We start from the raw sequence: 103,822 nt of genomic DNA, 5'->3' as shown, positions 1-103,822 counted from the left end.
TCGGCCATGCACTCGACGCCTTCACCTCCGAGGAATGCGCCAACTACCTCAAAAATTCAGGCTATCGGACCTAATGCCATCACGCTTTAGTCGGGTCCCGCACTCCGTCAAGCCCGGCCATGACGAGAAGAGAGTCCTACGAATAGCTCGGCGCGTCGGGCTTGCGGAAGATGTGGATGGGATCGCCCGGCACGAACGGCTGGCCGCGAAACATCGCATAGGCGTAGAGCACGAGATAGGCGATCGCGAGCGCGCCGACGGCATAGAAGGCCCAGGTCCCGACGCGCTTCATCGTTCCGCTCCATTGCCGCCGCGGCGCGACGGCTCAAGGCCTTCTAGAGCGATGATGAGGAAAAGGCCAGCCTGCCGAAGCGCGAGGCGATCAAACGCCGCGACGGCTGCGAGCGGGAACGCCGACGTCGGCGAGCCTTGCGGCGTCCTCGTCCTGGTCCACCGCCACATACTGGCCGTGCCAATAGGCGAGCGCCGCCGACCGCACCGAGTTCTCGATGGTCCTGACGCGGCCGATGACGATGCCATGCGAGTGCCGCTCGACGATCTCCTCGACCTCGCAATCGACTGCGGACAAGGCGCCGACCAGCAGCGGCACGCCGGAGATGGCCGTCACCCATTGGCTGCCCGCGAAACGATCGGCCCCCTTCAGGCCCCCCTTGCCGGCAAAACGCTCGGCGACATCGAGCTGATCGGCAGCGAGGATATTCACGCCGAACGCACCGTAGCGGCGGATCAGCGGGAAGGACGAGGCATCGCGGTTGATGCTGACCAGCAGCGTCGGCGGATCGACCGCCAGCGAGGTGACGGACGTAACCGTCATGCCGGTGATGTCCTTGCCCCGTCCGGCGGTGATGACGCTGACGCCGCCGGTGAGATGGCGCATGGCGCCGCGGAAATCGGCGGAGGAGACGGCAGTTTCGGTCATGAGCTCGCGAGGGACTAGGTTCATGGCATGCTCCCCGAAGCGGGGGTCCGCTGTATTTAGGTACGATCGGCCGCCGCCGAAAGTGGCCCGAGATCGAGGGCTCGAGCTGTCACGCGATAAAATCGCGAAAACAACCCCATGCACAGTAGCCAAAGTCTTCTACGAAGAGCCATTTTCGATTTCTTCGAATTTTTGTTGCCGTGTCGGGCAAAACAGGGGCAGAATGGCACCGTGGCGATCGGCGCTGTCGGTCACAAACTCGCTCCACGACCTCCGCTGTCATTCCCCGCCAAGCGTTCCAGAGGACTGCCGCGGCGTACTGGATCGCCCGGTCAAGCCTGGCGATGACACCGCCTTTGTGGCGAGAGGCCACTGTAAACTAATGCACCCACCTCACCGGCAGGTTCTGCAGCCCGCGGAACGCCCAGCCGCCGATTCGCACCGGCTCGTCGCCGGCGATCTCGATGCGGCCGGCGCGTGCGAACACGGTCGGCAGCGCGACGTCGGCGATCATCGCGCGCGAGGCGAAGGCGCCGGCGCAGAAATGCGGTCCGGCGCCGAACGCCACGCTCTTGGAGGTGTCGCGCCGTACATCGAATTCATCGGCGCGTTCGAAATGCGTCTCGTCGCGGTTGGCCGAGCCGAACATCAGGAACACGCGCTCATCGAGCTCGAAGGAGACGTCGCGAATGGTCCACGGCTTGGCGATCCGCCGCGGCGACATGCCGATCGGAGAGATCCAGCGGGCATATTCCTCGAACGCCTGCAGCCAGGTCACCTCGCGCCTGCGCACGAGATCGAGCTGGTCGGGATGGGTCAGCAACGCCCACACGGTGCCGGCGATCGCCTTGCGCGGCTCGTTCTGGCCGCCTGAGATCGAGAGCTTGACGTTGGCGCGCACGCTCTCCATCGGCATACCGGAGGCAAGGAGCACGCCGAGAATGCTCTGGTCCGCGCGCTTGCGCATCACCGGCAGGATGTCGTCGATCGCGGCGTCGATGCCCGACGTCGCGGCATGGCAGCGCGCTTCGACCGCGGGATCGCCGCCATAATTAGCGATGCCTTCGATCATACCCTGCGACCACGCATCCATATCCGCAAAGCCGATATTGGTCAGACCGGTGATCGACTTCAGGCACTCGCCGGAGAACGGCAGCGCGAAGTCGCGCATGAAGTCGATCCGCCCCGGTGCGATCGCATCGAGAATGCGGTCGGCATGGGCTTGGAACAGCGCGGTCCAGTGCGCCTTCACCGTCTTCGGCGACACCGTCGGAAACATCGCGCGCCGCTCGATCTGATGCGCCTCGCCGTCCTTGCGCATCATGTTGTGGCCCATCAGCCGGTTCATCAGGCCGGCGGGCTGGTGCGAGGAGAACACGTCGATCTGCTTCTCGGAGATCGAGATGTCGTCGCGGCTGGTCAGCAGCGTCGAGCCGAGCTGCGGCACGAAGGCGATCGGCGCCTCCTTGCGCATCTTTGCGAGCATCGGATAGGGATCGGCCCAGAACGCGGCAGGGTCGATGTCGATGCGCGGCGCGGTGCTCAAGGCGGGCTCCCTGGATTCTCGCTTTTCTCTAGAGCAGATTAGCGAAATCTAGAGCCGGTGTCTGTCCCTAGCGATTGGGACGAATGGCTTAGGGTGCGTGTGAGCACAAGCCGAGTGCACAGCAGTCTGATCGCGAGGTCGGCGGGCTTTCAGACTTGAGAGCCCTAGTGCCGCCCGGACGTCGCGCTTCATGCCGCCACGAGAGAGGCCGCATGTATGGGTCGTGTCGTCACCGACGTGACGGATCAAGATAGCTGGCTGAGCGAACCACTTTCATTGTAGGCCTCTAGTATCGAGGTCTGCCCGGTAATGGTAGTCGTCAGTTTTAAGCTCTCGATCATGCGGAGCGCGCTTTCATAGCCGAGCAAGCGATAGGCATCGAATTGATCGGGACTGAAGAACTGGTCCGCTGTTGTCTGATGCGGGAAGGCCGGATTGGCTGCAAGGTACCCCGCGGTCGCAAAATCGATATTTTTGATGATCGTTGCCTTGACATAGATGAATGTGCCAGGCGGCCCTTCTTTGTACTTGATTTCTCCAACGAGGAATGGCGCTTCGGCATAGCGTAGCCCCGCTGGGTAACCCTTGGTGGCCGGATACATAATCAGCCGTTCTGGACCCTTGCCAGCCACAAACGAAAGTCTTGTGACAATGCCGGTGGCCAGAAGAACGCTCCGCGTCCTTGCCGTGCCGCCCTCGAAGCGGGCCTCGAAGAGCTCGCCGGCTCGCGAGAGATCATCCACGTGGACGTTGATGAGCGAGATGCCGTAGAAGGACGCCTGCGTCCTCAGCAAGGCAAGCAGCTCATGGCCGGAAATGCCGGACGGGCAGCCCGGGTAGTTGTGGCTGCTCGGGATCCATTCCGCCCGGCTGCGTCCGGCATCGAAGACGGCGACCGACCGTTTATAGCGCGCCAGATAGAGCGCGGCGGTGAGGCCCGCCGGCCCGCCTCCGATGACGAGGCAGTCGAGAAGACCGGGTTCATGAGAAGAGGGTGTCATCGACGCTTTCATTCCCGGCTCGCGCCGACAGTCGAGGGCGCGCACCCGCTATCAAACGCTCAGCGCTCCACTCGTTCCTCGCGTGCGCGGCCCGAAGCAGGGTCATCGCAAATCGGAGCGATTCCCCTGTGGCCATCCTTCGAGACGCTCGCCTTTGGCGGGCCCTCAGGATGAGGGCGAGCGTGGGGCCATAGTTTTGACGAGCACCGGAATTGCCTAGCCTCGGGGCGGCCAATGGCGAGCACCGCGAGCGCGACATCGCCAGCCGCCGGATTAGCGGGCACTGTACGAGACCGTATCGCCTTCTCCGCAAAGATTTGTTTTGCGGCAGCATAGCAGCGAGCTGATTTTCGCGGAAGGCCGAGAGGCCGTGCTATCGGTCGCGACCATGTGAGGGAGAACGATGATGTCTCGGATTGGTCCGTATCACTGGGGCCTGCGGACCTGAATAATATGGGTTAAGGCTGCACATCTGACCATTCGCATCTGCCCTGCATTGATCCATCGTGTAGTAGGCACATCTGTAGTAAGCGCCACCTCCCCAAGGGACGACATAAAGGCAAACGGGATAAGCCGGATCATAAGTCTGCGCGCGCGCGTGCCCTGCCAGGGCAACACCCATCGCCAGAACCATCAAAGCCAGTACGCGCATCGGAAATCCTCCCACGCGACACAATACCGGCCACTTAGACCGTGGCGACATTGATGCAAGTCAACGTTCTCGAATGCGTTTCCACCGGAGTGCCGGAGCGCACGATCTTTCCCTTCGCCAAAAACCAGCAAAGGGCAGAGCACAAAACCTGGGAGCGGCGTTCCATTGCGCTCCGGCGCTTCTCGAGGCGCTCGCGAGCACTAAACGCGGCTCGAACTTACCTTCTTGCGCAGTTGGCCACAGAACTGCTCCATCAGCTTGTAGGTCGCCCGGAAGTTGGTATCAAGGAGGTTCGGCTACGAGCTATCGCCAGCAGTCGTCAACATAGCTATCGCTCAACCGCGTGGCTCGTTCAGCCGACGGGCCCCAACGTCCAGTCGTCCCCTGCAAGCGGGCTAACCTTTACATCCTTGATGACTCCGCGCTCCAGGCTTGGATCGAAATGGCGCATCGTCCGCTCGTTGAAATCGATGACGCGACCGGGCCTGAGTGGTCCAACGTCATTGATCTTGACGATGACCTTCTTGCCGACCGCCTCGACGAGCGCGAATTTCGGCCTCACACCGAATTGCACCCCACCGAATTTCCGGCGCAAGCTCGTCTTGATGGCCGCCGTCCAGGCCGAAGGATCATAACGCTCACCGGAGGCCGTGCGCGGACCGCCCTCCTCCTTGCCGGGCCTGAACGGATTGTACATGGATGCCGCGCCAACCACCGTATTCCCCGAGGTGGCATCGACGACGGCGTTTGAATGGCCCCCACGCGTTTCACATTTGGCAACGGTAACAGACACGGCAAGCGCGACCAGGGCGCCGCAAATTGCGGCGCTCGAGCGGAATAGCATCATAACTCCTGTGATTTTTTCGTCGTCCGGTTCCCGACACCGCAAACAGCGCAAGCGAACGCGACTGCGTTCATGAAGCTTGCACCGGACTTTTGCGGGTTCGCGCCAACCCCTTGGCTATGGAACCGTGGTGCGAACCTTAAGCGGTTCCCACGCAGTGTTTTGTGTTGGCGCCGTCTAAGACAGAGATTGCGTCAGCAGCATGACTTCACGAACAACCTATCCTGCGGCGGCCTTCGTCGGGGCGACGTTGATCGCGAGCTTGCCGTAGCGATCCGTAAAAGCCTCGGTATCGATCTCTTCCAGCTGGATCTCGCCGCTCATCACGGCCTGCTTCCACGCGGCTTGCGCCGGATCGTTCTGGAACTCCGGCATCACCTCGCGGCCGAACAGCTCCAGCGATTCGCAGATATGTTCGTGGCTGTTCTTGCCGGCCTGGTTGAGCAGGATGACCTGGTCGATATGCGAGGACTGGAAGCGCTTCAGCTTCCTGCGGATCGTCTCGGGCGAGCCGATCAGGCCGCCGCGCAAGGCCGCCTCCTGCGCCTCCGGGTTGTCGCGCTTCCACTTGATGTACTCGTCCCACATGTTGACGGTGTAGGGCGCGGGCCGCTGGCGATTCTGCGAGGCGCCGTAGAAGCGCAGCGCGAACTGGAAGAAGGTGGCGCCGTCGGCGCGGGCGCGCGCCTCCTCGTCGGTCTTCGCGCACATGAAGAACGACACCAGCGCCATGTTCGGATTGATCTCGTAGTCGGCGAGCTTGGTAAGCCGCTTGGTCATCGCATTGTAGTAAGCATGCACCCAGGCATGCGCGGCATCGGCGCTGACGAACTGGAAGCCGAGCGCGCCGAAACCGTGACGGCCGGCGCGCTCGATGGTCGGCAATTGCGAGCAGGCCATCCACAGCGGCGGATGCGGCTTCTGCACCGGCTTCGGCACGACGTTGCGCAAGGGAATGTCGAAATACTTGCCGTGGTGCTCGCTGCCCGCGTCCCTGAACATCGGGAAGATCGCGGCGACCGCCTCCTCGAACACCTCCTTCTTGGTCTCCATGTCGCGGCCGAACGGCGTCAGCTCCGTGATCGAGGCGCTCTCGCCCATGCCGAATTCGCAGCGACCGTTGCTGAGCAGATCGAGCACGGCGACACGCTCGGCGACGCGCGCCGGATGGTTGGTGGTGAGCTGGAGGATGCCGTGGCCGAGGCGGATCTTCTTGGTGCGCTGGCTGGCGGCTGCGAGAAAGGATTCCGGCGAGGGCGAGTGCGAATATTCCTCGAGGAAGTGATGCTCCACGACCCAGGCATGGTCGTAGCCGAGATGATCGGCAAGCTCCATCTGCGACAGCGCGTTCTGGTAGAGCGCGAGCTCGTCGCCGGCCACCCAGGGCCGCGGCAGTTGCAGCTCGTAGAAGATGCCGAACTTCATGGCGTCGCTCTCCCGCACTGTCTTGTTGTTTGCGGGTATTCTATTGAGCGAGGCGATCCTGTCCACCCACCGGCAATTCCGCGGCGTGGAAGACGAACATCCGGATCCGCAACGCGGCGTCAGATCACGTGCAGATGCTCGCCGTCGGCCGGCGGCTGACCGAGCAGAGCGGCAAGCGCGGCAATCGCTTCCTGAGGCGGCTGCGGCATCGCCTCCATTGTCCTGAAGAATTCGCCACAGAATTCGGTCCAGGCTTGCAGATTGCCGCGGGGAACGCCGATGACGAGGCTCTTGCCGGACTCGATGCAATGAGCGATCAGATCGCGCAGCCCGCCGCCTTCCGCCTCGGCCTTGCCGAACTTGTTGAGGAAGACGATTTCGGCGTCGGCGAGCCGGGCTTCGACCGCTTGTGCCGCCTCGAGCAGCCGTGGCGTCGAGAGGCGGCAGGAGATGGCGCCCGCGCCGAGATCTTCGGAGATCGACATCGACCGTCCGGTGGCGAGCTCGTGCAAGACCATGTCGCAGCGCGACCGGCTCGCCTGCGGCACGTCCTCCTGGATCAGCCCGGCGAGACTCTTGCCCGAGCGGCGAAGCTCGGCGACGAGGCCGGCGAACCAGCGGTTCAGGTCGGCACTTGAATCATAGACCAGGGCAACACACAGCGCCGCGGAGTGTCCCGCCGCGCCCTCCGCCGCATCAAGGCCCTGCGCAAATCTATCCATCACCGCGCCGCCTTCGCCTTGGCAACGTCGGCGTTCTGGAGGAAGTCGATCATGCGCTGCACAGGGCCGACCTCGTCGATATGATCGAGCATGTCGCGATACTCTTCCTGCGCCTTGGGCGGCAGCTTGTGCGCGATGCCCTGGTGGCAATCGATGCAGGTCTTGCCTTGCGCGAACGCCGTCTGGTGCAGCTTGGAGGCGCGCGGCTCCTGCGCCGAATACTCCATGTGGTCGAACTTGTGACAGTTGCGGCACTCGCGCGAGTCGGTCGTCTTCATGCCGCGCCAGACACTGCGGGCAAGCTCGATGCGGTGCGCGTTGAACTTCTCCGGGGTGCCGATGGTGCCGAGGATCTTGTGAAGCACCTCGTTGGAGGCCTGGATCTTGCGGACGACCTTGTGTCCCCACTCATGAGGCACATGACAGTCCGGACAGCTGGCGCGGACGCCGGTGCGGTTCGAATAGTGGACCGTGTTGCGATATTCGAGAAACACGTTGTCCTTCATCTCGTGGCAGGAGGTGCAGAACTGCTCGTTGTTCGTCATCTCCATCGCCCAGTTGAAGCCGCCCCAGAACACGACGCCGGCGGCGAACGCGACGATGACGATCAGTCCCCAGGCATAGCGCGCCGTCGGCGAGAAGAACCAGCGCCATAGCCGCTTCAAACGCCCCGGCTGCGCTGCTGCGATTGCGGCAGAAGTGCTGCTGTCCTGCATATCGGCCTCACTTCGCCTGCGTCGCGTTCTGGAAGATGTTGCCGACCAGCGGCTTCGCGTCGGCCTGCGGCACGTGGCATTGCTGGCAGAAATAGCGGGTGCCTGCGACCTTATCGAGCCGCACGCCCTGGCGGTCGACGTAATGCGTTTCCGAGATCTTCGGCGCGTTGACGCGGGTATTGCCCGGCCAATCATGACAGCCCATGCAGGCATTGTTCTGGGTGGTGATCTGGTAGCCATCGATCTTGTGCGGGATCAGCGGCGGCTGCTGACGATAGGCGCGGTCGAAGCCGCCGGCCGGCACGGACTGCTTGGTCACATCGGGCGGCGCCGACATTTCGGTCAGAGGGGCTTCACGCAGCGCCTTCACCGGCTTGGCTTCCTGCGCGAGCGGCTCCGACACAGCGAACGGAATGGCGAGAACGACGGCCGTGGCCGCGAGCAACGGAATCAGTCGAACAAACGTCATGGGAGGTCCCTTTCAAGGGCGGCCGGCTGGGAAGTGACGACGCGCGCCGCTGGCACCGGCGCGGTCATGGAAGATTCCGGCCGCACGGCATTGCGACCGCGCAGACCAAGGTGGAAGACTTGCTTGGAGCAGACGTCGATGCAGGCGCCGCAAACCGTGCAATCGCCCGCGGTGATGACCGGCGGCGCGCCGGTGCGCTCGCCCCTGAGCGCGGGGCTGATGACATGCGACTCCGGACAGACCGCGAAGCAATCCATGCAGTCGTTGCAGGCGGCGCGGTTGTCGGCGGTGACGCGCAGCAGCGCGACCTTGCCGATCTGGCCGTAGAACGCGCCGACGGGGCAGAGATGACCGCACCAGCCGTGCTTGGCGACCAGGAGATCGAACACGAAGATCGCCAGCGTGCCGCCGGCGCCGAACCAGAGGCCGAAGACCAGCGCGCGATGCAGCGCCGTCACCGGATTGATCAGCTCCCAGGCGATCGAGCCCGACAGCACGGAGGCCGCAAGCACTGCGCCGACGAAATAGAGCCTGAGGTTCGGACGGACCTTGGCCGTGACAGTGATGCCGAGGCGCCGCCTCAGCCACGCCGCAAGATCAGTCACCGGATTGACGGGGCAGACCCAGGAGCAATAGGTGCGGCCGCCGACCAGCAGATAGCAGGCGAGCACGATCGCCGCGCCTGTTGCCGAAAGGCCCTCGGGCCAATGCCGCGCCGCCAGCGACTGCAGGAAGACGAACGGATCGGTCAACGGCAGCGTGCCGAGCGTCATCGATGAGGCCAGCGTGCCCTTTGCGATCCAAATGCCCAGCAGCGGCCCGGACAGGAACAGCGCCAGGAAGAACAGCTGGCTGGTCCGCCGCAGCACGAGGAACCGCGAGGCGGCCCAAAGCCCCTTCGCCGCGCGCGCCTCGACATAGGGTCTGACGTTTGCGGTCATGGCGCGCCTCCCTCGGGCCTGCGCACCGGCAGCTTGAGCGGCGCATCGACGAGAGCTCCGCCGGCCTTGGCCTTTTCTTCCCAGCCACGCTTGTAGTGCTCATCCTGCTTCAAGGCGGCGACCTCGACCGGCAGCACCTTGATCGCGGCGTCGGTCAGCACGCACGATTTCTCGCATTTGCCGCAGCCGGTGCAGTATTCGGCGTGAATGACCGGCTCGAAGATCGCATGCTTGGTGGTGCGGGCATTGTGCGAAAGCTCGAGCGTGATCGCCTTGTCGATCGCCGGGCACACCCGGTAGCAGACGTCGCAGCGCAGGCCCTGCAGGTTCAGACAGGTCTCGCGGCTGGTGATGACGGCAACGCCCATCTTGGCCTTGGCGATGTCCGTCAGCGCATGATCGAGCGCACCGGTCGGGCACGCCTTGACGCAGGGAATCGTGTCGCACATCTCGCACGGGACGTTGCGCGCCTGGAAGAACGGCGTGCCGACGGCCGGACCGTCGGCCCAGTCCGCGAGCTTCAGGGTGTCGTAGGGACAGTCGCGGACGCAAAGGCCGCAGCGGACGCAGGCCGCCAGGAAATCCTTCTCGGACAGCGCGCCCGGAGGCCGCAGCGTCTGCGCGGGCCTCGCCCGCGACGACACGCCGAATGCCGTCAGCATCGTCGCGGCGACGGCTGCGCCGCCGCCGAAGCGTGTCATGTCCTGCAGCGCCTTGCGGCGCCGCGGATCACGCGGGATGCTTGAGTTCGGATCCGACATGGCTCGTCCATCGAGGGTTTAGGCCGACGTCACGCGGCAGGCGCACTTCTTGTAGTCGGTCTCCTTCGAGATCGGACAGGTCGCATCCAGCGTGAGCTGATTGGCGAGCTGGTTTTCATCGAAGAACGGGAAGTAGACGAGCCCCCGCGGCGGCTTGTTGCGGCCCTTGGTCTCGACCCGCGTGACCACCTCGCCGCGCCGCGTCTGGATCTTCACCGGCTGGCCGCGCAGGAGCTTGCGCTCGGCCGCGTCGTCCGGATGCATGAACAGCGTCGCTGCCGGCACGGCCCGGTGCAGCTCCGGCACGCGGCGCGTCATCGAGCCGGAATGCCAGTGCTCCAGCACGCGACCGGTGCACAGCCACAGATCGAAATCCTTGTCGGGCGTTTCGGCCGCCGGCTCGAACGGGCAGAAGATGATGCGCGCCTTGTTGTCCGGCTTGCCGTAGAACGAGACGCCCTCGCCCGGCTTGACGTAGGGATCGTAGCCCTCGCGGAAGCGCCAGAGCGTCTCCTTGTTGTTGACGACAGGCCAACGCAACCCGCGCGCCTGATGATACTGCTCGAAGTCCGCGAGGTCGTGGCCATGACCGCGGCCGAACTTCGCGTATTCCTCGAACAGGCCCTTCTGCACGTAGAAGCCGAACGCCGCGCTCTCGGAGTTGTCGAAACCCTTCTGGCATTCGGTGATCGGGAACTGGTTGACCTCGCCATTGGCGTAGAGCACGTCGTACAGGGTCTTGCCGCGCAGTTCGGGCTTCTTGGCGATCAGCTCCTCCGGCCAGACCTCCTCGACCCTGAAGTATTTGGAGAACTCGATCAGCTGCCAGAGGTCCGAACGCGCCTCGCCCGGCGCCTTGACTTGCTGCCGCCAGAATTGGGTGCGGCGCTCGGCGTTGCCATAGGCGCCTTCCTTTTCCATCCACATCGCGGTCGGCAGAATGAGGTCCGCGGCCAGCGTGGTCACGGTCGGATAGGGATCGGAGACCACGACGAAGGCGGCTGGATTGCGGTAGCCGGGATAGCCCTCCTCGTTCATGTTGGCGCCGGTCTGCATGTTGTTGTTGCACTGGACCCAATAGGCATTCAGCTTGCCGTCCTTCAGCATCCGGTTCTGCAGCACGGCGTGGTAGCCGATGTTCGCAGGGATGGTGCCTTCGGGCAGCTGCCACACCTTCTCGGCGGTCTCGCGATGCTTCGGGTTGGTAACGACCAGATCGGCCGGCAGGCGATGCGCGAAAGTGCCGACCTCGCGCGCGGTACCGCAGGCCGAGGGCTGGCCAGTCAGCGAGAACGGGCCGTTGCCGGGCTCGGAGATCTTACCGACCAGCAAGTGCACGTTGTAGATCATGTTGTTGACCCACGTGCCGCGCGCATGCTGGTTGAAGCCCATCGTCCAGTAGGAGACGATCTTCTTCTTCGGGTCCGCGTAGAGCTTGGCGAGCCGCTCCAGATTCTCCTTCGGCACGCCCGACATCTTGTGAGCGTAATCGAGCGTGTAGGGCTCGAGCAGCTTCTTGTATTCCTCGAGGCCGATCTTGTCCTTGAAGCCGGCCGGATCGAGCGCGCCGTCCTTGCCGGCCTTGTGCGCGGCGTTGACCGCCTTGATCTCGAGCGCGTGCGTCGGACGCAGTCCGTAGCCGATGTCGGTCACGGTGGAGGCGAACTCGACGTGCTTGTCGACGAACTCCTTGTTCATCGCGCCGGAATTGACGATGTAGTTCTGGATGTAATTGAGGATCGCCAGATCGCTCTGCGGCGTGAACACCAGCGGATTGTCGGCGAGCTCGAACGAACGGTGCTCGAAGGTGGAGAGCACGTGAACTTCGCAGCCCTCGTGGGTGAGGCGGCGGTCGGTCAGCCGCGACCACAGGATCGGATGCATCTCCGCCATGTTCGAGCCCCAGAGCACGAACGCATCGGCGTGCTCGAGGTCGTCGTAGCAGCCCATCGGCTCGTCGATGCCGAAGGTGCGCATGAAGCCGGTGACGGCCGACGCCATGCAGTGGCGCGCATTCGGATCCAGGTTGTTGGTGCGGAAGCCGGCCTTGTGGAGCTTGGCCGCCGCATAGCCTTCCCAGATGGTCCACTGGCCCGAGCCGAACATGCCGATGGTCGAAGGACCACCGGCCTTCAACGCCGCCTTCCACTTCTCGGCCATGAGCTTGAAAGCGTCGTCCCAGGAGATCGGCGCGAACTCGCCGTTCTTGTCGAACTTGCCGTTCTTCATGCGCAGCATCGGCTGGGTCAACCGGTCCTCGCCGTACATGATCTTCGACAGGAAGTAGCCCTTGATGCAGTTGAGGCCGCGATTGACCGGCGCATCGGGATCGCCTTGCGTGGCCACGACCCTGCCGTTCTTGGTGCCGACGATCACGCCGCAACCGGTGCCGCAGAAGCGGCAGACGCCCTTGTCCCAGCGAATGCCGTCGGTCTTGCCGGGCTGTGCGGCGGCCGTATCCGTCAGCGTGACGCCGATCGTCGACGCGGCAGCAACCGCAGCGGCTGCCTTCAGCGCGTCGCGGCGGGTTGCCGTCGCTTCATTCCCGTTCGTCAGTTTCGTAACCATCGTCGGTCTCTCCGGCTCAACGAATCTCAGATTGCGGAAGCGCGCGCGTGCGCGCCGGAATTCTGGCAGTGGCCGCCGCAGCAGGCGGCTGCCTCGGTCCCGCTCGCGCTCTCGTCGTCGGGCGCGTCGAAGGCATGAAAGATCAGGGAGGCGGCGACGACGCCGGGCAGGCGATGCATCGCCGCGATCTGGTCGATCGCCAGCGAGGCCGGCGTGTCGACAACAGTCAGCGCAAGCCTGTTCTCGCCGGATGCGGCCTCCAGCTCGACGCCGGGCAGCGCCAGGATCCGGTCGGTCAGATTCCTCCCGGCGTCCGGCGCGAGATAGACGGCCACGCCACAGATGTTGGTGACTTCAGCCATTGTGCACGACCATGTTTGCAAGTTCGGAGACCAGCTCGATCCGATCCCGCGGCGCGAGCGCGATGGCTTCGACCGGACAGACCGGGATGCAATCGCCGCAGCCCGTGCACGCCGCATCATCGATGACGGCGCCGAGGCCCTCGCGTGCGAGAATGCGGATGGCAGATCTTTCGCAGGCTTCGACGCAGCGCCGACAGACCACGCCGTGTCTTTCGACGCAGGCATTCGCACTGGAGACGGTCGCCACCTGTTCGGCGCGCGACTTCTCCAGCTGCGGCGCAAGCGTGTCGCGGCCGGATGAAAAAGGCAGAACGGCAGAGAACAGTGAGCGTCGTGACATTGGTCTCGGCATATCCGAATCCCCGCGGGCAGACCCACTTCAGGAATTGTCCAGCAGAATGCGCCCCATCAGGCGCATCTCGGTCGACGCCATTGTCACCGCTGTAGAACATAGTTTGTGCCGTCCAGATCTCATTGCGCTAGATCAACTGCCCATCGCGCTCGTGCCCGGGACGCAATTCAGCTGCGCATCGGCGTCGCGCAAAAATTGCATTAATCAAAGCAGGCGTTTACCCGACCTTCGTCTCTGCACTGACGGGACGGGCGGGACTGCGGAAGAACGACGAACGGAGACCTCGCCCGCATCGAGCTGCGAGCTCGCATCTGCCTTGAAAGGGCGGGTCGAATGGTTAACTTGAGAGACGACGAATCGCCTCGATTCCGTCCTTCCTCAAGACAGACATGGCCACTTTCACACCGCATCAGGATGCTGCTCTCAAGGCCGTCGGCGACTGGCTCAAGGCCAAGCCCGGCCGGAACGGCACTCCGCCGATCTTTCGCCTGTTCGGCTTTGCCGGCACCGGCAAGACCACGCTGGCGCGGCACATCGCCGAAGGCGTCGACGGCGAGGTGAAGTTTGCCGCGTTCACCGGCAAGGCGGCTCTCGTCATGCGCAACAAGGGCTGCGACGAAGCCTCCACCATCCACTCGCTGATCTACCGCGCCCGCGAATCCGGCGAGGAGCAGCCGAGCTTTGAATTGTGGGACGACGCGCCGGCCTCGAAGGCGAAGCTGATCGTGATCGACGAATGCTCGATGGTCGACGCCGAGCTCGGCCGCGACCTGATGTCGTTCGATTGTCCGCTGCTGGTGCTCGGCGATCCCGCGCAGCTGCCGCCGATCCAGGGCGGTGGCTTCTTCACCAACACCGAACCGGATGCGATGCTCACCGAAGTGCACCGCCAGGCCCAGGACGATCCGATCGTGCGGATGTCGATGGACGTCCGCGAGGGCCGCGAGCTCGACATCGGCCGCTATGGCGAGAGCGAGGTGGTATCGCGCAAGGAGCTTGATCCCGATCGCGTCATGGGCGCCGACCAGGTGCTGGTCGGCCGCAACAACACGCGCCGCGCCTACAACATGCGGGTGCGCCAGCGCCAGAACATCGAGGATACCTTTCCGGTCGCCGGCGACAAGCTGGTGTGCCTGCGCAACAACCGCAAGAAGGGCCTGTTCAACGGCGGCCTGTGGCGCGTGAAGTCGCGCAACACCTCGCGCTCGAAATCGCGCATCCTCTCGATGCGACTCTCGCCGGACGAGGATTTCGGTCACAAGGTCACGAAGGTCTCAGTGCGCGCCGATTGCTTCGAGGGCGGCGTCGAGCAGATCGCCTGGGAGCAGCGCAAGCCCTATGACGAGTTCGACTACGGCTACGTGCTGACCGTGCACAAGTCGCAAGGCTCGCAGTGGGACGACGTCGTGCTGTTCGACGAGAGCTTTGCGTTTCAGGACTCGCGGCAGCGGTGGCTGTACACCGGGATCACGCGTGCGGCGAAGCGGCTGAGTATCGTCGTTTAGAATTGCGCTCCCGTGGGGTGGGCAAGAGCGCGCCTTCGCCGGGACGACAGCGGAGATTCAAGCTCCACCGTCGCACCCCTCGCCGATTCATCCGGCCCGGAGTTCCCCACTCCGCCAAGCCGGCCGGTGGCTGCAGGGTTCTTCACGGAGTCGTGTCTCTCCGTCCGTAACAATCGCCCGGTCGGTCCGTATCTCCGGTATCTGAAAATACCGGGCGGGCTGTTCGCCCGCCCTCAACCGCCCTAGACTATCAGGCCTTTCGAAAGAGGACCCGCCATGCGCCGCTCCGTCCTGTCCCTGCTCGCCGCCACCGCCGCCTTGTCGCTGGGCTTTGCCGCACCAGCTCTTGCCGCGGAAGACGCCGTCGTGATCCCCGCTCCTGCCGTGGATGCGGCACCCGCGAGCGGCATCCAGACCGCAGTGGTCGCCGGCGGATGCTTCTGGGGCGTGCAGGGCGTGTTCCAGCACACGGCCGGCGTCGTCAACGCCGTCTCCGGCTATGCCGGCGGCACCAAGGCGACCGCCGATTACCAGACCGTCTCGACCGGCCGAACCGGCCACGCCGAGTCGGTCGAGATCAAGTTCGATCCGAAGAAGATCTCCTACGGCAAGATCCTCCAGATCTACTTCTCGGTGGCGCACGACCCGACCCAGCTCAACCGCCAGGGACCGGACACCGGCACGCAATATCGCTCGGCGATCTTCACCACATCGGACGAGCAGAAGAAGATCGCGGAGGCCTATATCGCCCAGCTCGACGCCGCCAAGGTGTTCAGCAGGCCGATCGTAACCAAGGTGGGGACGCTGGACGCGTTCTATCCGGCCGAGGCGTACCATCAGGACTATCTGACGCTGCACCCGAACCAGCCCTACATCGCCTACAACGACATCCCGAAGGTCGAGAACCTGAAAAAGCTGTTCGCGGATAACTACATCGAGAAGCCGACGCTGGTGAGTGCCAGCAAGGCCACCAACTGAAACCAAGACCATCAGAAACTACGGGAGACCCATGCCCGACACCAAGGCAAGAACCACCGACAAGGTCATCAAGAGCGAAGAGCAGTGGCGCCGCGAATTGACGCCGATGCAGTACGCCGTGCTGCGCGAGAAGGCGACCGAACGTCCTTTCTCGGGCGAATATGAGCACGACCATCGTGCCGGCACCTATGTCTGCGCCGGCTGCGGCAATGTGCTGTTCGAGTCCGATACCAAGTTCGATTCCGGCTGCGGCTGGCCGAGCTTCACCGCGCCCGCCGTCGAGAGCCATATCGACGAGGAGCGGGACATGAGTCACGGCATGATCCGCACCGAGGTGCTCTGCTCCAAATGCAGCGGCCATCTCGGCCACGTCTTCCCCGACGGACCGGGGCCGACCGGCCTGCGCTACTGCATCAATTCGGCGGCGCTGAAGCTGGAGCCGAAATAAGGTTGCGTGCCGCCGGGTTCCGCCATGGAACCCGGCGGCCCGATATGCTTTTCTTGTCTGGCGGTGCAGCCGTTGAGCGCAATCCGGCGGCCGCCAGGGAGGATGCCATGACACTCGGGACCATCCTGATCATCCTGGTGATCATCTATCTGCTGGGCGGGCTGTCCGGCCGGTTCGGCGGCTATGGCTATGGCATGGGCCATTCCGGCATGGGGATCGGCGGCGTCGTTCTGGTGGTGCTGATCGTCCTGCTGCTTGTCGGCAAGCTTTAATCATGTAATTAATTGAAATTACTTGATTTATTTCCCCTGCGGGGCTGCCATGCACGGATTCATCATCTTCCATCGCAGGGGTCGCATTTCTGTCAAATCGGCCTATATTAGGGGGCGAAAATGACATGCGGCGGGCCCGCTTGATTGCGGCCCCTGCCCTCCCAAACCCCACGCGCTTAAAGCCCCAGAGAAGATCACGAGGTCTTTGACCATGCGTCCACTGCGTCCGTTCAACTTCAACACTTCCGCCGAGCTCTTCCCCGCCGCCATCCGCAAGAAGAAGCGTGCGGGCTTCACCTATCGCCGGTTCGGCACCGCGGCCGAGGCTGTGCAATTCGCGATGGAGCAGTTGCCGACGGATTCGCTGAACGGCGCCTATTTGCAGGTCGAGGAAGCCCGCTTCGACCAGAACGGCATCCGCTCCCTCTATGAGAGCGAAGCCTTCCCGCTGCCCCGCCGGCCCAAGCCGGCACCGGCCGCCGAGGCCGACGCCGACGCGGCGTAAGCTCTTTCGCAAGCCTCCGATGTGCGCAGGAAGCGCGATGGCCGAAGGGCTGTCGCGCTTCTTGCGTTTCGGGGGCTTTCTCTTTCCCGGTCACTGCGAGCGCAGCGAAGCAATCGAGAATCATTCCGCAGAGGGACTCCGGCGGGCGCCCTCGCCGCAGCTACATCCGCGGCTGCTTGTCGAGCCAGCGACGGAGCAGGCGCACGTTGCGCATGTTGGCGCGGAACATGACGTCGAAGGCATCGCCCGCGAACGGCACCATGCCGACCACGCCGTCGACCGCGACATTGCCGAGCATCCGCGCGGTAATGTACCAGGGCGCGCCAAGCGCGCGGGCCTCGCGCACCAGCCACAGCGAGATCGCGGTGGTGATGATGTCGCCGATCACAGGGATCAGGCCGATCAGCCCGTCGATGCCGTAGCGGATATTGGTGCCCGGCAGGACGAAGGCGACGTCGAGCAGTTTGGCGATCGCCTCGAACCTGAGGATGCGCTGTTCGCGCGTCAGATTGCCGAACGGACCGGCGTTGCCAAATCCTTGACCGAACTCGAAGCGAAACTCGCGAAATCCCTGCTCCAGCGTCTCGGGGCGGATCTCACGACCCTCCTGGTCGATGATAGGTCCGCGCGCTTCACGGGCCGAAAAATCGGCGCGCGAATGCGGCCCGGAACGGGACTTGCGGGGTGCGAGAATGTCGTCGTCGGGCATGGTCATGGCCATTGGGGAACGCACGAGCGCAGCGGAAGGTTGCTGCACCGCGTCCGAGAGCCGCGCTCAGCTCGCAGCCGCTGCGGGCTGCGGCTCCTCGACATAGTGATGCACCAACCAGGATGAAATCACCGTCGGCACGAAGCCGACCATGCCGTACAGGATGAACTGTACCGCGCCCGAATCCGACCCGCGCGAGCCATAGGTGAAGGCGGCGAGGATGAAGGCGAACAGACCCACCAGCAGCATCCGCAAGCCCGGCCGGATCCGCCGGACATGGGTCAGGATATCGTCGACCGCACCGATCATCAGCGACGGCAGGAAGCCGAACAGATAGCTGTATTGCAGGGTCTTGAAGAACACGACGAACAGCTTGCCGACCTCGCCGAGGCTGGTCTGGGTCCAGTAGCCGGACTGGTAGGTGGTGGTCAGCAGCAGCAGGAAGCCGCCCACGAAGGGACCAACGAGCGCAAACACCAGATAGCGTTTCATCAAGAACTCCTCATACCCATGGGCTTTTATAGCAGCGCGGCCGGAACCTTGGATAGCGGTTACGGCCGTCAAGGGAACAAGTGGCAAAGCGACGAGTTCTGACAGGACCCTAAATTGACCTGTCAGATGTGGAGCGGCCGATGTCTCGTAAACTGTTGCTGCTGGCGACGATCACCCTCCTGTCCCTTGGCAGACTGTCCACCGCACCCGCCTTCGCGCAAGGTCATATGGGCACACCGCAGGAGCAGAATGCCTGCTCGCGCGATGCCTCGCGGCTGTGCCGCAAGGATCTCGGCAATGATAGTGCGGTGCAGAGCTGCCTGCAGGCCCACCGCACCAAGCTGTCGCGATCCTGCAGCAAGGTCTTTCAGAGCCACGGCATGTGAGGAGCCGGCGATCCCGGCGAATGGAGGACGAAGCGATGTTGCGGGATGAACAGCTCTCGATCCTCAAGGACATCAGCCAGTCCGTCGCCTTCGCCGACGATCGCCACGGCAAGATCGGCGAATTGATCGCCGACGGCTATGTGATGAAGGACGGCGATCTGTTCGAGCTCACGGCGAAGGGCATCACCGCTCTCGAGGAGCACGCCGCCGCCCTCACGGCCGACGACATGGAACAAGCCGGCGTATCGTCCGATCGGCTGATCTGACGCGTGCTCGGAGCATTTTGCGTGACGGCCGCGCAACAGCTGCGAATTCCTTCGCGCCTCCCATTGAAGCTTCGCGACTTTGGCGCATACTCGAATCGGGCGGCGCAGCACTTTTCGATTCGAACATCAAGAAATCGAGCGACCACACACGGGATTGAGCTCCCGGCGTGAAGGCTGTGACATGCGGCAGATCAAGCCACGTGCAGCGCCCCAAAAACCAAGTGGTTCAATCCACGGAACTCGGGGACGCAATGTTCATGACACGCTACCAGACGATCGCTTCGCTGCTTAAGACCACCGCTTCGCTGTTGGCCTTTACCGCCACCGCCTTCACACTCCAGACGTCACCCGGTCTCGCCTTCTCGCAGGAAGCGCAGCAGATGTGCTCGGGCGATGCGATGCGGCTGTGCTCCAACGAAATCCCCGACATTCCGCGCATCACCGCCTGCATGGTCCGGAAGAAATCGCAGGTCAGCCCCGGCTGCCGCGCCGTGATGGACCGCGAGCACGCCGCCGCGGCGGCCCGCAAGCGGGAAGCGGCCGCGCAGTAGAGCCTATCGAGATGTCATTCCGGCTTCGCGCTACGCGCGCCCGGAATGACGGAGATGGCTTGGACCTGGTTTAGTCGCCCCACTGCGCGAACGCGTCATTGAAGGCGCGCTCCCCGGGGGCGCCCTTCTCGATGGCGATGATGGCGCGGCGCTGGTTGGCGTAGACCAGCGGCACGTCGAACCAGGAGCGCTCCTTCAGGAGCTGGACGTTGCGGCTGCGGTCGGCGTCGACATTGGAGAGACCGACCAGGAAGAAGCCGTCGGTGACCTTGACCGCGAGGCCGGCGAGCGGCGTGCCGCGCGCCTGCTCGTTCGACTTCATCAGGATGCCAGGCACGTTGGAGACGCCGCCGCCCGGAAAGTCCGGCGGCAGGACGAAGGTCAGCTCGGCCGTGTGGCTCGCCGGCAGCGACGAGTCGGTATTGCGGCGGAACGACATCGTCATCTTGAACTTGCGATCGGGAATCTCGATGTCCGCGCGCACCGCGACGTCGGCCTTCTGATTGCCCGATGCCTTGATCGGCTCGAGCCGCCACACCACCGAGCCGACATATTGCTTGCCCTTCGGATCGGACGGATCCTCGTCATAGAGCACGACCTTCTGCGCCACCGGCGCGACCGGCTGGTCGCTGGCCGAGGGCTGGCCGACACGATCCGGAATCTTGGGCTTGCTCTGCGGCTGCGACGTGTCCTTCGGCGCCTCCACCACCTGGGTGGGCGAAGGCTTGAGCAGATTGGTCGCGGTCTGAACCAGCTGTTTGCCCCAGAGCAGGCCGGCGCCGACCAGGATCAGCACGATGCCGATCGCGATCGCAGTCTTGAACGGAAACATGGAGCCGGTGCGCGCGCGCTTCTTGGCGTCCCGATTGGGCGCGATGCGCGGCCGCGACGACGGCGGCTGCGGCGTGTAGCGCTCGGCCTCCTCGATCGACTCGTCATAGGAATAGGGCGCCTCGCCTTCGCCGGCGCGGTTTTCCAGGCTCGGCTCGAGCCGGTCGAATTCCGGCGAGGGCGAGGGCACGTTGGCGTAGGTGCGCCGCGCGGCGCGATTGGCCTGCGCGGCGGCACCGCCGAGATCATTGACGTCGGCGGTGATGTCACGGAAGCCACGCACGCCCGGCGCCGACGGCATCGGTGGCGGCGGTCCGCCTTCCGTCGGGCGGCGTGGAGCGGGGCGGTCGCGCCCGGCCGGCGGCTCCGGCGGACGCGGCGCATCGAAACGCGGGGCGCGCGGCGGACGCGAGGCATCGCCCTGGTCGTCCCCGCCGACCGGCGGGCGATCGTTGCGCGGCGGCGGCGCGGCGGGACGAACCCGCGGCGCGGCCGGCTGAGCGGACGGATTGTTGTCGGCCGCCCGGGTGCTCGCCTTTCGGAACGCATCGCCGCTACCGCCAGGGCGGGCGCCGCCACCGGGGCGCGAGGCCTCGCGGGCGCGCTGGGCGGCTTCCGATTCGACCTTGCGGACAGCCTCTTCGAGTGACAGCCGTTCGCGGGTGATCTCGGATTCGGAGAGCGGCGGCTGCACGCTGCGCAGCTGCGCGATCAGGGCCGTGCGCGCCCGTTCATAGAGCGCGCGCCGGCTTTCGCCGGGAGCGTTGGGGTCCAAGGCGGCAATAGCGCGGGCGATCAGCGGATAGTAATCAGCCATTTCTACTCAACTATACCCGCGTCCTGGTAAGAGATCGTTAAGCCTCAAACGGATTTTGCACCAGGATAGTATCCTCGCGTTCGGGGCTGGTGGAAAGCAGGGCGACCGGGCACCCCACCAATTCCTCGATACGGCGGACATATTTGATGGCCTGGGCCGGCAGGTCGGCCCAGGACCGGGCGTTGGCGGTCGGCTCTTTCCAGCCCTCGATGGTCTCGTAAATGGCCTCGACCCTGGCCTGGGCGCCCTCGCCGGCCGGGAAATGGTCGATCTCCTTGCCATCGAGCTTGTAGCCCGTGCAGACCTCGATCGTGTCGAAACCGTCGAGGATGTCGAGCTTGGTCAGCGCCAGCCCGTTGATGCCGCAGGTCCGGACCGCCTGGCGGACCAGCACCGCATCGAACCAGCCGCAGCGGCGCGGACGGCCGGTGTTGGTGCCGAACTCGCGGCCGCGTTCGCCGATCTTGCGGCCGGTCTCGTTGTCTTGCTCGGTCGGGAACGGGCCCTGCCCGACCCGGGTCGTATAGGCCTTGCAGAGACCCAGCACATAGCCGACCGCGCCCGGCCCGAGGCCGGCCCCGGTCGCGGCCTGCGCGGCCACCGTGTTGGACGAGGTGACGTAGGGATAGGTGCCGTGGTCGACGTCGAGCAGCGCGCCCTGCGCGCCCTCGAACAGCATGCGCTTGCCGGCGCGCCGCTCGATGTCGAGCAGACGCCACACCGTCTCGGCATAGGGCAGCAGCTGCGGCGCCAGCGCGCTCAGCTCCTTCAAAATCTCCTTGCCATCGAACTCCGGCAGATCGAGACCGCGACGCAGCGCGTTGTGGTGGGCGAGCAGCCGGTCGATCTTGTGCGGCAGCGTGTCGAGATCGGCCAGGTCCATCAGCCGGATGGCGCGGCGGCCGACCTTGTCCTCATAGGCAGGTCCAATGCCGCGGCGGGTGGTCCCGATCGCGGTCGCCGCGTTCGAGGACTCGCGCAGGGCGTCGAGCTCACGATGCAGCGGCAGGATCAGGGTGACGTTCTCGGCGACGCGCAAATTTTCCGGCGAGACCGCGACGCCCTGGGAGCGAAGCTTGGTCACCTCGTCGAGGAAGGCGGCGGGATCGAACACCACGCCGTTGCCGATCACCGACAGCTTGCCCTCGCGCAGCACGCCCGAGGGCAGCAGCGCCAGCTTGTAGGTCTTGCCGTTGATGACCAGCGTATGGCCGGCGTTATGGCCGCCCTGGAAGCGGACGACGATGTCCGCCTGCTCCGACAACCAGTCGACGATCTTGCCCTTTCCTTCGTCGCCCCACTGGGCGCCGACGACGACAACATTGGCCATTCGCGGGGATTCCCTTCGAAGATTTTAGATGCGCCCAGCCAATCCACGGCCGGGGCCGCTCGCGCGCGAGGCAGCCAACCGGATAAAGGATGCAGCCCATCTAGGCAAGCAAGAACGGGGCTTTTTTCGGGCCCAATACGCGATCCAAGCCTTTGATATCCCCTAAAAATCCGTCTTGCCGGGCGCCTTCTACGACGTTAGGCGCGGATGCGGCCGTCGATCACTTCGATGATGCGGTCGCAGCGCTGCGCCAGGTCCATATTGTGGGTGACGAGCAGGAAGCTCGTTCCGCTGTCGCGATTGACCTGCCGCATCAGCTCGAACACGGCATCCGCCGATCTGGTGTCGAGATTTCCGGTCGGCTCGTCCGCCAGCACGAGGTCCGGCCCCATGGCGAGCGCGCGCGCCACCGCCACCCGCTGCTGCTGGCCGCCCGACATGTTGTTGGCGAGATTGCCGGCGAATTTCTCCAATCCCACCTGCGCCAGCAAGCGGTCGGCCCGCACCTCGATCTCCGCGCTCGGGAAGCCGCGATCGACCAGCATCGGCATCATGACGTTCTCACGCGCCGTGAAAGCCGAGATCAGGAGGTGATACTGGAACACGAAGCCGATGGTATGGCCGCGCAGGCGGGTGATTTCGGCGTCGCCGAGCGAGGCGGTATCGTGGCCCTTGATCGAGAGCCGGCCCGAGGTCGGACGATCGAGCAGCCCCACGATGTTGAGCAGCGTGCTCTTGCCGGATCCCGAGGGGCCGATCAGGGCGAGAAACTCGCCGTGGTCGAGCTCGAGATCGATGTCGTGCAGCACTTCGGTCTCGGTCGGCAGGCCGACATTATACGCCTTGCATACCCGTTCGAGCTTCAGGATCGCATCAGCCACGGATCGCCACCACCGGATCGAGTTTGGCCGCACGGATCGCCGGCGCCATCGCGGCCAGGATGCCGGTGCCGGTGGCGAGCAATGCCGTATAAATGAACAGGGATCGCTCCAGGATCAGCGGAAACAATTCGGTGCCGTCGGCTTGGCGGGCCACCGAATGCCAATAGACCAGTGCAAATGCGCCCATCGCCGCGCCGAACAGCGAACCGACGAAGCCAAGCAGGCCGCCCTGGAGTAGGAAGACGCGCAGGACCTGGCCACGCGAGGTTCCCATCGCACGCAGGATGCCGATATCCTTCGAGCGCTGGATCACCGAGACGATGAGCACCGCCGCGATGCCGAAGGCCACCGATAGGCCGACGAACAGGCGGATCAGCGTGTTGGTATTCTGCTGGGCCTGCACCGCGGTAAAGAACTGGGCGTTGGTCCTGATCCAGCTGTCGGCCTCGACCACGTTGGCGGCCTGGATGCGCTGGGCGATGTCCTCGGCCGCATAGATGTCGCCGACGGTGATATCGATCGTGGTGACGCCGCCGATCATGCCGAGCAGCGACTGCGCGGTCCGGAGCGCGGCGTAGCAGACGCGCTGGTTGACGCCCTTGTTGCCGAGATCGACGATGCCCGAGATCGTGAGCACGCGCATGGCGCCGGACGCGGCGCGAATGTTGAGCTTGTCGCCGACGGTCGCGCCGAGATCCTTCGCGAGCTCGGTGCCGATGATGATGTCCTCGCTGGTCAGGCGAGGCTCGCCGGCCACGATATAGTCGGGAACCTTGACGATCTTGAAGTAGGAATCCGGCTCGACACCCGACAGGTTCACCGAGCGGCTGGCATCGCCGCGCACCGCGAGCACCGAGCCCAGGATCGTCGGCGATACCGTGACGATCTCGGGCATCGCCTGCATCTGCGCCCTGATCTTCGGCCATTGATCGATCGAGATCACCCGCTGGCTCGGGCGCTGGACGACTGCGTCCTCGATCTCGCCCGCGGTGTTGCGCAGCGGGCGCGCGATCTGATCCGGCGAGAGCAGCTGGATCTGCGGCTGCGAGGTCAAGACGCGCTTGATGAAATTCGCCTGAAGCCCGGCGAGCATCGCCGACATGAAGACGATGACGCCGACGCCGATCGAGATGCCGCCGATGATGAAGATGGTCTGCAGCCGGCCTTCGCGCAGGAAGCGCACGGCCATGGTCCATTCGATCGGCAGCCAGCGGTTCATTGCAGCACGGGTCGCACGCGCTGTCCGGTCAGGACGCCGGAACTCTGCGGGATCGCAACGTCGCCGGCGGCAAGACCGTCGATGATCTCGACCTGGTTGTTGCCGCGCAGCCCGATCCTCACCGGTCGCTGACTGGCGCGTCCGTCCTTGATGCCGAGCACCCATGGGTGTCCCGACAGCACGTCGTGCACCGAGCGCAGCGGCAGGGTCAGCGCATTGTCGCGAGCGGCAACCTCGACATCGACCGACACGGTCATGTCCTGGCGCAGATAATCCGGCGGATCGGCGACGGTCAGCTTGACCTCGACGGAGGCGCGCGAAATATCGACGCCGGGGTTGATATAGGTGATCGTGGCCGGGAAACGCCGGTCCGGATAGGCGTCGGCGGACGCCAGCGCCTTCTGCCCGAGCGAGATCTTGCCGAGATTGCGTTCGTCGATCTGCAGCACGAGCTGCACGTCGCCGGCCGGCGCAAGCACCAGCAGGGCCTTGCCGGGCTGCACGACCGTGCCGCGCTCGACACTGCGCGAGATCAGGACACCATCGCGGGGAGCCATGATGGTCGCATAGCCGAGCCGCGACTCCGCGGTGTCGAGATTGGCCCGCGCCTGGTTGGCCTGGGTCTGCGCCATCACATAGTCGCTGCCGCCGGGACTCGCCGTATAGACCTGGAATTGTGCCGAACGCATCGCCGCGCGCGCGACGTCGAGAGTCTTCTGGGCATCATCGAGCGCGGCCCGTGTCGCATAGCCGTTGCGTTCGAGCTGGGCGGTGCGGTCAAAGGTCTGCTGGGCGTTGAGCAGCGTCGCCTGTGCCTGGGTCAGCGCCTCCCTGGCCGATGGCAGGGTCAGTTCCTCGAGCTGCTTGATGCGCGCCTCCGCCTGCGCCACGGCGCCCTGCGCCTGCACCATGGTCGCTCTCAGTTCACGGGACTCCAGGGAGATCAGAGGCTGGCCCTTGGTGACCTTTTCACCTTGCTGGACCAGCACGTCCTCTACCGTGCCGGTGATCTGGCTGCCGATCTCGACGCGATAAGGCGTTTCGACATGCCCACTGGCCACAACCGTCTCGACGAGGCGGCCGAGCTTGACCTGGTCCACCACAATTGCGGGCCCGAGCAACACCCGCGCACCCTGCCAGACACCGAACCCGAGCAGCGCCGTCGCCGCGAGGATGAACCATTTGTGACTGAGAAATCCCGACCACAGCCTGGTGACGGAAAACCATCGCCCGTGCTGTGTCAGGACGATAGCTTGTTCGACCATGACATCGTCCCGCAACGCGCGCCGCCGGCCGCCGGATCCCGGCCTCGAGGGCTCGGCGCAACCCGATTGATTGGCCGCGACGCTAACGTGACGTCGAAAATCGATATTGTTCTAGGTCAAGAGGTTACGCCGAATTTAGATGCATCTGCCGCCATGAGACGCTGATACCGGGAGCTGCGTTTGCCGGAAAATCAAAGCCGTCCTGACACCCATTTCTGGCGTCTGTCCCCGCCCGATCTCTGCAGCTACCTCCGCTGCGGGCTCACGGGCCTGACCGCGGCCGAGGCGGCCAAACGGCTCGACCGGTTCGGACCGAACAGCGATGCGCCACCGCGCATCGAGGGCGCGGCGCGCGCGATCCTGCGCCGGCTGCTCGAGCCGCTGTCAATGATCCTCCTGGTGGCCGGCACCATCTCGATGCTGACCGGCGACGAGATCGGCGGGCTCATCATCGTGCTGATTCTCGCGCTTTCGATCGGACTCGACACCGTCCAGGAGGGCCATGCGGTCCGCGCCGCCGAGATCCTGCGCCGCTCCGTCGCGCTCAAGGCCGAGGTCAGGCGCGACGGAAACTTTCGCGAGGTCGAGGTGGATCACGTCGTTCCAGGCGACATCCTGCGCGTCCGCGCCGGCGACATCATTCCCGCCGACGCGCTGATCCTGGAAGCCAGGGCCTTCACCGCGGGCGAAGCCGCGCTCACCGGCGAACCCTATCCCGTACAGAAGCACGCCGGCACCGCCAGCGGACCCGACGACACATCGAATGCACTGTTCCGCGGCGCCGTGGCGCAGACCGGCGAAGCAATTGCACTCGTGGTCCGGACCGGTCGCGACACGGTGTTCGGAGCGGCGGCCTCCGCGCTCGCCGAAACGCAGGCGCCCTCGCCGTTCGAGCGCGACTTGCGCGAATTCGGCCTCGTGATTGCGCGCGCCACCCTGGCGCTGGTGCTGGTCGTGCTCACCGTCCGCGTCGTGTTCGGCCGACCCGTGCTCGACTCGCTGCTGTTTGCCGTCGCCCTCGCCGTCGGGCTGACGCCGGAACTGCTGCCGATGATCACCACGGTGACGCTGTCGCGCGGCGCGCTACGCATGGCCGGGCGCAAGGTGATCGTGAAGCGGCTTGCCGCGATCCACGATCTCGGCGCCATGACGGTGCTGTGCACGGACAAGACGGGCACGCTGACCTCGGCCGAGATCACGCTTGCAGGAAGCCTCGATGCCGCGGGCAAGGACGACGCCCGCGCCGCGCGGCTCGGCGCCATCGCGGCCTCGCTCGGCGGCGATCGCGGCGCACTCGATGCCGCGCTCGTCGCCGGCCGGCCCGACGCCGCCCAGGGCTGGACGCTGGCGGGACGACAGGCCTTCGACTTCTCGCGCCGGTTGGGTTCGGTGCTCGCAACCGGTCCCGAAGGCGCGCTCCTGATCGTCAAGGGCGCGCCGGAGGCCGTGCTCGCATTGTGCGCGATGGACGAGCAGGCACGCAAAGCGGCGGCGGCCCGCGTACATGAGCTCGCGACCGAAGGTCTGCGCGCCGTGGCCGTCGCCTCCCGGTCATGGAACGGCGGCTTGCGCGACGTCGAAACGGACGACGAGACCGACCTCGTTTTCGAAGGCTTTTGCGCCTTCGCCGATCCGCCCAAGCCGACGGCCGCAGCTGCGATCGCCCGGCTCGCGGCAAGCGGCATCAGCCTCAAGATCCTGTCGGGCGACGATCCCGTGGTGGTAAAGCGGCTTGCCGGTCTGGTCGGACTCGATGCCGAACGCGTGCTGTCGGGGTCCGAGATTGCCGAGCTGAGCGACGAGGCACTCGTCGTCCAGGTGCGTTCGACCGATGCGTTCGGCCGGCTCGCGCCGGATCAGAAGTCGCGCATCGTCAAGGCGCTGCAGGCGGGGAAGGAGGTGGTCGGTTTCCTCGGCGACGGCATCAACGACGCACCAGCCCTGAAGGTCGCCGATGTCGGCCTGTCGGTCGACGGCGCAACCGGCGTGGCACAGGCCGCCGCAGACATGATCCTGCTCGCGTCTGATCTCGAGGTCGTCGCCGACGGTGTCGAGGAAGGAAGGCGGACCTTCGCCAACATCCTCAAATATGTCCGCATGGGCGCAAGCTCGAACTTCGGCAACATGCTGTCGATGGCGGCGGCCTCGATCGCGCTGCCGTTCCTGCCGATGCTGCCGACGCAGATCCTGCTCAACAATCTGCTCTATGACCTGTCCGAGCTCGGCATTCCCTTCGACCGCGTCTCGGCTCAGGCGACCGCGCAGCCGCAGGTGTGGAGCATGACGCGACTGGTGCGCTTCGCCGCAATCATGGGACCGCTGTCGTCGCTGTTCGACTTCCTGACCTTCGGCGCGCTGCTCTACCTGTTCCAGGCTTCGCCGGACGAATTCCGCACCGCCTGGTTCGTCGAATCCATGGCGACACAGATCCTGGTCATCTTCGTCATCCGCACCAACGGGCGACCGTGGCGCAACTGGCCGGATCCCGCGCTCGCCGCCTCCTCGCTGGTCGCACTGCTCGTCGCGATGGTCCTGCCATTCACGCCGCTGGGGGCCTGGTTCGGCTTCGTCGCGCCGCCACCGATCATGACGGCCGGCATCGCGCTTCTGGTCGTCGTCTATCTAGCCTGCGCCGAGCTGTTGAAGTCGTTCGCGATCCGCGCGGGGCGCAGGAGCCGAGGTTCCTGCGCATCGTCCGCATAGAGGCGATGCGCCCCGCCCCATTGATATCGGGCCAATTTCCGTGTCTTTGGACCGTGCCGGGCCATGGGACGGCCCGAACATCCGCCGGGCCGAGGCTCGGCGCATGACGCGGGGCCACAACAATCACGATGTCCGCCACCGGCCAGACCACGAGCGCCGAAACATCCGGCCAGCACTGGATTGCCAACCAGCCTTATCTCCTGCTCAGCATCACCGCGCTGTGCTGGGCCGGCAATGCAATTGTCGGGCGGCTTGCCGCCGGCCACATCCCGCCGGTGACGCTCTCCTTCCTGCGCTGGTTCTTCGCCTTCCTGCTGGTGCTGCCGTTCGCCCGGAAACATCTCGCCCAGGACTGGCCGGCGATCCGCAAAAAGCTGTGGCTGATGATCGTGGTCTCGATCACCGGCATCGGCGCGTTCAACACCCTGCAATATTGGGCGCTGGAGTACACCCAGGCACTCAACACACTGCTGCTGCAGTCGGCCGCGCCGCTGGTCGTGGCGCTGTGGTCGCTGGTTATCCTTGGCATCCGCCTCACCGCGGCGCAGGCCTTCGGCGTAGCTCTCTCGATGTGCGGCGTGCTGATCATCCTGCTGCATGGCGATATCACCACGCTGTCGAATATCGCCTTCAACAAGGGCGACCTGATCTTCATCGTCGCGCTGATCATCTTCGCACTCTATTCGGTGCTGACCTTGAAGCGACCGCCGATCCACGGCCTGTCATTCCTCGCCTTCACCTTCGGCGCCGGTGCCGCCTGCCTGATTCCGCTGGAGATCTGGGAATTGTCGGCGCGTCCGGTGATGAAGCTCGACGGACCGAACCTGCTCACCTTGTTCTATGTCGCGGTGTTTCCCTCGACGCTCGCCTACCTCTGCTTCAACCGCGGCGTCCGGCTGATCGGCGCCAACCGCGCCGCGCCGTTCTTCCACGTCGTACCGGTGTTCGGCTCGATCATGGCCATGGCCTTCCTGGGCGAGCGCCCGCAGGCCTTCCACTTCATCGGCTTCGCGCTGGTGCTGTCGGGCGTGTTCGTGGCGTCGCGGAAGCAGATGCACTCCTGAATTTGCTGTACGCCTCGCTCGTCGCGATGATGACGTGCTCGGCACAGCCGTTGACGCGATGCGGATCTGCTTCTCGCTCGTAAGCCTCCGACGTCATCATGTCGAGGAACGCCGCGACCGTGGGATAGTAGACCAGCGCGACGAAATCCCAATCGTTGCCGGCGTGAGGGCCGAGCACGACGGCCTTGGCCTCGCCGGTCCACAGCAGGGTGCCGCCCCGCGCCTTGATCATGGGTACGGTGATCGCGCTGTAGCGCAAATAAGCATCCCATCCGGAGCCCTCCCCGTCGCGCGAGCGCGCGTGGAAACGCATTAGGTTCAGCATCACCACCGGAGTATGCTGCTCCAGCGCTTCGAGACCCTGGATGTTCAACATATTGACCGCCAATGGCACCTCCTCTGGTCCTGCCTGCATTGTAGCATTGCAGCGGCGTGACTTGTGTCACGACGGCAATCCGGCGCAAGGTCGCAAGCGACGCCCATGACGATCGCTTCGCCTGCGCCACCGGCCACGAATCCCGCCAGTTGGCTCAACAACCAGCCCTATCTTCTGCTGAGCCTCAGTTCGCTGTTCTGGGCCGGCAACATCGTGCTCGCGCGTCACGTCGGCGCGCATGTGCCGCCATTGACGGTCACCACGATCCGCTGGTTCGGCGTGTTCCTGATCCTGCTGCCGTTCGCCTGGCCCCACCTGAAGCGCGACTGGCCGGCGTTACGCAAGAGCCTGCCCTTGATGCTGTTCCTGTCGCTGGTCGGCTTTGCCTTCAACAACGCGATCTCGTACTGGGCGATGCAATATACCGAGGCGCTGAACGCGCTGCTGATCCAGTCGGCAGGTCCCCTGTTCGTGGCGCTGTGGTCGCTGGTGCTGTTCGGCGTGCGGCTGACGGGCGCGCAGCTTGCCGGGATCGCGATCTCGCTGATCGGCGTGCTGATCATCATCCTGCGCGGCGATCTCGCGGCGTTGGCGAGTATCTCGTTCAACAGAGGCGACATCATGTTCGCCTCCTCGCTGGTGGCGTTCGGGCTCTACTCCGCCTTCATCCCGCGCCGGCCGAAGATCCACCAGCTGTCATTCCTGTCCTTCACCACCTGCTGCGGCGCCACGATGCTGCTGCCGACGGCGATCTGGGAGGCTTGGCAGGGCAATGTCATTCAATTCGACGCCGTGACGCTGATGACGCTCGGCTACATCCTGATCTTCCCTTCGACGCTCGCCTATCTCTTCTTTAATCGCGGCGTCGCGCTGATCGGCCCGAACCGCGCCGCGCCGTTCTTCCATCTGGTGCCGGTGTTCGGCTCGGCGATGGCGATCCTGCTGCTCGGCGAAAGACTGCAGCCGTTCCACCTGGTCGGCTACGCCCTGGTGCTCGCTGGCGTCGTCATTGCCTCGCGGCAGGGTTCGGCGGTGAAGTAACGCCGCACGGCGACCTCAGAAAGAAAAAGGTGGGCATGCGTCTTGCCCACCTACACAGCTCAACAGGAAATTTACGCCGCGCGCACCTTGGCGAGGAAGCCGTCCACTGCGCTGCGCAGCGCGCCGGACTGGTGGTCCAGCTCGCGGGCATTGGTCAGCACGTCGCCGGCCGCGGTGCCGGTCGCTTCCGCCGCCGAGGTGACGCTGCCGATATGCGCGTTGATCTCGCTCGAGCCGGCGGCGACCGACTGGATGTTGCGGGCGATCTCGCGGGTCGCCTCGCCCTGCTGCTCGATCGAGCTTGAAATGCCAGCCGTGATCTCGCTCATCTCGGCGATGGTCTGGGTGATGCCGCCGATCGCTGCGACCGCATCGCTCGTCGAGGTCTGCATCGCCGCGACTTGCGCGGAGATTTCCTCGGTCGCCTTGGCGGTCTGGTTGGCCAGTGCCTTGACCTCGGAGGCGACCACGGCGAAGCCGCGGCCGGATTCACCGGCGCGCGCCGCCTCGATGGTGGCGTTGAGCGCGAGCAGATTGGTCTGCGCCGCGATCGAATGAATGAGCTTGACCACCTCACCGATCTTTTCGGCGCCGGTCGATAGCTCCTGCACAGTGGCGTTGGTACGCTCGGCGTCGCTGACGGCGCGGCTCGCCACTTCCGTCGAGCGCGTCACCTGGCGGGAGATTTCCGCAACCGAGCTCGACAACTCCTCGGCGGCGGCCGCAACCGTGCCGACATTGCCGGAGGCCTTCTGCGAGGCTGCGCCGACCGTCGCCGCACGCGAGGAGGCATCGCTCGCGGTCGCGGTCATCGACTGCGCCGTGGACTGCATGCCGGCCGCGGCCGTGGAGACCGAGCGGACGATGCCGTTGACGCTGCGTTCGAAATCGTTGGCGATGTCTTCCATGGCGCGACGACGTTCCGCCGCGGCGCGCTCCTTCGCGTCCGCCTCGCTCTTCTCGATCTCGCGAATGCGGACGGCGTTGTCCTTGAAGATCTGGACGGTCGAAGCCATCGCGCCGACCTCGTCGCCGCGGCCGACGCCGGGGATATCGCCCTCGAGCTTGCCGTCGGCAAGGTCCTTCATGCGGGTGCCGAGCAGGGCCAGCGGACGGCTGATGCTGCGACCGATCATCCAGGCGACGCTACCGGCGACGATGAGAATGGCGAGGATGGCAAGGCCAAGCGACCAGAACACCGGGCTCATCTTGGCGTCGATGTCGTCGAGATAGGCGCCGGTGCCGAGATACATGTCGAAGCCGGGAACGGCGACGGCATAACCGATCTTGCGGACCGGCGTTGGCTGACCGGGCTTGACATATTCATAGTGCAACAGGATCGAGCCATTGGCCTTGACGCCCTCCATCAGCTCGACCGACAGCTTGCGACCGTTGGTCACGACGTCCATGCGGTTCATCCCGATCTGCTTCGGATCGGGCGCAAGCTGGGTGATGCCATCATAGGTCGTGCCGAACAGATAGCCCGAGCCGTTGTCGTAGGTCATGGCGTTGCCGTAGCGACGAAGCTCGGCCATGGCCGCATCCTTCGTCAGCTCGCCGGCATCAACGCGCTTCTTCAAAGCGGCGGCGTAGTTGCGACCGAGATCGACGATCGCCTTGGTCTGGTCGATGCGCGCCTCAACCATGGCGCTCTTCATCAGATAGGCGGCCAACACTCCGGAGACGCACAGGCCGAACAAGGTGACGCCGACAAGGATGCCCAGCTTTGGGACGATCTTCAAATTGCTCAACTTCACCATGGGCTCCTCGAATGACGCGGAACAACACCGCAGGCATTTTGATTTGAATCAATTTTTAGTGGGCGACCCCTTATCAAGTTCCTTACGCGCCTCCGTAGAAGCCCGGACGACGCCCGCGAAAAGCGGCAAATAATCGCTCCGGCACCAACCGGGAATTGTACGCCGCCCCGCCGATTTCGCGTAAAAGACGCAAAGGCCCACTCGAGGATGCGGGCCGCAACAAGAACCGACAAACCAAATCGGGAGCAGCAAATGCCGAAATACAGGGTGGTGACGCCGAAGGGCGCGAGCTTCACGGTCGCGGGCAGCGATTATTCCTATGAGCGCGAGGCGCTCGACCCGATTGATGCCGAGATCGTCGAGGCGCCCGCCAACGAGGCGGAGTTCATCGCCGCCGCCAGGAATGCCGATGCGATCTACGCCAAGGGCATCCCGATCTCAAAGACTATCATCGACAGCTTGCAGAACTGCAAGGTCATCACGCTCGGCTCGGTCGGCGTCGACAGCGTCGACGTGAAGGCCGCCACCGCCCGTGGAATTCCGGTGACCAACATCCCCGACACTTTCATCGAGGAGGTCGCCGATCATGCCATGATGCTGCTGCTCGCCGGCTTCCGCCGTCTGGTGGAGCAAGACAGGATGGTGCGCACCGGCCGCTGGGCCGAGGGCCGGCCGGCGCTGCTGAAGATTCCGCGGCTGATGGGCCAGACGCTCGGCTTCATCTCGTTCGGCCGCGTCGCGCGTGCTGTGGCGAAGCGGGCGGCTCCCTTCGGCCTTCGCATGATGGCCTACGATCCCTTCATCCAGGAAACGCTGATGTACGATCACGGCGTGATGCCGGCGACGCTGAACGAGGTGCTGTCGCAATCGGATTTCGTGTCGATGCACGCACCCGCCCGGCCCGAGGTGCATCACATGCTGACCGAGAAGCATTTTCGGCAGATGAAGAAGGGCTCGATCTTCATCAACACGGGACGCGGCGCCACGGTGGACGAGGAAAGCCTGATCAAGGCGCTGCAGGAGGGATGGATCGCGCACGCCGCGCTCGACGTGCTGGAGAAGGAACCGCCCTCGCACAACAACCCGATTCTGAGCATGGAAAACGTGACGCTGACCGCCCATGTCGCCTCGGCCTCGGCACGGTTCGACGAAGCGCGCAAGCGCCGGGTGGGCTACGAATTGTCACTGGTGCTTCAGGGCATGTGGCCGGTAAGCTGCGTCAATCCGTCGGTGCTGCAGGACACCGCGCTCCGCCGCTGGCAACCCGTCAGCATGGATCGCGGGCCCAACAGCTAAGGCGGCCGGTGCAAATCGCGCCGAAAGACTGAAACGGCCCTTCACCGGCGATCAACGCCGGGAAGGGAGACATCATAGGGAGGAACCGATGAGGAACGACATCACACGTCGTGATGCCTTGGTGCTGGGTCTGTCCGCTGCAACGGTCGCTGCCACGGGTGTTGCAGCGCACGCTCAATCCGCAATCAAGGCCACCGATGTCCCCGCCCCGAAGCTGCCGATCGAGAAGGGCGCAAGTCTGCGCATGCTGCGGCCGGTGCGCTTCGTCCAGGCCGACGAGGACGTTTTCCGCGCCAACGCGGCCAAATTCACCAAGGAGACTGGCGTCGAAGTCAAGGTCGACTTCGTCGGCTGGGAGGACATCAACCAGCAGACCGCGGTGACCGCCAATTCAGGCGCCGGCCCCGACATCATCATCGGCTTCTCCGACGCACCGCACATCTATATCGACAAACTGATCGAGCTGACCGACGTCGCCGACTATGTCGGCAAGCGCTATGGCGGCTGGCTGCCGTTGGCACAGCGTTACGGCAAGAAGAACAAGAGCGACACCTGGATCGGCCTGCCGTTCGGCGCCTCCGGCGGGCCGCTGGTCTACCGCAAATCGATCCTGAAATCGGTCGGCTTCGATAAGGTGCCCGAGGAGCACGCCGGCATCCTCGATCTCTGCCAGAAGCTGCAGAAGGCCGGCAAGCCCGCGGGCTTCGCGCTCGGCAACGCCAAAGGCGACGGCAACGGATTTGCCAACTGGGCGCTGTGGTCGCACAACGCAGCCCTGCTGGACGAACAGGGCAATGTCACCATCAACAGCAAGGAGACGATCGCCGCGCTGAACTGGGTCAAGCAGCTCTACCCGACCTTCATCGCCGGCACGACGTCGTGGAACGACGTCAGCAACAACCGTGCCTATGCTGCACAGGAGATTTCGCTGACCGCCAACGGCGTCTCGCTCTATTTTTCGCTGAAGAACGATCCGGCGACCAAGGCGATCGCCGACGACACCGAACATCAATTCCTGCCGAAGGGCGTGGCGAAGATCTCGCCGATGGCGGGCCTGACGCTGAACGCCATGGTGTTCAAGCACAGCCAGTATCCCAACGCCGCAAAGGCCTTCCTGCAATACATGCTGGAAAAGGACCAGTACGAGCCGTGGCTCAATGCCAATTCCGGCTATTGGGCGCAGCCGCTGGCCGCCTATGCGGAGGCCGCCGTGTGGAAAGGTGATCCCAAGGTCGCGATCTTCAAGGACACCATGAACAGCAGCTATTACGACGGCTACAAAGGTCCGATCTCGACGGCGACCGGTGCCGTCAGCGCCGACTACGTGCTGATCCAGATGTTCGCGTCCGTTGCGACCGGTGCGGCCACGCCGGAAGCCGCGGCCGCCGAAGCCGAGCAGCGCTGCAAGCGGTATTTCCGGCGGCAGAGGTAAGAAGCGCCGTCATTGCGAGGAGCTCGTGACAAAATTGCCAAGCAATTTTGTACTGATGCGACGAAGCAATCCAGACTTTCACTGTGGAGACAGACTGGATTGCTTCGCTTCGCTTCGCTCGCAATGACGGTGGAGTGACTTTCTAGAACAGGACAACGCCCCGATGTCCGTAACCACCCTCTCCTCTCCCGTACTGGCCCAGCGGCAACCGAACTGGCTTGTCCGCCTGTTCGACTACAAGCCGTTTCTGATCGCGATGTGTCTTGCGCCCGCGATCGGGTTGCTCGCGGTGTTCCTGACCTACCCGCTCGGCCTCGGCATCTGGCTCGCCTTCACCGACACCACGATCGGCCAGAAAGGCATCTTCGTCGGCCTCGATAATTTCCAGTATCTGCTCAGCGATCCCTTGTGGTGGGGCGCGGTGTCCTACAGCGTGATCTACACTGGTATCGCGACCTTCGGGAAATTCGCGCTCGGCTTCTGGCTTGCACTGCTGCTCAACAACCATTTCCCGTTCAAGAGCCTGCTGCGCGCGATCATCCTCTTGCCTTGGATCGTGCCGACAGTGCTGTCGGCGCTGGCGTTCTGGTGGATCTACGATCCCCAATTCTCGATCATCTCCTATCTGCTGGTCGACGTGCTGCACTGGAAGTCGACCAATATCGACTTCCTCGGCTCGCCCTGGCCGGCGCGCTTCTCGCTGATCGCCGCCAACATCTGGCGCGGCATTCCCTTTGTCGCGATCTCGCTGCTGGCGGGCCTGCAGACCATCTCGCCTTCGCTCTACGAGGCCGCCATGCTGGACGGCGCCAGTTCGTGGCAGCGCTTCCGCTACATCACCTTCCCGATGATGATGCCGATCCTCGCCATCGTCATGACCTTCTCGATCATCTTCACCTTCACCGATTTCCAGCTGGTCTACGCCATTACCCGCGGCGGGCCGGGCAACTCGACGCATTTGCTGGCGACGCTCGCGTTCCAGCGCGGCATCGCCGGCGGCGAGCTCGGTGAGGGCGCGGCGATCGCAGTGTCAATGATCCCGTTCCTGGTGTTCGCGACGCTGTTTTCCTATTTCGGCCTGGCACGCCGCAAATGGCAGCAGGGAGAGGCCAATGACTGACGCTCTCGCGCAACCGCGCGTCGCGGACACCAAGGCCGCACCCGATACCATGGCCTGGGATTCCGGGCTGCGCCGGCTGATGATGATCTACCTGCCGCTCGGCTGCTTCGTGCTGATCCTGCTGTTTCCGTTCTACTGGATGGCGATCACCTCGTTCAAACCGAACGCGGAGCTGATGAACTACAAGGAGCACAACCCGTTCTGGATCACCTCGCCGACTCTGGCGCACATCAAGCACCTCCTGTTCGAGACCGCCTATCCGCGCTGGCTGTGGACGACGATGCTGGTGGCGATCGGCGCGACCACGCTGTCGCTGATCGCGAGCACGCTGGCGGCCTATGCAATCGAGCGCCTGCGCTTCCGCGGCAGTCCCTATGTCGGCCTCGGCATCTATCTCGCTTATCTGGTGCCGCCCTCGATCCTGTTCATTCCGCTCGCGACAGTCGTCGTGCAGTTCGGCCTGTTCGACTCGCCGCTGGCGCTGATCCTGGTCTATCCGACCTTCCTGGTGCCGTTCTGCACCTGGCTCCTGATCGGCTATTTCAAGTCGATCCCCTATGAGCTGGAGGAATGCGCGCTGGTCGACGGCGCGACGCGGCTGCAGATCCTGCGCCGGATCACGCTGCCGCTCGCGGTGCCCGGCCTGATCTCGGCCGGTATCTTCTCTTTCACGCTGTCGTGGAACGAGTTCATCTATGCGCTCGCCTTCATCCAGAGCGGCGCCAACAAGACCGTGCCGGTCGCGATCCTGACCGAGCTCGTCACCGGCGACGTCTACCAGTGGGGCGCGCTGATGGCGGGCTCGCTGCTCGGCTCGCTGCCGGTTGCGATCTTCTACTCGCTGTTCGTGGACTATTACGTGTCTTCTCTTACCGGCGCGGTGAAGGAGTAGCCACTCTCTCTTTCCCATCTTCCCGCACGCGCGGCAGATGAGGAAGAGTCAGTCCTAGCCCGACGGCACGATCACCATGCTCTTGTCCTTCGGCCAGCGGACGCGCCAGGCGAAGTTGATGTCCCGGATCTCGCCGGGCTTGGCGTCGAACGACCACTCCAGCACGCCGCGCTTGTCGCGGATGTCTTTCGCCGTGGGCGGCGTGGTCGCGGGCAGCATCTCCACCGCGATGTCCTCAACCTCGCTGACCGGCAGCTGATCCTCGATCGAAATGTGAATCGGGAAATCGTGACCATTGCGGATGGTGGTCTTGAAGGCGCGCTCGTCAGTCTTCGAGGTCGTGACCAGAACGCCGGCCGAGCCCTCGTTGCGCTTCAGGACCGCACGCTCGATTCTGACCTTGTCGTCGGCGCCGAAGCCGAGCCGCACGATGGCGTCCTTGGCCGATGCCGACAGCTTGCCGCGGCCGACGAAGATGCCATCACGATAGATCGCGACCTTGCCCGGCAGTAGCGTCGTATCGTCGGTCTGCCTGAAGCTGGCTTCGAGGAAGGCGGTGGGATCTGCGACCGGCGCGGCGCGTACCGCAAGCTCAGCGGGCACGCTCATGGAAGCGATGCGCAGGCTCTTGGAGCCCTCGGCGGCCGCGAGGCTGACCCGGCCAGGAATCTTGAAGGTGGCCTGGAAGTCACCGATCTCGGCGGCCGCCTGCTGCTCGTCGGCGCGCTCGCGCGGCTCGGCTGCTTCGGCGACCTTGGCCGCGAAGGACGGAGCCTGCATCTGACGCAAGACGGGAGCAGGCCGCGCCAGATCCGAGACCGCACCGGGCGCCAGCGGCTTCGGCACCTGCGGATATTGCGCCACCAGCGAGCCCAGCTCCGGCGCGCTGCCGCCGCGGGCGATATGGACCGTGGAGACGCCGAGCGTGACGTTCGACCAATCTTCGCCGGTCGATTGCGTGACCTCGGCACGGCGAACCAGCTCGAGCTGCGGCTTGCGGTCCTTGGCGCCGGTGTCGAGCCGGGCGTCATAGAGCGGGAGCCAGCGCGCGTTGCGGACGGCGTAGGTCACGCGCAGCGTGGCCTTGGTCGCGGCCGCGGCGGCGACATCGATGCGCACATCGAGCTTGCTCGGCGGCTTGGCGGATCGGTCGGCTTCGAGCTGCGCGATCTGGCGATCGATCTCGCGCTGTTTCCGCCCGGCATCACGGATCGCGGTGTCGGCGGCCGCGACTTCTTCAGCGACGGCGGTAAAAGCCGCCCGCCACTCGGTGATCGGGCGCGCCTCGCCTTTCTCGCCGAGGCCGGCGGGGGACGCTTCGGCAAAATGCTGCGCGAATTTGCGCCGGGCGGCGGCCGCATCGATCGCGCCTTGCAGATCGGCGCGCTCGTCCTTGAGTGCCTCGATGCGCTTGTCGAGCTCAGGCAGATTGACCGGCGGCGCCGCGCGCGGCGGCCGGGCATCGATGGTGCCGATGGTGAGCTTCGCGCCCGCCTCGCCCTCGACGCGGAGCGAGGACGGATCGAGCGAGAGCGGAAAATCCTTCGCAACAAGAGTGCTGTCGCCGGAGGCCAGGTCGATCGCGATCACGCGGGTGACAGTGGCACCATCGGGATAGACGGTGACGGCGTCGATGGCCGATGTGGCGTCCACATCGGCGGCCCATGAGGGCGAGGCGAGCGTCGCGGTCACCAGCACCAGGCTCGTCGTCGCCAGACATCTTGCGATCGTGCGCATCAAAATTTCTCCCTGCCGATATCGCCGCGCCGCCAGCCGGACGCGCGAAAACATGCCACGCCATCGTGGTGAGACGCGGCAGGGAAGGAACCGGTTCGATTGGGGTTTCCGTTGGGCGCCGCTGCGGCAGCACCATGGCCGCGGAACGCGTTCTACGTCGCGATAGGAATCAACGTCGGAAGTCAGACCTGGCTGGGTGAGCCCTGGCCGTAGATGCGGCGGAGCAGGTCAGTCACGTTGCGCGCGCCGGCCTTCTTCAAAATGCTGGCGCGATAACCCTCGACCGTGCGCGCGCTCAGCTGCATGCGCCTGGCGATCTCCTTGTTGGTGAGGCCGGCCGCGAGAAGCGCGAGCACGTCGCCTTCGCGCGCGGTCAGGGGCTCGCAACCGGGCAACCAGCGCTGGCGGCTCGAAACCGGCTGGGCGGATTCGTCGATCGCGGCATTGATCCGATCGACGATATCATGGGTGCGGAACGGCTTCTCGATGAAATCGGCAGCTCCGCTCTTGATGGCGTCGACCGCCATGGCGATGCTGCCGTTCGCCGAGGTCACCAGCACGGGCGCCATGCAGTTTTCCGCGCGCAGACGTCTGAGCACATCGAGGGCCGAGCGATCCGGCGGCATCTCCAGCAGCACGCAGGCCGGCATCCGCGCCCTCGCCTGCGACAGCAGCGATGCGCCGTCGGCAAAGCAGATCACGTCATAGGCGCTCTGCCGGAGTGCCGCCGAAAGTTGTTCGCGCGAGGCAGCGTCGGTGTCGATGACGAATACCTCGCCCTTGGAAAGCATGTTCCCCGGCATAATCCCGATCCAGCAATGTCTTGGTCAAATGATGCGAGACGGCTGCGCCATCTTGAGCACGGCATTGGCGCCGGTGCATCGCATGTCCTTATGTATGGTCCGCCCTGTTCCCGGATTTGACGGATTGGGACAGAAACTTTACATTTCGGGACATCTGCGGGAATAACCGGCAGGGACCTGGTCGCGTGGCCGACCTCATTCGCAGCGCAAGCTTGAGTTACTACCCGGAGGTCGCCCGGTCGGTCGGGCTCGACCCCAGACAGATGATGCGCAAGGCCAGGCTGCCGCTGGCCGTGCTCGACAGGCCCGACACACCCATCGCCGTCGCAAGTCTGCGCCGCTTGCTGGAGACGTCGGCAAAAGCCTCCGGCGCCGAAGATTTCGGCTTACGGCTGGCCGATCGCGGCGGCCTGACCAATTTCGGCGCCGTCGGCCTGATCGTGCGCGAACAGGCGACCGTCGGCGAAGCCATCGAAGCTTTCTCCCGCTTCATCCATGTCCATCACGACGGCATGAAGCTCGACATCATCAGGGACAGGCAGACCGTGATCGTCAGATTGCATCTGCGGGGGCGGCGACCGACCGCCTCGCGCCAGTCGATCGACACCGCGCTGGGCAGCGTCCACCGCATCATCCAGTCGCTGTTCGGCAGCGATTGGCGGCCGCAGGAAGTTCACCTGCACTACCCACCGCCGCACGACCGCAAGCGTTACCACGACTTCTTCGGCTGCCGCGTGATCTTCAACGCGGATGACGATGCGATCCTGCTGTCGGCGCACGACATGGAACGGCGGATTCCGAGCGCGCATCCCTTGATCGCGAACTATCTGCGCAAGCAGATCGAGGCGATCGAGACCCGGCCGGCAAGCTGGGAAGAGAAAGTCGAGGAAGTCGTGCGCGGCCTGCTCGCCGGCGGCGACTGCACGGTCGAGCGGGTTGCCGAGCATCTGGCCTGCACCCGCCGCACCATCCACCGACACCTGGCCGCATCAGGCACCAGCTTCTCGGCCATCCTTGATGCGCAGCGCGCCGATCTCGTGATCCAGCTGATCGAGGACTCGGGCCGGCCGCTGGCCGAGATCGCCGCACAGCTCGGCTTCTCCGCCCAGAGCGCCATGGCGCGCTGGTTCCGTGGTCGCTTCGGCTGCACCATTACCGACTGGCGAAGGGGCGTGCGCCCGCCGGCCCAGCCGGCCGGCGCACCGTCAGCCAGTGCAGCCTGACTTCAGCGTGCCGGAGCCGGCAACCCCATGATGGCAAGGGCGCGCCGGGGATTGCCGGCGAGCAGCGGTCCGAACGCGACGGCAAAGCCGAGGAACGCCACGATCCAGCCGCAGGCGGCAATGTGCAGCAGCACATCGCTATGGGTCGGCAGCAACACCGCAGAGACACGCGCCAGCGCCGCAATGATGATCGCGGCATAGATGCCCTGCGTCGCGGGCGAAGCCGTCAGCGCCTGTCCGGAATGGCCAAGACTCGCGCGCGTCATCACCGCAAGCGTCATGATCCCGGCAGCTCCCGCCATCCAGGCGTGAATGCCCGCGCTCGGCGGCAGCACGCCGAAGCCGGCCAGAGCGTTCAGGATGAAGCCTGATGGCACGAAAGCGTAACCGACGTGAAGGATCACGAGCAGCCGTTCGCGCGTGGTGCGATCACCGGCCCAGCGCGCCAGCCGCACCAGGTGCAATGCGCCGACAACCGCCATGATCACGCCGGTGACCGTGTTCAGCGGTGCAGCGATCCACGCGATCAGCCCGAGCGCGCTCAGCCCAATCACCGCGCCATCAAACCGCGCAAACGGCACCGGCAGGCGGCCGGGATTGAATTTGACCAGCCAGTTGCGGGTGAAGCTCGGGATGATCCGGCCGCCGATCAGCGAGATCAGCAGCACGACCACGCTGATGCCGACGCGGATGCTGACATCGGCCGCGCCCTCGTAATGGGCTTCGAGATGGAAAGCGATATTGCCTGATAGGAGCACCAGCACGAGCACCACGACCGGCAGGTTGCGCCAGTTGCCGCCGGCGATGATCTCGCGGGCTGCGGCCGCGACGACCAGCATCAGGAACGCGGCATCGACGGCGAGCGCGAACGCCCAGCCGGTCTCGGCGGACAGTGCCACCGCTGCACGCCCGGCGAGCCAGACCACCAGCAGCGCCCCGAGCGGCTTGCCCTGGATCGGCAGCCGCCCGGTCCAGTTCGGGATCGCCGTGAACAGGAATCCGGTGATCACTGCGGGCAGGAACCCGTAGAGCATCTCATGGACATGCCAGTCCCGCGGCGCGAAGGCTGACGTCACCGACAGCTCGCCATAAAACATCGGCAGCCAGACCAGGATCGACAGCCCGGCCTGGATCGCGGCGAGCAGGAAGAAAGGTCGGAAACTGTTCGCAAACAGCGGCCAGCCCGCAAAATTACGGGATCGGGCACCAGCCATAAGGCAACTCCTGTGAATTCAGATGGTTGTCTGGAAAAATACTGCCGCCCGCCCGGCCCGTTTTGCGCTATCGCAAACTGTCCGACGATTGCAGGTGCCATCACACTCCCCGAGCGCCAAGGAGGCAGAATGGCCAAGGTTGACACATCGCTGGTTGCGCATTTGCCGCTGTTCGCCGGCGTGAAGCCGGAGGAGCTCGACGACGTCCTGCGCGAGGCCCGCTCGGCACGCTATCCGAAGAACACCGCCATTTTCGAGCAGGGCGCGGACGCGCAGTCCTTCTTCCTGCTGCTGCACGGCCATGTCCGCGCGGCCAAGACCACGCCGACCGGCGAGCAGATCGTGGTACGCTATGTCGCGCCCGGCGAGACCTTCGGGCTCGCGATGGCGATCGGCGCCGCGCATTATCCGGCGACCGCGATAGCCGTCGACGACAGCGTCGTGCTGATCTGGCCGACCTCGGCCTGGCCGCGGCTGATCGAGCGGTTTCCCGCGCTCGCCACCAACACGATGCAGACCGTCGGCAAGCGGTTGCAGGAAAGCCATACCCGCATCCTGGAAATGTCGACCCAGCAGGTCGAGCAGCGCGTCGCACACGCATTGCTGCGGCTCGCCAACCAATCCGGCAAGAAGCTCGACCACGGTATCGAGATCGACTTCCCGATCAGCCGCCAGGACATTGCGCAGATGACCGGCACCACGCTGCACACGGTGAGCCGCATCCTGAGCGGGTGGGAGAGCCAAGGACTTGTCGAGAGCGGCCGGCAACGCATCATCCTGCGCGAGCCGCACCGGATCGTCGTGCTGGCGGAGCGAAATCAGGACAGCGGGGCGGCCTGAAGATACGGGTGAGGGTACTCTCGCCTGCGGCGAAAGCTCTCCTCACCCGGGAATCCGCGCGCCCTCCGCGCGGATTCCGATCCGTCTCACGCCGGCACGCAGTCGCTCAGCGCAGCCAGGAATTTGTCACGGTCGATGCCATGCTCGCGGCAGGCATCATCCACGGTGTGGAAGGTCGCGATCGGACAGCCAACGCAGGCCATCCTGAAGGCGAGGAACACGCGGATCGTGTGCGGCGCCATACGCATGATGTCATCGACCAAATCGTCAGATCGGAAAGGCATGGACAACTCCGTTCCAAAATGACGATAGCGGAGCGGAGTTGAGTTTCTTTGTGGAAGCGCAAGCTGGCCTGCTTCTCCCTCTCCCCGCTCCTTACGGGAAGAGGTGAACTACACAGCCCGACTGTGCAGCTGCTTTCCCGGATCCAGATGCGCATCGAATGCGGCAGCAACGCTGCGGACCAGGAAGCGCGAGTCGCTCGCAATCGCGAGATGATTGCCATCCAGCCGCACCACACCGTCAGAGATCAGTGACTTCAGCCGCGGTGCAGACTGCAACATCGCCTCCGGCTCTGCGCCATGTCGCGCGCAGATGTCGGCAAGATTGGCGCCGAACTCGCACATGATCCGCTCGATGATGTCGGCGCGCAACTTGTCGTCCTCAGTGAGCCTGTAGCCCTTCGCCGTGGCGAGGCGGCCATCCGCGATGCTGTGCTGATAAGCACCGATCTGCACCTCGTTCTGGACGTATCCCTGCGGCAGATGCCCGATCGCGCTGGCACCGAAGCCAAGCAACACCTCACTTTGGTCGGTGGTGTAGCCCTGAAAATTTCGCCGCAGCGTTCCCTGCTCGAACGCCACGGCCATGGCATCATCGGGGCGGGCGAAATGGTCGAGGCCGATCTGCACATAGCCGGCCTCCTTCAGCGCGTTGGCGATGGCGCAGGCCTGGTCGTGACGCGCAGGACCGTCAGGCAGGTGGCTCTCATTGATCATGCGCTGGTGCTTCTTGAAATCAGGCACATGCGCGTAGCCGAACACCGAGAAACGAGCCGGCGCGAGCGCGAGCGAACGCCGCACCGTATCCACGCAGGATGCGATGGTCTGGTGCGGCAGGCCATAGATCAGGTCGAAATTGAGTCCCTTGATCCCGGCCTGCCTGAGCATGTCGACGACGGAGGCGGTCTGCTCGTAGCTCTGCACGCGGTTGATCGCGTGCTGCACGACCGGATCGAAGCTCTGCACCCCGAGGCTGGCGCGGTTGACGCCGGAGAGCCGCATGGCCTCGACCATCTCCGCAGTCAATGTGCGCGGGTCGACCTCGACCGCGATCTCGGCCGAGGGCAGCACGAAGAAGGCGTGACGCATCTCCGCCATCAGCTCCGCGAAGGCCTCCGGCGCCATGATCGTCGGCGTTCCGCCGCCGAAATGGATGTGCTCGACCTTGATACGGCGACCGATGGTGTCGGCGACCTGCGTGATCTCGCTCCGCAGCGTCTGCTGATAGGCTGCGATCAGTCCGTCGCGACGGACGATCTGGGTGTGGCAGCCGCAATACCAGCACATCTCGCGGCAGAACGGCACATGAAGATAGAGTGAAGCGCTGGCATTTGAGGGAAGCTCGGCCAGCCAGCGTGCGTAGGTATCGGCACCGATCGCGGCCGAAAAATGCGGCGCGGTCGGATAGCTCGTGTAGCGCGGCAATCTTTCTTCGCCGTAGCTCGCAGTGAGATCAGTTCTCATAGCTCACCCATTCGAAAATTCGTTTCGCTTGCGGTCACGGCAAGCTCCGGATGGCATTCCATTACCCGCTTTCGCGGGGATCACCTTTGCGCTCGCTCAAAGTCTGGGCGCGGGATTGAGGCCATGATAACAATCATCGCCTTTTGGGAGACAGGCCATGGCGTCGTTCGCGCTCGATCTCGTTCTCTGGCTTGCCGGTATTCGCGGCCATATCCCGCGCTTCGACGATTTTCGTCCCGTCCCCGTCACGCCCGCCGGCGGAGGTCATCGCGTACGCGTGCTGGCCATCGTGATCGTCGCGCTCGCCGTGCTCTCGCTCGCAGTCTGGGGCACGGTCTGGATCGCGATCGAGCTTCTCTGATTGACGCAGCCGACAGCCGCAATCGATAACCACTCAACATGCGAATGAGTTGCCGCTGGCGCGGCTGATGACGCGAATTGTGTCGCATGATCTGTAGCCGCGCGCTTTGCCGCTGCTTCGGCAAACCGTTTAAGGATTTTACCGGAGGCGAATCCGGCGAAAGCTTGTCGCAGCGCAAACACTCTTGCCGCAACAGGCGCACACTGCATCTGTCATCAAAACCCTTTCAGATGAAGGATGCTTTACGATGTTCACCCGCAGAGCCGCATTGATCAGCGCCGCCGCGACCGCCCTGATGCTGGCAGCCCCCGCCTTCGCTGCCAACGATCTCAATCTGCCGCGCCAGAAGATTGATCTGGTCGCTCCACCCTTCGTGCATGCGCATGAGCAGGCGACCAAGCAGGGTCCCAAGATCCTCGAGTTCACGCTCACGATTCAGGAAAAGAAGGTCGTGATCGACGAGAAGGGCACCACGTTCCAGGCCATGACCTTCAACGGCTCGATGCCGGGTCCGCTCATGGTCGCGCATGAGGGTGACTACGTCGAAGTGACGCTGGTCAATCCCGCGACCAACACGATGGCGCACAACATCGACTTCCATGCCGCGACCGGTGCACTCGGCGGCGGCGCGCTCACCCTGATCAATCCCGGCGAGCAGGTCGTGCTGCGCTGGAAGGCAACACGGACCGGTGTGTTCGTCTACCACTGCGCCCCGGGCGGTCCGATGATCCCCTGGCATGTCGTCTCGGGCATGAACGGCGCGGTCATGGTGCTGCCCCGCGACGGCCTCAACGACGGCAAGGGCCATGCGCTGAAATACGACAAGATCTATTATATCGGCGAGCAGGACATGTACGTGCCGCGCGACGAGAAGGGCAACTTCAAGTCATACGACTCGCCGGGTGAAGCCTTCACCGACACCGAAGAGGTGATGAAGAAGCTGATCCCCACCCACGTTTTGTTTAACGGCAAGGTCGGCGCACTCACCGGCAAGAACGCGCTGACCGCCAATGTCGGCGAGAATGTGCTGATCGTGCATTCGCAGGCCAACCGCGACAGCCGTCCGCATTTGATCGGCGGTCATGGCGACTACGTCTGGGAGACCGGCAAGTTCTCCAATCCGCCGGAGACCGGGCTCGAGACCTGGTTCATCCGCGGCGGCTCGGCGGGAGCGGCGATGTACAAGTTCCTGCAGCCCGGCATCTACGCCTATGTCACGCATAATCTGATCGAGGCGGCCGATCTCGGTGCAACCGCGCACTTCAAGGTCGAAGGCAAGTGGAACGACGATCTGATGACCCAGGTGAAGGCGCCTGCGGAAATCCCGCCCGGTACCACTAACTAGACGCGACGAGGGGCCGGCAAACAACCGGCCCCTTCTTCCTTTCGGGGTGACCATGCTGATCGCATTCAAACTTAAACTGGCGCTCGCCTGCGCGGCCGGATTCGCCGGACCGCTCGCCGTTGCGCCGCTGGTTTCCGAGATGACGGTCCACGGCACGCAAAGCGAGCCCGCGATCGTCGAGATCGCCGCCGGCAACTTCGCCTATCGCGAGGCCGGGGATTTCACCCGCGGCGGGCAGCAGGCCGAGGCGCCGCTGCGCGCGCTGCGATTCGACAGGCCGCTTCACATCATGCGGGAGCAGGTCTCTTCCGCCGACTATCAGTCGTGCGTGGAGGATGGCGCCTGCCGCGCGCTGGACAAGGACGTCATGATCGCGCCCGATCGCCCCGTCGTGCAGGTGAACTGGCACGATGCCGAGGCCTATGCGGTCTGGCTGTCGCGCAAGACGGGCAAGCATTATCGCCTGCCGAGCGATGAGGAATGGGCGTTCGCCGCGGGCGCTAGGTTCAAGGACGACGGCGTGCCGGTCGATGAAAGCGATCCCTCGAAGCGCTGGATCAGCCGCTACGAACGCGAATCCGAGCGCGGCCCCTCCGACACCACAGCCTATCCGTTCGGCAAGTTCGGTTTGAACGAGCGCGGCGTCTCCGATTTCGCCGGCAATGTTTGGGAGTGGACCTCAACCTGCTTCGTACGCTCGCACGTCGATGAGGCCGGCATCCCCGGCCGCCCGACGGTGAATTGCGGCGTGCGAATCGCCGAGGGCGCGCACCGTGCCTATGTCACCGACTTCATCCGCGACGCCCGCGCCGGCGGCTGCGCGCAGGGCGTGCCCCCCGCCAATCTCGGCTTCCGTCTGGTGCGGGAGGAGAGGACGTGGATGGCGAGCGTGTCGGCGCGGTTGAGCAGGGTCTGGGCGGCGCGGTCTTAGGCCACACCATCGCCGGATCGCTTCCAATCGAGGCGCGGCGCGTCACAGCGTCCGTGCGAACATGCGAAAGCCCGGCGCGCCGATGATCGCCTCGAAGGCGGGATCGCGTTTCTCTTCAGCAAGCGCGAAGCCCGCCTTGGCATAGGCGCGCTCAGCGGGCTCGTTGCCGATCAGGAACGAGATCGTCGCGCGGGCAAATCCGGCCGCCCGCCCCTTCTCCAGCGCGTGCGCAATCAATGCCTGCACGAGACCACGGCCGCGATAAGCCGGATCGGTGGCGACATGCTCGATCATCCAGTCGCTCTCGCCGCCCTGAACCCAGCAGGCCCGCGTGTAGGCACCGCGCTGACGGATGGCGTCCAGCTCCGCCGCGGCGAGCCCTGTCGCGAAACCGACCTCCTCGATCGCGCGCCAAGCCAAAAGCCCGGTGTTCGCCGCAGGCACGGCGCAGAGCGCCGCTGCCGGCTTCCCGTCAATCTCCGCGACCAGGAACTGCGAGACATGCCACATCGACACCGCGCGTGCCGTCGCGACGCGAGCAATGAAATCGAGGCACCGGGCTTCAGGCCAGCCGAGCGCGACGTCGAACCAGCCGCGCGAGCGGTAGCCGCGCATCGATGACAGGATAATTCCGGCGATGAAATCGGCGTCTTCGGGACGCGCAGACCGGATCGTCACGCGCGCCCCCTAAAGGAAGACCTTAACTGTTCTTCAGCGCGACGCGGAATTCGGCCTCGGTCTTGGCCTTGACCTCGTCGAGCGTGACGCCGTCGGCGAGCTCGATCAGGGCCATGCCGCCGCTGCCGTGCTTGTCGATGGTGAAGACGGCAAGATCGGTGACGACCATGTCGACGACGCGCTCGCCGGTCAGCGGCAGATTGCACTTCTTCAGGAGCTTGGCGCCATCCTTGGCGGAGTGCTCCATCACCACGATGACGCGCTTGACGCCGGCAACGAGATCCATCGCGCCGCCCATGCCCTTGACCATCTTGCCCGGAATCATCCAGTTGGCGAGATCGCCGTTCTGGGCCACCTGCATGGCGCCGAGGATCGACAGGTCCATGTGGCCGCCGCGGATCATGCCGAAGGAATCCGCGCTCGAGAAATAGGAGGTCGAGGGCAGTTCGCTCACGGTCTGCTTGCCGGCGTTGATCAAGTCCGCATCCACCTCGTCCTCATACGGGAACGGGCCCATGCCGAGCATGCCGTTCTCGCTCTGCAGGGAGACATCCATACCGTCGGGAATGTAGTTCGAGACCAGCGTCGGGATGCCGATACCGAGATTGACGTAGTAGCCGTCGCGCAGCTCCTTGGCGGCGCGCGCCGCCATCTGTTCGCGGGTCCAGGCCATCAGACTTCTTCTCCCGTTGCAGCCGCAGAGGGACGCGGCCGGGTGTTGCGGAACTCGATACGCTTCTTGGCCGTGCCGACCTCGACGATGCGCTTCACGAAGATACCGGGGGTGTGGATGTGATCGGGATTGAGTTGGCCCGCCGGAACCAGATGCTCGACCTCGGCCACCGTAATCTTGGCCGCAGTCGCCATCATCGGGTTAAAGTTGCGCGCGGTCTTGCGGTAGATGAGGTTGCCGGCGGTATCGCCCATCCAGGCGTGGACGATGGCGAGGTCGGCGAACAGGCCGCGCTCCATCAGGTATTTCTCGCCGTCGAACTCCTTCACTTCCTTGCCTTCGGCGATCAGCGTGCCGACCCCGGTCTTGGTGTAGAAGGCCGGAATGCCGGCGCCGCCGGCGCGAATGCGCTCGGCCAGCGTGCCCTGCGGATTGAATTCGAGCTCCAGCTCGCCGGCGAGGAACTGCTGGGCGAACAGCTTGTTCTCGCCGACATAGGACGAGATCATCTTCTTGATCTGCCGGGTTTCCAGCAGGCGGCTGAGGCCGATGCCGTCGACGCCGGCATTGTTGGAGACCACCGTCAGGCCCTTGACGCCGGACGCGCGGATCGCGTCCGACAGCTCCTCGGCGATGCCGCAGAGGCCGAAGCCGCCCGACATGATCATCATGTTGTCTTTCAGAATACCGTCGAGGGCCGACTTCGCGTCGGGATAGACCTTATTCATGCAGGAAACCTTCGGCTTGCAGGCGTCGCGCCCTATTGGCGGCGATTATTAGGCGAAATCGTCCGAAGCCGTCAATGATACGGGGTTCTCCGCATCGCGGGCCGGTGCTAGAAGCTGCCCACGCCGTGGGCAGTCCCGTCCGCGGCCTTGAAAGCGACAAGAAAACCCATCAAGTTGCGGGGGTTGGGCGTGGGGGCGCGCAGGTTTCCCGTCCCGCCCTTTTGGCTCCAGCGACCAACTCGATCAGGACATGCCATTGACCATGGCCCAAGGAATGAAGCGCCTCGGGACGCCGATCGCGGCGCTGCTCGTCGTCGCGCTGATCGCCCTGATCGCGACCTCCTGGCTCATCAACCGCGACGCGCTGCGCAAGGCGGTGCAAGCGCAGATCCGCGACGTTACCGGGCTCGAGCTCAGCGTGGCAGGCAGCATCGACATTTCCGTGCTGCCGGCAAGCTATATCTCCTTCCACGACGTCGGCCTCAAGGGCGGCGGCACGGCCGACCCCGCGCTCCACGTCGACGTGCTCACCGCCAATCTCCGCCTGCTGCCGCTGTTGCTGCAACGGTTCGAGATCGCCGACCTGATGCTGCTGCGGCCACACATCCATGTCGGCCTCAAACCGGATGGCGAAAGCAACTGGACGCCCTTCATCCAGACCATTGCGCGGACGATGAAGCCGGGCGCCGACAACCAGGTGTCGTTCTCCGAGATCAGGATCCAGGACGGTGTGCTCGATTACGAGGACGTCGCCACGCACGCCACCGAGAAGTTCGAGGACATCGACCTGTCGCTGGCCTGGCCATCGATCTCGCGCTCCTTTGCCGCGACCGGCCAGTTCGACTGGCGCGGCGAGCGCGTCGACGGCTCGATCAGTTTTGCCGATTTCGTTGCCGCCCTGTCCGGCGAGCGTTCGGGACTGAAGGCGCGGATCGCGAGCGCGCCGCTCAAGCTCGCCTTTGACGGCAGCGTCGCCAACCGCACCAGCCCGATGATGGAAGGCACCCTCACGATCGACAGCCCGTCCTTGCGCAACGCGCTGCGCTGGACCGGGCAGCCGCAGCCCGGCAGCGGCGGCTTCGGCCGCTTCGCGCTGAAGGCGCGCGCCAACGTCGTCGGCGCCTCGATTGCACTCACCAATGTCAATGTCGAGCTCGACGGCAACGCCGCCGAGGGCGTGATGACCTATGCCAATAACGGACGGCAGACGCTGCAGGCGACGCTCGCCGCCGACGCGCTCGATTTCACGCCCTACATCTCGACCTTCCGCCTGCTCGCGAGCGGCGCGCGCGACTGGAACAGGCAGCTGTTCGATCTCAACGCATTGTCGACGACCGATCTCGACATGCGCCTGTCGGCAGCCAAGCTGACGGTCGGACCGACCAAGTTCGGCCGCACCGCGATCGGCGCCAATTTGCGCAACGGCACGCTGGCGCTCTCGGTCGGCGAGGCGCAGGTCTATGGCGGCATCGCCAAGGGCTCGTTCGGCATCTCGCGCGCCGACGCCGTCGCCGACATCAAGGCGCAGTTCCAGTTCACCGACGTCGACCTCCAGGCCTGTGCTACAGAATTGTTCGGTCTCAACAAGCTGTCCGGCCGCGGCAACATCAACGTGTCCCTGCTCGCCTCCGGCTCGAGCCCGTTCGGCCTGATGCAGTCGCTCGACGGCACCGCCACCGTGACCGGGCATGACGGCGCGATCTCGGGCTTCAATGCCGAGCAACTCCTGAAGCGACTCGAGCGCCGGCCGCTGTCCGGCGGCGGCAATTTCCGCAACGGCTCGACGCCCTATGACAACCTCATCATCGCGGTGAGATTCGCCGACGGGATTGCCACCGCCGAGGACATCCGCATCGAGGGACCTTCGGCGAAGATCACGCTGACCGGCACTGCGTCGGTGCCGACGCGCGAATATGATATGAAGGGTGTCGCTAGCCTCAACACCGCCTCCGGCTTTCAATTGCCCTTCATGGTGCAGGGTCCCTGGGACGATCCGCTGATCTTCCCCGACCCCGAGGCCCTGATCCGCAAGTCGCCCGCGGCGTCTCCTTTCCTCGATCTCTTGAAGCAGCGTATCACCGGCGGAAACCGACAGGCGCCTGAGGGATCGCCGACGGCAGAGAACGCCAAAGAGAACGCCAACCCCAACTAGCGCGATCGATGCCGCTCTCTCCGGTTCGGCAGTCTCCTTAATTCAGGCGCTGCCTGGCTGAGCGCTGCCACTGGTTCGAGCCCAACGCGGAGTCAAGCAGCCGATCGCGTGGTCGGGATCCAGCCCTTGTCCTCACATGCAGTCGCCGCGCCGCCCCCTGTTGCGGTCGCGATTTCGAGCGCGTCGCTCTGCCCAAGTTCGCGGGCCAGCACCTCGCGGTCACAGGCATTCTCCCACAGCGAAACGGTGATCGCCGCGACGCAGTTGCTGATCATGCTGGTCAGGGCCCGCGCTTCCGACATGAAGCGGTCGATGCCGACCAGCAGCGCCACGGCGGTCACGGGCAGATCCGGCATGACGGAGAGCGTCGCAACCAGCGCGACGAAGCCGCTGCGGGTGACGCCGGCCGCCCCTTTGGACGTCAGCAGCATCAGACCGAGCATCGCCGCGATCTGGCCCCATGACAGGTGAATGTCGCAGGCCTGCGCGATGAAGATGGACGCCAGGGTGAGATAGATGGCGCTGCCGTCCAGATTGAAGGAGTAGCCCATCGGCAGTACGAGTCCCGACACGCCCTTGCGGCATCCGAGCTGCTCCAGCTTGCGCAGCGCGCCAGGCAGCGCCGGCTCCGACGAGGACGTGCCGAGCACGATCAGCAATTCGTCCCTGAAGTAGCGGATGGTCTTCCACAGGCTGAAGCCGTTCAGCCGCGCCAGCGTCCCGAGCACGACGACCACGAAGATGGAGCAGGCGATATAGAAGGTCAGGATCAGCAGTCCGAGCGAGCCAATCGAACGGACGCCGTAACGGCCGACCGTGAACGCCATCGCACCGAAGGCCCCGAGCGGCGCGAGCTTCATGATGAAGCCGAATGACACAAACAGCACGTGCGAGAACGAGGCGACCGCCTTCGTCACCGCGGCGCCTTGGTCGCCGGCACGGCTGAGGCCAAAGGCAATCAGGATGGCGACCAGCAGGATCGGCAGCACCTCGCCGTCGGCAAAGGCGCCAAAGAACGAATGCGGGATGATGTGCAGCATGAAATCCGCAAACCCGGTCGCAGCTGCCTGCTTGGTGAATTTCGCGGCCACCGACGGATCCAGCGTACCGACAGAAACATGCATGCCCGCGCCCGGCTGGATCAAGGAGACAGCCAGCAGCCCGGCCAGCAACGCGAGCACGGTCAGCAGATAGAACAGCGCCATGGACTTCACGAGCGTGCGACCGACCTCGCGGGAATCGCTGATGCTGTTGATGCCGCTCACGATGGTGCAGAAGACGATCGGCGCGATCATCATCTTGACCAGCTTGACGAAGCCGTCCCCGAAGGGCTTCAGCGCGGCGCCGAATTCGGGCCAGAAATGGCCCGTGAGGACGCCCAGCATGAGGCCGATCAGGACCTGGACGTAGAGAATCCGGTAGAACGGCTTCCGCGCCTCGGTGGTGTCGTGTCCAACCCGCGCTTCCTTGTGCATTCTCGCTTCTCCCATGGCTCTGATTTTCTTGGTGGCTGCGAAAGCGGCGGGTGTCAGGCCGCCAGGACCGCATGAGGCACGTGCGACCGGCGGGCGAAGACCTGGCCCTCGAAGATCCGCCGGGCTGTCCGCTGGACCCGGGCGACCGGCCCGGGCTCCAGCCGAACCACGAGCTGGCCGGAGGGATGGGCGAGCATGATCGGCAGCGGCGGCGCCAGCGGTCCGGCCATCTCGGCGGCGATCGTTCCGGGCGTGAGGCACGCAGTCGCAATCGCGACCGCGCCGGTCACCGCCAGCGCGCTGTGGCAGTCGTGCGGCATGAAGTACCTGACGTTCAACGTCGCCCCGCTTGCGGGCGCAATCAGAACCGGCTTCGGGATCACCATGTTCGCGGCATCCGGAAAGCCCATCAGGCGCCCGGCCTCGATGCGCAGGCCTTCGAGACGCGCGCGAAAGCTGCCGTCGGCGAAGTCCGAAGGCGCCTCACGGCCGGTGCAGCCCAGATCTGCCGCGCGGACCAGCATGACCGGCATCGCCGCGTCGATGCAGCTCACATCGATCCCTTCGATGCGATCGACCGGCCGTCCCGTCGGGAGCAGGCGACCGGTGCGTGCGCCGGCTGCATTGGGAAAAGACAGTTCGATGGGCGCGGCCGTTCCGGGGACGCCGTCGATCCGCGCCTCGCCTTCATAGGTCACCCGCCCGCCGGGGGTGGCGACGGTGGCATCGATCAGCTTGCCGGTGTTGACATTGTGGATGCGCACATGGGTGCGATCGGCGCAAGCGGCGACCAGGCCGGCCTCGATTGCGAACGGCCCCACCGCCGCCAGCATGTTTCCGCAGTTCGGCGACGTGTCGACGATCCCTTCGCGAACGCGAACCTGGGCAAACAGGTAGTCGACATCTGCGCCCGGCACTGATGCCGGTCCGACGATCGCGACCTTGTTGATGACGGCATTGCCGCCGCCGATTCCGTCGATCCCGAGATCGTGCCCGCCTCCCATCACCGACAACAGCAGCGCATCGCGCAAGGCGGGATCGGCCGGAAGATCGCGGGCCAGGAAAAACGGCCCGCGCGAGGTACCCCCGCGCATGACCACACAGGGAATGGCAATCTGATCGTTCATGGCGCTGTTCCGTTCGGCGAACTCTTCGCCCGATCAGAGCATCTTCCCTCTCAACTCTTTTGTGAAATGCAAATATCTGAGGTATTATTTCGATTATCGGTATAATGGAGCCCCTGCCATGAACGCAGAACTGCTCGACCTCAAGGCGTTCATCACCGTCGCTGAGACGGGAAGCTTTGTCCGGACCGCCAAGGCGCTGAACCTGTCTCAGCCGGCACTGAGCCGCCGCATTCAGAAGCTGGAGGAAAGCCTCGGTGCGCCGTTGCTCGAGCGATCGACGCGCCACGTCAATCTCACCATGACCGGCCGCGACTTCCTGCCGAAGGTGCGGCGCCTCATCGACGAGTTCGAGACGTCGGTGCTCGCCATCCAGGATATCGGCGCGCGAAGTTCTGGCCTGGTCTCGGTGGCCGCGGTGCCAACAACAGTGTTCTACTTCCTGCCGCGTGCGATCGGCCGTTTTGCCGAAGCGTATCCGCGCATTCGCGTCCGGATTCTGGATATCGGTGCCAACGAGGGGCTGGAAGCGGTCGCGCGTGGCGAAGTCGATTTCGGCATCAATTTCATCGGGGCCTCGCATGCCGAGATCGAATTCGAGAAACTGGTTGAGGACCCTTTCGTCCTGGCTTGCCGTCATGACCATCCGCTGGCATCACGCAAACAGGTCAGCTGGCCGGAGATCGTGCCGCACCGGGTCATCACCGTCGGTCGCAATAGCGGCAATCGCGCCTTGATCGACAATGCGCTGGCGCGACACGGCCTGCAGTTGAACTGGTCCTACGAGGTCGCTCACCTCTCCGGCTCGCTTGGGCTGGTCGAAGCGGGCCTCGGCGTCGCTGTGCTGCCGAGGCTGGCAACGCCCGCGGCCGGCCATCCGATCATTCACACCATTCGCTTGACCGAGCCGCAAGTGTCGCGGACGATCGGCATCGTGCGCAGGCGCGGGGCGACATTATCCCCGCATGCCAGCCAATTCCTCAAGATGCTGCTCGAGACATGGCGTTCTCCTCTCCGAGCCAGCGGGCAGGGCAAGCCGCGGTCACGCCGTTTGAAATAGGTGCTCGCTGACGGGGTGCAGGTGCGTGGAGCTGCCACTTGCTCCAGGCCGAGCGACGACCTACAAGGCGAATTGATTGCCGCAAATTGATGCCGCGATTGGATCGATGCGCGTTAAGCATCTCTCTGAGGCTCTATCCCCACGACATTGGTCTGACAAGATGGCGCTAGATCGGACTTCCGCCATGCGCTAGTGTTTTATCCGACCGGTTAAAACACCGGCCGTTTGAGGGAGAAAAACGTGAGATCCAAGGTTATTGGCGCAGTATCATTGGCGGTCGCTGCCGTCGGGCTGTTTGCAGCCGCCGCACCCGCCTTTGCGCAGCAGAAGACGATTACGGTCTGGTGGGGCAAGGGCTTCTACCGCTCCGAAGATGACGCACTGCTCGATACGATCAAGAAGTTCGAAGCCAAGACCGGCATCAAGGTCGAATTGTCGCAGTATGCGATCCAGGACATGATTCCGAAGACGGTCGCCGCGCTCGATGCCGGCACCGTGCCAGATGTCGCCTACTCCGATTCCTATGACGTGCAGGCGCAGGGCAAGTGGGCCTATGAGGGCAAGCTCGAGGACCTCACCGACGTCATGGAGCCGATCAAGGACCGGTTCGTGCAGAACACGCTGGATGCCTCGATCCTCTATAACGATGTCGCCAAGAAAAAGGCCTATTACGGCTTCCCGCTGAAGCAGCAGAGCATGCACGTCCAGATCTGGAAGGACATGCTGGAGAAGGCCGGGTTCAAGCAGAGCGACATTCCGAACGACTGGAATGGCTATTGGTCATTCTGGTGCGACAAGGTGCAGCCTGCGATTCGCAAGGCGACCGGCCAGCGCATCTATGCGGTCGGCCAGCCGATGGGCGTGGAATCCACCGACTCCTTCCAGTCGTTCTACACCTTCATGGACGCTTATCACGTCAAGCTGGTCGATGACGACGGCAAGTTGCTCGTCGACGATCCCAAGGTCCGCGACGGCCTGATCAAGGCGATGAAGGACTACACCGACACCTACATCAAGGGCTGCACCCCGCCGTCCTCGACGACGTGGAAGGATCCGGACAATAATGTCGCCTTCCACAACAAGACCATCGTGATGACCCACAACTTCACGATCTCGATCGCGGCGAAATGGTACGAGGACTCGCAGAACCAGGCGCTCACCCAAGAGCAGCGCGATGCCGGCAAGAAGGCCTATGAGCAGGACATCATCACGGCGTCCTTTCCCAAGGCCCCGGATGGTTCGACGATCAGGTACCGTTCCGACGTGAAGACCGGGCTGGTCTTCACCGCGGCCAAGAACAAGGCCGAAGCCAAGCAGTTCATCAGCTTCCTGCTCCAGGAAGAGAACGTCCGCCCCTATATCGAGGGCGCGCTTGGCCGCTGGTTCCCGGTGACGAAGGAAAGCCAGGCGAGCCCGTTCTGGCAGGCTGACAAGCACCGCAAGGCCGTCTACGCCCAGTTCACCGGCGGCACCGCGCCGTTCGATTTCACCAAGAACTGGAAGTTCACGATCCTCAACAACGAGAACGTGTGGGCCAAGGCGATGAACCGGGTGGTCAGCGAGAAGGTTCCGGTCGACAAGGCCGTCGACGAACTGATCGCCCGCATCAAGCAGGTCGCAGGTTAACTCATCCTCCCTCTCCCCGCCTTGCGGGGAGAGGTGTAAGAACAACACCGGCCGCGTTTCGCGGCCGGCTTCTCTTTGAAGAGTCCGAATAGAATGGCGATCACGCTCTCTGGCGATCAGGCGATCGCGCCACCCCTGTCGTCGCGGCTGACCCCGGCGCAGGTCTGGGGCATCGTGCTGCTCGCACCCTATCTGCTCGTCTTCCTTGCCTTCGTCGTCTATCCCGTCTGCTACGGGCTTTGGCTGGCGCGAGCCCCGTCGAACTATGTCGCGCTTTATAACGACCCGATCTTCGCGCGCGCCGCGGTCAACACCCTGATTTTCCTGGTCATCGGCATCAACATCAAGATGCTGATCGCGCTGTTCCTGTCCGGCTTCTTCGCCCAGCAGCGCACCTGGATCAAATGGCTGTCGGTGATCTTCATCCTGCCCTGGGCGGTGCCGTCGATCCCGACCATCCTGTCGGTGCGGTTCATGCTCAACCCCGAATGGGGCATGGTGAACCATTTCATCTTCACCCTCACCGGTGACGACGGTCCAAACTGGCTGAACGACCCGACCATCGCGCTGACCATGGCGATCGCCGTGCACATCTGGAAGTCGCTGCCGTTCTGGACGCTGATCCTGATCACCGGCCGCCTTGCAATCTCGCATGATCTGTTCGAGGCCGCCGAGGTCGACGGCGCCAGCTGGTGGCAGAAATTCCGCTTCATCACCTGGCCGTCGATGCAGACGCTCTACGTGACCTGCACGCTGCTCTCGATGATCTGGACGCTAGGGGACTTCAACAGCGTCTATCTTCTCACCGGCGGCGGCCCGGCCGACCTCACGCATGTGCTGTCGACGCTCGGCATTCGCTATCTCCGGCTCGACCAGCTCTCGCTGGCGATGGCTTCCATCGTCTGCGCGATGCCGTTCGTCCTGCCGCTCGTGTACTTCATGATGAAACGGTTGTCGCGATGAAGCTTCCCGGCGTAAGCGAATTTTCCTGGCGTGACGTCGCGACCGAAGCGCGGCTGCTCCTGATCGGCATTCCCGTCTTCCTGTGGACGATGATCCCGATCTACCACATGTTCCTGTTCGCGATCTCCCCGAAGGAAGACGCGTTCTCGGGCAAGCTGTGGCCGGATCATCCGACGCTGCACAACTTCGAGATCGTGTTCAAGCAGCAGCACTACTTCCTGCGCGACTTCTACGTCCAGTTCTGGAATTCCGTGGTGATCGCCGCCGCGGTGGGTGCGCTGACGCTAGTCGTCGCGACTGCCGCGGCGTTCTCGATCTCGCGCCTGAAGGTGCCGGGCGGACGCATGGTCCTGAATCTCGCGCTGTTCACCTATTTCATCCCCGCTGCGTTCCTCGCCGTGCCGATGTACCGCACCATGGGCAATTACGGTCTGCTCAACAATCACTGGTCGCTGATCCTCGCCATGGTGACGATCGCCAGCCCGTACGCGATCTGGGTGCTGAAGCAGGCCTCGGACAAGCTGCCGGTCGAACTCGACGAAGCCGCAGTGATGGACGGCGCCACGACGCTCCAGATCTTCCGCCTGGTCTATCTGCCGCTGATGATGCCCTCGCTGGTCGCGATCGGCACCTATGCGGTGCTGCTGGCCTGGAACGAATATCTCTACGCGTTCCTGCTGCTCTCGAACGACCAGGAGATCACCCTGCCCGTCGCGCTCGGCAATTTCCTCGCCGCCGACGATTCGCCGTGGGAGTTGTTGATGACCACCGGCTTCATCTACGCGCTGCCGCCGGCCGCGGTCTACTACGCCTTCCGCCGCTACATGGTGGGCGGCCTGACGGCAGGTGCGGTGAAGTCCTAGAGCTGGCTGGCGCGCTTTCTGCGATAGGCGATCAGGAGCGCGATCATCGAGCCCAAGAAGTATCCGGCGGTCGCGCCCGAGATGGCGCGGCCGACGATGATCGCAAGCGCTCGGTCGCCCGCGTCGACGGCCGAGATCACGCCCACTGCATATTGCAGTGCGAACACGACGAGATTGCGGATCAGCCCGAACGCACTGCCCGGACGAATGATCTCTCCAGTCTTGTGGTCAACATCGAACGGACGCGGCGTCAGCACGCCGACCGGCAACAGCACCAGCGCGGCCGCGATCCAGGCAAGCAGCGGCCACGCGCTCTCCTGATGCCCAACTCCGATCCGCGAAACGCCCCAGACGATGAAGACGACCGGCACGATCAGCGCGCGCCAGATCGGCATCTTGCGCGGCTGCATCGCCTTGATTCCCTGCCACACCAGATAGGCGAGCAACATCCAGACCCAGAACGGGGTGTGGATCACGATCTGATAGGCGAATGTCATGACAGTCTCCGCATCACAAAGGCGCCGCGCTCTCGCCTTGCGAGCTCGACAATTTTGAAGCAACCGAGGCGATGATGATGACCACAGCGATCAGGGCGATCACCAGGGTGCAGATCGCATTGATCTCCGGCTTCACGCCGAGCCTCACCTCGGAATAGATCCGGATCGGCAGGGTTGCCGAGCCGGGGCCGGTGGTGAAGCTCGCGATCACGAGGTCGTCGAGGGAGAGCGTGAAGGCCAGCATCCATCCGGCGACGATCGCCGGCGCGATCAACGGCAACGTCACCGACAGGAACGCGCGGACGGGGGCGCAGCCGAGATCCATCGCCGCCTCTTCGAGCGAGCGATCGAGCGAGCCGAGGCGCGACTGCACGACGACGGCAACGAAGCACATTGTCAGCGTGGTGTGGGCGATCGTCACGGTCCAAAAGCCGCGCTCCGCGTTCAGCGCCACGAACAGCAAGAGCAGCGACAATCCCGTGATCACCTCCGGCATCACCAGCGGCGCATAGAGCATGCCGGAGAACAACGTGCGGCCGCGAAAGCGCTCGCCGCGCGACAGCGCCACCGCGGCCAGCGTGCCCAGCAGCGTGGCAATGGTCGCGGAAGCGACTGCGACCCGCAGGCTCATCCAGGACGCTTCGATCATGGCGCGGTCGGCAAAGAATTCGTGATACCAGCGCAGCGACCAGCCGCCCCACACCGTCACCAGCCGTGAGGCGTTGAAGGAATAGATCACGAGAATGAGGATCGGCAGATAGAGGAAGGCGAGGCCCAGCGCGAGCGAAGCGATGTTGAAGCGAGACAGGCGGGAAATCGTGCGCATCTCACTGCTCCTCCAGCTGTCGGCGCTGAAGCCGCTCGTAGAACAGAAGCGGCAACAGCAGCATCACGAGCAGCGCGATCGCCGCGGCCGAGGCGACCGGCCAGTCCTTGTTGGTGAAGAATTCGAGCCACAGCGTCTGGCCGATCATCAGCGAATTGGAGCCGGCGAGCAGATCCGGAATCACGAACTCGCCAACGATGGGGATGAAGCACAAGAGCACGCCGGCGCCGACACCCGGTAGCGACAGCGGGAACGTCACCAGCCAGAACACCGCCCCCGGCGGCGCGCCGAGATCGCTGGCCGCTTCCTCCAGCGCCGGCTCCATCTTCGCGAGGGTGGCGTAGAGCGGCAGGATCATGAACGGCAGATAGGAATAGACGATGCCGATATACATCGCCGTGTCGGTGGAGAGCCACACCACCGGCTGGCTCACCAGATGCAGCGCCAGCAGGATCTGATTGAGCAGGCCGTCATGCTGGAGGATGTTGATCCAGGCATAGATGCGGATCAGGAACGAGGTCCAGAACGGTACGATCACCAGCACCATCGCCACTGCCTGCCAGCGCTTCGGTAGCCGCGCCATGCCATAGGCGATGGGATAGCCGATCAGCAGCAACAAGGCGGTCGCCGTCACGGCTACGGTCAAGCTGCGCAGATAGGCGAACACATAAATGTCGTCGGAGGCGAGCAATCTGAAATTGTCGATCGAAAGTGCGGCAAACGCCGCCCGGATGGCCGTCCATCCTGCCGTCAGGTCGAACACCGGCTCGTAGGGGGGCTGCGCAATCGCGGTCTGCGACAGGCTGATCTTCAGCACGAAGCCGAACGGCACCAGGAAGAACAGCACCATCCAGACATAGGGTGCGATGGCTGCGAAGCGCGCCGGTCGCGCAAAAATCCGGCGGGCGCTCATGACGGCAGCACCACGCAATCATCAGGCGTGAACCAGGCGACGATTTGCTGGTTCAGGCTATAGGCATCGACGTCGAGGCGCGCGCTGTTGGCGACGGACGCCTGCACCGTGCCGCCCGTATCGAGCTTCACCTTGTAGGTGGTGGTGCCGCCGAGATAGCAGATGTCGGCGATCACGCCATCCAGGACGTTGATCGCGGTTCCATGACCGGCCTCGCTCACTGGACCACGACGCGACAGTTTGACCTTCTCGGGACGGATCGCGACCGAAAATCTGCTGTCGCCGAACGGCTGGCGCGGCTCGGCCACCACCAGCGTCCCCGCATCACGCGTGCCAATGACCAGGCGATGACCATCGCGCAGCTTCGACTCGGCGTCGAACAGATTGATGTCGCCGACGAACTCCGCAATCCAGCGCGAACGCGGCGCCTCGTAGAGCTCACGCGGGGGAGCAACCTGGGCCAGCTTGCCTGATTTCATCACGCCGATCCGGCTGGCCATCGTCATCGCCTCCTCCTGGTCGTGGGTGACGATAATGAAGGTCATGCCGAGCCGGCGCTGAAGCTCCATCAGCTCGCGTTGCGTGCTCTCGCGCAGCTTCTTGTCAAGCGCCGCAAGCGGCTCGTCGAGCAGCAACAATTGCGGCCGGCGGGCCAGCGCGCGGGCCAGCGCGACGCGCTGCCGCTGGCCGCCGGAGAGCTGGTCGGGCTTGCGCTTCTCCAGCCCCTCGAGCTTCACCAGCGCGACCATCTCCGCGACGCGTGGTGCGATCTCGGCGCGCGCCATGCCCGAGCGCTTGAGGCCGAAGGCGATGTTGTCGCGCACCGACAGATGCGGAAACAGCGCGTAGTTCTGGAACATCATGTTGATCGGGCGCTCGTGCGGCAGCGCCTGCGCGATATCCCTGCCACCGAGCAGGATGCGCCCTTCATCCGGAGCCTCGAAGCCCGCGAGCATACGCAGCAGCGTGGTCTTGCCGCAGCCGCTGGGCCCGAGCAGCGCAAAGAACTCGCCGGCCTTGACGTCGAGCGACACGCCGTCCACGGCGCGAAATGTTCCAAACGTCTTGGCCACGCCCTCGATGCGCAGCAGCGGCTCACCAGCGGCCGGATGCGCATCTCCAGCCGCATTGGCTGCGGCGCCCGTTCTCGGTGACTCGTCAGTCATGGTCCCTGCCAACCCCAAGTGCCGCCGCACGCTAGCCGCGGATCGGCCTTTCCTCAACCGGTTCGAGCCATGCCCGCCATGAACGCTGCCAGTGCGTCACGGTCCGCGGCAGGCATGGTCAGGCCGAGCTTGGAGCGGCGCCACAGGATGTCATCGGGGAAGCGCGCCCATTCGCGGGCGATGAGATAACGCGTCTCGGCGGCGGTCAGGTCGGGACCAAATGTGGGGCCGAGTGCTTCGCGTGTCTTCGCCTCGCCCAGCACATCGGGCAATCGCGAGCCGTAGGCCGCAACCAGGCGCCGGGCTTGCGGCTCGGTGAGAAAGCGCCAGCGGTGGCAGGCGAGATCGACTTCGGTCTCGAAACGATCCCAGGCGAAATCGCCGCCAGGCAATGCTGCGCCGGCGGTCCAGGGTCTCGACATGGGATAGAACGACGTCAGCCGCGTCACTGCCCGCTCGGCGCGCAGCCGCGAGGTCGTGACGTCGCCGCCGAACACAGTGAGCAGCGGCGCCTTGCGCCGGCGCGCGTGGAACAGCGTCGTCCCGTTGCGTCGCCGCCCGGACGCGGGCGTCAGATTGACGCCGGAGACCGTGCGCACCACGTCGGTCGGGGCGACACGCTCGCGGAAGTAACGGTTCACGGCCTCGCACAGATAGCTGACATCGGCGCTTGGCATGGCGACGATCGCGGGATCGCCGGTGAAATCGTGCGTGACCGTGCCGACCAGCGTGAAATCGCGCTCAAAGGGGCTGGCAAAAATCAGCCGGCCATCAGTGTTCTGGAACACGTAGACGTTATCGGACTCGAACAGCTTTGGCAGGACGACCTGGCTCATCTGCACGGCGGCCATCGCCGGCACCGGCTGTCGCAGCACCGTCTCGGCGACTAACGATGTCCAGCCCCCGGTGGCATTGGCCAGCGCACGTGCCGTGATCACCCGTCGATGGCCGCGATCGACCAGCGCGAGCCGCCAGATGTCGGCCCTGTCGGCGCGCACGCAACGCGCCCCGGTGCGGATCGTGGCGCCGCGCTCGGCGGCATCCAGCGCCGTGAGAACCACGAGGCGCGAATCGTCGACGATGCAATCGGCATATTCGAAGGCGACGCCGAGCGGACGCTTCAGCGCGTTGCCGACCGGATGATGTGTGATGTCGAGGGTTGTCGCTGCAGGCAGGCCGCCGCGGCCCGTCAACGCGTCATAAACATACAATCCGGCCCGCAACAGCCATGGTGGACGCTCATCGGAATGGGCGGGGATCACGAAGCGCATCGGCCGCACCAGATGCGGCGCGATCCGGAGCCAGGTTCGGCGTTCGGCGAGGGCCCTGCGCACCCGCCAGAAGCCGCGACGCTCCAGCACCGACAAATCGCCATGAATCAGCCGCGGCGTCGCTGATGAGGCTGCGCCGCCGAGATCGCCCTGCTCGATCAGGATGACCCGCAGGCCGCGGCCGGCGGCATCGCGCGCGAGGCTGACGCCGTTGAGGCCGCCGCCGATGATCGCGAGGTCGTAATCCGCCATGAAACCGTCGAGAGGGAGCGAGCCAAGTCTCTCCTCACTAGCCGGTCTTGAGCGCAAGCTCCATGGTCTCGACGCGGCCGACGAGGCCGGCATATTGTCCGATCGGCAAGGGCTTGCCGAGCAGGTAGCCCTGCACGCCGTCACAGCCTTCGCGCGCGAGGAAGGCGAGCTGGTCGATCGTCTCGACGCCCTCGGCGATGATCGACATTTCGAAGCCGTGGCCGAGATCGATCACGGCGCGGACGATCGCGGCCGATTGCGGGTTGCGGCCGAGATTGATGATGAAGGCGCGGTCGATCTTGATCTTGTCGAACGGGAACGCCTGCAGATAGCTCAGCGAGGAATAGCCGCTGCCGAAATCGTCCATCGAAATCCGCACCCCGAGAGCCTTCAGACGGCGCAGCAGCGCCAGGCCGCGGTCGAAATCCTCGATCAGCACGCCCTCGGTGATTTCGAGCTCGAGCCGGCCGGGCGCCAGGCCCGTCTCGATCAGGATTGAATGGACAAGCCCGACCACGTCGCCGTGCATGAACTGCGCCGGCGACAGGTTGACTGCGACCTGGAGCGGCTTCGGCCATGACGCCGCCTCGCGGCAGGCCTCGCGCAGGATCCACTCGCCCATCTCGACGATCAGGCCGCTTTCCTCGGCGATGGGGATGAAGTCGGCGGGCGAGACCTGGCCGCGCACCGGATGCTGCCAGCGCGCCAGCGCCTCGAAGCCGATGATCTCGCTCTCGGCGACGCTGTTGCGCGCGATGCCCTGCGGCTGGAAAGCCAGCGACAGCTCGCCGTTCTTGATCGCCATCGAGAGGTCCTGGTGCAGCACGCGGCGGTCGCGGATCTGCTGATCCATCTCGGGCTGGTAGAGGCTGATCGTGCCGCGCGATTTCTGCTTGGCACGGAACAGGGCCGCGCCGGCATTGGCGAGCAGCGCGGCGCCGTCGGGGCCATTGTGCGGGAAGATCGACATGCCGGTCGTGATGCCGGCACGAACCGCGCGACCGTCGATGTGGAACTCCGGCGCCAACACCTCGCCGAGCTGCTGCGCCAGCGCAAGGCCCGCATCGGGCTGCTTTCCGTCGATGATGAGGCCGAATTCGTCGCCGGAGAGGCGCGCCACCAGGCCGCCGCGTGCGGCATCCTGGAGCCGCTGCGCAACCTCGACCAGCAGCTTGTCGCCGAGAGCGTGGCCGAACACGTCGTTGACTTCCTTGAGCCCGTCGAGATCGACGCAAAGGACCGCGAACTCCTCGTCGGTGCCCTCGCAGGCCTCGATCATCTGGTTCAGGGCCTGGAGGAAGGCGGCGCGGTTCGGCAGGTCGGTGAGGCCGTCGTGATAGGCCATGTGCGCCATGCGCGACTCGGTCTGCCGGCGGTTGGTGACGTCCTCATGGGTCTTGATCAGATATTGCGGCTCGCCGGCATCGTTGAGCACCGTGGCCCGGCGGGTCAGGAACAGGCGCAGTCCGTCCTTGGTGGAGATCGGATGTTCTTCGGTGATCATCCCGCGCTTCTTGATCGCGGCCTCGTCGCGCGCGATGATCAGTTTGGCTTCCTTGGCATTGAAGATATCGGAGGCGGTCAGGCCGGTGGCCTCCTCGCGCCTGCGGTTGAGGATCGTCTCGGCGCTGCGGTTGGCGAGCAGATAGCGGCCATCCTTGACCTGCTCCACGATCAGAGCCACCGGAATGTTGTCGACCACGAGTTCGAGGAATTTCTTGGTGCTCTCCAGCTCCTTGGACAGCGATTGCCGATCGGTGATGTCCTCGAACACCACCAGCAGGAATTCAGGCTTGCCGCTCTCGTTGCGAACCACGATCCGGATCGAGGCAACCAAGCGCCGCGCATCGGCACGATCGACCTCGAACTCATTGCGGTACTGGCCATCGGACGATTCGAGCGCTGCCCGGTCGGCCGCCTCGATGCTGGCCGCCGAGCCGGGCACAAACAGCTCCCGCGCATTCCTGCCGACGGCGAAGTCCGGCGACAGCCCCCAGAACCGCTCATAGGCGCTGTTCGCGAAGATATAGCAGCCGTCCTCGATGTTCTTGGCGGCGACGCAGGCCGGCACGTGGTCCAGCACCGATTCCAGGAATTGCTTGGTGGAGGCGAGCTGTCGCGACAGCTTCCGCTGCTCGCTGACGTCCAGATGCGTCGCCACCGAGCCGCCGTTCGGCAGCACGAAATATTTCACGAGGATCGCCCGTCCGTCCGGCAGTTCCGTGATCAGGCCATTGGAGCTCGACGCTTTATCGTAGAATTCGTCGTCGGAGGCGCGCAACACCCCGCGCTTGCGACGCAGTTCGAGGAGTTCGCGGCCATTCATGCCGGCCCGAAGGTCCGAGCGCGTCAGGCCGTAGATCTCGAGATAGCGATCGTTGCAGAAGATGATGCGGCGCTGCGCATCCGTCATCACCACGCCCTGGTTGAGGTTGTTCATGGCGGAGGACACGAAGGCGTTGCGCCGCAGCTGCGAACGCCTGTTCCGGCGCAGCGCGGAATGGACCCACAGCGCGATGGCGACGAGAAACGCGCAAACGACGATGCCCCCGATCAGGGCTTCCCAGATCAGATTGGCGTCGAGATCGCCGAGACGGCTCGGCGCCGCGAGGCCGTCCGCATAGGCACGCGAAGGTGCAACCGCGCTGGTCAGGCACATGACGGCCTGCACAGCAATCGGAAGCATGCTGCCTTCGTGCCAGTTCCTCTCAGCCATCAGCCACCCGCGATTTCAACTGCGGATTGTCTGGCTTCACGGGTTTGGATCGGGTAAACGCCTGTAGCCCAACAGAAAAATGTGACGCGAAATACAGCAATTGCCCTGACATGATAAATGCTTCCTTAACGGAAAACGGCCGCACGGCGCGCTTCCGAGGCCAACCGGCGCCATCGGCCCCTTCAGCGGGACGTCAGCACAACCATGGATAGGGTCGACTGTGTCGTTATCGGAGCCGGCGTGGTCGGGCTCGCGGTGGCAAGGAGGCTCGCACAGGCCGGCCGCGAGGTGATCGTGCTCGAGGAAGCTGAGGCCATCGGCACCGTGACCTCCTCGCGCAATAGCGAGGTGATCCATGCCGGAATCTATTACCGAGCCGGAAGCTGGATGGCCCGCATGTGCGTCAGCGGCAAGCATGCGCTGTACCGCTATTGCGGCGAGCGCGGCATCCCACACAAGAACTGCGGCAAGCTGATCGTCGCGACCAATGCAAAGGAAACCGAGAAGCTGCAATCGATCAAGGCGCATGCCGAGGCCAATGGCGTGCTCGACATGCAACTGCTCCCGGGCGAGGCCGCGCGCGCGCTGGAGCCGGCGCTGGCCTGTGACGCCGCGCTGTTGTCGCCATCGACCGGCATCATCGACAGCCATGCCTACATGCTCTCGCTGCGCGGCGAGGCCGAGGAAGCGGGCGCGGCCTTTGCGTTTCACACGCCGCTGATCCGCGCCAAGGCGGAAGGTGGAACGATCGAGATCGAAGCCGGCGGCGAAGCGCCGATGACGCTGCAATGCGGCCTGCTCGTCAATGCCGCAGGACTTTCGGCAACGACCGTGGCACGTCACATCGATGGCATGCCGATCGACCGGATTCCGCCGGCCTATCTCGCCAAGGGCAACTATTTCAGCTGCAACGCGCGGGCGCCGTTCTCCCACCTGATTTATCCGGTGCCCGAGCCCGGCGGGCTGGGAGTGCATTTGACGCTGGATATGGCGGGACAGGCGCGCTTCGGCCCCGACGTCGAATGGATCGAGACGATCGATTATGAAGTCGATCCGTCACGCGCCGAGCGCTTCTATCCCGCGATCCGCAAATACTGGCCGACGCTGCCCGACGGCGCACTGATGCCGAGCTATTCGGGCATTCGTCCGAAGATCGTGCCGCCGGCGGTGGCGACGCAGGATTTTCTGATGCAGGGTCCGCGCGACCATGGCGTTGCGGGTCTGGTCAATCTGTTCGGCATCGAATCGCCGGGCCTGACGTCGTCGCTCGCGATTGCGGACCACGTCGCGGAGCTGGCCGAGATCTAGCGCGCTTTCGAGCTGATTGGAGACCGGTTCGCGTTAAGAAAACACGTCCAGACAAAGCGCTCACACCGCGCAACGATCATTGCGCGGCGCGCACCTTGCAGCAGGGACGAGCGCAAGGCTCTCATCCCTGCCCGAAGGGATACGATCAAACTTGACGCTGTTACGGGGGTTATTAGTGAAGCGTGTCGCCTGACTGCTTCAGTCGTTCGATCTGGTCCTTGACCAGCAACTTCCGGCGCTTCAACTCAACAATTTGCAGGTCGTCTGTTGAAAGGTGCACGAGAGCTTCGTGCAATTCGTTTTCGAGAGTTTTATGCTTCCGTTCCAATTCAACCAGATGTGCCTGAATTGTCATTCGAAACCTCCTCGGTAGGTGTGACCTTGGATTCGATCCGGACGAGGAAGTGTACATCACCGATTCGTTCTGTCGATGGGTATCCGTCGTCGTACCGTCATTTTTGAAAATTCATATGTAATGAAGCGTGAGTAAGGAACCACGCGGCGAAAAATCCATGATATCAATGCACTTGCGCGACGCTGCACCGAATCGTTGAAATATCTTGCGAGAGGGCGGTGTGTGGAGAGGCAGATCGCTTGCGATCACGCCGCGCAAGGACGATAATTTCCACAGGGCATCCACAGCCTTGATCTCAAGCTATCGGTTTCGGCCGCCGCAGACATGACCCATGAAAACGAGCGTGAGCTCGAAGCCGAGCTCACCCGGTTGCAGCAGGAACACCGAGATCTGGATGCGGCGATCGATGCACTGCATCAATCGCCTGCCCCCGACCTGTTGCGGTTACAGCGCCTGAAGAAACGCAAGCTGTTGTTGCGCGACCGTATCGCCTTCATCGAAGACCAGATCACGCCCGATATTATCGCCTGATCCATAGTGCTCGGGGGGCTGCCGCGCTTGAATCCGCTTGACTCGAAAAGAACAAAATAGGAACATTCATCTCACCCCCGACGCCTCCAGGAAGACGCCCAAGGACAACCCGCAAGGACACCGCAGATGTCAGTCCCCGCCCTTCTCGACAACAGCCATTATGAACAGGCCTGCGATCAGGCGATCGCGATGTGCGACGGCAATCTGCGCAGCACCATCAAGGCGCTGATCATGGCCAACGAATATCTGGAAGCCGAACTGGAAGAATTGCAGGCGGCGATTTCGGCCGGCTGCATCCCCGAGACCTCGCGCAGCAAGATGCGGAGCAACAGCAGCGCCGCCTGAGTTCTAAAGGAGCAACGCCATGTCTGATGTGACCTACTACGTTGCAATGCCCTTCCTGATCGATGCCGACGGATCTCCCGTCGCCGGCGCTGCCGAGGAATGCCAGAACTCGACGGCCGCGCTCCGGCGCGCCGAAGCACTGGCACACAGCGCCGGCCATATCGGCGCCGTCGCATTCAGCCGGAGTGGCGATCCCATGACTGGCGAATTCGGCGATGCCACACTGTTGCGCAAATTCGGCAACGTACCGGAAGATCTGGCCACTTTATAAGGTCAGCTGCTCACGAGCCTGATCCGCGGCTCGTGTCGTCGATGCGCCTTGCGTACATACATGGCGGCATCGGCCTCCTCGAGTGCGCGCGCGGCATCGGACTGCGCACCGAGCAGCGCGACGCCGGCGGAGGCGCCCGCGGTCACATGCTGGCCGCGAAAGGTGAATGACAAATCGTCGATCGCCTGCTCGAACATGGCGGCCTTCGCCTTGGCATCGGTCTCGCTGAGATTCCACAACAGCAAGGCAAACTCGTCGCCCCCCAGACGGCCGACCACATCGGAGGCGCGGATCTGCCGCGTCAGCTTCGTGGCGATCGCCTTCAATACCTCGTCGCCGGCAGCATGACCGAAGGAATCGTTGATCGGCTTCAGCCGGTCGACGTCGAGCACGATCAGCGCGCCGCTGGCACGGTAGCGCTTCATGTAGGCGATGGCGCGCTGGAGCTCGCGCTCAAAGCCGCGCCGGTTGGGAATGTCCAGCAGGAAATCGGTGTCGGCCGCAGCCTCCAGCTCGGCGACGCGACGCAGCGCCTTCGCGAGCTTGGTCCGCAGAGCACTGATGGTTGCCTTGCCGGCGTCGGACGCGCGACGCGGCGCCGCAGCCCGCTTGGGGGCCGTTTTCGTTCGGCTCCCGCTGGTTTTCCGGCCCTTTTTGGCCTTCGCAGCGGTCGCCCTTTTGGGTTTCTTCATGGGCATCCTGCTCAATGAAGGCTTGCGGGGATTCACCAAGACAGGATAGTGCATTCCCTTCTCCTTGCCACCGCCTTGCGAGCCGCCGGCCGGAACCGTTAATCTGGCCTATCTTTCTGTTTTCCGAGCACAATTGACGTCATGACCGCGCCGATCGCCATCATCATGGGAAGCCAGTCGGACTGGGAGACGATGCGGCACGCCGCCGACACGCTTGCAACGCTCGGCGTCGCCTCCGACACCCGCATCGTTTCGGCACACCGTACTCCGGACCGCCTGTTTACCTTTGCCAAGGGCGCCAAGGCCGCCGGTTTCAAGGTGCTCATCGCCGGCGCGGGCGGAGCTGCGCATCTGCCCGGCATGGCCGCGGCACTGACGGAACTGCCGGTATTCGGCGTGCCCATCGAGTCCAGGACGCTCAAGGGCATCGATTCGCTCTATTCGATCGTTCAGATGCCCGCCGGCATTCCGGTCGGCACGCTCGCGATCGGCAAGGCCGGCGCAATCAACGCGGCGCTGCTGGCGGCATCCGTGCTGGCGCTGTCCGATCCGGCCCTGTCGGACCGTCTCGCCGCCTGGCGCAAGGCCCAGACCGAGGCGGTTGCCGAGCGCCCGGAGGACAAGGCGTGACCGACGCAGAGCAGGTGAAGCTGAAGCCCGGCGACACCATCGGAATCCTCGGCGGGGGACAACTCGGTCGGATGCTGGCCATGGCCGCGGCACGCCTCGGCCTGCGCTGCCAGGTATTCTCGCCCGATCCGGACTCGCCGGCGTTCGACGTCGTGCTCAACGCAACCTGCGCCGAATATGCCGACGTCGAAGCGCTCGAGCTGTTCGCCCATGACGTCGACGTCATCACCTACGAATTCGAGAACGTACCAGCCGCAGCCGCCATTGTGCTGGACGCGCGCCGCCCCGTGCTGCCTAACCGCAAGATCCTCGAGACCACCCAGGACCGGCTCGCCGAGAAGGATTTTGTGACGAAGCTCGGCATCGGCACCGCTGCCTACGCCGACGTCACCTCCGTATCCACGCTGCGCGAGGCGATCGCGAAGATCGGCCTGCCCGCGGTGCTGAAGACCCGCCGCTTCGGCTATGATGGCAAGGGCCAGGCGATCATTCGCGAGGGCGACGACATCGCGAGGGTCTGGACCAGCCTCGGCACCAAATCGGCGATCCTCGAGGCCTTCGTGCCGTTCGAGCGCGAGATCTCCGTGATCGCAGCACGCTCTGCATCAGGCCAGGTCGAGTGCTTCGACGTGACCGAGAACGAGCATCGCGACCACATCCTGAAGATATCGCGTGCGCCGGCGCCGATCCCGGATGCGCTGGCCGAAGAGTCCCGCAGCATCGCCGGCAAGATCGCGACCGCGCTCGACTATGTCGGCGTTCTCGCAGTGGAGATGTTCGTGCTCGCCAATGGCGGCGGACCGAAGGTGCTGGTCAACGAGATCGCGCCGCGCGTACACAATTCCGGACACTGGACCCTCGACGGTGCCTCCGTCTCCCAGTTCGAGCAGCACATCCGCGCCATTGCCGGCTGGCCGCTCGGCAAGCCGGTGCGCCACGGTGAGGTCGTCACCATGACCAATCTGATCGGCGACGAGATCAACGATTACGAAAAGTGGCTGAGCGTACCGGGCGCGACCGTCCACATCTACGGCAAGGGCACCCCTCGCCCCGGCCGCAAGATGGGCCACGTTACCGAAGTCCGCCCCTCGAAGGGCAAGTAAGGGGATCGCAGCAAGATCCGCGATCCCATTCCGTATTTTTGTTTGACGCGTTTTCTTGCGCGAACCGGTATATCCACTTCGCTCGATAACGCTCTACGCCGTCTTCACGCCCGCGACGACCCCGGCGGGCTCCTCGCTGAGCCAGCGATAGATCACCCCACCCAGTGTGCCGCCGATCAGCGGTGCGACCCAGAATAGCCAGAGCTGCGACAGCGCCCAGCCGCCGACGAACAGCGCAGGGCCGGTGCTGCGCGCCGGGTTCACCGACGTGTTGGTGACGGGGATGCTGACGAGATGAATCATCACCAGCGCAAGTCCGATCGCGAGCGGTGCGAAACCTGCGGGCGCGCGGCCATGGGTCGCGCCCATGATCACGAACAGGAACATCATGGTCATCACCACCTCGGTGACGAAGCAGACGAGCATGCTGTACTGGCCCGGCGAATGCGCGTCATAGCCGTTGGAGGCAAAGCCCTTGGTGACGTCGAAGCCCGGGGCACCGTTGGCGATCACATAGAGCAGTTCGGCGGCAACGATCGCCCCGCAGACCTGCGCGATCACGTAAGGCAGGATCTGGCTGGCCGGAAACCGTCCCCCGGCGGCGAGGCCGACCGTGACGGCTGGATTGAGATGGCAGCCCGAGATATGGCCGATCGCATAGGCCATGGTGACGACGCTCAGGCCGAAGGCAAGGGACACGCCGACCAGGCCGATCCCGACCTGCGGAAAGCCGGCTGCAATCACTGCGCTGCCGCAGCCTGCGAATGTAAGCCAGAACGTGCCGATGGCCTCGGCAGCATATTTCTTCATGTCCATGTGACGTCTCCCCTGATTTCCAAGATTCCGGAACTATGCCCGCTGCGGCCCGATTCTGGCGCCGAATCTCCCAAGTCGAGGCCGCAAGGGAGCATTTTCGCCGCATTTAATGGCTGAACTTGGCCCGAAAACCCGCTTGGCCGGTGGACATCCCAGCTTTTGTCTGATACATCCGCGCGCTCAAGGTTAAGGGCTTGCGCGTTTCGCCATCCCCTTTGACTTACCAGAATTCAAATCCGATCCACTGAAGAGGATGCCGCGTGCAGGTTCTCGTTCGCGATAACAATGTCGACCAAGCCCTCAAGGCGCTGAAGAAGAAGATGCAGCGCGAGGGCATTTTCCGCGAGATGAAGCTCCGCGGTCATTACGAGAAGCCCTCCGAGAAGAAGGCCCGCGAAAAGGCCGAAGCCGTGCGCCGCGCGCGCAAGCTGGCCCGCAAGAAGCTGCAGCGCGAAGGCCTGCTGCCGATGAAGCCGAAGCCGGTGTTCGGCGCTGGCCCGGGTGGCGAGCGTGGCGGCCGCAGCGGCCCGGGTGCTGGTCCGCGCGGACCGCGCTGATCTTGCCGGCATTGCAGGACTGAGTTTTCGATGACGCGGGCTGCCGGCCCGCGTCATTATTTTATGAGCGGTGCCTTCCCGGGGCGGGCACTTACAGATGCGGCGCTCCGTGTTCATCGCGAGGGAAAACCGCTGCACACTTTTCCGGATTCATGCTCTAGCGCGAGCGAACCGTGATGGCCTCCCCTTTCCCCGAGCCCGGCTTGATGCGGTTGCGCCGGACCTGGCGTCAACCGCTCGCGCTGATCTTGATGGGGATCGCATTGTGCGGCTGCTCCTTCGATCTGGGCTCGCTGATGCCCGAGAAGGACAAGCCGCAGGAGGCGCCCAAGGCGGCGGCTGCGCCGGATAGCGCAGTCAGCGCCGCCAACGTCACCGAGGCCCAGACCCACACGGCAAAGGCGCAGGCACTGGCCAAGTCGGGCGAAACGCAGGCAGCGCTGGACGAGTTCAATCGCGCCGTCGCGCTCGATCCCTACAATGCGCAGGCGCTCTACGGCCGCGCCCTGCTCTACCAGGGCAACAACCAGCACGACTTCGCAATCGCCGATTTCGGTGCCGCCAGCGGGCTCAATCCGCAGAAGGCCGAACCGCTGCTTGGCCGTGCCGTCAGCTATCTCGCCATTGGCAAGGTCAAGGAGGCCGCGGCCGATCTCGACGAGGCTTCGGAGGCCGATCCGCACAACGCCCAGGTCTGGACGACACGGGGACAGGCCTATGAACGGCTGGGCGACAAGGCCAAGGCGGCGGCATCCTACAACAAGGCGGTCGCATTGCGCCCACACGACGACGCCGCCCGGAGCGGATTGGCCCGCGTCGGCGGCTGACAAATTCCTTAGGCCCGGCCCTGACGCGTTGTCTTGACGCGAACCGGCAACCGCCTCGCGCGAAAGCGCCCTGGATAGCGCAGGCGCTCAACTAGTCGGGGGTGGCGCCCTTCGGCAGAACCGCGTGGAACATCGACTTCATGCCCGACAGCATCTCGTCGGCAACATTGGTCTTCGGCCGCGGCATGGTTGAGCCGGCATCAGCGCGGAGGTCGAGCGGCGGGGCGATCATCGGGACCGGAATATCGGCCGGCGGCGTTAGCCGATTCGGATCATCGTTGCCGACCGAAGCCGTGTAAGGCGGATTCGCCTGCGACGGGCCACCATTGCCATAGGCCTCAGGCGCTGGCGTCGACACATTGATCGGCGGCGGCAACGGACGCACCGTCGAGGGCAGCGCAGTCACGACGCGGGGGGCCTCCGGCGTCCGGGACGCTTCCTGCACCGCAGGCTCCGGCGTCCTCTCGGCCGCCTTGGTCTCGGCCGACCTGTTGTCGGAAGATCTTGCCTCCGCCGCCTTCTCGGCGGCCTTGCCCTCCGGCGACTTCCGCAGACGCTCGATGGCGGCCCGGGCGAGATCGTTGGCGTCAGGGGTCGCGGCCGCAGAAGCGGCAGCCGACGCCGAATTGGCCTCGACCACCGGTGGGGTCGCCGCCGGGGAAGACTTGGCAACCGACTTCTCATGGGCCGGGGTGCGCCCGTGCGAAGCGGCCTCGCCGGGAGCCACGTCGGCAGCCTTGGTGTCGGTGGCCTTGGTGTCGGTAGCCTTGGTCTCGGCCGCCTTGGTCTCGGCAGGCTTTTCGGCCGCCGGCTTGTCGGACGCGCTCTTCTCGGAAATCCTCTTCTCGGAGACGCCCCTGGCCTTGATGCCGGGACCCGGGAGGTTGGCCACGTCGGCGGGCTTGCCGTTCTTGCCGGCATCGGCAGGCGTCGCCACCGCGGCTGGCGTATCCGCCGCCGGCTTGGCGTTGATGTAGTGATTAACGATGTAGGCCCCGATGATCGTCGCGAGCACCGAGGGGAAGATATCCATCGAGATTTTAGCGAGGTATTTCAGCATTTCTCGGCCACTCCCCGCGCGATCAGATGCGGGAACTTTGGGGCATTGTAAGGGATCAACTGCGACGGATCGATGGCAAAGTTTACGCGTGCCTTACGGCTTCAGCTCAATCTCAAGGAACACGATCTCGGTTGAGGTTTCGTTAAGTACGTCGTGTTGGACGCCGGCCTTGCGGAAGTAGGATTTCCCGGCCGCAAGCTGCGCTTTGGAGCGCTCGCCGCCCGGCGCCACGATAGTCATTTGACTGTCGACGACAGGCACGATCACATAATCCATCCCGTGGGTGTGATGCCCGGTCGCGCTGCCCGGGGCAAGCCGCCACTCGGTCACCCGGACCTGTTCGTTATCGACCTGGACCTCGGACTTGGCAGCAAGCATCGGAACCTCGCTCGGGAAACCGGTTCAGGGCACGAATACCAGGAACACGTAGACGGCAAATACCACCATATGGACCAGCCCGAACAGGACGTTGGTCCTGCCCGTGCCGAAGGTCAGCATGCTCAGCAAGAATGTCAGGATCATCAGCGCCGTGTTCTGGGAATTGAGGCCCAGCACCAGCGGCTGGTCGATCACATAGGTGGCGAGCCCGACCGCCGGGATCGTGAGGCCGATGGTGGCCAGCGAGGACCCGAGCGCCAGGTTGATGCTCTTCTGGAGGTCGTTCTTGCGAGCCGCCGTGATTGCGGAAACGCCTTCCGGCATCAGGATCAGAAGCGCGACCAGGAGGCCTGCGAACGCCGGCGGGGCGCCGATCCTGTCGGCGACGGCGTCCACCACCAGCGAGAACTTCTTGGCGAGGAGGACGACGGCCAGAAGCGAGATGAGGAGCAGCGCGATGCTCAGCACCAGCATCGTGCTCGACAGATCGGTCGCCCCGCTCTCGCCCTCCCCCCGCTCGTGAACGAAATAATCCTTGTGCAGGACCATCTGGGTGTAGAGGAACACGGCATAGAGCACGATGGTCACGAGGTCGACGAAGCCGAGCTGGAGCGTCGAATAGACCGGCCCCGGCGTCGACAGCGTGTAGTTGGGCATGATCAGCGTCAGCGTCGCGAGCGCAATCAGCACGCTGAGATAGACGTTGGCGCCGGAGACCTGAAAACCCTGCTCGCGATAGCGAAGCCCGCCAATGAAGACGCAGAGGCCGACGAGGCCGTTGCAGACGATCATCACCACCGCGAAGACCGTGTCGCGCGCGAGCGTCGGCGCGGGCTTGTCGCCCAGCATGATCGTGGTGATCAGTGCGACCTCGATGATGGTCACCGCGAACGTGAGCAGCAGCGTGCCGAAAGGCTCGCCGATCCGCTCCGCGATCACCTCGGAATGATGCACGGCCGCGAACACGGTGCCGAACAGGATCACCAGCAGGACGATTGCGAACAGGCCGCCGCCGGCCGACAGGGTGAAGCTGTAGCCGCTCACGGCGACGACCAGGAACAGCAGCACCGCCAGCGCAGGAAAGATCCAGGACGACCGCGGCATCGGTCCGTGCGCACTCATGCTGGCGATTCCTTCATTAGACACACCGATTATGCGCGAGAACGTCGCGCTCGTCAGCCCTCAGGAGCCGTTGACAAAGCGCCGCGCAATCCCAACCATGCCAAAATTGCCGAGATCGTCATGTCCGCCCTCTGGAATGCGAACAAACTGCTTCGGCTCGTGCGCCAGCGCGAACAGCTTCTCGCCGAATGCGATCGGAATGGTCTGATCCTGCGCGCCATGGACGATCAGGAGCGGCACAGCGACCTGTGCGATGCGCCGGTCCGAGTGGAGCGGATCGCGGATCAGGAGGCGGACCGGAACGAAGCGGAAATGCGCGGCCGCGACGTCCGCAATCGACGTGTAGGGCGCCTCGAGGATCAGCTTCCGGATCGGATGCTCGGACGCGATGGCAATGGCAACGCCGCTCCCAAGCGAAAATCCCCACACGACGATGCGCTGGGCATCGTAGCGCGCCGCTGCGAATGAATACGCGGCCGCTCCGTCACGCAGCAGGCCGTCCTCGCTTGGCGCGCCACTGGAGCCCGCATAGCCGCGATAGGACAGCGCCACGAGTCCGGTGCCGTCGGCCGTGATCGCCTTGAAGCGCCCGGCAAGTCCCGCGAGAAAATCCCCGTTGCCGTGAAAGTACAGCACCACGGCATGGCCGGGCTTTGGCGCCACGTGCCAGACGATGACCCTCTCGCCGTCGGACGTGGTCAGGACGTGTTCTTCGGCTCGCGGAAATCCTGCGGCGGCGGGCGCGGTCCGCTCGGCGGTCGGGATCGGAAACAGCAGGGCGCGCTGCTTCGCAAACAGCAGGACGAGCCCGGCGCAATAGCCGGCTGCGAGGATGATGGCGATCCATTTGAGGATAGTCATCGCGGGCCTCGGCGGGAGCGCACGCCACCGCAGCGGTGGCGTGCAAGTCGACGCACGGCTCGCGTTACATCGCCTTGACGATGTTCTCGGTCACCTTCTTGGCGTCGCCGAGCAGCATCATGGTGTTGTCGCGATAGAACAGCGGATTGTCGATGCCCGCGTAACCCGAGGCGAGCGACCGCTTGATGAACATCACTGTGCCGGCCTTCCAGACCTGGAGGACAGGCATGCCGTAGATCGGCGAGGTCTTGTCCTCTTCCGCGGCCGGGTTGGTGACGTCGTTGGCGCCGATGACGAAGGCGATGTCGGCCTGGGCGAACTCGGAGTTGATGTCCTCGAGTTCGAACACTTCGTCGTAGGGCACATTGGCCTCGGCGAGCAGCACATTCATGTGGCCGGGCATGCGGCCCGCGACCGGGTGAATGGCGTACTTCACCTCGACGCCTTCCTTCTTCAGGATGTCGGCCATTTCGCGCAATGCGTGCTGGGCCTGCGCCACCGCCATGCCATAGCCGGGCACGATGATGACCTTGGAGGCATTCTTCATGATGAAGGCGGCATCGTCCGCCGAGCCGAGCTTGGCGGGCTTCTGCTCGCCACCTGCGCCACCGCCAGCCGCTGCGGTCTCACCGCCGAAACCACCGAGGATGACCGAGATGAAGGACCGGTTCATCGCGTGGCACATGATGTAGGACAGAATCGCGCCGGAGGAGCCGACCAGCGCGCCGGTGATGATCAGCGCCGAGTTGCCGAGCGTGAAGCCGATGCCGGCCGCGGCCCACCCCGAATAGGAGTTCAGCATCGAGATCACGACCGGCATGTCGGCGCCGCCGATCGGGATGATCATGAGCACGCCGAGGGCCAGCGCCAGGATGACGTTGAGCCAGAAGAAAACCGGGCTGCCGGTTACGACGAGGCCGACGATACAGGCGACCAGCGCCACCGCGAGCACGACGTTGATCACGTGGCGAGCCGGCAGGATGATCGGAGCACCGCTCATCCGCGCGGACAGCTTCAGGAACGCGATCACCGAACCGGTGAAGGTCAGCGCGCCGATGGCGACGCCGAGCGACATTTCGACCAGGCTCTGGGTATGGATGTTGCCGGGGGTGCCGATGTCGAAGGCCTCGGGCGCATAGAATGCGCCCGCCGCAACCAGCACCGCGGCCATGCCGACCAGCGAGTGGAAGGCCGCAACGAGTTCCGGCATCGACGTCATCGGCACGCGGCGGGCGATGACCGCACCGATCGCAGCGCCAATGGCGATGCCGACAATCACCAGTACCCAGGCGAGACCGTCCGCGGGCGGATGGTTGGCCAGCGTGGTGGCGACTGCGATCGCCATGCCGATCATGCCGAGCAGATTGCCCTGGCGCGACGACGCCGGGCTCGAGAGTCCGCGCAGCGACAGGATGAACAGCACCCCCGCCACGAGATACAAGAATGCAGAGAGATTAGCGCTCATCTCAGGTCCCCATTGATCCCATCAGCCCGAGGTGGCCGCTCACTTCGACTTCTTCTTGTACATCGCCAGCATGCGCTGGGTGACAAGGAAGCCGCCGAAGATGTTGATGCAGGCAAAAATCAGCGCGACGAAGCCGAAGGCGCGCGCCCAGCCCGAACCGCTCGAGACGTTGGCGACGCCGCCGGCCAGCAGCGCGCCGACCACGATCACCGAGGAGATCGCGTTGGTGACGCTCATCAGCGGCGTGTGCAGCGCCGGGGTCACCGACCACACCACGAAATAGCCGACGAAGACGGCAAGGACGAAGATCGACAGCCGGAAGATAAAGGGGTCAACGACCTGTGCAGCATGCTCCATGACGTGCTCTCCTTAAGCCTTCGGCTGGAAGTTTGGATGGATCACCGCGCCGTCCTTGGTGAGCGCAGTGGCCTTGACGAGCTCGTCGTCCCAGTTGACGGCGAGCTTCTTCTCTTTCTTGTCGACCATGGTCTCGATGAAGGAGAACAGATTGCGTGCGTAGAGGCTGGAGGCCGAGGCCGCGACGCGGCCGGCGACATTGGTGTAGCCGACGATCTTGATGCCATCGAGGTCGACGACCTCACCCGGCTTCGCACCTTCGACATTGCCGCCGCGCTCGACCGCGAGATCGACCAGCACCGAGCCGGGCTTCATCGACCTGACCATCTCGCCGGAAACCAGCTTCGGCGCGGGCCGGCCCGGGATCAGTGCGGTGGTGATCACGATGTCCTGCTTCTTGATGTGCTCGGCGGTGAGGGCTGCCTGCTTGGCCTGATACTCTTTCGACATTTCCTTGGCGTAGCCGCCGGCGGTCTGCGCGTTCTTGAACTCCTCGTCCTCGACAGCGAGGAACTTCGCGCCGAGCGATTCAACCTGCTCCTTGGTGGCAGGACGAACGTCGGTCGCGGTCACGACGGCACCCAGGCGCCGCGCGGTCGCGATCGCCTGCAGGCCGGCAACGCCGACGCCCATCACGAACACCTTTGCGGCCGGAACGGTGCCGGCGGCGGTCATCATCATCGGGAAGGCGCGGCCGAAGGCCTCGGCGCCCTCGATCACGGCGCGGTAGCCGGCGAGGTTGGCCTGTGAGGACAGCACGTCCATCACCTGCGCACGCGTGATGCGCGGCATCAATTCCATCGCGAAAGCGGAGACGCCGGCATCGGCCATCGCTTTTAGCGCGGCCTCGTTGCCATAGGGGTCCATGATGGCGATGACGAGCGCGCCGCGCTTGTACTGCGCAAGCTCGGAGGCCTCGGGACGCTTCACCTTGATGATGATGTCGGCGTCCTTGAGCGCGTCAGTGCTGACGGTGGCGCCCACGGCCGTGAATTCGGAATCCGGCAGGCCCGACTTGATGCCCGCGCCGGGCTCGACGGCGATCTCGGCGCCGAGCGCTTTAAACTTCTTCACCGTATCGGGCGAAGCCGCGACCCGCGGCTCCGACGGATCAATTTCCTTGGCAACGGCGATCTTCATAGGTCCTCCGGCGGCGCGGGACAGCGCACGCACAAAAAAGTAGCGTTACTCCCGCAGCGTTGCATACCGGCTTTGGCACCGGCTTGTTTGCAAATTTTGTGGGCAGCTGCCGCCGCAAGCGTGGGCAGCCACCAAGGTCGATTTAGGTGAGGAAGATCGCCATCAGAATCACGATCAGGGCGACCGCGGCGGTGCCGTACTTCACCAGCTTGATGAAGCCCTCGTAGGTCTGCTCGTGCGCAACGTAGTCGTTGCCATCGGCGGTGCTGTACGCAACTTCGCTATGATCTGCCATGGATGTCCCCAGTCGAAAGTCGAATTCTTCGGCTGGGATACCTTAAACCTTCGGGCAGGGCAACGGCACGAAGGTGCAGTTTTCCAGCAAATAGGCTCATTTGGAATCCCGATTATCGCGGATCCGGCAACGCCGGGATCGCTTTTGCTGAACCGCAGTTCAACAGATCCCATGCGCCGTCGCTGCCCCAAATTCAGGCACCTCTGCCCTCAACCCATCGCCTCCAGTTCGTCGATCATCCCGGCGATGACGCTGAGGCCGCCGTCCCAGAACTTCGGGTCCTTGGCATCGAGCCCGAACGGGCGCAGCAGCTCGGAATAGTGCTTGGTGCCGCCGGCCGCGAGCATGTCGAGATAGCGCTCGGCGAAACCTTCGGCCGTGTTCTCGTAGACGGCATAGAGCGAGTTCACGAGGCAATCGCCGAAGGCATAGGCATAAACGTAGAAGGGCGAGTGGATGAAGTGCGGGATGTACATCCAGTAGTTCTCGTAGCCCGCCTTGATCTCGATCGCCGGCCCCAGGCTCTCGCCCTGCACCGACAGCCAGAGCTCGCCGAGCCGCGTCGCGGTGAGCTCGCCGTTCTTGCGCTCGGTGTGGACCGCGCGCTCGAACGAATAGAACGCGATTTGCCGCACCACGGTATTGATCATGTCCTCGACCTTGCCGGCGAGCAGCGCCTGGCGCTGCTTTGCACTTTTGGTCTGCGCCAGAAGCCGCCGGAAGGTCAGCATCTCGCCGAACACGCTCGCCGTCTCCGCCAGCGTCAGCGGCGTCGGCGCCATCAGCGCGCCGTTCTTTGCCGCGAGCACCTGGTGCACGCCGTGGCCGAGCTCGTGCGCCAGCGTCATCACGTCGCGCGGCTTGCCCTGGTAGTTCATGAGGACATAGGGATGCGCCGACGGCGTGGTCGGATGGGAGAAGGCACCTGGCGCCTTGCCCGGACGTACCGGCGCGTCGATCCAGCGGTCGGTGAAGAAGCGCTCGGCGATGTCGGCCATCTTTGGCGAGAAACCGCGATAGGCCGTCAGTACCATGTTGCGCGCATCCGGCCAGCCGATCACGTCGGTCGCGGCAAACGGCAGCGGCGCGTTGCGGTCCCAATAGGCCAGCCGCTTCTTGCCGAACCACTTCGCCTTCAGCGCGTAGTAGCGATGCGACAACTTCGGATAGGCCGCGCGCACCGAGGCGACCAGCGCGTCCACCACCTCGCGCTCGACGCGATTGTTCAGATGGCGGGAATCTGCGACATCCTTGAAACCGCGCCAGCGATCGGAAATGTCCTTGTCCTTGGCGAGCGTGTTGGTGACCAGAGCAAAGGTGCGCTCATTGGCCTTGAAGGTCTTTGCCAGCGCTTCCGCCGCGGCCTTGCGCTTGGCGCCGTCGCGGTCCTGCAGCAGATTCAGCGTCGGTTCGATTGCGAGCTCTTTTGCCCCGACCTTGAAGCGCAGGCCGGAGATGGTCTGGTCGAAAAGCCGGTTGAAGGCGGAATAGCCGGTCTGCGCCTTCTCCAGGAACAGCTGCTCGAGCTTGTCGTCGAGTTGATACGGCTTCTCCTTGCGCAGATCTTCGATCCACGGACGGTAGTGCGCGAGCTCAGGCGCTTGCATCGCGCGGTTCAAAATATCGTCATCAATGCGGTTGAGCTCGAGAGCGAAGAACAACAGATGCGTCGACGCCGCCGTCAATCGCTCCGAGACATCGCCGTAAAACTTTGAAATCTTGGGATCCACGCTGTCGCCGGCATGGACGAGACCGGCATAGGAGCCGAGACGGCCGGCGAGATCATCGATTGCCTCGTAGCGTCGCACGGCATCCGCGAGCCATTTTCCGCCATCTTCCTTTGCTGTGCCTGTCGCGAGCTTGCCCTTGTAGTCGGTCTCGAACGCGACGCAATCGGCATCCATCTTTTCGAGATCGCGCGCCACTTCCGGCGCGTCGATTCCGGAATAGAGATCGGCGAGGTTCCACTCCGGAAGCTTGCCGGTCTTGCTCGCAGGCTTTGCGGAGGGTTTTGCCTTGACGGCGGATTTCTTGGCGACGGATGTCCTGGTGGCTGGTCTTTTGAGAGCGGAGCTGGGGCGCGAATTCATCGTGTGGAAAACCTGTGTTCAACAGTCGCGACGGCGTGCGGGGGCATCAAGGTTTAAGAGTGCGTTAATCGGCTTCGGCCAGAGTGACCCGATTCGAGACAGATAGTAGTAGCGTGCGGGGAACACCATGGCTGCCAGTATTTTGATCGCCGACGACGACGCTGTGGCCCGCCGGCTGGTCGAGAACATGGTGCAGAAATGCGGCTATGAGACGGTCGTCGTCGAGTCCGGCGACGCCGCGATATCAGCCCTCACAGCCCCGGACGCGCCAGTGATCGATGCCGTGATCCTCGATCTGGTGATGCCCGGCCTCGACGGCATGGGCGTACTGGCGAAGATCCGCGAGGCCGGTCTCAGCGTGCCTGTCGTCGTGCAGACCGCCCATGGCGGCATCGACAACGTCATCTCGGCGATGCGCGCCGGCGCCGCCGACTTCGTCGTCAAGCCGGTCGGGATGGAGCGGCTCCAGGTCTCCTTGCGCAACGCGCTCAACGCTTCCGCGCTCAAGGGCGAATTGCAGCGCATCCGTCACAGCCGCGAGGGCCGACTGACCTTCTCCGACATCATCACGCGCGCCGAAGCCATGGCGGGCGTGATGCGCGCGGCGCAGAAGGCTGCCAATTCCTCAATTCCTGTACTGATCGAAGGCGAGTCCGGCGTCGGCAAGGAGATGTTCGCACGCGCCATCCACGGCAGCGGCGAGCGCAAGGCAAAGCCGTTCGTCGCAGTCAATTGCGGCGCGATCCCCGACAACCTCGTCGAATCCATCCTGTTCGGCCACGAGAAGGGCGCCTTCACCGGCGCGACCGAACGGCACACGGGCAAATTCCTCGAGGCTCACGGCGGCACGCTGTTTCTGGACGAGGTCAGCGAGCTGCCGCTGACCGCGCAGGTCAAGCTGTTGCGCGCACTCCAGGAGGGCGCAGTCGAGTCCGTCGGCGGCCGCAAGCCGGTGAAGGTCGACGTCCGCATCATTTCGGCGACCAACCGCAAGCTGCTGGAGCGGGTCAAGCAGGGCCACTTCCGGGAAGATTTGTTCTATCGCCTCCATGTGCTGCCGCTGACGATTCCTTCGCTCAGGACGCGGCGCGAGGACATCCCGCACCTGCTCAGGCATTTCCTGGCGCGCTTTGCTGCCGAGGAGAACCGTCCGATCAGCGGCGTCAGCGGCGAGGCCGTGGCGCATCTCACCCAGCTCGACTGGCCCGGCAACATTCGCCAGCTCGAAAACGCGGTCTACCGCGCGGTGGTGATGAGCGAGGGCGACCAGCTCGGTCTCGACGATTTCCCACTGCTGGCCTCTTACCCGCATTCCGCAACGGAGATTCCGACCGCCCCGTTGATGATCGAGCCGATCTCGGCGCCTTCGGTGGTATCAGGTAATGAAATACCGATCGCGCCGCTCCCGCTGGCAGGGTCCCTCTCGATGCTGACCGCGACCGGCGATGTGCGCCCACTCGAGGACATGGAGAACGAGATCATCCGCTTTGCGATCTCGCACTATCGCGGGCAGATGTCGGAGGTAGCGCGTCGCCTCAAGATCGGCAGGTCCACGCTCTATCGCAAACTCGACGAAGCCGGAGTTCCCGGTCATGGCGGAAAAAGCGGTGAGGAGACGCACTGAGCCTCATGCGAACGAGGGGACGCGCACGGCATTGACGCGCCCGCAAGCCGTTGAATTACGGCAAAATTCGGCGGCGACTCAAACCGTGACTTGGAAGTGACAGACATCGGGAAAAGCACGCGGCGAAGGCGCACAATCCGTTGCAAACAGGCTGTCTTGAAGTCAGTTTGTCGTGAGTTTCCCGGGGTAGCGCTAGCTGCAAAAACGGGGCCTGTATATCGTCGGCGTATGAATCGTTGCGTGCAGGCGTCGAACTTTCAAGAGGCCGGCACGGTCTGGCCGAAGCTCAATTAGGCAATAACGAAAGCTGTCCACGAGGGACAGTTCACCCAAGGGGTGCGACACAATGCGTGACTGTTTGAACCACCGTGTAGGATTTGACCGCGTTTTGGCGACGGTCGCAGCAACATTCCTCACGGTATCCGCCGGCTCGGCGCTGGCACAGGATCAGGCGCGCAGCAGCGCTGCCGAGCTCGCGATCGAAGCCGCGATCCCGCGCCCCGAGCCCGCAAACGTCCCGCCCCCGACCGCCTCCGATATCAAGCTCGACACCACCGCCACACTGCAGGACGCGCCGAAGGAAGCCGCCAGGGAGCCAGCCAAGGCCGAAGCTGCTCCCGCCCCCGTCAAGGTCGAGACCAAGCCGTCCGACGTCGCAACCACGCCCGCAACCGAGGCGCCCAAGAGCGACACTGCGAAGAGCGACACTGCGAAGAGCGACACTGCGAAGAGCGAGCCGGCCAAGAGCGAGACGGCCACCACTGAGCCTGCGAAGACCGAGCCCGCCAAATCTGAAGCAGCCAAATCTGAGCCTGCCAATTCCGAACCTGCAAAGGCGGATACTGCAGCGGCGCCGGCGGCCGCTCCTGCGGCAGCGGCGACCCCGGCCGCCGAGCCGGTAAAAGCCGCGAGCAACGTTCCCGCCGCCGACCAGCCGGTCGCCGACAAGCTCAAGGACATCATCGGCGCCAAGACCTCGCGCCATTTCGAGCGCAAGAACGAGCGTGCAGCCGTCGAGAAATTCTACGGTGGCCGCGACTTCGCGCCGGTGTGGACGCAAGGAGGCGCCCTGACCGCTACCGCGAAGGGCGTGATCGCGCGGCTGAAGGATGCGGCCTCCGACGGTCTCAATCCCGCCGATTATCCCGTGCCGGATTTCGCCGCGGCGACGACGCCCGACGCCCTCGCCGATGCCGAGCTGAAACTCACCGCCAGCATGCTCGATTATGCGCGCCAGGCCCAGAGCGGCCGCGTGCACTGGTCCCAGGTCAGCGCCGACATCCTCTATCCCGAGCATCCGGTCGATCCGAACGAGGTGCTGGCCAAGGTGACGACCGCTGCCGACGCCTCCGCCGCGCTCGACAGCTACAACCCGCCGCAGAAGCTTTACAAGGAGCTGAAGGCCAAGCTCGCGCAGCTGCGCGGCCAGGGCGACGGTCCGGTGATCCAGATCGCCGACGGCCCGACGCTGAAATACACGCCGGCCAGGGGCAAGAAGCAGGCCGAGACCGTCGTGCAGGATCCGCGCGTACCGCAGCTCCGCGCCAAGCTCGGCATCACCGAGAACGCGAGCGACGACCATTATGACGCAACAGTCGCCGAAGCCGTGCGCAAATTCCAGGACGGCGCCGAGATGAAGGTGACCGGCGTGCTCGACGACAAGACCGTCAAGGCGCTGAACAGCCCGAAGCGTGACAAGCAGATCGACACGGTGCTGGTCAACATGGAGCGCTGGCGCTGGCTGCCGCGCGACCTCGGCGCGCCCTCGCTGGGCGATGCCTACGTCATCCTCAACATCCCCGACTACACGCTGAAGGTGATGCAGCGCGGCCAGCAGGTCTGGACCACCCGCGTCGTCACCGGCAAGCCGGGCCAGCATGCAACCCCGCTGCTGACTGAGACGATGAAGTACATCACGGTCAACCCGACCTGGAACGTGCCGCCGTCGATCGTCTATGGTGAATATCTGCCGGCGCTGCAGCAGGACCCGACCGTGCTTCAGCGCATGGGCTTGAAGCTCGAGCAGAACCGCGACGGTTCGGTGCACATCTCCCAGCCGCCCGGCGAAGCCAATGCGCTCGGCCGCATCCGCTTCAACTTCCCCAACAAGTTCCTGGTCTATCAGCACGACACGCCGGACAAGTACCTGTTCGCCAAGGACGAGCGCGCCTTCAGTCACGGCTGCATGCGCGTGCAATATCCGGATCAGTACGCCTCCGTGCTGCTCAACATCACCATGCCGAACGAGCACTACACCCCGGAGCGTGTGCGCAGCATGTATGGCTCGGGTGAGGTCGATCTGAAGTTCCCGACGCCGATCCCGGTCAACATCACCTACCAGACCGCGTTCGTCGACGACGCCGGCAAGCTGCAGTTCCGCAAGGACGTCTATGGCCGCGACGCGACCATGATCAACATCCTCAAGAACGGCCGCGGCAAGGACCTCGAAATGATCGTCGCACATTCCCAGCCGAGCTACTCGCGCCCGGCAACCACGCTGCCGAGCGGCGTGGCGTTCGCCAACAATGGCGGCGGCTCGTCCGGTCTGAACTTCTTCGAGCGCCTGTTCGGCGGCGGGCCCCCGACCCCACCGCCCGCCCCGGTCGGCCGCCGGTCCCAGCGGGTGTTCACGCGCTGAGCTTGGGCGGCGCGCGACCGCCTGAACTTCCGCAACGAAATCAACGACCCCATCCCTTGGATGGGGTCGTTTTGCGTTAACCATTCTGCACCTGAGCCAGAGCATCCCGGCGTTTTTTTGCCACAGTCAACCGTTTAGGATCGTAACCTGACTTGGTTTGGGGGCGGGAAGGTCAACCTCGAATTAACCTTCTCGTTTTAAGAAAGCGTTCATCCTCTTTCGCGTGCCAACGGGGTTGGCGGGAGAGTCCATTTTGAACGCTCGTCGACTGGGTGGGCTCATACGTGCTGGCTGGTTTCGCACGCCAATTCGCTGCGTTGTCGTTGTCCCATGCGGGCGTGAAGGTCGGATCCCGGATCGGCCTCGCCTCGCTGGTGCTGCTTGCGGCTGCCGGTTCGGTTCATAACGCCGCCGCGCTGAACGAAACCAAGACGCTCTCCTTCCACCACACTCATTCGGGCGAAGATCTCACCGTCACCTTCAAGCGCGACGGCCGCTACGACGAAGCCGCGCTGAAGCAGCTCAACCACTTCCTGCGTGATTGGCGCACCCAGGACGAGACGGTGATGGACCGTCACCTGTTCGACATCCTCTGGGAAGTCTATCGCGACGTTGACGGCAAGCAGCCGATCCAGATCATTTCCTCCTATCGCTCTCCCGCCACCAACGCCATGCTTCGCCGCCGCTCCGCCCATACGGGCGTGGCGCGCTTCAGCCAGCACATGCTGGGTCATGCGATGGACTTCTACATTCCGGGCGTGCCGCTGGAGCAGATCCGCTTCGCGGGCCTGCGCCTGCAGCGCGGCGGCGTCGGCTTCTATCCGACCTCCGGCTCGCCCTTCGTGCATCTCGACACCGGCAACGTCCGGCACTGGCCGCGCATGACGCATGACCAGCTCGTCCGCGTCTTCCCGGACGAGCGCACGGTCCATATCCCGACCGATGGCGTACCGCTGAAAGGCTATGAGCTCGCGAAGGCCGACATCGAGCGGCGCGGCGATGGCGACGGCGCCAGCAAGCCGGGCTTCTTCGCCGCCTTGTTCAAGGGCAAATCGGCTCCGGCAGCCGCCAGCAGTGACGAGGATGATGAGGGCGCGCCCGCCCCGGCCGCCAAGCCAGTGGCGCCGACCGTGGTCGCCGCCGCAGTCAAGCCGGCCGATCCGGTGCCGACGCCGCGCGCCAAGCCGCAGGTCGCCGCCGCGCTCCAACTCGCCTCGGCGGACGCGCAGCTCGCTGCGCAACCGAAGCCCGCGCCCGTGGCTGACAAGCCGGCCGCCGGCAAGCCCGAGACTCCCGCCGACATCATCAATGCCCGCGGCTTCTGGGACGATATTCCGTCTGCGCCACAGCAGGCGACGCCGGCCCAAATCGCCGCGTTGAAGGCTCGCCAGGCGCTTGCCGCGGCCACCGATCCGCAACCGACGGCGAGCATTTCCAACGCAGCCTTCCAGGCACTGGCTTACGCGCCGGCCGCCTCTCCGGTGGATCGCACCAAGGTCGTCACCGCTTCTGCGCCGGTCACGCGCACGGCGCGCGCCGCCTCGGCCCGCAACCAGGCGCCGGCCACCGAGATCAACACCGTCGTTGGCAAGAACACCGACGGCGTGATCGCCACGGCGACCCGGCTGTCCGCGGCCAAGGGCGAGAGCATCTGGCTCAAGATCGTGATGCTGTCGCCGAGCGCCAGCCGCGCGATGTCCGTCACGCTGATGGGCGAGCTCGATATGGTTGCGTTGCGCGGCTATTTCGTGAAACCGCAGACTGTGATCGCCATGGGCTTCACCGACGATCCCATGCAGGGTTTGTCCTGCGACAGTTTCTCGGGCAGCGCGACCGCCAAGATCGAGACGACCTCGTTCGTCATGCGCACCGCCGCGCTGCGCTGACGCTTCGGCGTCAGCAAAGCTCCTTCTGCTCTTCTACGCTTTCCCTCGATTACGCCGGTAGGCCGGCAGCAATGAGCCCAACCTCATGGCGCTGCCGGTCGAGTTCGCGCCTGTAGTGCAACGTCGCAAGATAAGCTGCCACCGAGAACCCTGGCTCGCGCTTTAAGACTTCCTCGGCGTGAGCGCCAGCCGCCACCGCATTCTTCATCTGCGCGAATGTCGCGGCCAGGAACGCGTGGTGGGTATGATCAGGGCGCGTGATCCTTGAAAACGCCACCGCGGCTTCGGCGTATTTCTCCGCGCAATAGTAGGCGCGGCCGAGATGGCTCCAGAAGCGCTCGGGATGATAGGGGTTGAGGCGCATCGCTTTCTTGATCCAGTCGATGCCTTCCTCCGGCAGGCCCAGCCAGGTCAGGAGCTCTCCCTGCTGCACCACGACCAGATCGTAATTCGGGTTGAGAGCGAGTGCACGCTCCTGATGATAGGTGGCTCTTTCAAAGTCGTGACGCGTCAGATTGAGCGCCGCGAGGATCCGATGCACGTCCGCATCATTGTCATCGAGCGCCAACGCGATCTCCAGTTCGGAGGCTACCTGCGCGAAGATCGCTTCGCGGTCGGAGTACCAGCCATAGGTCCAGCACTGGCCGAGCACGCATGCCTTCCAGGCGTGAGCGTGGGCATAATTCGGATCCAGCGCCAGCGCCCGATCGAGCAGCCTCTGCGCCTGCGCATTATCGTCGCGGTTCGAACGGTGATGCAGGAGCTTTGCTGCCAGCACGCATTCGTAGGCGGGCATGTTGTCAGTCGTCTTGCGCGTGGTCCGGTCGTGCGTTGCCGCTTCGACGCGGCCGGGGAGCGTCGCGACGATTGCGCACGTCATCTCGTCCTGGATGGCGAAGATATCCTGGAGCTCGCGATCGTAGCGTTCGGCCCAGATGTGGCGATCGGTTTGGGCGTCGATCAGTTGCACGGTTACGCGAACCCGTCCGCCGGCCTTGCGCACGCTGCCCTCGATCACGTAGTCGACACCGAACTCGCGGCCGATGTCCTGGACCTTTACGGCCTTGCCCTTGTAGACGAAGGTCGAGTTGCGGGAGATGACGAGCAAATCGTGGAAGCGTGAAAGCTCGGTGATGATGTCCTCGGTGAGACCATCCGCGAAAAACTCCTGCTCCGGATCGCCACTCATATTGGCGAATGGCAGCACGGCTATGGAGGGCTTCTTCGAGACACCGGCTGGCGTCACAGCAGCCCTCGCCAGATCGGGCAGGCTTGCAGGCCCTTCCGCGAGCCGAATGCGAAAAGTGCGGATCGGGCGGGCAATGTTCTTGACGCTCTGTTCGCCGAGGTCGTCGAACTGAACGCCATCCAACCGGTCGCCGACCTGATCGCGCACCGCGCCTGAAACGCAGATTCCTCCAGGCTCAGCCAGCGCCTCCAGTCGCGCCGCGACGTTGACGCCATCACCGAAGATGTCGTTTTGATCAACGATCACATCGCCCAAATTGATACCGATACGGAATTGTATCCACCGCGGCGGCGGCACATCGGCATTGCGCCGTGCCATGCGGCGCTGAACCTCGGCGGCACAGAGCACGGCATCGACGACGCTATGGAATTCGGCGAGCATGCCGTCGCCGGTCGTCTTGATGATGCGGCCGCGATTCTTGGCAATCGCCGGATCGATGAGTTCGACCCGATGGGTCTTCAGGCGCGCAAGGGTGCCCGCCTCGTCGACCTCCATGAGCCGGCTGAAGCCGACCATATCGGCGGCGAGGACCGCGGCGAGCCTGCGCTCTGGTCCAGGCACATCCATCGCTCGGTCCCTTCACCGAGCATTCTAGCAGACGCAGAAGTTTTACCCAAGCTGGGCGGGCCGGACTTTGCCGGCCGGGCGAACGCCTCAGAGCATTCCCAGCGCCTGCATGTAGGTCTCGAGGATCGTCTCGGCCTCGGCACGCTCGTTGGGATCCTGCTTGCGCAGGCGCACGATGGTGCGCAACGCCTTGACGTCGTAGCCGTTGCCCTTGCTCTCGGCATAGACGTCGCGGATGTCGTCGGAGATCGCCTTCTTCTCTTCCTCCAGCCGCTCGATGCGCTCGATGATGGATTTGAGCTGGTCCTTGGCAAATTTCGTCGCGGGCTCGTCGTCGCGGACGGCGGCGGAGGTGGCCATCTTGGTACTCCCAATGGAACTGGCAAAACGAGGTGACGCCGGCATCCTCACCGCGCGTGCTGGCAGCACTGTTAGGGTTCGTGCCTGCCGCGTTCAAGCAAGCATCGCGCTCGTCCACAGCGCGCCCACAGGAGATGACGTTGTCATTCCGGGCGATGCGAAGCATCGAACCCGGAAGCTCGAGATTCCGGGTTCGGTCCTGCGGACCGCCCGGGAATGACGGAACGAATTACTCAATGCCCGTGTGGATGGACTTTCTTCATCGCCTCGATCTGCTCGGGCGTGGCCGTGCCCTGGTACTTCGATTTCCAGGTCTCGTAGGGCATGCCGTAGACGGCTTCCCGGCTCTCGTCCTTGCTCAAGGGCACGCCTTGCGCGTCGGCGGCGTCCTTCAGCCAGTTGGACAGGCAGTTGCGGCAGAAACCCGCCAGGTTCATCAGGTCGATGTTCTGGACGTCGGTCCGCGTCTTCAGGTGATCGACCAGGCGCCGGAACGCGGCCGCCTCGAGCTCCGTTCTGGTTTTGTCGTCGATTGCCATGGCTTGACCTCTGGGCTGTCTCGCGTTCTGACCTTGATGGTGGTCACCCTTACGGGATCAGGTGGGGTCCTGTCACAGATTTTGCCATATCGCGGGGCAAACGGCCGCTGAGCCGGCACCCGGGCAGTTCCCTCAGGCCCTACGCCAAATCGTCAATCATCTGGTATACGTTTCGCGACAATGATCGCCGAATCTCCCCGCTCCCCGCTTCGCCTGCTCGCCCGGTTGGTCCCGGTGCTGGCAGTTGGCCTGTTCTGCCTCTGGGCCAGCCCGGCTTCGGCCGACTTCCGGCTTTGCAACAACACATCCAGCCGGGTCGGCATCGCGCTCGGCTACAAGGACGCAGACGGCTGGACCACCGAGGGCTGGTGGAACATCTCGTCCCGCGCCTGCGAGACCCTGCTGCGGGGCACGCTGGTCGCCCGCTACTACTATATCTACGGGATCGACTATGACCGCGGCGGCGAATGGTCGGGGCAGGCCTACATGTGCTCGCGCGACAAGGAATTCACCATCCGCGGCACCGAGGACTGCTTGGCGCGCGGCTACGACCGGACCGGCTATTTCGAGGTCGACACCGGCGAGCAGCGGGCCTGGACGGTACAGCTCACCGACGCCAACGAGCAGCCCTCGCAGCCGCGTGTGCCCGGGATGCCCGGCCCTGTGGGCCCTGGTGGCGGCGTTCCGGGTTTGCCCAATAGCCCGCCCGGTGCTACGCCCCCGGGCTCGCCCGGCCTGCCACCGGCCGCCGCCCCGCCCCCGTCCCCGCCTGGAAATAAGCCATGAGGCGTCTTCGCCGTATCAAGATTCTCGCGACCCTGGGACCCGCCTCTTCAGATCTCGCGATGATCCGCCGCCTGTTCGAGGCCGGCGCCGACGTGTTCCGCATCAATATGAGCCACACCCCGCATGACAAGATGCGGGAACTGGTAGCGACCATTCGCAATGTCGAGTCGAGCTACGGCCGCCCGATCGGCATCCTGGTCGATCTGCAGGGCCCAAAGCTCAGACTGGGCGCCTTCGCCGAAGGCGCGGTTCAGCTCCAGAACGGCCAGACCTTCACGCTCGATTCCGACAAGACCCCGGGCGATGCCACGCGCGTCAATCTTCCGCATCCGGAGATCCTGGCGGCGCTGCGGCCCGGCCACGCGCTGCTGCTCGACGACGGCAAGGTGCGGCTGATCGCGGAGGAGACCTCGAAGGATCACGCAGTGACGCGTGTCGTGGTCGGCGGCAAGATGAGCGACCGCAAGGGCGTCAGCCTGCCTGACACCGATCTGCCGGTCTCGGCGATGACGCCGAAGGACCGCGCCGACCTCGAGGCCGCGCTCGTCACCGGCGTCGACTGGATCGCGCTGTCCTTCGTGCAGCGCGCCGACGACGTGCTCGAGGCCAAGAAGATGATCCGCGGCCGCGCCGCCGTGATGGCCAAGATCGAGAAGCCGCAAGCGATCGACCGCCTCGCCGACATCATCGAAGCCTCCGACGCGCTGATGGTGGCGCGCGGCGATCTCGGCGTCGAGCTGCCGCTGGAGCGCGTGCCGAGCCTGCAGAAGCAGATGACGCGCATGGCGCGCCGCGCCGGCAAGCCGGTGGTGATCGCGACCCAGATGCTGGAATCGATGATCCAGTCGCCGGTGCCGACCCGCGCCGAGGTCTCCGACGTCGCCACCGCGGTCTATGAGGGCGCCGACGCCATCATGCTGTCGGCGGAATCGGCGGCCGGCAAATTCCCGGTCGAGGCGGTCTCGACCATGAACCGCATCGGCGAGGAGGTCGAGCGCGACCCGACCTACCGCTCGGTGATCACGGCGCAGCGTCCCACGCCGGAGTCCACCGCGGGCGATGCCATCGCCGACGCAGCACGGCAGATCGCCGAGACGCTCGACCTGCCGGCGCTGATCTGCTGGACCTCATCCGGCTCGACCGCGACGCGCGTCGCGCGCGAGCGGCCGAAGCCGCCGATCGTGGCGATCACGCCCAACATCACCGCCGGTCGCCGGCTCGCCGCCGTATGGGGCGTGCATTGCGTGGTGGCGGAGGATGCGCGCGACCAGGACGACATGGTGAACCGCGCCGGCCAGATCGCCTTCCGCGACGGCTTTGTCCGCGCCGGCCAGCGCGTGATCATCGTCGCCGGCGTGCCGCTCGGCATTCCCGGCACGACCAACATGGTGCGCATCGCCTCGGTCGGCCCCGAAGGCGACGCGAATATGTGAGGCGGCAGGCCCGCCGCCGACGCAAAACGTGAAAACAACCCCATGCACAGTAGCCGGCTGAACCGGCTGCTTTGCTCGGTTTTTTCGAAAAGGCGTGCTCGGGCAACGACCTGAGCGCGGTCAGGTCCCCGCTCCCTTCGGCAGCGGCATGTCAAGCCCCGACCAGCGCCTTGGTCGTCGGCAGCAGGGTCTGCTGCACCACCAGGCCCCGGGCGCGGGCGTCCATGACGCCGACGGCGCGCAACGCCAGCAGGGTCACGGTCTGCACCGCATCGCGCATCTTGACGGGATCTTCGAGATTGTCGGGCGCGAGCGGTCCGACCAGCGCCTCGTGCAGCGCCCCCAGCAGCGCGGTCGCGGCAAGCGAGGTGTCCTGCGCCGGCAGATGGCCCGCGCGCACCGCGGCGTCGATCCGCGCGGCGATCTCGCCGGCGATCTCGCGGCGGCTGGCCAGGCGGGAGGCGCTGACATCGACGTCCACAGGCTCGGCCAGGATGCCCCACGCCAGCCGGCGCTGCGACAGAGTGTGGACCGCCACGGTGGTCACGGCCGCCGCCAGCGCCGAGGACGGTCCCGGCGCGGCATCGGCCGCCCGCCTGATGGCCGCGAGCTCGTCGCGGGAGACCTCGGCAATCAGTTCGGAGATCAGCTCGGCCTTGGAGGGGAAGTAGCGATAGACGGTGCCTGCCGCCACATTGGCCCTGACCGCAACCGGCGCGATCTGCACCGCGGACATGCCGCCTTCGGCTGCAGCTTCCCTGGCCGCCGCCAGGATGGCGCTGCGCCGCGCCGCAAGGCGCTTAACCACTTGATGCGTCCGCCGGTAAACCATGGCGCGCTTCCTGTCCCACACGCCGCCCGCACGCCCTGCGGCCGAACGCTTCGTCCCTGATATCGCTGCAAATCGCCCCAAGGACTGAACAACTATTCAGGAGCGATGACAAGAAGCAAATGCGTGATGGCTCGCTCGCGTTAGCCCCGCGGACATCTGGAATACTCTCGCAAGCGACATGTCGGCCAACCAGCACGATTCCCACAGCGATTCATGCAACCTTAACTGGTCGAACATAGTGCTACGGGCATCAACCGGGATCCGGCCATGCGCCCCCCAAGCCTGTTTCCGGCGTCGCATCCCGACATCGAAGAAGGGCTGCGTCCCTCGCACGTGGCGTCTTGATGCTCCAACGCACGTCAACCGCAGCCGACTTGTCCGACGCCCTGCCCATGCCCGCGGCCGAAGGCCTGCGACGGCCATGGCCCGCGGACCTGCGCGGGAAAGCGCTTGCAACCATCGCCGTCGCCGTCTGCGCGATGCTGCTAGGGGCGCTCTACACCTTCGCGATGGGCGAGGACGTCAACTGGGATTGGCAGAACTATCACGAATACAATGTCTGGGCCGTGCTCAACGGCCGCTATGGCGTCGACGCGGTCCCGCCGGGCTTTCAGACCTACTTCAATCCGATCGTCTATTTTCCGGTCTATTATCTCCGCCACTTCGTACCGTCGCCCTATGGGCTGATGATCATCGGCGCGATTCACGGCCTCAACCTCCCGCTGATTTGCGTGTTTGCACGCCTGGTGCTGCGCGAGGCCGCAACCGTCGCGGCGATCGCGGCGGCGGTCGCAATCGCAGCGTCAGGTCCGATGACGCTCTCGGAAGTCGGCACGAGCTTTTCCGACGTGTTGCTTGCATTGCCCGTGATCGGCGGTTTCCTGCTGATCCTGATTGCGGATCGCCGGCCCGCAGCCTGCTATCTGTTGGCCGGCTTGTTGATCGGCGCCGCGGTCGGGCTGAAGCTGACCAATGTCGTCTACGCAATCGGCGCAGCCGCGGCCGTGCTCGCCGCCGCGCGTCCACTGCGGGCGACTGCCCTTCTTGCAATTGGCGGCATCATCGGCGCGGTGCTCACCGGCGGCGAGTGGTGCCTGATGACCTGGCGCGACACCGGCAATCCGATCTTCCCGCTGTTCAATGCCGTGTTCCAGTCACCTGAAGTGGCGGCCGTCAATCTGATGGATGCGCAGTTCATGCCGCATGGCGTGCTCGACGCACTCGCCTATCCCTTCTACTGGCTGATCGGCGACCACCGAGGGGCGGAGCATCCGTTCCGCGACGCGCGCTTCGCGGTCGTGACGGTCCTGTTCGCGCTCGGCCTCTTGATGCGCATGATCCGCGGCAGCGCGATCCTCACACGAGGCGACGTACAGCTGGTGGTGATGTTTGCCGTCTCGTACCTGGGCTGGCTCGGCCTGTTCTCGATCCAGCGCTATGCGGTCGTCCTCGAATTGTTGTGCGGCCCGCTGATCGTTCTGCTGCTCGCGCGGCTCGCAGCTCGCGCCGGTCGGACTGCACGCGCGGCCCCCTCCGCTCCGCTGAACGCGCTGATGGTGACGGTCGCAGCCGCGATCGCATTGTGGTCGCAGCCGGCGGATTGGTGGCACCGCGCCTGGTCCGACACCTACCGACCTGCGGTCGCCGACGAGCTCGCGCAGCCCGCGACCTACTTCATCCTCGGCAAGCCGCTCGCTTACATCGCGCCGCAGCTCCCCTCCGGCTCGCGCTTCTACCTGCTCGCCGATATCGGCGTGCCCATCGTCCCCGGCGGCATCTTCGACCAGCGCATCCGCGCCGGGCTGAAGTCTCCCCTGCCCGGCGGCGTCCGCGAGTTGCACATGCGCGGCGAACCGGACCGCAGCGCGCTGCTGGACCGCTACGCGCTCACCATCGATCGCTCGCGGCCCTGCGTCACCATCGAAGGCGCCCGCCCCGGGACCGTGCTGGAAAGCTGCCCGCTGATCGAGCTGGCCGCGAATTAGAGTGCAAGGCAAAGTCAGCTGCCGATGGCAAAACGGAAAGCATCTGCTCGGGGGTGAGCTTTACCGGTTTTGACCCGGTGCAGACCTCAGCTACGCAGCACCGTGTTCTTTGAGAATGCGCAAAATCGCTCGCTGCTGCTCCTTCGCTTCTGGAGACCCTGAATCACTTTTGTTCAGCGTCGCGAGCAGCATCGGCGTGGAACCACTTGCGTTGGGTGCCTTTGGATCGGCGCCGCCTTCGATCAGGGTGCTCACAGCGGCAGCATAGCGATTGCGCACCGCGCGGTGCAGCGGGGCAACTCCGCTTTTGTCGATGGAGTTCGGATCGGCACCGGCCCGGATGAGGCTGGCAACGATCACAGTCGCCTCATCCGGTCGTGAATCCGGTCGGCTGTCGACCGCATAGTGAAGCGGTTCTGCACCACGCCTGTTCTTCGCACGAACGTCGGCCCCCCTCAGGATCAGCTCCTCCACGATGCGCGCCCGCTTCGCGGCCGCTCCATATGAAGGGCCGTGTCACCCTCGTAGATGTAGTGTCTGATGCTCTCGAAGAAGTTTTCCTTCGCAGCTTGCCTGACGGCGCCGCGGGCAGCACATTCCGTTGCCAGGTGCGGCGATGCATCGAGCAAGCTGATTGCGGTCTCGTTGTCACCGGAGACGATGACTTCCACGAGCGGCCAGCTGTGCACTGCAGCAGGAGACAAGCTTCAGCCTTCTTGCTAGGCTCGCGAGAATGAGCATTTCCCTTCATACCGACACAGGTCAGGCCCGGCCGCCCACAGACGCAGACGCCCTAACCGTCCGGGCTGGAGATGGTCCAGAGATTCGCTTTCGGCTGTTCATCAAATATGTCGCTCTGTTCGTCGCGGTGGTCGGCGTTGCGCATGCATATCGAATAGTTTGCCTCGATGCGTTGCGGGACTGGCTCAACCAAGCGTCTATCAAGCCGACGGCAGTTCATCCATGAAACGGCGTAGTTTTGTCGCGGGTGTCATTTCGACAGCTACCATGACAGGTGTCGCGGCGCAGTCGGCGAGGGGCCGGCGGCTTGCCATATTCAGTCCGGCCGAACCGTCGGCATCATGCACGGGCGCAGCGAGAACCGCTATTACCGGGTCCTCTTCGACGAACTCCGGCGGCTCGGCCATATCGAGGGACAAATTCTCATCGTCGAGAAATATGGGATCGAGCAGACTACGTCCGGCCCCGGCCGCGTTGTCAGCGGACGTGATCCGCAGCAATCCCGATCTTGTCTATGTCGTCGGTCCGGGTGCTGGCTTGTTCAAGAATGCCGGCACCAAGATCCCCGTCGTAACACTGACAGCCGACCCGATCGCGCAAGGTCTTGCGCAGAGTCTGGCCCGGCCAGGCGGCAATATCACCGGGGGTCAGCGTCGACACCGGTCCCTCGATCTATGGAAAACGGATCGCGCTGTTACATGAAATGTGTCCGACGATGTCGAAACTGGCTTTCCTCACAATGCGGATCGCATGGGAAGGCATTCAGGGCCCGGCGGTTCGCGCGGCCGCCGAGACCGCAGGCATTCCCCTTATTGGGCTTCCATTGGTGTTTCCTGCCAGCGAAGCCGACTATCGATCGGCGATCGCGGAGGCGTCGCGCGAGGGCGCCGATGCGATCATGATCAGCGACAATCCTGATGTCATGAGGAATAGGGCCTTGATTCCGAATCTGGTCAGCGCTGCGAAGCTTCCCGCGATGTATCCGTTCCTGGAACTCGTCCAGACCGGCGGGCTGATGGCCTATGCGTTCGACCTGGCGGAGTTGAACAAGCAAGCGGCCAATCAGATCGATGCCGTCCTTCGTGGGGCCAATCCCGGCGAGATCCCGTTTTATCAAGCGTCCAAGTTCGAACTATCGATCAACCTCAAGACGGCGACCTCGCTGGGATTGAGGGTCCCGGACTCGCTCCTGGCGAGCGCCGACAATGTGATTGAATAGGGCTGCGGATTGCCCCGGCGCATCAATTGCGGCTAACCGGGGCGATTGGGGACGGGAGAACGAAATGAGGCGGCGGGCATTCATCGCGCTGTTGGGAGCATCCTTGGCACGACCGCTTGCGGCCGTCGCGCAAGCGGCAAAGCCGATCGTTGGCTTTCTCGGCAGCGGTTTCGCTTAAGACCAGCAAAGCCTGGTGGCCGCGACGCTGCAAGGGCTGAAGGAGGCTGGCTTTACCGCTGGCGAAAACCTTGCGATCGAGTTTCGCTGGGCCGAGGGCCACTATGAGCGTCTGCCGGCGCTTGCGGAAGAATTGGCCAAGCGCCCGGTGTCATTGATTATTGCCGCCGGTGGCAGCGATCCCGGCCGCGCCGCCAAAGCCGCGACCTCGACCATCCCGATCGTTTTCATTACCGCAGCCGATCCGATCAGGGCGGGGCTGGTCGCCAAGCTGAACCGCGGCGAGGGCAATATCACCGGCATCAGCATGATGGGCGCGACGCTTGAGGCGAAGCGGCTGGAGCTGCTGCATGAGATGTTCCCTCAGGCCGCGATTGGCGTGATGATCAATCCGGGCTATCCCGCGGCAAAGGTGCAGGCGCAGGAGGTCGAGGAGGCGGTCCGTCGGCTGGGCATCCAGGTCGCTGTCATCAATGTCGGCACAGCGGCCGAAGTGGATGTTGCGTTCGCCCGATTCGACGAGCAGAAGATCGGCGCCGTGCTCGCCTGCAACGATCCGTTCTATGGCTCCGACCGCGCGCATATTGCCGCCCTTGCCTTGCGCTATAGGCTGCCGACGATGTCGTTCCGGCGCGAGTTCGCCGAAGCCGGAGGACTCGTCAGTTACGGCGCAGAATTTTCCGAGGGCTATCGCCAGACCGGGCTCTATGCGGGCCGGATCCTTGCCGGCGCGAAGCCTGGGGATCTGCCCGTGATGCAGCCGACTAAATTCGAGTTGGTGATCAATCTGAAGACGGCAAAGACGATCGGGCGGGCCATCTCCGAAACGTTTCTGATGCGCGCGGACGAGGTGATCGAATAGGATGCCACGTCCGCTCGTCGACGCGCTCAAGAGGTTGCTGGCTGACATAGCGTTGCGGCGGCAGCCCCCGCGGCTCAATTCGTTTGCGTGATCGCGGGATGCATCGATGCCGCCTCGGCCGCCCGCCAGGCCGCGCAGCGACCGAGGATCAGGGCGAAGACGATCAGGATCGCCGGGAAGCCTACCGGCTGGCCGAGAAACAGGAAGGTCGCAAGCAGGGCGAAGACGAGAGCCAGGGCCATCACCTCGTGGCGCGCAAAACCTTCATCGAGGCCGGCGCGGATGAGAAACGCCACCGCGATGCCGAGCACGACCAGATCATACATGAAGAGATAGGGCGTCGTGAGCAGCGTTGATGCAGCAAGCATCGCCGCCTTCAGCGCGTAGGGCAGCCTGCTCCGCCACGCCGCCACCAGCACGACGGCAATCGCGGCCGTCAATACCCACTGGAAGATCCAGCCGAGCTGCTCGGTGCCGCCGAGATAGCGCACCAGCGCGAAGATGCTCTGCATCTTGAACCAGGGTGCGCGGCCTTCGGTCAGGAAGGCCTGCGAGAACATCGGAATCCAGTGGAAGAAGGCCTGCCAGCTTTCGGTCCCGAAGGTGAGCCAGGAGGCCAGCGCAATCGTCACCGTGACGATTGCGGCGGTAAAAAGCACGGTCCATTCGGCGGCGGCGAGCAGCACCAGTGGAAACAGCAGTCCATATTGGGGCTTGTAGCTCAGAAGGCCCAGACAAAGTCCGGCCAGCACCGGCCGCGTCGGCAGCAGATAAAGCATGCCGCCGATCAGCGACGCCGTCAGGAAACCGTTCTGTCCGACCAGGATGTTGAGGAAGGCGGCGGGAAATCCGATCGCAATCACCAGGCCCGCATTGCGCCCGATGATCGCGCGCATCACGGCGAGATACGGCACCATGCTGAACGCGGCCCAGCCGATGAAGGCCGCCGCATAGGGAAACTGCGCGAGAAACGCGGCGACGAACAGGAAGGGCGGCGGATAGTGCCAGGCGAAGTGGCCGACGAAACCCTGCTTGAGCAGCGCAAGCTCGACCTGCTTCTGGATGTCCCAATCCCAGGCCTGTGCGGGATGGCCCTCGAGCGCCAGCTTTCCGGCCGCCCAGACATTGACGAAGTCGGTCGGGATGCCGCGGCCGTCCGCGTCGAAGATCCACATATGCGCGAGATAGGCCGCCGGAAAATACGCCAGCGTGACGATCGCCAGCACGAAGGAGATGTTGAGGAGCGCCGCAGGGAGCGCGCCGTGGCGAGCAACGGCAGGCGGGGCGGACGAAGCTTCGGCCATGCGGCTTCCTTTGACGCAATACGATCGGGCGGATGCGTCGAGCCATACACCCGAGTGGCTTGAAGGAGGCTTAAGCCTTGACGTCGAATGGCCCGCGCTACTGCGCCGGGCAAAGCAAAAGAGCCCCGTCGATGACGAGGCTCTTCGCTATTCCGTCGATCGCCCGGCTTACTTGAGGCTGGACGAGATCGAGGTGAACTTGGCGTTCAGCGTGGTGCCGAGGTTGTTGACGACGGTGATGATTGCCAGCGCGATGCCGGCGGCGATCAGGCCGTATTCGATGGCGGTGGCGCCGGATTCGTCCTTCACGAAACGCGAAACGAGGTTCTTCATAGATTGCTCCAAAAGGTACACGAGGGCATTTAATGGTCTGGTCATTTCGGCTTCCCAGCGCCGCCCGACCATGGAACCCAACCTAGGGGCAAAGAATTGCGCCGCAGTTAATTCGGCTACGTAAACACGGAACGGTTTGCGCGTATTCGCCGATGGTAAATTGAAATCTAAAACAATCAGTTAAATTGGAGGGACACAGACGCCGGCTGGACCTCGTTCCGCCGATTTACCCGAAGTTATGACCGCCATGGTCCAATGCCGCCCGCTCGGCCAACACACCCAAGAACACGACGAGGCGGCATGTCCCTTTCCTTTACCAACAACATTGCCGTGCAGGGCCGCGCACGGGTGCTGGTGCCGCTGTGTGTCGGCGCGGGCGCCTATCTGTTCTTCCTCCATATCGGCAACACGCTACTTCAGGATTCCGACTCGTTCTGGCAGATCAAGATCGGTCAGTGGATCCTCGATCACCACGCCCTGCCCTATACCGATTTCTATTCCTTCACGCGGCCAGGGGAGCCCTGGATTTCGACCTCCTGGCTATCGCAAGTCCTGTTCGCCGTCTCCTATTCGCAATGGGACTGGGCCGGACCGGTGATCCTCACCGCGCTTGCGATCGCCGCATCGGCCGCGATCTTCGTCTATCTGCTCGGCGCACATCTGGAAATTCCGCGCTCGGTGCTGTTCGCGATGCTGGCCGTCGTGCTGTCGCTGCACCACATCCTGGCGCGTCCGCACATGCTGGCGCTACCGGTGATGATCGGCTGGGTCGGCGTGCTGATGAATGCGGCCGACCGCAAGGTCACGCCGTCATGGGTCTGGCTGCCGCTGATGTCGCTGTGGGCGAACCTGCATGGCGGCTTCGTGCTCGGCCTCGCGTTGATCGGCCCGATGGCGATCGAAGCCATCTGGACGCTGGACTCGGCTAAGCAAATCCGGCTGCTCGCGCGCTGGTTCCTGTTCGGCGTCGCCGCGATGGCGGCCGCCTGCGTCACCCCTTACGGTTGGCGCACGCTGCTCGGCGCCACCAACATCCTCAATCTCGGCGAGCTGCTGTCGGTCATCTCGGAATGGACCCCGGCCAATTTCGCCTCCTTCTCCGCGTTCGAAGCCGCGATCCTCGGCCTGATCGCGCTCGGCCTGTTTCGCGGGCTCACGCTGTCGCCGCCACGCATCCTGCTGATCCTGCTCTTCACCTGGATGGGGCTGACCCATGTCAGGAGCATCGAGGCCTTTGCCTTCCTGGTGCCGCTGGTGCTGGCCAAGCCCCTCGGCGAAAGATCGCCGCTGCCGCAACTTGACGACCAAGCCAGCGAGAGCGGGGTGGCGCGCTACGTCACCATCATGGGCGTGCTGATGATCGCGGCCGCGGCCTGGACCTCCACCTCGGTCTACATGTCGCATCACCGCTTCACCTTCACGATGGACCAGACGCCGGTCGCCGCCGTCGACCTGCTGCGAGAGCGCAAGGCGCAGCGCATCTTCAACGGCTACCAGTTCGGCGGCTACCTGATCTCGCGCGACGTGCCGGTGTTCGTCGATGGCCGCGCCGAGCTCTACGGCGAAAAGTTCGTGATGGATTTTTTCAAGGCCGCCGAGGGCAAGCGGCCCGAGTTGCTGCCGCGCCTGCTCGACGAGTACAGGATCGACGCGACGCTGCTGGGGGCTGATACGCCGGGTCCGCAAATCCTGGATCACCTCAAGGGCTGGAAGCGGCTCTATGCCGACAACATCGCCGTGATCCATGTGCGCGACGAGCAGCCGGGCATGGACTCGCCGATGCCCGCGCATTCGAATTGAAGCGCCGGACAATGTCGCCACTCGTCCGACCGACCGGGCAAGGATCGACCACGGAGCCGAAGCCTGCGATCGTGCTCGTGATCGCCTGGGCGGTCATCGTGGTGGCGCTCGGACTTCCCGCGATCAAGAACGGCGTGTTCGACGCGCTGTCGACCGACGACGCCATGCGTCTGGTCGAAGTGCGCGATCTTCTGGCCGGTCAGGGCTGGTTCGACCTCACCCAATACCGGCTCGACCCGCCCGGAATTGCCATGCACTGGTCCCGCATCGTCGATGCGCCGCTGGCCATGCTGATCCTTTTGTTCCGCCCGCTGCTCGGCCAGCACCATGCCGAAGCCCTCACTCTGGTGCTGTGGCCCTCGCTGTTGGTCGGCGCCGCGCTCTGGCTTGCAGCGGCGATCGCAAGTCAGGCCGGCGTCCCGGCAGACAGGCCGCGGACACGGCTTGCGGCAATTCTGGTCGCGGCGTTGTCGATCCCTGCCCTGATCCACTTCCGCAGCGGCGCGATCGACCATCACAATCTGCAGATGGTGCTGCTGCTCGGCTTCGTGCTTTGCGTTTGCGATCTGGAACACCATCCGGCCAAGGCGGCCTTGGCGGGAATTCTCGCGGCGCTTTCGCTGTCGATCGGATTGGAAATGCTGCCCGCCATCGCGATGGCGAG

At 64.4% G+C, this 103,822-nt stretch carries 103 protein-coding genes and 1 pseudogene (1 of these 104 running past the window's edge); 43 read left to right on the top strand and 61 right to left on the bottom strand.

What is annotated here, in order from left to right; genetic code table 11:
* Positions 1–136 precede the first annotated feature (136 nt).
* From XH88_RS34355 to XH88_RS34285, 15 genes are all read right to left on the bottom strand, one after another.
* Entirely contained in the window at positions 137–292 is a 156-nt protein-coding gene (locus XH88_RS34355; protein WP_271672623.1) for a hypothetical protein, read from the bottom strand.
* 90 nt (positions 293–382) lie between these two features.
* Positions 383–964: a flavin reductase family protein gene (locus XH88_RS34350; RefSeq protein ID WP_271672622.1), complete on the bottom strand. Its 582-nt coding sequence runs from the start codon at positions 962–964 to the stop codon at positions 383–385.
* 355 nt (positions 965–1,319) lie between these two features.
* Positions 1,320–2,486 (bottom strand): cytochrome P450, encoded by a 1,167-nt coding sequence (locus XH88_RS34345; protein ID WP_271672621.1) that lies wholly within the window; start codon positions 2,484–2,486, stop codon positions 1,320–1,322.
* Positions 2,487–2,731: 245 nt separating this feature from the next.
* The gene (locus XH88_RS34340) at positions 2,732–3,499 is read right to left on the bottom strand and encodes an NAD(P)/FAD-dependent oxidoreductase (RefSeq protein ID WP_271672620.1); all 768 of its coding nucleotides are present in this window, start codon (positions 3,497–3,499) and stop codon (positions 2,732–2,734) included.
* 361 nt (positions 3,500–3,860) lie between these two features.
* A complete protein-coding gene (locus XH88_RS34335) occupies positions 3,861–4,139 on the bottom strand; it encodes a DUF3551 domain-containing protein (RefSeq protein WP_271672619.1) in 279 nt (92 codons plus the stop codon).
* A gap of 352 nt (positions 4,140–4,491) precedes the next feature.
* A complete protein-coding gene (locus XH88_RS34330) occupies positions 4,492–4,986 on the bottom strand; it encodes a septal ring lytic transglycosylase RlpA family protein (protein WP_333909279.1) in 495 nt (164 codons plus the stop codon).
* Between the two features lie 216 nt (positions 4,987–5,202).
* Entirely contained in the window at positions 5,203–6,408 is a 1,206-nt protein-coding gene (locus tag XH88_RS34325) for an LLM class flavin-dependent oxidoreductase (RefSeq protein ID WP_271672617.1), read from the bottom strand.
* A gap of 119 nt (positions 6,409–6,527) precedes the next feature.
* A complete protein-coding gene (locus tag XH88_RS34320; RefSeq protein ID WP_271672616.1) occupies positions 6,528–7,130 on the bottom strand; it encodes a DUF2478 domain-containing protein in 603 nt (200 codons plus the stop codon).
* On the bottom strand, positions 7,130–7,846 hold the full coding sequence (locus tag XH88_RS34315; RefSeq protein ID WP_271672615.1) for a NapC/NirT family cytochrome c: 717 nt from the start codon (positions 7,844–7,846) through the stop codon (positions 7,130–7,132). The genes XH88_RS34320 and XH88_RS34315 overlap by 1 nt, the downstream gene beginning before the upstream one ends.
* Positions 7,847–7,853: 7 nt before the next feature.
* Positions 7,854–8,315 (bottom strand): nitrate reductase cytochrome c-type subunit, encoded by a 462-nt coding sequence (locus tag XH88_RS34310; protein WP_271672614.1) that lies wholly within the window; start codon positions 8,313–8,315, stop codon positions 7,854–7,856.
* Positions 8,312–9,256 carry a quinol dehydrogenase ferredoxin subunit NapH gene (gene napH, locus XH88_RS34305; protein WP_271672613.1) on the bottom strand — a complete coding sequence of 315 codons (945 nt, stop codon included), beginning with the start codon at positions 9,254–9,256 and terminating at the stop codon, positions 8,312–8,314. The genes XH88_RS34310 and napH overlap by 4 nt, the downstream gene beginning before the upstream one ends.
* The gene (gene napG / locus XH88_RS34300; RefSeq protein WP_271672612.1) at positions 9,253–10,017 is read right to left on the bottom strand and encodes a ferredoxin-type protein NapG; all 765 of its coding nucleotides are present in this window, start codon (positions 10,015–10,017) and stop codon (positions 9,253–9,255) included. Before napG ends, napH begins: the two co-directional genes overlap by 4 nt.
* Before the next feature lie 18 nt (positions 10,018–10,035).
* Positions 10,036–12,585: a nitrate reductase catalytic subunit NapA gene (napA, locus tag XH88_RS34295; protein WP_271672611.1), complete on the bottom strand. Its 2,550-nt coding sequence runs from the start codon at positions 12,583–12,585 to the stop codon at positions 10,036–10,038.
* 26 nt (positions 12,586–12,611) lie between these two features.
* The gene (locus XH88_RS34290) at positions 12,612–12,947 is read right to left on the bottom strand and encodes a chaperone NapD (RefSeq protein ID WP_271672610.1); all 336 of its coding nucleotides are present in this window, start codon (positions 12,945–12,947) and stop codon (positions 12,612–12,614) included.
* Positions 12,940–13,287 (bottom strand): 4Fe-4S dicluster domain-containing protein, encoded by a 348-nt coding sequence (locus tag XH88_RS34285; RefSeq protein ID WP_271672609.1) that lies wholly within the window; start codon positions 13,285–13,287, stop codon positions 12,940–12,942. The genes XH88_RS34290 and XH88_RS34285 overlap by 8 nt, the downstream gene beginning before the upstream one ends.
* A gap of 401 nt (positions 13,288–13,688) precedes the next feature.
* Here XH88_RS34285 and XH88_RS34280 point away from each other — a divergent pair, with 401 nt between their 5' ends.
* The 5 genes from XH88_RS34280 to XH88_RS34260 all read left to right on the top strand — a co-directional run bounded on the left by XH88_RS34280 (position 13,689) and on the right by XH88_RS34260 (position 17,007).
* Positions 13,689–14,804, top strand: coding sequence for an ATP-dependent DNA helicase (locus tag XH88_RS34280; protein ID WP_271672608.1), 1,116 nt, complete (start codon positions 13,689–13,691; stop codon positions 14,802–14,804).
* 276 nt (positions 14,805–15,080) lie between these two features.
* Entirely contained in the window at positions 15,081–15,782 is a 702-nt protein-coding gene (gene msrA / locus XH88_RS34275; protein ID WP_271672607.1) for a peptide-methionine (S)-S-oxide reductase MsrA, read from the top strand.
* A 31-nt stretch (positions 15,783–15,813) separates the two neighbouring features.
* Positions 15,814–16,230 carry a peptide-methionine (R)-S-oxide reductase MsrB gene (msrB, locus tag XH88_RS34270; RefSeq protein WP_271672606.1) on the top strand — a complete coding sequence of 139 codons (417 nt, stop codon included), beginning with the start codon at positions 15,814–15,816 and terminating at the stop codon, positions 16,228–16,230.
* Between the two features lie 107 nt (positions 16,231–16,337).
* Complete coding sequence (locus XH88_RS34265; RefSeq protein ID WP_271672605.1) at positions 16,338–16,502, top strand: DUF3309 family protein; 165 nt, start codon at positions 16,338–16,340, stop codon at positions 16,500–16,502.
* Positions 16,503–16,713: 211 nt separating this feature from the next.
* Positions 16,714–17,007: a hypothetical protein gene (locus XH88_RS34260; RefSeq protein ID WP_128964291.1), complete on the top strand. Its 294-nt coding sequence runs from the start codon at positions 16,714–16,716 to the stop codon at positions 17,005–17,007.
* 160 nt (positions 17,008–17,167) lie between these two features.
* On the opposite strand, the gene XH88_RS34255 is transcribed toward XH88_RS34260, so the two are convergent.
* Together XH88_RS34255 and XH88_RS34250 are read right to left on the bottom strand one after the other, a co-directional pair.
* Positions 17,168–17,722: a DUF4112 domain-containing protein gene (locus tag XH88_RS34255; RefSeq protein WP_271672631.1), complete on the bottom strand. Its 555-nt coding sequence runs from the start codon at positions 17,720–17,722 to the stop codon at positions 17,168–17,170.
* Between the two features lie 60 nt (positions 17,723–17,782).
* Entirely contained in the window at positions 17,783–18,208 is a 426-nt protein-coding gene (locus tag XH88_RS34250; protein WP_271672604.1) for a DUF5413 family protein, read from the bottom strand.
* 140 nt (positions 18,209–18,348) lie between these two features.
* Here XH88_RS34250 and XH88_RS34245 point away from each other — a divergent pair, with 140 nt between their 5' ends.
* The 3 genes from XH88_RS34245 (at position 18,349) to XH88_RS34235 (ending at position 19,411) form a co-directional block, all read left to right on the top strand.
* Positions 18,349–18,594: a hypothetical protein gene (locus XH88_RS34245; protein WP_271672603.1), complete on the top strand. Its 246-nt coding sequence runs from the start codon at positions 18,349–18,351 to the stop codon at positions 18,592–18,594.
* 35 nt (positions 18,595–18,629) lie between these two features.
* The gene (locus XH88_RS34240; RefSeq protein ID WP_271672602.1) at positions 18,630–18,860 is read left to right on the top strand and encodes a hypothetical protein; all 231 of its coding nucleotides are present in this window, start codon (positions 18,630–18,632) and stop codon (positions 18,858–18,860) included.
* Positions 18,861–19,117: 257 nt separating this feature from the next.
* A complete protein-coding gene (locus XH88_RS34235; protein ID WP_271672601.1) occupies positions 19,118–19,411 on the top strand; it encodes a hypothetical protein in 294 nt (97 codons plus the stop codon).
* A 70-nt stretch (positions 19,412–19,481) separates the two neighbouring features.
* Here the strand turns inward: XH88_RS34235 and XH88_RS34230 are convergent, their stop codons facing one another.
* From XH88_RS34230 to XH88_RS34210, 5 genes are all read right to left on the bottom strand, one after another.
* Entirely contained in the window at positions 19,482–21,059 is a 1,578-nt protein-coding gene (locus tag XH88_RS34230; RefSeq protein WP_271672600.1) for a hypothetical protein, read from the bottom strand.
* A gap of 37 nt (positions 21,060–21,096) precedes the next feature.
* The gene (locus XH88_RS34225) at positions 21,097–22,389 is read right to left on the bottom strand and encodes an adenylosuccinate synthase (protein WP_271672599.1); all 1,293 of its coding nucleotides are present in this window, start codon (positions 22,387–22,389) and stop codon (positions 21,097–21,099) included.
* A gap of 197 nt (positions 22,390–22,586) precedes the next feature.
* Complete coding sequence (locus XH88_RS34220; RefSeq protein ID WP_271672598.1) at positions 22,587–23,270, bottom strand: ABC transporter ATP-binding protein; 684 nt, start codon at positions 23,268–23,270, stop codon at positions 22,587–22,589.
* A complete protein-coding gene (locus XH88_RS34215) occupies positions 23,263–24,489 on the bottom strand; it encodes an ABC transporter permease (protein ID WP_271672597.1) in 1,227 nt (408 codons plus the stop codon). Before XH88_RS34215 ends, XH88_RS34220 begins: the two co-directional genes overlap by 8 nt.
* A complete protein-coding gene (locus XH88_RS34210) occupies positions 24,486–25,754 on the bottom strand; it encodes an efflux RND transporter periplasmic adaptor subunit (RefSeq protein ID WP_271672596.1) in 1,269 nt (422 codons plus the stop codon). The genes XH88_RS34215 and XH88_RS34210 overlap by 4 nt, the downstream gene beginning before the upstream one ends.
* 180 nt (positions 25,755–25,934) lie before the next feature.
* On the opposite strand from XH88_RS34210, the gene mgtA reads away from it, so the two are divergent.
* Positions 25,935–28,457, top strand: coding sequence for a magnesium-translocating P-type ATPase (gene mgtA, locus XH88_RS34205; protein ID WP_271672595.1), 2,523 nt, complete (start codon positions 25,935–25,937; stop codon positions 28,455–28,457).
* 128 nt (positions 28,458–28,585) lie between these two features.
* Entirely contained in the window at positions 28,586–29,521 is a 936-nt protein-coding gene (locus XH88_RS34200; protein ID WP_271672594.1) for a DMT family transporter, read from the top strand.
* Here the strand turns inward: XH88_RS34200 and XH88_RS34195 are convergent.
* Positions 29,457–29,909 carry a DUF1330 domain-containing protein gene (locus XH88_RS34195; protein WP_271672593.1) on the bottom strand — a complete coding sequence of 151 codons (453 nt, stop codon included), beginning with the start codon at positions 29,907–29,909 and terminating at the stop codon, positions 29,457–29,459. The genes XH88_RS34200 and XH88_RS34195 overlap by 65 nt on opposite strands.
* A 93-nt stretch (positions 29,910–30,002) precedes the next feature.
* On the opposite strand from XH88_RS34195, the gene XH88_RS34190 reads away from it, so the two are divergent.
* Positions 30,003–30,938, top strand: a complete 936-nt coding sequence (locus XH88_RS34190) for a DMT family transporter (RefSeq protein WP_271672592.1) — start codon at positions 30,003–30,005, stop codon at positions 30,936–30,938.
* Between the two features lie 71 nt (positions 30,939–31,009).
* Here the strand turns inward: XH88_RS34190 and XH88_RS34185 are convergent, their stop codons facing one another.
* Positions 31,010–32,695: a methyl-accepting chemotaxis protein gene (locus XH88_RS34185; RefSeq protein ID WP_271672630.1), complete on the bottom strand. Its 1,686-nt coding sequence runs from the start codon at positions 32,693–32,695 to the stop codon at positions 31,010–31,012.
* A gap of 255 nt (positions 32,696–32,950) precedes the next feature.
* On the opposite strand from XH88_RS34185, the gene XH88_RS34180 reads away from it, so the two are divergent.
* The 4 genes from XH88_RS34180 to XH88_RS34165 all read left to right on the top strand — a co-directional run bounded on the left by XH88_RS34180 (position 32,951) and on the right by XH88_RS34165 (position 37,438).
* Positions 32,951–33,994 (top strand): C-terminal binding protein, encoded by a 1,044-nt coding sequence (locus tag XH88_RS34180; RefSeq protein ID WP_271672591.1) that lies wholly within the window; start codon positions 32,951–32,953, stop codon positions 33,992–33,994.
* A gap of 88 nt (positions 33,995–34,082) precedes the next feature.
* Complete coding sequence (locus XH88_RS34175) at positions 34,083–35,426, top strand: ABC transporter substrate-binding protein (RefSeq protein ID WP_271672590.1); 1,344 nt, start codon at positions 34,083–34,085, stop codon at positions 35,424–35,426.
* A 163-nt stretch (positions 35,427–35,589) separates the two neighbouring features.
* The gene (locus XH88_RS34170) at positions 35,590–36,546 is read left to right on the top strand and encodes a carbohydrate ABC transporter permease (RefSeq protein WP_271672589.1); all 957 of its coding nucleotides are present in this window, start codon (positions 35,590–35,592) and stop codon (positions 36,544–36,546) included.
* Positions 36,539–37,438, top strand: coding sequence for a carbohydrate ABC transporter permease (locus tag XH88_RS34165; protein WP_442868504.1), 900 nt, complete (start codon positions 36,539–36,541; stop codon positions 37,436–37,438). Before XH88_RS34170 ends, XH88_RS34165 begins: the two co-directional genes overlap by 8 nt.
* Before the next feature lie 54 nt (positions 37,439–37,492).
* Here XH88_RS34165 and XH88_RS34160 read toward each other — a convergent pair whose 3' ends face one another.
* Entirely contained in the window at positions 37,493–39,175 is a 1,683-nt protein-coding gene (locus tag XH88_RS34160) for a mucoidy inhibitor MuiA family protein (protein WP_271672588.1), read from the bottom strand.
* 182 nt (positions 39,176–39,357) lie between these two features.
* Positions 39,358–39,978, bottom strand: coding sequence for a response regulator transcription factor (locus XH88_RS34155; protein ID WP_271672587.1), 621 nt, complete (start codon positions 39,976–39,978; stop codon positions 39,358–39,360).
* Positions 39,979–40,163: 185 nt separating this feature from the next.
* On the opposite strand from XH88_RS34155, the gene XH88_RS34150 reads away from it, so the two are divergent.
* On the top strand, positions 40,164–41,201 hold the full coding sequence (locus tag XH88_RS34150; protein WP_271672586.1) for an AraC family transcriptional regulator: 1,038 nt from the start codon (positions 40,164–40,166) through the stop codon (positions 41,199–41,201).
* Positions 41,202–41,203: 2 nt separating this feature from the next.
* Here XH88_RS34150 and XH88_RS34145 read toward each other — a convergent pair whose 3' ends face one another.
* Complete coding sequence (locus XH88_RS34145) at positions 41,204–42,415, bottom strand: NnrS family protein (RefSeq protein ID WP_271672585.1); 1,212 nt, start codon at positions 42,413–42,415, stop codon at positions 41,204–41,206.
* Between the two features lie 129 nt (positions 42,416–42,544).
* Here XH88_RS34145 and XH88_RS34140 point away from each other — a divergent pair, with 129 nt between their 5' ends.
* On the top strand, positions 42,545–43,255 hold the full coding sequence (locus XH88_RS34140; RefSeq protein ID WP_271672584.1) for a Crp/Fnr family transcriptional regulator: 711 nt from the start codon (positions 42,545–42,547) through the stop codon (positions 43,253–43,255).
* A gap of 86 nt (positions 43,256–43,341) precedes the next feature.
* On the opposite strand, the gene XH88_RS34135 is transcribed toward XH88_RS34140, so the two are convergent.
* A complete protein-coding gene (locus tag XH88_RS34135; RefSeq protein ID WP_271672583.1) occupies positions 43,342–43,539 on the bottom strand; it encodes a DUF1858 domain-containing protein in 198 nt (65 codons plus the stop codon).
* Positions 43,540–43,647: 108 nt separating this feature from the next.
* On the bottom strand, positions 43,648–45,000 hold the full coding sequence (hemN, locus tag XH88_RS34130; RefSeq protein WP_271672582.1) for an oxygen-independent coproporphyrinogen III oxidase: 1,353 nt from the start codon (positions 44,998–45,000) through the stop codon (positions 43,648–43,650).
* 157 nt (positions 45,001–45,157) lie between these two features.
* Here hemN and XH88_RS34125 point away from each other — a divergent pair, with 157 nt between their 5' ends.
* The 3 genes from XH88_RS34125 to XH88_RS34115 all read left to right on the top strand — a co-directional run bounded on the left by XH88_RS34125 (position 45,158) and on the right by XH88_RS34115 (position 47,637).
* Positions 45,158–45,361: a hypothetical protein gene (locus XH88_RS34125; RefSeq protein ID WP_271672581.1), complete on the top strand. Its 204-nt coding sequence runs from the start codon at positions 45,158–45,160 to the stop codon at positions 45,359–45,361.
* Between the two features lie 247 nt (positions 45,362–45,608).
* Positions 45,609–46,706: a copper-containing nitrite reductase gene (gene nirK, locus XH88_RS34120; RefSeq protein ID WP_271672580.1), complete on the top strand. Its 1,098-nt coding sequence runs from the start codon at positions 45,609–45,611 to the stop codon at positions 46,704–46,706.
* A gap of 52 nt (positions 46,707–46,758) precedes the next feature.
* Entirely contained in the window at positions 46,759–47,637 is an 879-nt protein-coding gene (locus tag XH88_RS34115) for an SUMF1/EgtB/PvdO family nonheme iron enzyme (protein WP_271672579.1), read from the top strand.
* Between the two features lie 42 nt (positions 47,638–47,679).
* Here the strand turns inward: XH88_RS34115 and XH88_RS34110 are convergent, their stop codons facing one another.
* The 3 genes from XH88_RS34110 to XH88_RS34100 are packed head-to-tail and all read right to left on the bottom strand — an operon-like array spanning position 47,680 to position 49,716.
* Complete coding sequence (locus tag XH88_RS34110) at positions 47,680–48,315, bottom strand: GNAT family N-acetyltransferase (protein ID WP_271672578.1); 636 nt, start codon at positions 48,313–48,315, stop codon at positions 47,680–47,682.
* 22 nt (positions 48,316–48,337) lie between these two features.
* Positions 48,338–48,988: a CoA transferase subunit B gene (locus tag XH88_RS34105; RefSeq protein ID WP_271672577.1), complete on the bottom strand. Its 651-nt coding sequence runs from the start codon at positions 48,986–48,988 to the stop codon at positions 48,338–48,340.
* Positions 48,988–49,716, bottom strand: a complete 729-nt coding sequence (locus XH88_RS34100; RefSeq protein ID WP_271672576.1) for a CoA transferase subunit A — start codon at positions 49,714–49,716, stop codon at positions 48,988–48,990. The genes XH88_RS34105 and XH88_RS34100 overlap by 1 nt, the downstream gene beginning before the upstream one ends.
* A gap of 262 nt (positions 49,717–49,978) precedes the next feature.
* Between XH88_RS34100 and XH88_RS34095 the strand changes: the two genes are divergently transcribed.
* Positions 49,979–51,868: an AsmA family protein gene (locus XH88_RS34095; protein ID WP_271672628.1), complete on the top strand. Its 1,890-nt coding sequence runs from the start codon at positions 49,979–49,981 to the stop codon at positions 51,866–51,868.
* A gap of 92 nt (positions 51,869–51,960) precedes the next feature.
* Here XH88_RS34095 and dctA read toward each other — a convergent pair whose 3' ends face one another.
* Together dctA and XH88_RS34085 are read right to left on the bottom strand one after the other, a co-directional pair.
* Positions 51,961–53,343: a C4-dicarboxylate transporter DctA gene (gene dctA, locus XH88_RS34090; RefSeq protein ID WP_271672575.1), complete on the bottom strand. Its 1,383-nt coding sequence runs from the start codon at positions 53,341–53,343 to the stop codon at positions 51,961–51,963.
* 53 nt (positions 53,344–53,396) lie between these two features.
* Entirely contained in the window at positions 53,397–54,470 is a 1,074-nt protein-coding gene (locus tag XH88_RS34085) for a 4-oxalomesaconate tautomerase (protein ID WP_271672574.1), read from the bottom strand.
* 118 nt (positions 54,471–54,588) lie between these two features.
* Here XH88_RS34085 and XH88_RS34080 point away from each other — a divergent pair, with 118 nt between their 5' ends.
* The 4 genes from XH88_RS34080 to XH88_RS34065 all read left to right on the top strand — a co-directional run bounded on the left by XH88_RS34080 (position 54,589) and on the right by XH88_RS34065 (position 58,979).
* Positions 54,589–55,527, top strand: coding sequence for a LysR family transcriptional regulator (locus XH88_RS34080; protein ID WP_271672573.1), 939 nt, complete (start codon positions 54,589–54,591; stop codon positions 55,525–55,527).
* 240 nt (positions 55,528–55,767) lie between these two features.
* Positions 55,768–57,153, top strand: a complete 1,386-nt coding sequence (locus XH88_RS34075) for an ABC transporter substrate-binding protein (protein WP_271672572.1) — start codon at positions 55,768–55,770, stop codon at positions 57,151–57,153.
* A 93-nt stretch (positions 57,154–57,246) separates the two neighbouring features.
* Complete coding sequence (locus XH88_RS34070; protein WP_271672571.1) at positions 57,247–58,116, top strand: carbohydrate ABC transporter permease; 870 nt, start codon at positions 57,247–57,249, stop codon at positions 58,114–58,116.
* Complete coding sequence (locus XH88_RS34065) at positions 58,113–58,979, top strand: carbohydrate ABC transporter permease (protein ID WP_271672570.1); 867 nt, start codon at positions 58,113–58,115, stop codon at positions 58,977–58,979. The genes XH88_RS34070 and XH88_RS34065 overlap by 4 nt, the downstream gene beginning before the upstream one ends.
* Here XH88_RS34065 and XH88_RS34060 read toward each other — a convergent pair.
* Genes XH88_RS34060 through XH88_RS34035 form a run of 6 tightly spaced genes read right to left on the bottom strand, consistent with a single transcriptional unit; the run spans position 58,976 to position 66,620 of the window.
* Positions 58,976–59,476, bottom strand: coding sequence for a DUF6622 family protein (locus tag XH88_RS34060; protein ID WP_271672569.1), 501 nt, complete (start codon positions 59,474–59,476; stop codon positions 58,976–58,978). The genes XH88_RS34065 and XH88_RS34060 overlap by 4 nt on opposite strands.
* 13 nt (positions 59,477–59,489) lie before the next feature.
* Entirely contained in the window at positions 59,490–60,302 is an 813-nt protein-coding gene (locus XH88_RS34055) for an ABC transporter permease (protein ID WP_271672568.1), read from the bottom strand.
* Position 60,303: 1 nt separating this feature from the next.
* Entirely contained in the window at positions 60,304–61,215 is a 912-nt protein-coding gene (locus XH88_RS34050; protein ID WP_271672567.1) for an ABC transporter permease, read from the bottom strand.
* Positions 61,212–62,381: an ABC transporter ATP-binding protein gene (locus tag XH88_RS34045; RefSeq protein WP_271672566.1), complete on the bottom strand. Its 1,170-nt coding sequence runs from the start codon at positions 62,379–62,381 to the stop codon at positions 61,212–61,214. Before XH88_RS34045 ends, XH88_RS34050 begins: the two co-directional genes overlap by 4 nt.
* A 53-nt stretch (positions 62,382–62,434) precedes the next feature.
* Positions 62,435–63,904, bottom strand: a complete 1,470-nt coding sequence (locus tag XH88_RS34040) for a glycerol-3-phosphate dehydrogenase (protein WP_271672565.1) — start codon at positions 63,902–63,904, stop codon at positions 62,435–62,437.
* 37 nt (positions 63,905–63,941) lie between these two features.
* The gene (locus tag XH88_RS34035) at positions 63,942–66,620 is read right to left on the bottom strand and encodes a sensor domain-containing protein (RefSeq protein ID WP_271672564.1); all 2,679 of its coding nucleotides are present in this window, start codon (positions 66,618–66,620) and stop codon (positions 63,942–63,944) included.
* A 204-nt stretch (positions 66,621–66,824) separates the two neighbouring features.
* Here XH88_RS34035 and XH88_RS34030 point away from each other — a divergent pair, with 204 nt between their 5' ends.
* The gene (locus XH88_RS34030) at positions 66,825–67,928 is read left to right on the top strand and encodes an NAD(P)/FAD-dependent oxidoreductase (RefSeq protein WP_271672563.1); all 1,104 of its coding nucleotides are present in this window, start codon (positions 66,825–66,827) and stop codon (positions 67,926–67,928) included.
* A 172-nt stretch (positions 67,929–68,100) separates the two neighbouring features.
* Here the strand turns inward: XH88_RS34030 and XH88_RS34025 are convergent, their stop codons facing one another.
* Positions 68,101–68,283 (bottom strand): YdcH family protein, encoded by a 183-nt coding sequence (locus XH88_RS34025; RefSeq protein ID WP_092302764.1) that lies wholly within the window; start codon positions 68,281–68,283, stop codon positions 68,101–68,103.
* Between the two features lie 324 nt (positions 68,284–68,607).
* Between XH88_RS34025 and XH88_RS34020 the strand changes: the two genes are divergently transcribed.
* The 3 genes from XH88_RS34020 to XH88_RS34010 all read left to right on the top strand — a co-directional run bounded on the left by XH88_RS34020 (position 68,608) and on the right by XH88_RS34010 (position 69,430).
* Positions 68,608–68,814: a YdcH family protein gene (locus tag XH88_RS34020; RefSeq protein ID WP_128969171.1), complete on the top strand. Its 207-nt coding sequence runs from the start codon at positions 68,608–68,610 to the stop codon at positions 68,812–68,814.
* Positions 68,815–68,940: 126 nt separating this feature from the next.
* Complete coding sequence (locus XH88_RS34015) at positions 68,941–69,159, top strand: hypothetical protein (RefSeq protein WP_209958816.1); 219 nt, start codon at positions 68,941–68,943, stop codon at positions 69,157–69,159.
* Positions 69,160–69,178: 19 nt separating this feature from the next.
* Entirely contained in the window at positions 69,179–69,430 is a 252-nt protein-coding gene (locus XH88_RS34010; RefSeq protein WP_271672562.1) for a hypothetical protein, read from the top strand.
* 2 nt (positions 69,431–69,432) lie between these two features.
* Here the strand turns inward: XH88_RS34010 and XH88_RS34005 are convergent, their stop codons facing one another.
* A complete protein-coding gene (locus XH88_RS34005) occupies positions 69,433–70,122 on the bottom strand; it encodes a GGDEF domain-containing protein (protein WP_271672561.1) in 690 nt (229 codons plus the stop codon).
* A gap of 141 nt (positions 70,123–70,263) precedes the next feature.
* Between XH88_RS34005 and purE the strand changes: the two genes are divergently transcribed.
* Entirely contained in the window at positions 70,264–70,752 is a 489-nt protein-coding gene (gene purE / locus XH88_RS34000) for a 5-(carboxyamino)imidazole ribonucleotide mutase (protein ID WP_271672560.1), read from the top strand.
* Positions 70,749–71,855 (top strand): 5-(carboxyamino)imidazole ribonucleotide synthase, encoded by a 1,107-nt coding sequence (locus XH88_RS33995; RefSeq protein WP_271672559.1) that lies wholly within the window; start codon positions 70,749–70,751, stop codon positions 71,853–71,855. The genes purE and XH88_RS33995 overlap by 4 nt, the downstream gene beginning before the upstream one ends.
* 93 nt (positions 71,856–71,948) lie before the next feature.
* On the opposite strand, the gene aqpZ is transcribed toward XH88_RS33995, so the two are convergent.
* The gene (gene aqpZ / locus XH88_RS33990; protein WP_271672558.1) at positions 71,949–72,671 is read right to left on the bottom strand and encodes an aquaporin Z; all 723 of its coding nucleotides are present in this window, start codon (positions 72,669–72,671) and stop codon (positions 71,949–71,951) included.
* 260 nt (positions 72,672–72,931) lie between these two features.
* Here aqpZ and rpsU point away from each other — a divergent pair, with 260 nt between their 5' ends.
* Positions 72,932–73,228 carry a 30S ribosomal protein S21 gene (gene rpsU / locus XH88_RS33985; RefSeq protein ID WP_092291984.1) on the top strand — a complete coding sequence of 99 codons (297 nt, stop codon included), beginning with the start codon at positions 72,932–72,934 and terminating at the stop codon, positions 73,226–73,228.
* Positions 73,229–73,404: 176 nt separating this feature from the next.
* Entirely contained in the window at positions 73,405–74,055 is a 651-nt protein-coding gene (locus XH88_RS33980) for a tetratricopeptide repeat protein (RefSeq protein ID WP_271672557.1), read from the top strand.
* Positions 74,056–74,146: 91 nt separating this feature from the next.
* Here the strand turns inward: XH88_RS33980 and XH88_RS33975 are convergent, their stop codons facing one another.
* From XH88_RS33975 to XH88_RS33935, 9 genes are all read right to left on the bottom strand, one after another.
* On the bottom strand, positions 74,147–75,115 hold the full coding sequence (locus XH88_RS33975) for a hypothetical protein (protein WP_271672556.1): 969 nt from the start codon (positions 75,113–75,115) through the stop codon (positions 74,147–74,149).
* A gap of 93 nt (positions 75,116–75,208) precedes the next feature.
* Complete coding sequence (locus XH88_RS33970; protein ID WP_271672555.1) at positions 75,209–75,493, bottom strand: cupin domain-containing protein; 285 nt, start codon at positions 75,491–75,493, stop codon at positions 75,209–75,211.
* A gap of 24 nt (positions 75,494–75,517) precedes the next feature.
* A complete protein-coding gene (locus XH88_RS33965) occupies positions 75,518–76,615 on the bottom strand; it encodes a calcium:proton antiporter (RefSeq protein WP_271672554.1) in 1,098 nt (365 codons plus the stop codon).
* A gap of 60 nt (positions 76,616–76,675) precedes the next feature.
* The gene (locus tag XH88_RS33960; RefSeq protein WP_271672553.1) at positions 76,676–77,476 is read right to left on the bottom strand and encodes an alpha/beta hydrolase; all 801 of its coding nucleotides are present in this window, start codon (positions 77,474–77,476) and stop codon (positions 76,676–76,678) included.
* Positions 77,477–77,540: 64 nt separating this feature from the next.
* Entirely contained in the window at positions 77,541–78,941 is a 1,401-nt protein-coding gene (locus tag XH88_RS33955) for an NAD(P)(+) transhydrogenase (Re/Si-specific) subunit beta (RefSeq protein ID WP_271672552.1), read from the bottom strand.
* A gap of 39 nt (positions 78,942–78,980) precedes the next feature.
* Positions 78,981–79,298, bottom strand: coding sequence for a proton-translocating transhydrogenase family protein (locus tag XH88_RS33950; protein ID WP_014492434.1), 318 nt, complete (start codon positions 79,296–79,298; stop codon positions 78,981–78,983).
* A 12-nt stretch (positions 79,299–79,310) separates the two neighbouring features.
* Positions 79,311–80,438 (bottom strand): Re/Si-specific NAD(P)(+) transhydrogenase subunit alpha, encoded by a 1,128-nt coding sequence (locus XH88_RS33945; RefSeq protein WP_271672551.1) that lies wholly within the window; start codon positions 80,436–80,438, stop codon positions 79,311–79,313.
* 142 nt (positions 80,439–80,580) lie between these two features.
* On the bottom strand, positions 80,581–80,733 hold the full coding sequence (locus XH88_RS33940; RefSeq protein ID WP_209958841.1) for an aa3-type cytochrome c oxidase subunit IV: 153 nt from the start codon (positions 80,731–80,733) through the stop codon (positions 80,581–80,583).
* Between the two features lie 209 nt (positions 80,734–80,942).
* Positions 80,943–82,823, bottom strand: coding sequence for a M3 family oligoendopeptidase (locus tag XH88_RS33935; RefSeq protein ID WP_271672550.1), 1,881 nt, complete (start codon positions 82,821–82,823; stop codon positions 80,943–80,945).
* Between the two features lie 127 nt (positions 82,824–82,950).
* Here XH88_RS33935 and XH88_RS33930 point away from each other — a divergent pair, with 127 nt between their 5' ends.
* The 3 genes from XH88_RS33930 (at position 82,951) to XH88_RS33920 (ending at position 88,971) form a co-directional block, all read left to right on the top strand.
* Positions 82,951–84,447, top strand: coding sequence for a sigma-54-dependent transcriptional regulator (locus XH88_RS33930; protein ID WP_271672549.1), 1,497 nt, complete (start codon positions 82,951–82,953; stop codon positions 84,445–84,447).
* A 346-nt stretch (positions 84,448–84,793) separates the two neighbouring features.
* Positions 84,794–87,085: a L,D-transpeptidase family protein gene (locus XH88_RS33925; RefSeq protein ID WP_271672548.1), complete on the top strand. Its 2,292-nt coding sequence runs from the start codon at positions 84,794–84,796 to the stop codon at positions 87,083–87,085.
* Positions 87,086–87,357: 272 nt separating this feature from the next.
* On the top strand, positions 87,358–88,971 hold the full coding sequence (locus tag XH88_RS33920; RefSeq protein ID WP_271672547.1) for a DUF882 domain-containing protein: 1,614 nt from the start codon (positions 87,358–87,360) through the stop codon (positions 88,969–88,971).
* 49 nt (positions 88,972–89,020) lie between these two features.
* Here XH88_RS33920 and XH88_RS33915 read toward each other — a convergent pair whose 3' ends face one another.
* From XH88_RS33915 to XH88_RS33905, 3 genes are all read right to left on the bottom strand, one after another.
* Positions 89,021–90,787 carry an adenylate/guanylate cyclase domain-containing protein gene (locus XH88_RS33915; RefSeq protein WP_271672546.1) on the bottom strand — a complete coding sequence of 589 codons (1,767 nt, stop codon included), beginning with the start codon at positions 90,785–90,787 and terminating at the stop codon, positions 89,021–89,023.
* Positions 90,788–90,874: 87 nt separating this feature from the next.
* Entirely contained in the window at positions 90,875–91,147 is a 273-nt protein-coding gene (locus XH88_RS33910; RefSeq protein WP_018641571.1) for a DUF2312 domain-containing protein, read from the bottom strand.
* A gap of 233 nt (positions 91,148–91,380) precedes the next feature.
* Positions 91,381–91,686: a DUF1244 domain-containing protein gene (locus XH88_RS33905; RefSeq protein WP_271672545.1), complete on the bottom strand. Its 306-nt coding sequence runs from the start codon at positions 91,684–91,686 to the stop codon at positions 91,381–91,383.
* Between the two features lie 180 nt (positions 91,687–91,866).
* Here XH88_RS33905 and XH88_RS33900 point away from each other — a divergent pair, with 180 nt between their 5' ends.
* Both XH88_RS33900 and pyk read left to right on the top strand, forming a co-directional pair.
* Positions 91,867–92,472, top strand: coding sequence for a DUF1036 domain-containing protein (locus XH88_RS33900; protein WP_271672544.1), 606 nt, complete (start codon positions 91,867–91,869; stop codon positions 92,470–92,472).
* Positions 92,469–93,905, top strand: a complete 1,437-nt coding sequence (gene pyk / locus XH88_RS33895) for a pyruvate kinase (RefSeq protein ID WP_271672543.1) — start codon at positions 92,469–92,471, stop codon at positions 93,903–93,905. The genes XH88_RS33900 and pyk overlap by 4 nt, the downstream gene beginning before the upstream one ends.
* A gap of 151 nt (positions 93,906–94,056) precedes the next feature.
* Here the strand turns inward: pyk and XH88_RS33890 are convergent, their stop codons facing one another.
* Entirely contained in the window at positions 94,057–94,737 is a 681-nt protein-coding gene (locus tag XH88_RS33890; protein ID WP_271672542.1) for a TetR/AcrR family transcriptional regulator, read from the bottom strand.
* A gap of 374 nt (positions 94,738–95,111) precedes the next feature.
* Between XH88_RS33890 and XH88_RS33885 the strand changes: the two genes are divergently transcribed.
* Complete coding sequence (locus XH88_RS33885; RefSeq protein ID WP_271672541.1) at positions 95,112–96,722, top strand: glycosyltransferase 87 family protein; 1,611 nt, start codon at positions 95,112–95,114, stop codon at positions 96,720–96,722.
* Positions 96,723–96,812: 90 nt separating this feature from the next.
* Here the strand turns inward: XH88_RS33885 and XH88_RS33880 are convergent.
* The 3 genes and pseudogenes from XH88_RS33880 to XH88_RS33870 form a co-directional block, all read right to left on the bottom strand.
* A pseudogene (locus XH88_RS33880) lies at positions 96,813–97,205 on the bottom strand (ankyrin repeat domain-containing protein); the annotation flags it as partial.
* Positions 97,206–97,663: 458 nt separating this feature from the next.
* Positions 97,664–97,963, bottom strand: a complete 300-nt coding sequence (locus XH88_RS33875) for a hypothetical protein (protein ID WP_271672540.1) — start codon at positions 97,961–97,963, stop codon at positions 97,664–97,666.
* Positions 97,941–98,123 (bottom strand): hypothetical protein, encoded by a 183-nt coding sequence (locus XH88_RS33870; RefSeq protein WP_271672632.1) that lies wholly within the window; start codon positions 98,121–98,123, stop codon positions 97,941–97,943. The genes XH88_RS33875 and XH88_RS33870 overlap by 23 nt, the downstream gene beginning before the upstream one ends.
* On the opposite strand from XH88_RS33870, the gene XH88_RS33865 reads away from it, so the two are divergent.
* Entirely contained in the window at positions 98,068–98,682 is a 615-nt protein-coding gene (locus XH88_RS33865; protein ID WP_271672539.1) for an ABC transporter substrate binding protein, read from the top strand. The two genes, XH88_RS33870 and XH88_RS33865, sit on opposite strands and share 56 nt — an antisense overlap.
* A gap of 193 nt (positions 98,683–98,875) precedes the next feature.
* Complete coding sequence (locus XH88_RS33860; protein ID WP_271672538.1) at positions 98,876–99,721, top strand: ABC transporter substrate-binding protein; 846 nt, start codon at positions 98,876–98,878, stop codon at positions 99,719–99,721.
* 74 nt (positions 99,722–99,795) lie between these two features.
* Here the strand turns inward: XH88_RS33860 and XH88_RS33855 are convergent, their stop codons facing one another.
* Together XH88_RS33855 and XH88_RS33850 are read right to left on the bottom strand one after the other, a co-directional pair.
* Entirely contained in the window at positions 99,796–101,025 is a 1,230-nt protein-coding gene (locus XH88_RS33855) for a glycosyltransferase family 87 protein (RefSeq protein ID WP_271672537.1), read from the bottom strand.
* A 168-nt stretch (positions 101,026–101,193) separates the two neighbouring features.
* Entirely contained in the window at positions 101,194–101,358 is a 165-nt protein-coding gene (locus XH88_RS33850) for a Flp family type IVb pilin (protein WP_271672536.1), read from the bottom strand.
* Between the two features lie 300 nt (positions 101,359–101,658).
* Here XH88_RS33850 and XH88_RS33845 point away from each other — a divergent pair, with 300 nt between their 5' ends.
* Positions 101,659–103,158, top strand: a complete 1,500-nt coding sequence (locus XH88_RS33845; protein WP_271672535.1) for a hypothetical protein — start codon at positions 101,659–101,661, stop codon at positions 103,156–103,158.
* Between the two features lie 11 nt (positions 103,159–103,169).
* Positions 103,170–103,822, top strand: the beginning of a protein-coding gene (locus XH88_RS33840) for a hypothetical protein (RefSeq protein ID WP_271672534.1). It continues 1,153 nt past the right edge of the window; 653 of the gene's 1,806 nt are visible here — the first part of the coding sequence; the start codon lies at positions 103,170–103,172; the stop codon falls past the right edge of the window.

The organism is Bradyrhizobium sp. CCBAU 51627 (assembly GCF_028128765.1).
Taxonomy (GTDB): Bacteria; Pseudomonadota; Alphaproteobacteria; order Rhizobiales; family Xanthobacteraceae; genus Bradyrhizobium.
Note: the sequence above shows the minus strand (reverse complement) of the source record. Positions and strands in the feature narration are given on the sequence as shown.

Bases quoted from the DNA above. Each gene is read 5' to 3' on its own strand.
- XH88_RS34065 (WP_271672570.1), top strand. From the start codon at position 58,113: ATGAAGCTTCCCGGCGTAAGCGAATTTTCCTGGCGTGACGTCGCGACC.
- XH88_RS34350 (WP_271672622.1), bottom strand. From the start codon at position 964: ATGAACCTAGTCCCTCGCGAGCTCATGACCGAAACTGCCGTCTCCTCC.
- XH88_RS34175 (WP_271672590.1), top strand. From the start codon at position 34,083: ATGAGGAACGACATCACACGTCGTGATGCCTTGGTGCTGGGTCTGTCC.
- XH88_RS34285 (WP_271672609.1), bottom strand. From the start codon at position 13,287: ATGTCACGACGCTCACTGTTCTCTGCCGTTCTGCCTTTTTCATCCGGC.
- hemN (WP_271672582.1), bottom strand. From the start codon at position 45,000: ATGAGAACTGATCTCACTGCGAGCTACGGCGAAGAAAGATTGCCGCGC.
- XH88_RS34105 (WP_271672577.1), bottom strand. From the start codon at position 48,988: ATGGCCTGGACCCGCGAACAGATGGCGGCGCGCGCCGCCAAGGAGCTG.
- XH88_RS33980 (WP_271672557.1), top strand. From the start codon at position 73,405: ATGGCCTCCCCTTTCCCCGAGCCCGGCTTGATGCGGTTGCGCCGGACC.
- XH88_RS34050 (WP_271672567.1), bottom strand. From the start codon at position 61,215: ATGAGCGCCCGCCGGATTTTTGCGCGACCGGCGCGCTTCGCAGCCATC.
- XH88_RS34020 (WP_128969171.1), top strand. From the start codon at position 68,608: ATGACCCATGAAAACGAGCGTGAGCTCGAAGCCGAGCTCACCCGGTTG.
- XH88_RS34335 (WP_271672619.1), bottom strand. From the start codon at position 4,139: ATGCGCGTACTGGCTTTGATGGTTCTGGCGATGGGTGTTGCCCTGGCA.
- XH88_RS33975 (WP_271672556.1), bottom strand. From the start codon at position 75,115: ATGCTGAAATACCTCGCTAAAATCTCGATGGATATCTTCCCCTCGGTG.
- XH88_RS34055 (WP_271672568.1), bottom strand. From the start codon at position 60,302: ATGCGCACGATTTCCCGCCTGTCTCGCTTCAACATCGCTTCGCTCGCG.
- XH88_RS34145 (WP_271672585.1), bottom strand. From the start codon at position 42,415: ATGGCTGGTGCCCGATCCCGTAATTTTGCGGGCTGGCCGCTGTTTGCG.
- XH88_RS34095 (WP_271672628.1), top strand. From the start codon at position 49,979: ATGGCCCAAGGAATGAAGCGCCTCGGGACGCCGATCGCGGCGCTGCTC.
- XH88_RS33930 (WP_271672549.1), top strand. From the start codon at position 82,951: ATGGCTGCCAGTATTTTGATCGCCGACGACGACGCTGTGGCCCGCCGG.
- XH88_RS34255 (WP_271672631.1), bottom strand. From the start codon at position 17,722: ATGACCATGCCCGACGACGACATTCTCGCACCCCGCAAGTCCCGTTCC.
- XH88_RS33925 (WP_271672548.1), top strand. From the start codon at position 84,794: ATGCGTGACTGTTTGAACCACCGTGTAGGATTTGACCGCGTTTTGGCG.
- XH88_RS34160 (WP_271672588.1), bottom strand. From the start codon at position 39,175: ATGCGCACGATCGCAAGATGTCTGGCGACGACGAGCCTGGTGCTGGTG.
- XH88_RS34015 (WP_209958816.1), top strand. From the start codon at position 68,941: ATGTCAGTCCCCGCCCTTCTCGACAACAGCCATTATGAACAGGCCTGC.
- XH88_RS34040 (WP_271672565.1), bottom strand. From the start codon at position 63,904: ATGGCGGATTACGACCTCGCGATCATCGGCGGCGGCCTCAACGGCGTC.
- XH88_RS34215 (WP_271672597.1), bottom strand. From the start codon at position 24,489: ATGAACCGCTGGCTGCCGATCGAATGGACCATGGCCGTGCGCTTCCTG.
- XH88_RS34265 (WP_271672605.1), top strand. From the start codon at position 16,338: ATGACACTCGGGACCATCCTGATCATCCTGGTGATCATCTATCTGCTG.
- XH88_RS34035 (WP_271672564.1), bottom strand. From the start codon at position 66,620: ATGGCTGAGAGGAACTGGCACGAAGGCAGCATGCTTCCGATTGCTGTG.
- XH88_RS34135 (WP_271672583.1), bottom strand. From the start codon at position 43,539: ATGCCTTTCCGATCTGACGATTTGGTCGATGACATCATGCGTATGGCG.
- XH88_RS34315 (WP_271672615.1), bottom strand. From the start codon at position 7,846: ATGCAGGACAGCAGCACTTCTGCCGCAATCGCAGCAGCGCAGCCGGGG.
- XH88_RS33935 (WP_271672550.1), bottom strand. From the start codon at position 82,823: ATGAATTCGCGCCCCAGCTCCGCTCTCAAAAGACCAGCCACCAGGACA.
- XH88_RS34165 (WP_442868504.1), top strand. From the start codon at position 36,539: ATGACTGACGCTCTCGCGCAACCGCGCGTCGCGGACACCAAGGCCGCA.
- XH88_RS33855 (WP_271672537.1), bottom strand. From the start codon at position 101,025: ATGGCCGAAGCTTCGTCCGCCCCGCCTGCCGTTGCTCGCCACGGCGCG.
- XH88_RS34260 (WP_128964291.1), top strand. From the start codon at position 16,714: ATGCGTCCACTGCGTCCGTTCAACTTCAACACTTCCGCCGAGCTCTTC.
- XH88_RS34025 (WP_092302764.1), bottom strand. From the start codon at position 68,283: ATGACAATTCAGGCACATCTGGTTGAATTGGAACGGAAGCATAAAACT.
- XH88_RS34245 (WP_271672603.1), top strand. From the start codon at position 18,349: ATGTCTCGTAAACTGTTGCTGCTGGCGACGATCACCCTCCTGTCCCTT.
- XH88_RS33850 (WP_271672536.1), bottom strand. From the start codon at position 101,358: ATGAAGAACCTCGTTTCGCGTTTCGTGAAGGACGAATCCGGCGCCACC.
- XH88_RS34200 (WP_271672594.1), top strand. From the start codon at position 28,586: ATGTCCGCCACCGGCCAGACCACGAGCGCCGAAACATCCGGCCAGCAC.
- XH88_RS34030 (WP_271672563.1), top strand. From the start codon at position 66,825: ATGGATAGGGTCGACTGTGTCGTTATCGGAGCCGGCGTGGTCGGGCTC.
- XH88_RS33915 (WP_271672546.1), bottom strand. From the start codon at position 90,787: ATGGATGTGCCTGGACCAGAGCGCAGGCTCGCCGCGGTCCTCGCCGCC.
- dctA (WP_271672575.1), bottom strand. From the start codon at position 53,343: ATGCACAAGGAAGCGCGGGTTGGACACGACACCACCGAGGCGCGGAAG.
- napG (WP_271672612.1), bottom strand. From the start codon at position 10,017: ATGTCGGATCCGAACTCAAGCATCCCGCGTGATCCGCGGCGCCGCAAG.
- nirK (WP_271672580.1), top strand. From the start codon at position 45,609: ATGTTCACCCGCAGAGCCGCATTGATCAGCGCCGCCGCGACCGCCCTG.
- XH88_RS33970 (WP_271672555.1), bottom strand. From the start codon at position 75,493: ATGCTTGCTGCCAAGTCCGAGGTCCAGGTCGATAACGAACAGGTCCGG.
- XH88_RS33960 (WP_271672553.1), bottom strand. From the start codon at position 77,476: ATGACTATCCTCAAATGGATCGCCATCATCCTCGCAGCCGGCTATTGC.
- XH88_RS34340 (WP_271672620.1), bottom strand. From the start codon at position 3,499: ATGAAAGCGTCGATGACACCCTCTTCTCATGAACCCGGTCTTCTCGAC.
- XH88_RS34225 (WP_271672599.1), bottom strand. From the start codon at position 22,389: ATGGCCAATGTTGTCGTCGTCGGCGCCCAGTGGGGCGACGAAGGAAAG.
- XH88_RS33955 (WP_271672552.1), bottom strand. From the start codon at position 78,941: ATGAGCGCTAATCTCTCTGCATTCTTGTATCTCGTGGCGGGGGTGCTG.
- XH88_RS34080 (WP_271672573.1), top strand. From the start codon at position 54,589: ATGAACGCAGAACTGCTCGACCTCAAGGCGTTCATCACCGTCGCTGAG.
- XH88_RS33910 (WP_018641571.1), bottom strand. From the start codon at position 91,147: ATGGCCACCTCCGCCGCCGTCCGCGACGACGAGCCCGCGACGAAATTT.
- XH88_RS34155 (WP_271672587.1), bottom strand. From the start codon at position 39,978: ATGCCGGGGAACATGCTTTCCAAGGGCGAGGTATTCGTCATCGACACC.
- pyk (WP_271672543.1), top strand. From the start codon at position 92,469: ATGAGGCGTCTTCGCCGTATCAAGATTCTCGCGACCCTGGGACCCGCC.
- XH88_RS34230 (WP_271672600.1), bottom strand. From the start codon at position 21,059: ATGGCTGATTACTATCCGCTGATCGCCCGCGCTATTGCCGCCTTGGAC.
- XH88_RS34125 (WP_271672581.1), top strand. From the start codon at position 45,158: ATGGCGTCGTTCGCGCTCGATCTCGTTCTCTGGCTTGCCGGTATTCGC.
- XH88_RS34060 (WP_271672569.1), bottom strand. From the start codon at position 59,476: ATGACATTCGCCTATCAGATCGTGATCCACACCCCGTTCTGGGTCTGG.
- XH88_RS33940 (WP_209958841.1), bottom strand. From the start codon at position 80,733: ATGGCAGATCATAGCGAAGTTGCGTACAGCACCGCCGATGGCAACGAC.
- XH88_RS34005 (WP_271672561.1), bottom strand. From the start codon at position 70,122: ATGAAGAAACCCAAAAGGGCGACCGCTGCGAAGGCCAAAAAGGGCCGG.
- XH88_RS33890 (WP_271672542.1), bottom strand. From the start codon at position 94,737: ATGGTTTACCGGCGGACGCATCAAGTGGTTAAGCGCCTTGCGGCGCGG.
- purE (WP_271672560.1), top strand. From the start codon at position 70,264: ATGACCGCGCCGATCGCCATCATCATGGGAAGCCAGTCGGACTGGGAG.
- XH88_RS33965 (WP_271672554.1), bottom strand. From the start codon at position 76,615: ATGAGTGCGCACGGACCGATGCCGCGGTCGTCCTGGATCTTTCCTGCG.
- aqpZ (WP_271672558.1), bottom strand. From the start codon at position 72,671: ATGGACATGAAGAAATATGCTGCCGAGGCCATCGGCACGTTCTGGCTT.
- XH88_RS34010 (WP_271672562.1), top strand. From the start codon at position 69,179: ATGTCTGATGTGACCTACTACGTTGCAATGCCCTTCCTGATCGATGCC.
- msrA (WP_271672607.1), top strand. From the start codon at position 15,081: ATGCGCCGCTCCGTCCTGTCCCTGCTCGCCGCCACCGCCGCCTTGTCG.
- XH88_RS33900 (WP_271672544.1), top strand. From the start codon at position 91,867: ATGATCGCCGAATCTCCCCGCTCCCCGCTTCGCCTGCTCGCCCGGTTG.
- XH88_RS34240 (WP_271672602.1), top strand. From the start codon at position 18,630: ATGTTGCGGGATGAACAGCTCTCGATCCTCAAGGACATCAGCCAGTCC.
- XH88_RS34180 (WP_271672591.1), top strand. From the start codon at position 32,951: ATGCCGAAATACAGGGTGGTGACGCCGAAGGGCGCGAGCTTCACGGTC.
- XH88_RS34045 (WP_271672566.1), bottom strand. From the start codon at position 62,381: ATGACTGACGAGTCACCGAGAACGGGCGCCGCAGCCAATGCGGCTGGA.
- XH88_RS34115 (WP_271672579.1), top strand. From the start codon at position 46,759: ATGCTGATCGCATTCAAACTTAAACTGGCGCTCGCCTGCGCGGCCGGA.
- XH88_RS34355 (WP_271672623.1), bottom strand. From the start codon at position 292: ATGAAGCGCGTCGGGACCTGGGCCTTCTATGCCGTCGGCGCGCTCGCG.
- XH88_RS34070 (WP_271672571.1), top strand. From the start codon at position 57,247: ATGGCGATCACGCTCTCTGGCGATCAGGCGATCGCGCCACCCCTGTCG.
- XH88_RS34290 (WP_271672610.1), bottom strand. From the start codon at position 12,947: ATGGCTGAAGTCACCAACATCTGTGGCGTGGCCGTCTATCTCGCGCCG.
- XH88_RS34085 (WP_271672574.1), bottom strand. From the start codon at position 54,470: ATGAACGATCAGATTGCCATTCCCTGTGTGGTCATGCGCGGGGGTACC.
- XH88_RS34320 (WP_271672616.1), bottom strand. From the start codon at position 7,130: ATGGATAGATTTGCGCAGGGCCTTGATGCGGCGGAGGGCGCGGCGGGA.
- XH88_RS33905 (WP_271672545.1), bottom strand. From the start codon at position 91,686: ATGGCAATCGACGACAAAACCAGAACGGAGCTCGAGGCGGCCGCGTTC.
- XH88_RS34235 (WP_271672601.1), top strand. From the start codon at position 19,118: ATGACACGCTACCAGACGATCGCTTCGCTGCTTAAGACCACCGCTTCG.
- XH88_RS34140 (WP_271672584.1), top strand. From the start codon at position 42,545: ATGGCCAAGGTTGACACATCGCTGGTTGCGCATTTGCCGCTGTTCGCC.
- XH88_RS33845 (WP_271672535.1), top strand. From the start codon at position 101,659: ATGTCCCTTTCCTTTACCAACAACATTGCCGTGCAGGGCCGCGCACGG.
- napA (WP_271672611.1), bottom strand. From the start codon at position 12,585: ATGGTTACGAAACTGACGAACGGGAATGAAGCGACGGCAACCCGCCGC.
- XH88_RS34280 (WP_271672608.1), top strand. From the start codon at position 13,689: ATGGCCACTTTCACACCGCATCAGGATGCTGCTCTCAAGGCCGTCGGC.
- XH88_RS34250 (WP_271672604.1), bottom strand. From the start codon at position 18,208: ATGAAACGCTATCTGGTGTTTGCGCTCGTTGGTCCCTTCGTGGGCGGC.
- msrB (WP_271672606.1), top strand. From the start codon at position 15,814: ATGCCCGACACCAAGGCAAGAACCACCGACAAGGTCATCAAGAGCGAA.
- XH88_RS34100 (WP_271672576.1), bottom strand. From the start codon at position 49,716: ATGAATAAGGTCTATCCCGACGCGAAGTCGGCCCTCGACGGTATTCTG.
- XH88_RS34190 (WP_271672592.1), top strand. From the start codon at position 30,003: ATGACGATCGCTTCGCCTGCGCCACCGGCCACGAATCCCGCCAGTTGG.
- XH88_RS33945 (WP_271672551.1), bottom strand. From the start codon at position 80,438: ATGAAGATCGCCGTTGCCAAGGAAATTGATCCGTCGGAGCCGCGGGTC.
- XH88_RS34210 (WP_271672596.1), bottom strand. From the start codon at position 25,754: ATGGTCGAACAAGCTATCGTCCTGACACAGCACGGGCGATGGTTTTCC.
- XH88_RS34170 (WP_271672589.1), top strand. From the start codon at position 35,590: ATGTCCGTAACCACCCTCTCCTCTCCCGTACTGGCCCAGCGGCAACCG.
- XH88_RS33950 (WP_014492434.1), bottom strand. From the start codon at position 79,298: ATGGAGCATGCTGCACAGGTCGTTGACCCCTTTATCTTCCGGCTGTCG.
- XH88_RS34310 (WP_271672614.1), bottom strand. From the start codon at position 8,315: ATGACGTTTGTTCGACTGATTCCGTTGCTCGCGGCCACGGCCGTCGTT.
- napH (WP_271672613.1), bottom strand. From the start codon at position 9,256: ATGACCGCAAACGTCAGACCCTATGTCGAGGCGCGCGCGGCGAAGGGG.
- XH88_RS34330 (WP_333909279.1), bottom strand. From the start codon at position 4,986: ATGATGCTATTCCGCTCGAGCGCCGCAATTTGCGGCGCCCTGGTCGCG.
- XH88_RS34325 (WP_271672617.1), bottom strand. From the start codon at position 6,408: ATGAAGTTCGGCATCTTCTACGAGCTGCAACTGCCGCGGCCCTGGGTG.